General features: G+C 54.2%; 92 protein-coding genes, 2 pseudogenes and 1 riboswitch (2 of these 95 only partly in view). Of the genes and pseudogenes, 65 read left to right on the top strand and 29 right to left on the bottom strand.

The window, feature by feature from the left end:
* Positions 1 to 477, top strand: the 3' portion of a protein-coding gene (locus BCV73_RS22320) for an AAC(3) family N-acetyltransferase (protein WP_089548573.1). 333 nt of this gene lie to the left of the window's left edge; 477 of the gene's 810 nt are visible here — the last part of the coding sequence; the start codon falls outside the window, past its left edge; the stop codon is at positions 475 to 477.
* Between the two features lie 306 nt (positions 478 to 783).
* Here BCV73_RS22320 and BCV73_RS22315 read toward each other — a convergent pair whose 3' ends face one another.
* A complete protein-coding gene (locus BCV73_RS22315) occupies positions 784 to 1413 on the bottom strand; it encodes an FMN-dependent NADH-azoreductase (protein ID WP_089548572.1) in 630 nt (209 codons plus the stop codon).
* A 134-nt stretch (positions 1414 to 1547) separates the two neighbouring features.
* Between BCV73_RS22315 and BCV73_RS22310 the strand changes: the two genes are divergently transcribed.
* A complete protein-coding gene (locus BCV73_RS22310) occupies positions 1548 to 1907 on the top strand; it encodes a winged helix-turn-helix transcriptional regulator (protein ID WP_076173545.1) in 360 nt (119 codons plus the stop codon).
* 169 nt (positions 1908 to 2076) lie between these two features.
* Here BCV73_RS22310 and BCV73_RS22305 read toward each other — a convergent pair.
* Together BCV73_RS22305 and BCV73_RS22300 are read right to left on the bottom strand one after the other, a co-directional pair.
* Positions 2077 to 2889, bottom strand: a pseudogene (locus tag BCV73_RS22305) (formylglycine-generating enzyme family protein); the annotation flags it as partial.
* 670 nt (positions 2890 to 3559) lie between these two features.
* Entirely contained in the window at positions 3560 to 4786 is a 1227-nt protein-coding gene (locus BCV73_RS22300; protein ID WP_089550361.1) for an ROK family protein, read from the bottom strand.
* A 406-nt stretch (positions 4787 to 5192) separates the two neighbouring features.
* On the opposite strand from BCV73_RS22300, the gene BCV73_RS22295 reads away from it, so the two are divergent.
* The gene (locus BCV73_RS22295) at positions 5193 to 6686 is read left to right on the top strand and encodes an arylsulfatase (protein ID WP_089548570.1); all 1494 of its coding nucleotides are present in this window, start codon (positions 5193 to 5195) and stop codon (positions 6684 to 6686) included.
* A gap of 142 nt (positions 6687 to 6828) precedes the next feature.
* Positions 6829 to 9858: a glycoside hydrolase family 2 gene (locus BCV73_RS22290; RefSeq protein WP_076173547.1), complete on the top strand. Its 3030-nt coding sequence runs from the start codon at positions 6829 to 6831 to the stop codon at positions 9856 to 9858.
* Positions 9859 to 9920: 62 nt separating this feature from the next.
* Here BCV73_RS22290 and BCV73_RS22285 read toward each other — a convergent pair whose 3' ends face one another.
* Positions 9921 to 10259 (bottom strand): TFIIB-type zinc ribbon-containing protein, encoded by a 339-nt coding sequence (locus BCV73_RS22285; RefSeq protein ID WP_076173548.1) that lies wholly within the window; start codon positions 10257 to 10259, stop codon positions 9921 to 9923.
* A 180-nt stretch (positions 10260 to 10439) separates the two neighbouring features.
* Here BCV73_RS22285 and BCV73_RS22280 point away from each other — a divergent pair, with 180 nt between their 5' ends.
* Entirely contained in the window at positions 10440 to 11303 is an 864-nt protein-coding gene (locus BCV73_RS22280) for a VOC family protein (RefSeq protein ID WP_089548569.1), read from the top strand.
* A gap of 33 nt (positions 11304 to 11336) precedes the next feature.
* On the opposite strand, the gene BCV73_RS22275 is transcribed toward BCV73_RS22280, so the two are convergent.
* The gene (locus BCV73_RS22275; RefSeq protein WP_076173550.1) at positions 11337 to 11921 is read right to left on the bottom strand and encodes a TetR/AcrR family transcriptional regulator; all 585 of its coding nucleotides are present in this window, start codon (positions 11919 to 11921) and stop codon (positions 11337 to 11339) included.
* Positions 11922 to 12042: 121 nt separating this feature from the next.
* Complete coding sequence (locus BCV73_RS22270; protein WP_089548568.1) at positions 12043 to 12942, bottom strand: 3-hydroxyacyl-CoA dehydrogenase; 900 nt, start codon at positions 12940 to 12942, stop codon at positions 12043 to 12045.
* 390 nt (positions 12943 to 13332) lie between these two features.
* On the opposite strand from BCV73_RS22270, the gene araA reads away from it, so the two are divergent.
* From araA to BCV73_RS22250, 4 genes are all read left to right on the top strand, one after another.
* A complete protein-coding gene (gene araA / locus BCV73_RS22265; RefSeq protein ID WP_089548567.1) occupies positions 13333 to 14823 on the top strand; it encodes an L-arabinose isomerase in 1491 nt (496 codons plus the stop codon).
* A 125-nt stretch (positions 14824 to 14948) separates the two neighbouring features.
* Complete coding sequence (locus BCV73_RS22260; protein WP_179232156.1) at positions 14949 to 16049, top strand: GntR family transcriptional regulator; 1101 nt, start codon at positions 14949 to 14951, stop codon at positions 16047 to 16049.
* Between the two features lie 82 nt (positions 16050 to 16131).
* Entirely contained in the window at positions 16132 to 16827 is a 696-nt protein-coding gene (gene araD, locus BCV73_RS22255) for an L-ribulose-5-phosphate 4-epimerase (RefSeq protein WP_076173553.1), read from the top strand.
* Positions 16828 to 16868: 41 nt separating this feature from the next.
* The gene (locus BCV73_RS22250) at positions 16869 to 18560 is read left to right on the top strand and encodes a ribulokinase (protein WP_076173554.1); all 1692 of its coding nucleotides are present in this window, start codon (positions 16869 to 16871) and stop codon (positions 18558 to 18560) included.
* A 341-nt stretch (positions 18561 to 18901) separates the two neighbouring features.
* Here BCV73_RS22250 and greA read toward each other — a convergent pair whose 3' ends face one another.
* Entirely contained in the window at positions 18902 to 19375 is a 474-nt protein-coding gene (gene greA / locus BCV73_RS22245) for a transcription elongation factor GreA (protein ID WP_076173555.1), read from the bottom strand.
* A gap of 105 nt (positions 19376 to 19480) precedes the next feature.
* Entirely contained in the window at positions 19481 to 20398 is a 918-nt protein-coding gene (locus tag BCV73_RS22240) for an ArsR/SmtB family transcription factor (protein ID WP_076173556.1), read from the bottom strand.
* A gap of 302 nt (positions 20399 to 20700) precedes the next feature.
* Here BCV73_RS22240 and arfA point away from each other — a divergent pair, with 302 nt between their 5' ends.
* The 15 genes from arfA (at position 20701) to BCV73_RS22170 (ending at position 36941) form a co-directional block, all read left to right on the top strand.
* On the top strand, positions 20701 to 22296 hold the full coding sequence (gene arfA, locus BCV73_RS22235; protein WP_089548565.1) for an arabinosylfuranosidase ArfA: 1596 nt from the start codon (positions 20701 to 20703) through the stop codon (positions 22294 to 22296).
* Between the two features lie 98 nt (positions 22297 to 22394).
* Complete coding sequence (locus BCV73_RS35475) at positions 22395 to 22796, top strand: hypothetical protein (RefSeq protein ID WP_218828172.1); 402 nt, start codon at positions 22395 to 22397, stop codon at positions 22794 to 22796.
* Positions 22690 to 23904: an extracellular solute-binding protein gene (locus tag BCV73_RS22230; protein WP_089550360.1), complete on the top strand. Its 1215-nt coding sequence runs from the start codon at positions 22690 to 22692 to the stop codon at positions 23902 to 23904. The genes BCV73_RS35475 and BCV73_RS22230 overlap by 107 nt, the downstream gene beginning before the upstream one ends.
* Before the next feature lie 180 nt (positions 23905 to 24084).
* Positions 24085 to 24960, top strand: coding sequence for a carbohydrate ABC transporter permease (locus BCV73_RS22225; RefSeq protein WP_089548564.1), 876 nt, complete (start codon positions 24085 to 24087; stop codon positions 24958 to 24960).
* A 51-nt stretch (positions 24961 to 25011) separates the two neighbouring features.
* Positions 25012 to 25857 (top strand): carbohydrate ABC transporter permease, encoded by an 846-nt coding sequence (locus BCV73_RS22220; protein WP_089548563.1) that lies wholly within the window; start codon positions 25012 to 25014, stop codon positions 25855 to 25857.
* A 249-nt stretch (positions 25858 to 26106) separates the two neighbouring features.
* Positions 26107 to 27591 (top strand): alpha-N-arabinofuranosidase, encoded by a 1485-nt coding sequence (locus BCV73_RS22215; RefSeq protein WP_089548562.1) that lies wholly within the window; start codon positions 26107 to 26109, stop codon positions 27589 to 27591.
* 60 nt (positions 27592 to 27651) lie between these two features.
* Positions 27652 to 27912 carry a DUF6171 family protein gene (locus BCV73_RS22210; protein ID WP_076173561.1) on the top strand — a complete coding sequence of 87 codons (261 nt, stop codon included), beginning with the start codon at positions 27652 to 27654 and terminating at the stop codon, positions 27910 to 27912.
* Positions 27913 to 27951: 39 nt separating this feature from the next.
* Positions 27952 to 28914 carry a glycoside hydrolase family 43 protein gene (locus tag BCV73_RS22205; protein ID WP_089548561.1) on the top strand — a complete coding sequence of 321 codons (963 nt, stop codon included), beginning with the start codon at positions 27952 to 27954 and terminating at the stop codon, positions 28912 to 28914.
* 382 nt (positions 28915 to 29296) lie between these two features.
* Positions 29297 to 29725 carry a MarR family winged helix-turn-helix transcriptional regulator gene (locus BCV73_RS22200; RefSeq protein ID WP_240913402.1) on the top strand — a complete coding sequence of 143 codons (429 nt, stop codon included), beginning with the start codon at positions 29297 to 29299 and terminating at the stop codon, positions 29723 to 29725.
* A 158-nt stretch (positions 29726 to 29883) separates the two neighbouring features.
* Positions 29884 to 31521, top strand: a complete 1638-nt coding sequence (locus BCV73_RS22195; RefSeq protein WP_089548560.1) for an MFS transporter — start codon at positions 29884 to 29886, stop codon at positions 31519 to 31521.
* Between the two features lie 41 nt (positions 31522 to 31562).
* Positions 31563 to 32195, top strand: a complete 633-nt coding sequence (locus BCV73_RS22190) for an HlyD family secretion protein (protein WP_089548559.1) — start codon at positions 31563 to 31565, stop codon at positions 32193 to 32195.
* A gap of 373 nt (positions 32196 to 32568) precedes the next feature.
* Positions 32569 to 33150 (top strand): SLOG family protein, encoded by a 582-nt coding sequence (locus tag BCV73_RS22185; protein WP_076173566.1) that lies wholly within the window; start codon positions 32569 to 32571, stop codon positions 33148 to 33150.
* 65 nt (positions 33151 to 33215) lie between these two features.
* On the top strand, positions 33216 to 34202 hold the full coding sequence (locus tag BCV73_RS22180; protein ID WP_089548558.1) for a Gfo/Idh/MocA family protein: 987 nt from the start codon (positions 33216 to 33218) through the stop codon (positions 34200 to 34202).
* Positions 34202 to 34726 carry a hypothetical protein gene (locus tag BCV73_RS22175; protein ID WP_089548557.1) on the top strand — a complete coding sequence of 175 codons (525 nt, stop codon included), beginning with the start codon at positions 34202 to 34204 and terminating at the stop codon, positions 34724 to 34726. Before BCV73_RS22180 ends, BCV73_RS22175 begins: the two co-directional genes overlap by 1 nt.
* A 289-nt stretch (positions 34727 to 35015) precedes the next feature.
* Positions 35016 to 36941 carry a PAS domain S-box protein gene (locus tag BCV73_RS22170; protein WP_089548556.1) on the top strand — a complete coding sequence of 642 codons (1926 nt, stop codon included), beginning with the start codon at positions 35016 to 35018 and terminating at the stop codon, positions 36939 to 36941.
* Positions 36942 to 37047: 106 nt separating this feature from the next.
* Here the strand turns inward: BCV73_RS22170 and BCV73_RS22165 are convergent, their stop codons facing one another.
* Positions 37048 to 38493: an esterase-like activity of phytase family protein gene (locus BCV73_RS22165; RefSeq protein WP_089548555.1), complete on the bottom strand. Its 1446-nt coding sequence runs from the start codon at positions 38491 to 38493 to the stop codon at positions 37048 to 37050.
* A 236-nt stretch (positions 38494 to 38729) separates the two neighbouring features.
* On the opposite strand from BCV73_RS22165, the gene BCV73_RS22160 reads away from it, so the two are divergent.
* From BCV73_RS22160 to BCV73_RS35135, 4 genes are all read left to right on the top strand, one after another.
* Positions 38730 to 39323, top strand: a complete 594-nt coding sequence (locus tag BCV73_RS22160) for a nitroreductase family protein (protein WP_089548554.1) — start codon at positions 38730 to 38732, stop codon at positions 39321 to 39323.
* 505 nt (positions 39324 to 39828) lie between these two features.
* The gene (locus BCV73_RS22150; RefSeq protein ID WP_089548552.1) at positions 39829 to 42690 is read left to right on the top strand and encodes a family 78 glycoside hydrolase catalytic domain; all 2862 of its coding nucleotides are present in this window, start codon (positions 39829 to 39831) and stop codon (positions 42688 to 42690) included.
* A gap of 298 nt (positions 42691 to 42988) precedes the next feature.
* Positions 42989 to 44005, top strand: coding sequence for a TIR domain-containing protein (locus tag BCV73_RS22145; RefSeq protein ID WP_076173574.1), 1017 nt, complete (start codon positions 42989 to 42991; stop codon positions 44003 to 44005).
* Positions 44002 to 44172 (top strand): hypothetical protein, encoded by a 171-nt coding sequence (locus tag BCV73_RS35135; RefSeq protein WP_167372905.1) that lies wholly within the window; start codon positions 44002 to 44004, stop codon positions 44170 to 44172. Before BCV73_RS22145 ends, BCV73_RS35135 begins: the two co-directional genes overlap by 4 nt.
* A gap of 132 nt (positions 44173 to 44304) precedes the next feature.
* On the opposite strand, the gene BCV73_RS22140 is transcribed toward BCV73_RS35135, so the two are convergent.
* Both BCV73_RS22140 and BCV73_RS22135 read right to left on the bottom strand, forming a co-directional pair.
* The gene (locus BCV73_RS22140) at positions 44305 to 45213 is read right to left on the bottom strand and encodes an RCC1 domain-containing protein (RefSeq protein WP_089548551.1); all 909 of its coding nucleotides are present in this window, start codon (positions 45211 to 45213) and stop codon (positions 44305 to 44307) included.
* A gap of 24 nt (positions 45214 to 45237) precedes the next feature.
* On the bottom strand, positions 45238 to 45921 hold the full coding sequence (locus BCV73_RS22135) for a DUF6273 domain-containing protein (RefSeq protein WP_089548550.1): 684 nt from the start codon (positions 45919 to 45921) through the stop codon (positions 45238 to 45240).
* A gap of 182 nt (positions 45922 to 46103) precedes the next feature.
* Here BCV73_RS22135 and BCV73_RS22130 point away from each other — a divergent pair, with 182 nt between their 5' ends.
* The 3 genes from BCV73_RS22130 (at position 46104) to hflX (ending at position 51123) form a co-directional block, all read left to right on the top strand.
* Positions 46104 to 46895: a TatD family hydrolase gene (locus tag BCV73_RS22130; RefSeq protein WP_089548549.1), complete on the top strand. Its 792-nt coding sequence runs from the start codon at positions 46104 to 46106 to the stop codon at positions 46893 to 46895.
* Positions 46896 to 47744: 849 nt separating this feature from the next.
* A complete protein-coding gene (locus BCV73_RS22125) occupies positions 47745 to 49343 on the top strand; it encodes a sensor domain-containing diguanylate cyclase (RefSeq protein WP_179232045.1) in 1599 nt (532 codons plus the stop codon).
* A 508-nt stretch (positions 49344 to 49851) separates the two neighbouring features.
* Positions 49852 to 51123, top strand: a complete 1272-nt coding sequence (gene hflX, locus BCV73_RS22120) for a GTPase HflX (protein WP_076173579.1) — start codon at positions 49852 to 49854, stop codon at positions 51121 to 51123.
* An 86-nt stretch (positions 51124 to 51209) separates the two neighbouring features.
* Here hflX and BCV73_RS34820 read toward each other — a convergent pair whose 3' ends face one another.
* Positions 51210 to 51434 (bottom strand): hypothetical protein, encoded by a 225-nt coding sequence (locus tag BCV73_RS34820; protein WP_143811887.1) that lies wholly within the window; start codon positions 51432 to 51434, stop codon positions 51210 to 51212.
* Positions 51435 to 51448: 14 nt separating this feature from the next.
* On the opposite strand from BCV73_RS34820, the gene BCV73_RS22115 reads away from it, so the two are divergent.
* Positions 51449 to 51838 (top strand): YmaF family protein, encoded by a 390-nt coding sequence (locus BCV73_RS22115; protein ID WP_076173580.1) that lies wholly within the window; start codon positions 51449 to 51451, stop codon positions 51836 to 51838.
* Between the two features lie 9 nt (positions 51839 to 51847).
* On the opposite strand, the gene BCV73_RS22110 is transcribed toward BCV73_RS22115, so the two are convergent.
* The gene (locus BCV73_RS22110; RefSeq protein WP_089548547.1) at positions 51848 to 53581 is read right to left on the bottom strand and encodes a PQQ-dependent sugar dehydrogenase; all 1734 of its coding nucleotides are present in this window, start codon (positions 53579 to 53581) and stop codon (positions 51848 to 51850) included.
* A 438-nt stretch (positions 53582 to 54019) separates the two neighbouring features.
* Here BCV73_RS22110 and BCV73_RS22105 point away from each other — a divergent pair, with 438 nt between their 5' ends.
* The 8 genes from BCV73_RS22105 to BCV73_RS22075 all read left to right on the top strand — a co-directional run bounded on the left by BCV73_RS22105 (position 54020) and on the right by BCV73_RS22075 (position 58853).
* The gene (locus tag BCV73_RS22105; RefSeq protein ID WP_076173581.1) at positions 54020 to 54349 is read left to right on the top strand and encodes a PadR family transcriptional regulator; all 330 of its coding nucleotides are present in this window, start codon (positions 54020 to 54022) and stop codon (positions 54347 to 54349) included.
* Positions 54350 to 54363: 14 nt separating this feature from the next.
* Entirely contained in the window at positions 54364 to 55227 is an 864-nt protein-coding gene (locus tag BCV73_RS22100) for a pentapeptide repeat-containing protein (RefSeq protein WP_089548546.1), read from the top strand.
* Between the two features lie 15 nt (positions 55228 to 55242).
* Entirely contained in the window at positions 55243 to 56004 is a 762-nt protein-coding gene (locus BCV73_RS22095) for an ABC transporter ATP-binding protein (RefSeq protein ID WP_089548545.1), read from the top strand.
* Entirely contained in the window at positions 56004 to 56771 is a 768-nt protein-coding gene (locus tag BCV73_RS22090) for an ABC transporter permease (protein ID WP_076173584.1), read from the top strand. Before BCV73_RS22095 ends, BCV73_RS22090 begins: the two co-directional genes overlap by 1 nt.
* 173 nt (positions 56772 to 56944) lie before the next feature.
* The gene (gene speD, locus BCV73_RS22085; RefSeq protein WP_076173585.1) at positions 56945 to 57751 is read left to right on the top strand and encodes an adenosylmethionine decarboxylase; all 807 of its coding nucleotides are present in this window, start codon (positions 56945 to 56947) and stop codon (positions 57749 to 57751) included.
* Positions 57752 to 57999: 248 nt separating this feature from the next.
* Positions 58000 to 58317, top strand: coding sequence for a PadR family transcriptional regulator (locus tag BCV73_RS22080; protein WP_089548544.1), 318 nt, complete (start codon positions 58000 to 58002; stop codon positions 58315 to 58317).
* Positions 58314 to 58478 carry a DUF2812 domain-containing protein gene (locus BCV73_RS35470; RefSeq protein WP_218828171.1) on the top strand — a complete coding sequence of 55 codons (165 nt, stop codon included), beginning with the start codon at positions 58314 to 58316 and terminating at the stop codon, positions 58476 to 58478. Before BCV73_RS22080 ends, BCV73_RS35470 begins: the two co-directional genes overlap by 4 nt.
* A gap of 6 nt (positions 58479 to 58484) precedes the next feature.
* Entirely contained in the window at positions 58485 to 58853 is a 369-nt protein-coding gene (locus tag BCV73_RS22075) for a DUF2812 domain-containing protein (protein ID WP_218828170.1), read from the top strand.
* Between the two features lie 33 nt (positions 58854 to 58886).
* Here BCV73_RS22075 and BCV73_RS22070 read toward each other — a convergent pair whose 3' ends face one another.
* From BCV73_RS22070 to BCV73_RS22045, 6 genes are all read right to left on the bottom strand, one after another.
* On the bottom strand, positions 58887 to 59156 hold the full coding sequence (locus tag BCV73_RS22070) for a hypothetical protein (RefSeq protein ID WP_089548543.1): 270 nt from the start codon (positions 59154 to 59156) through the stop codon (positions 58887 to 58889).
* A gap of 217 nt (positions 59157 to 59373) precedes the next feature.
* Positions 59374 to 61107: a hypothetical protein gene (locus BCV73_RS22065; protein ID WP_089548542.1), complete on the bottom strand. Its 1734-nt coding sequence runs from the start codon at positions 61105 to 61107 to the stop codon at positions 59374 to 59376.
* Positions 61108 to 61333: 226 nt separating this feature from the next.
* Complete coding sequence (gene phnE / locus BCV73_RS22060; protein ID WP_089548541.1) at positions 61334 to 62161, bottom strand: phosphonate ABC transporter, permease protein PhnE; 828 nt, start codon at positions 62159 to 62161, stop codon at positions 61334 to 61336.
* Positions 62158 to 62970 (bottom strand): phosphonate ABC transporter, permease protein PhnE, encoded by an 813-nt coding sequence (gene phnE, locus BCV73_RS22055; RefSeq protein WP_089548540.1) that lies wholly within the window; start codon positions 62968 to 62970, stop codon positions 62158 to 62160. The genes phnE (BCV73_RS22060) and phnE (BCV73_RS22055) overlap by 4 nt, the downstream gene beginning before the upstream one ends.
* A complete protein-coding gene (phnC, locus tag BCV73_RS22050) occupies positions 62967 to 63737 on the bottom strand; it encodes a phosphonate ABC transporter ATP-binding protein (protein WP_089548539.1) in 771 nt (256 codons plus the stop codon). Before phnC ends, phnE (BCV73_RS22055) begins: the two co-directional genes overlap by 4 nt.
* A 115-nt stretch (positions 63738 to 63852) precedes the next feature.
* Positions 63853 to 64830: a phosphate/phosphite/phosphonate ABC transporter substrate-binding protein gene (locus BCV73_RS22045; RefSeq protein WP_089548538.1), complete on the bottom strand. Its 978-nt coding sequence runs from the start codon at positions 64828 to 64830 to the stop codon at positions 63853 to 63855.
* Between the two features lie 308 nt (positions 64831 to 65138).
* On the opposite strand from BCV73_RS22045, the gene BCV73_RS22040 reads away from it, so the two are divergent.
* The 10 genes from BCV73_RS22040 (at position 65139) to BCV73_RS21995 (ending at position 80591) form a co-directional block, all read left to right on the top strand.
* On the top strand, positions 65139 to 67169 hold the full coding sequence (locus BCV73_RS22040) for a bifunctional 2',3'-cyclic-nucleotide 2'-phosphodiesterase/3'-nucleotidase (protein ID WP_256992946.1): 2031 nt from the start codon (positions 65139 to 65141) through the stop codon (positions 67167 to 67169).
* A gap of 69 nt (positions 67170 to 67238) precedes the next feature.
* The gene (locus tag BCV73_RS22035; RefSeq protein ID WP_089548537.1) at positions 67239 to 67787 is read left to right on the top strand and encodes an AAA family ATPase; all 549 of its coding nucleotides are present in this window, start codon (positions 67239 to 67241) and stop codon (positions 67785 to 67787) included.
* 277 nt (positions 67788 to 68064) lie between these two features.
* On the top strand, positions 68065 to 71712 hold the full coding sequence (locus BCV73_RS22030) for a DUF6359 domain-containing protein (RefSeq protein WP_089548536.1): 3648 nt from the start codon (positions 68065 to 68067) through the stop codon (positions 71710 to 71712).
* Between the two features lie 216 nt (positions 71713 to 71928).
* The gene (locus tag BCV73_RS22025) at positions 71929 to 73038 is read left to right on the top strand and encodes an S-layer homology domain-containing protein (protein WP_089548535.1); all 1110 of its coding nucleotides are present in this window, start codon (positions 71929 to 71931) and stop codon (positions 73036 to 73038) included.
* Between the two features lie 228 nt (positions 73039 to 73266).
* Positions 73267 to 73429: riboswitch (FMN riboswitch) on the top strand.
* Positions 73430 to 73556: 127 nt separating this feature from the next.
* The gene (locus BCV73_RS22020) at positions 73557 to 74513 is read left to right on the top strand and encodes a DMT family transporter (RefSeq protein ID WP_076173594.1); all 957 of its coding nucleotides are present in this window, start codon (positions 73557 to 73559) and stop codon (positions 74511 to 74513) included.
* Between the two features lie 450 nt (positions 74514 to 74963).
* Positions 74964 to 76829 (top strand): ABC transporter substrate-binding protein, encoded by a 1866-nt coding sequence (locus BCV73_RS22015; RefSeq protein ID WP_089548534.1) that lies wholly within the window; start codon positions 74964 to 74966, stop codon positions 76827 to 76829.
* A 111-nt stretch (positions 76830 to 76940) separates the two neighbouring features.
* A complete protein-coding gene (locus BCV73_RS22010) occupies positions 76941 to 77951 on the top strand; it encodes an ABC transporter permease (protein WP_076173597.1) in 1011 nt (336 codons plus the stop codon).
* Between the two features lies 1 nt (position 77952).
* Positions 77953 to 78789: an ABC transporter permease gene (locus BCV73_RS22005; protein WP_089548533.1), complete on the top strand. Its 837-nt coding sequence runs from the start codon at positions 77953 to 77955 to the stop codon at positions 78787 to 78789.
* A 4-nt stretch (positions 78790 to 78793) separates the two neighbouring features.
* On the top strand, positions 78794 to 79804 hold the full coding sequence (locus BCV73_RS22000) for an ABC transporter ATP-binding protein (protein ID WP_089548532.1): 1011 nt from the start codon (positions 78794 to 78796) through the stop codon (positions 79802 to 79804).
* Positions 79791 to 80591 (top strand): ABC transporter ATP-binding protein, encoded by an 801-nt coding sequence (locus BCV73_RS21995; protein ID WP_089548531.1) that lies wholly within the window; start codon positions 79791 to 79793, stop codon positions 80589 to 80591. Before BCV73_RS22000 ends, BCV73_RS21995 begins: the two co-directional genes overlap by 14 nt.
* Here the strand turns inward: BCV73_RS21995 and BCV73_RS21990 are convergent, their stop codons facing one another.
* Positions 80592 to 81581, bottom strand: a complete 990-nt coding sequence (locus BCV73_RS21990; protein WP_089548530.1) for a hypothetical protein — start codon at positions 81579 to 81581, stop codon at positions 80592 to 80594.
* Between the two features lie 418 nt (positions 81582 to 81999).
* Here BCV73_RS21990 and BCV73_RS21985 point away from each other — a divergent pair, with 418 nt between their 5' ends.
* The 3 genes from BCV73_RS21985 to gntK all read left to right on the top strand — a co-directional run bounded on the left by BCV73_RS21985 (position 82000) and on the right by gntK (position 85779).
* Positions 82000 to 82677 (top strand): GntR family transcriptional regulator, encoded by a 678-nt coding sequence (locus BCV73_RS21985; protein ID WP_076173742.1) that lies wholly within the window; start codon positions 82000 to 82002, stop codon positions 82675 to 82677.
* Between the two features lie 166 nt (positions 82678 to 82843).
* Entirely contained in the window at positions 82844 to 84205 is a 1362-nt protein-coding gene (locus BCV73_RS21980; RefSeq protein ID WP_076173603.1) for a GntP family permease, read from the top strand.
* A 35-nt stretch (positions 84206 to 84240) separates the two neighbouring features.
* Complete coding sequence (gntK, locus tag BCV73_RS21975; protein WP_089548529.1) at positions 84241 to 85779, top strand: gluconokinase; 1539 nt, start codon at positions 84241 to 84243, stop codon at positions 85777 to 85779.
* 527 nt (positions 85780 to 86306) lie between these two features.
* Here gntK and BCV73_RS21970 read toward each other — a convergent pair.
* The gene (locus BCV73_RS21970) at positions 86307 to 87248 is read right to left on the bottom strand and encodes a helix-turn-helix transcriptional regulator (protein ID WP_089548528.1); all 942 of its coding nucleotides are present in this window, start codon (positions 87246 to 87248) and stop codon (positions 86307 to 86309) included.
* A 93-nt stretch (positions 87249 to 87341) separates the two neighbouring features.
* Here BCV73_RS21970 and BCV73_RS21965 point away from each other — a divergent pair.
* From BCV73_RS21965 to BCV73_RS21955, 3 genes and pseudogenes are all read left to right on the top strand, one after another.
* Positions 87342 to 89588 (top strand): annotated as a pseudogene (locus BCV73_RS21965) (ATP-binding cassette domain-containing protein).
* 557 nt (positions 89589 to 90145) lie between these two features.
* A complete protein-coding gene (locus BCV73_RS21960; protein WP_089548527.1) occupies positions 90146 to 91489 on the top strand; it encodes a hemolysin family protein in 1344 nt (447 codons plus the stop codon).
* 234 nt (positions 91490 to 91723) lie between these two features.
* The gene (locus BCV73_RS21955) at positions 91724 to 94024 is read left to right on the top strand and encodes an S-layer homology domain-containing protein (protein ID WP_256992945.1); all 2301 of its coding nucleotides are present in this window, start codon (positions 91724 to 91726) and stop codon (positions 94022 to 94024) included.
* Positions 94025 to 94087: 63 nt separating this feature from the next.
* Here BCV73_RS21955 and BCV73_RS21950 read toward each other — a convergent pair whose 3' ends face one another.
* Complete coding sequence (locus tag BCV73_RS21950; protein ID WP_089548525.1) at positions 94088 to 94921, bottom strand: helix-turn-helix transcriptional regulator; 834 nt, start codon at positions 94919 to 94921, stop codon at positions 94088 to 94090.
* 170 nt (positions 94922 to 95091) lie between these two features.
* Here BCV73_RS21950 and BCV73_RS21945 point away from each other — a divergent pair, with 170 nt between their 5' ends.
* The 8 genes from BCV73_RS21945 to BCV73_RS21910 all read left to right on the top strand — a co-directional run bounded on the left by BCV73_RS21945 (position 95092) and on the right by BCV73_RS21910 (position 105863).
* Entirely contained in the window at positions 95092 to 96033 is a 942-nt protein-coding gene (locus tag BCV73_RS21945) for an NAD-dependent epimerase/dehydratase family protein (protein ID WP_089548524.1), read from the top strand.
* Positions 96034 to 96078: 45 nt separating this feature from the next.
* A complete protein-coding gene (locus BCV73_RS34810) occupies positions 96079 to 96198 on the top strand; it encodes an NAD-dependent epimerase/dehydratase family protein (RefSeq protein ID WP_143811885.1) in 120 nt (39 codons plus the stop codon).
* A 195-nt stretch (positions 96199 to 96393) separates the two neighbouring features.
* Positions 96394 to 97236, top strand: a complete 843-nt coding sequence (locus tag BCV73_RS21940; RefSeq protein ID WP_240913399.1) for a MurR/RpiR family transcriptional regulator — start codon at positions 96394 to 96396, stop codon at positions 97234 to 97236.
* Between the two features lie 24 nt (positions 97237 to 97260).
* A complete protein-coding gene (locus BCV73_RS21935) occupies positions 97261 to 97776 on the top strand; it encodes a mismatch-specific DNA-glycosylase (protein WP_089548523.1) in 516 nt (171 codons plus the stop codon).
* Between the two features lie 638 nt (positions 97777 to 98414).
* Positions 98415 to 99587, top strand: a complete 1173-nt coding sequence (locus tag BCV73_RS21925) for a response regulator (RefSeq protein ID WP_089548521.1) — start codon at positions 98415 to 98417, stop codon at positions 99585 to 99587.
* 541 nt (positions 99588 to 100128) lie between these two features.
* Positions 100129 to 100383, top strand: a complete 255-nt coding sequence (locus BCV73_RS21920; protein ID WP_076173614.1) for a hypothetical protein — start codon at positions 100129 to 100131, stop codon at positions 100381 to 100383.
* 33 nt (positions 100384 to 100416) lie between these two features.
* Entirely contained in the window at positions 100417 to 101040 is a 624-nt protein-coding gene (locus BCV73_RS21915; protein ID WP_089548520.1) for a class D sortase, read from the top strand.
* Between the two features lie 278 nt (positions 101041 to 101318).
* Positions 101319 to 105863 carry a collagen binding domain-containing protein gene (locus BCV73_RS21910; protein WP_218828169.1) on the top strand — a complete coding sequence of 1515 codons (4545 nt, stop codon included), beginning with the start codon at positions 101319 to 101321 and terminating at the stop codon, positions 105861 to 105863.
* Between the two features lie 311 nt (positions 105864 to 106174).
* Here BCV73_RS21910 and BCV73_RS21905 read toward each other — a convergent pair whose 3' ends face one another.
* The 5 genes from BCV73_RS21905 to qoxA all read right to left on the bottom strand — a co-directional run bounded on the left by BCV73_RS21905 (position 106175) and on the right by qoxA (position 111230).
* Positions 106175 to 107293, bottom strand: a complete 1119-nt coding sequence (locus BCV73_RS21905; protein ID WP_179232044.1) for an acyltransferase — start codon at positions 107291 to 107293, stop codon at positions 106175 to 106177.
* A gap of 181 nt (positions 107294 to 107474) precedes the next feature.
* Positions 107475 to 107756: a cytochrome aa3 quinol oxidase subunit IV gene (gene qoxD / locus BCV73_RS21900; protein WP_076173618.1), complete on the bottom strand. Its 282-nt coding sequence runs from the start codon at positions 107754 to 107756 to the stop codon at positions 107475 to 107477.
* 1 nt (position 107757) lies between these two features.
* On the bottom strand, positions 107758 to 108354 hold the full coding sequence (qoxC, locus tag BCV73_RS21895; protein WP_076173619.1) for a cytochrome aa3 quinol oxidase subunit III: 597 nt from the start codon (positions 108352 to 108354) through the stop codon (positions 107758 to 107760).
* On the bottom strand, positions 108351 to 110297 hold the full coding sequence (gene qoxB / locus BCV73_RS21890; protein WP_089548517.1) for a cytochrome aa3 quinol oxidase subunit I: 1947 nt from the start codon (positions 110295 to 110297) through the stop codon (positions 108351 to 108353). The genes qoxC and qoxB overlap by 4 nt, the downstream gene beginning before the upstream one ends.
* A gap of 27 nt (positions 110298 to 110324) precedes the next feature.
* Positions 110325 to 111230, bottom strand: a complete 906-nt coding sequence (gene qoxA, locus BCV73_RS21885) for a cytochrome aa3 quinol oxidase subunit II (protein WP_076173745.1) — start codon at positions 111228 to 111230, stop codon at positions 110325 to 110327.
* A 451-nt stretch (positions 111231 to 111681) separates the two neighbouring features.
* Between qoxA and BCV73_RS21880 the strand changes: the two genes are divergently transcribed.
* Positions 111682 to 112422 (top strand): HAD family hydrolase, encoded by a 741-nt coding sequence (locus BCV73_RS21880; RefSeq protein ID WP_481855843.1) that lies wholly within the window; start codon positions 111682 to 111684, stop codon positions 112420 to 112422.
* 150 nt (positions 112423 to 112572) lie between these two features.
* Here BCV73_RS21880 and BCV73_RS21875 read toward each other — a convergent pair whose 3' ends face one another.
* Positions 112573 to 114558, bottom strand: coding sequence for a DUF2339 domain-containing protein (locus tag BCV73_RS21875; RefSeq protein WP_089548516.1), 1986 nt, complete (start codon positions 114556 to 114558; stop codon positions 112573 to 112575).
* Between the two features lie 128 nt (positions 114559 to 114686).
* A protein-coding gene (locus BCV73_RS21870) for an arsenite methyltransferase (RefSeq protein WP_076173624.1) crosses the window boundary here: on the bottom strand, positions 114687 to 115343 show its 3' portion. The gene runs 156 nt beyond the window's last position; the window shows 657 of its 813 coding nt (coding positions 157-813); its start codon lies off the right edge, out of view — the gene reads right to left on this strand; its stop codon occupies positions 114687 to 114689.

Raw genomic sequence — 115343 nt, 5'->3', positions numbered from 1 at the left:
ATGGGGAGAATCGCGGAGCAGTTCCGCTCGCTGCCGGGAACCCTACGCTCGTATCATCCGCAGGTGTCGTTTGCAGCCAGGGGCCCGCTTGCGGCAGAAATTACAGGTGTACACGCGCTGACGCCGCAGTTCGGCCAGGATTCGCCGCTGGGGGCCCTGTACCGGCTGGATGCCAAGGTGCTGCTGCTTGGGGTCGGATACGACTCATGCACGACCTTTCATATGGCAGAGACGCAGATCGAGGATATGCCGCGGAAAAGAATGGGGGCCGCCATTCGGGAGGAAGGCGTGAGAACGTGGAAATGGTTCGAAGACTATGCCTACGATTCCGACGACTTTGACCGGCTCGGGCAGGATTTTGAAGAGCAGGGACATGCTGCTGTCGGTAAGGTGGGCATGGCGGAATGCCGGCTGCTGCCCGTCAGGGCGGCCGTGGATTATGCGGCTTCATGGTTAAAAAAGCACCGCTTCGCATAAGAAGCGGTGCCTTCTGCCTGTTGAGAAACTTCAACGGGCTTTTTTTTTAGAGATAAGAAAGTATAAGTTTCGGAGCTTCTGCTTCCTGATCTCGCAAGAAAAACTTCCTCTAGACGCGGTCTGTCTTCTTTGAAAGTACGTCGATAGACGTTTTTCTTATCATTCAGGAAATGATGCGGCTTGATTTCCTAAGGAGATGGGAGGTTCCCCTTATCCAAAAGTGAAGATGGGTTTCACAAGATGAGTTTCACTTCGGTGGATTCATTCTTGCGGCTGTCAGTTCGGCGAGAACGATGGCGTCCTCAATTAGAAACGTTTGGCAGCTTCCTTAGCCTGTGCAATCGCTTTTTCTTTTATAAAAGGAGCCTGCTCTGATACCGCCGTTCCTTCAACAAAAATAGCTTCAGTTTCGATTCCATAGAACTGTAAAATGGTTTTCATATAGCTGAATCCCATTTCTATTGAAGCTAAAGGGCCTTCCGAATAAACGGAACCGCTGGCTTGGATGTGCAAGGCTTTCTTGCCGGGCAGCAGACCTACAGGACCCTTTTCGGTATACTTGAACGTCTTGCCCGGAATGGAGGTCGCATCCGTGTATGCTTTCAAAACCGGCGGAACCGTAAAATTCCACATCGGGGACACAAAAACGTACTTATCGGCTGCCATAAATTGATTAAGAATTTCCTCAAGACGAGCCACTTTTGATTTTTCAGCCTCGGACAGCTGATCCAAAGACGAACCCGCCCGAAGCTTTCCCCACCCCCTTAAAACATCAGCATCGATTTGCGGAATGTTTTCTTTATACAGATCCAAATGAACAACTTCGTCGGTTGGATTTGCTTCGCGGTACGCTCCAATAAATTGTTTGCCCACCGCAAGGCTATAAGATTCCTCCGGATTAAGGGGATGAGCGGTGATGTACAGTACAGTTGCCATGCTTCAAACTTCCCTTCTGTAATATGATTAAGAACACTTACAATGCTGATCATATAATACTAACTTACTTATGGTAAGTAGTCACATTAATGTGGTATAGTAACAAAAAAGGTACCGTAAACGGAGGTGGGCCTATGCAAAAGAACCCTGCCCAATGTCAATTCGTAGTTGCGCTGGATTCGATCGTCGGCAAATGGAAGCCGATTATCCTTTATCATTTGCTTCAAGGCAAGCCTTTGCGGTTCAATGAACTCAGAAGATTGCTGCCTGATATCACGCAAAGAATGCTTACGCTCCATCTGCGCGAATTGGAGGAAGAGGAGATCGTTAAACGAGTCGTTTATCCGCAGGTCCCGCCGAAAGTGGAATACTCCATCACGGAATACGGCAAGAGCCTGTCGCCGATTTTGGAATCTCTGCATCAATGGGGAGTAGCCCATGTTAAGCGAAAACAGCTCAAAATGAATAATCAAGAACAAACAGAAACGGACTAGCATCATAATCGCTAGTCCGTTTCATTCTGTTTCGAAACACATAATACCGAGCGGTGATTGCGAAGCGTGTCCGGGATCGCGGCCTGGCGTCAGATCGAAGGAAGCCAAATAAGCTAACGCCAAAAAGGCACCGCTTCGCATGAGGAGCGGTGCCTTTTTGGGCTTGCCGTTACAGATCCGCTACCACGCGGAAACCGATGTTGCCTGTAGAGCTGTCCGGCGTGTTGCCGCTGCGCGCAGCGACGCGGTACCGGTTGCAGTAGGATTGATGGCATAAGTACGATCCGCCCTTCATGAGGCGGGCGTTTCCCTGGGCAGGCCCTTCCGGCCGGTCCGAAGAGCCGCGCTGTGCCGGGTCGGACGTAAACCAGTCCCGGCACCATTCCCATACGTTGCCCGACATGTTGTACAGCCCGTATCCGTTCGGAAGATAGGCGTCCACGGGAGCGGTGCCGAGGTAGCCGTCGCTGGCATGGTTTTTGGTAGGGAATACGCCCTGCCAAATGTTGCAGCGGTGTTCGCCGCCGGGGCGCAGCACGTCGCCCCAAGGGTAACGCTTGCGCTCCAGGCCGCCGCGGGCCGCGGCTTCCCACTCTACTTCGGTGGGCAGCCGGACGCCGGCCCAGGCGCAGTAAGCGGCAGCGTCATTCCAGGAGACGTGGACCACGGGATGGTCCATCCGGTCACCGATGCCGCTGCCGGGGCCTTCCGGCTCCCGCCAGGTGGCGCCTTCGACGCCGAGCCACCATGGCGTCCGCTCCGGAGAGCCGACGATCTCCACCTGCTGGGGATCCGGGATCAGCAGCTGGAAAACGTACGACCAGCCGAATTTCTCGGCTTCGGTGACGTAACCGGTCGCCTGGACGAAAGCGGCGAATTCGGCGTTCGTGACGGCATAAGGCGACATGCGGAATGCCGGGATGTGCACTGGCCGCGCAGGCCCTTCCGCGTCCGAGGCGAAGCCTTCCCCGTCATCGGTGCCGAGGATATAGGTACCCTCGGGGATGATCGGCCATTGGGAAGGATCGGGCTGAGCGGAATGTTCCGCCAAGCTCGGCTCCTGCTGGGCGGCTGAGCTGTGGAAACGCTCGGCTGCGGAGCCGGTATAAGCCGGCGAAGCTTCCTTGGGATCAGCTGATGCTGCCGCCGGTGTGCCCGATTCCGGGCCAGTCTCTGCCCTGCCGGATCCTTGAAGCTGCGGAAGGCTGCTTGCGGCCCCTGTTTCCCCTTCGTGAAAATCCTTTGCTTCAGGCGCGTTTAAGTGTCCGGCAGCAGCCGTTCCGCAGGCGGGAGCCTGCAAAGCGGCTTCACGCCCGGCCGAACAGCAGCAGGAGGAGGTTTCGGCCTTTCCGGCATTTCCCGACGTTGGAACGGTGGAGGAGGTCTCTTGGGTCATTTTGGTCCTTGCTCCTTTCCTGGTAGGAGGATTTCATGTTTTATGTCCGTTCGGATTTAACCCGTGTCCGTCCGCTTGCTGGCAACAGCTCAAGCCCAGTTGGCTTCATAGCTGGGCAGGCATCCGTGTGCCCTCTGGGAGGGCGGCGGCCGCAGCGGGCTCTGAGGGTATCAACAGGCTTTGAGGGCAAAGCGGCCCCAAAAAAAACGAGCTATGGGGATGCGGCGGGCCCTGAAGGCTCACGGCCGCAGCCGGCTCAGCAGGTCAACTGCTCCAGCATCAGGAGCGCCGCCCCCACGGCGATCGCTTCTTCGCCATAACTGCCTTTGCTGAAAATGACCTGATATTTCGGGTAATGATACGTTTTGCGGATGGCGGTCTGGGTCGCCGTATAGAAGAACAGGTTCGAATCCGTCATCAGCGGCCCGCCGAGAACGACCTTCTCGGGATACAAAATGTTCAGCAGGTTGGCCAGGCCGATGCCGAAGTACGTTGCCGCCTGGGTCACGACTTCCGTGACCATCGGATCCATCTGCTTCAGCGCCTGCATAATGTGGCTGAAGCGGGCCGGCTCGCCCGGCTCCAGCATCTGCTGCAGCCGGCTGCTGCGGCCGATCCGCAGCCGGGAATTCACCTCGCGTTCGATCGCATGGACCGACGCGTAGGAATCGAGGCAGCCGTGGTTGCCTTTGGCGGTTCGGTAAGGGATGCCATCCGCCTGGATGATCATCTGCCCGAACGAGCCTTCCATATCGGCTGCCCCATAGATCAGCTTGCTGTCCGACATCATGGACAGCCGCAGGCCCGTGCCGCCATGCACATACAGCATGTGGCGGAAATCCTTGCCGCGGTTCGCCCATGCTTCGGCGACGATGGCGGCATTGGCGCCGTTGTCGAGCAGCACCGGAACGTGCAGCGCCTCCTCGATCAGGCGCACGATCTCGACATGCTGCCAGCCCGGCGCGGCAAACCACTCCGGCTCCTCGATGATGCCCGCCTCGCGGTCGAGCGGGCCGACGGCGCCGATACCCATGCCGATGATTTGATCCAGCGGGATGCCGTGCGCGGCAATCCATTCCCGGGCCCTGCCGACAACCTCGCCGATGAGCCGCTCCGGCGTCATGTCGACTGTCATGTCCCATTCAGCTGCTTCCAGCGTCTGCCCGGCTAAATCGAGCAAAATGAGGCGGGAGACGACGCGGGAGACATCCAGGCCAAACGCATAGCCGTACTCGCCCCGGACCTGGTACAGAATCGGACGCCGTCCCCCGGTTGAAGCGCCGAGGCCGCTCTCACTAATGACGCCGATGGAGACAAGCTCGTCGAGGACGCGGGTCAGCGTACTGATCGTCAGTCCGCTTGACGCCAGCAGGTCGCTCTTGGAAATCTCCTGCTTGCGCCGGATATCATAGAACAGTTCCTTGGCTTTCGGTGAGGGAATGCGTTCTTTTACATTCCATCTCTCTTCCTTAAAATCTTGCATATCGTCGTTATCCTCACTATTCTGAACCGTTAAGGCCAGCGGTTTTTGCCCCGCAATATGATCCGGCGGCAAACGCCGAAGGGCTCTGCTGGCAATGGTTTTTCTACAATTATACGTACAGGCTGCTTCATGATTATCATACACACGGCCCCAGCAAGTGGCAACCGGACGGCATCCTCATCTGTGAGGTTTTATCCCCCCATTATACCGATCTTAATTTCTTTTTGAAATAAAGTAATCAGAGTAATCCGTTTTCATCGTTTTCCCATCGGGGTAATCTGCACGAAAAAACGAATAATTTCATTTACTTTTCATCACGTGAAGGGTTTAATAAGGGGGAACAGGCATTTTCAAGGATTCTCTCAGGGTTATCGATCATATCCGCTGGATTCAAGGAGGAGAGCCGATGAATAGGAACGAAGAGCGAGGCAAGCCCAACGTGCTGCTGATTACCGTGGACCAGATGCGATTCGACTGCCTCAGCATCGCCGGCCACCCCGTCGTGGAAACGCCGAATCTGGACGAGCTTGCCCGGACCGGCGTGAGGTTCAGCCGCGCCTATTCGGCCACCCCGACCTGCGTGCCGGCGCGGGCGGCCATCTTTACGGGCCAGTCTCAGCGGACGCACGGACGCGTTGGGTATCAGGACCGGGTACCGTGGAATTATCCGGTCACGCTGCCCGGGGAGCTGGCCAAAGCGGGATACCATACGCAGTGCATCGGTAAAATGCATGTGTATCCCGCCCGAAACCTGATGGGCTTTCACAACGTGGTGCTGCATGACGGCTACCTGCATCACAACCGCAATTTTCACGGCATCCCGATGCAGGAGCATTACGATCAGGTGGACGATTACCTGCAGTGGCTCCGGGAAAGGATGCCTGGCGCCGATCTGATCGACACGGGCCTGGACTGCAACGCATCGACCGTCGCACGTCCGTGGCATCTAGACGAAATGAAGCATCCGACGAACTGGGTCGTGACCCAGTCGATCGACTTTCTGCGCCGCAGAGACCCGGGCAAGCCGTTCTTTCTATGGATGTCCTTCGTCCGTCCGCATCCGCCGTTTGATCCGCCGCAGGCGTATCTGGACCTGTACGAAGATGCGGATATTCCGAATCCGCCGGTTGGAGACTGGGCGCAGGGGGATGACCCCGCCCTGGAAGGTTTGGCGCCTACAACGGGCAAGGGGCTCGTCCCCAAACGAAGGCTGCGCCGGGCGATGGCCGCTTATTATGCGCTGATTACCCATCTGGACCACCAAATCGGCCGGTTCCTGCAGGCGCTGAACGAGTACGGAGAGCTCCATAACACGGTGATCATGTTTACCTCGGATCATGGAGAGCTGCTTGGCGATCATCACTTGTTCCGGAAGGCGCTGCCCTATGAAGGAAGTGCCCATGTGCCGTTGATCGTGAACGACCCTGGCGGCAGGCTCCATCTCAAGCAGGGCACCGTGGCCGATGAGGTCGTGGAGCTGCGTGACATCATGCCGTCGCTGCTTGATGCAGCCGGGGTTCAGATCCCGGAAAGCGTGGAAGGGGACAGCATTTGGAGGCTGGCAGCGGCCAGGAACGAAGCGGATACAGCATCGCCGGTATGGCGGAGCCATCTGCATGGGGAGCATGCCTACGGTCATCAATCTACCCAATGGGTCACGGACGGGACCGAGAAGTTCATCTGGTATCCGCAAACCGGCGAAGAGCAGTTTTTTAACCTGGCGGAAGACCCCATGGAGCTGCACAATGCCATTTCCGACGAAGCCTGCCGGGACCGGATCGAACATTGGCGTTCCATTCTCATCCGTGAGCTGGAAGGGCGGGAGGAAGGCTTTACGGACGGGGAGCGGCTTATCGCCGGCCGGAAGCAGGCGGCCGTACTGTCCCATATCCGGGTTTGATGCGCAGCAGCGGATTCATTGAACTAACGTTATTGCATTATCGAAATATAACCTTAGGACGGCTGCCTGGCTGCAGGCAGCGAATATACAGCTTGAACTGTTTTTGGCGATACGTTAACCGTAAATTAAGGAGATGATCCGAATGATAAAGCTTGACCGGGTTTGGGAAGACACAAGCGTCCTTCATATTCACCGCGAAGAGCCGAGATCCTATTACATTCCTTATGGCGACGCCGCTTCAGCGCGTTCCGGCAAGCGCTCGAGATCCCCTTTGTTCCAAACCTTGAATGGGGCCTGGAAATTCAGGTACCACGAAAGTGTCCAGGACGTGACGGATCCGTTTTATGAAGACGCTTTCGATGCCTCATCATGGGATGAGCTTGTCGTCCCGTCATGCTGGCAGACCGAAGGCTACGACCAGCTCCATTATACGAATGTCAATTATCCGATCCCGGTAGATCCGCCATATGTCCCGGATGCGAATCCGGCAGGGCTCTACGTCAGAGAGTTTACGGTGCGCGAAGACTGGACGGGCAAGCAGGTCTATACCATGTTCGAAGGGGTCAATTCCTGCTTCTACCTGTGGATCAACGGGCAGTTCGCCGGATACAGCCAAGGCAGCCGGATTCCGGCCGAGTTTAACGTTTCCGGACTGATCCGGCCAGGTACGAACCGCATCGCCGTCATGGTATTGAAATGGTGCGACGGCACTTATTTGGAAGACCAGGACCTCTGGCGTTTCTCCGGGATTTTCCGGGATGTATACCTTCTGGCCCGGGATGAGGCCCATGTCCGCGACGTATTTATCAAACAGGACATTTCGCCGGATCATTCCTCAGCGAAGCTGCTGTGTGAGCTGGAGACGACGGGCTCCCTGGATGCGCTGGTGCTGCTGCAGGACGCGGAAGGGACGACCGTCGCCAAAGGGGCGGTGCGGGCAGACGGGCGGAGTGTCATCGCGCTGGACATCGAAAATCCGGTGCTGTGGAACGCGGAACATCCATATCTGTATGAGCTGTTTGTGCAGGACGGAAGGGAAGTGCTCCGTTTTCCGGTCGGATTCCGCCGGATTGACATCGTTGACAGCGTATTCCGGATCAACGGCCAAGCTGTCAAGCTGAAGGGCGTGAACCGTCACGACTCCCACCCTGATTTGGGACAGACGGTGCCGTTGAACCACATGATCCGGGACTTGAAGCTGATGAAGCGGCATAACGTCAATACGGTCCGTACCTCTCACTATCCGAACGACCCGCGGTTTTTGGAACTGTGCGACCGGATGGGCTTCTACGTGGTCGACGAGGCCGATCTGGAGTGCCACGGGCTGGCCGTATCCGGCGATTTCCATCAGCTGACCCGCGATCCTGATTGGGAAAAGGCGTTTGTGGACCGGGCCATCCGGTTGGTGGAACGCGACAAAAACCATCCTTGCGTCATCATCTGGTCCATGGGCAACGAATCGGGATACGGCCGCAATCATATCGCCATGGCCGAATGGACCCGTGAGCGCGACGAGAGCAGGCTGGTCCATTATGAAGGCGCCTCCCGGCGTTACCATGGCGACGCGGATACCGAGGCGCTCGACATCGAAAGCGAGATGTATCCGACGCTGGAATACGTCGAGAGCTACGGACAAAATCCGGATCACGCGAAGCCGCTGTTCCTGTGCGAATACAGCCATGCCATGGGCAACGGGCCCGGCGATCTGAAGGAGTACTGGGATTTGTTCTACGCGTACCCGAATTTGATGGGCGGCTGCGTGTGGGAATGGAACGATCACGGTATCCGCACCCAAGCGCCGGACGGGCGCGAGTATTTCGGATACGGGGGTGACTTCGGAGACCATCCGAACGACGGCAACTTCTGTATCGACGGCCTCGTGTCGCCGGACCGTGTTCCGCATGCCGGACTGCTGGAGCTCAAGCAGGTCATTGCGCCCGTGCGAATGGAAGCCGAGGATTTGTCGCGCGGCACGCTGATCATTACGAATCTTTACGATTTTTCGGACCTGTCCCATCTGACCTTCGACTGGTCGCTGGAGCGCTGCGGAGAAATCGTGGAGCAGGGAAGCCTCGGGACGATCCAGGCGGGCCCGCAGGAGAGCGTGACGGTCATCATTCCGTTCCAAAAGGCTTTCCCCGACGGCCGCTGCTTCCTGACGCTGACCGCCTCGCTCTGCGAATCCACGGAATGGGCCGACCGTGGGGAGGAAATCGCGTTTGCCCAGTTTGAGATGGCGGCGGAGGATTCTGCAGTCCAGCCCGAGCAAGGGTGGCTGACGGCTCTGCGAGCACGTCCCGTGCACGTCACGGAGGACGGGGCGCAGCTGATTGTGACGGGGATGGATTTCCGCCACGTGTTCGACCGGAACCTGGGAACCTTCGTCCGCATCTCGAAGCAGGGGGTGGATATGCTCGCAGCGCCGCTATCCTTTAGCATCTGGCGGGCACCGACGGACAATGACCGCAACGTCCAGCGTCAATGGAAAGATGCGGGATATCACCGGGCAGGCACGAAAGTATACCAGGTCCGGGTCAGCGAGCCGCAAGACGATGCGATCGAGATGACCGTGGATTTTTCGCTCGGCGGCTACATGAAGCATCCTGTCCTTCATGGACAGGCCGTATGGCGGGTGGACGGTTCCGGAGAAATCGCGCTGGCCACGAGTGTCAAGCTTCGGGAGGGGCTGCCGTTTCTGCCCCGCTTCGGGCTGAAGGCCGTCATGCCGGCCGGCACCGAGGAGGTTGAGTATTTCGGTCTGGGTCCGCATGCGAGCTATGTCGACAAGCGCCAAAGCGTACGGGTCGGCAAATACCTTCTTCGCGTCGACGACATGTTCGAGCCGTACATTATGCCGCAGGAGAACGGCTCCCGATACGGGACGGAGTGGGCGACGGTGACGAGCGAACGGGGCATGGGGCTTGCTTTCCACGGAAATGCGCCGTTTTCGTTTAACGCCTCCCATTACTCACCGGAAGACCTGGAGGAAGCCGCCCACCTGCACCAGCTGCAGCTGGTCAAGCGGAAGGAGACGATCGTTCATCTTGACTACAAAATGAGCGGCGTCGGTTCCAACTCCTGCGGTCCAGAGCTGCTGGAGAAGTACCGGCTCGATGAGCGGGAATTCGAGTTTTCCATCCGGCTCCGTCCGGTTTTCAAAGAAGACGAATAAGAGGCAGAACATAACGAAACCCCCGGCTCCGCACGGAGCCAGGGGTTTTTGCATGGCGGGCGTTAATCGAACAAGTCACCGAACACGTCAAGCACGCTTTTTTTCTTTTTCTTATGATGCGGGTAAGAGGAATGGCCATGCTTGTCATATTTGTCATAGGACTGCTGCTGCGGCGGATAGGGCTGGCCTGAAGGGTAACTGTCCCTCGGCCTCTGGTTTCGGTCAGCATCTCCGTAATACCATTCATTATAGTCTCCGCGGACTTCACGCACGTCGGACATCAGCTTGTCCAGCTCTCCGCGGTCCAGCCACACACCTTTGCATGTCGGGCAAATGTCGATCAGGATCCCGTCTTTTTCCACTTCCTTCATGCGGGAGTCTTCGCATATCGGACACTTCATCTCGATTCCTCCTTGTCATGCCATATTTCTAATGTATACGGATAGGGAGCCGGATGGTTTCTTCTAAATGTTCAACCGCTCTTCCGATCCTCGCTGCAAAGCTTCTGCTTGACAAGAACTCATTATAAAAATATACTTACTTACAAAAAGTAATTAAATAAAAGTTAGGGGAGTGCCGACATGCATCCTGAAATGAAGCTTGGACCGGTTAAAATCAAGATCAGCCGGATGGACCGTTCCATCACCTTTTATACAGAAATTATCGGACTGGAAGTGTTGAAAAGAGAGGGGAGTACGGCGGAGCTGGGACCCAGGGGATCCGCGAGCCCGATTCTGATCCTCGAGGAGCTGGAGGACGCTGTCATCGTGCCGGAGCGTTCGCATGCGGGACTGTACCATTTTGCGATCCTGCTGCCGAGCCGGGAACATCTCGGAACAGTCGTCCGCCATTTCATCCAGACCGACACGCCGTTTGGCCAAGGGGACCACGGGGTCAGCGAAGCGATCTATTTGAGCGATCCGGATCAGAACGGGATCGAGGTCTATGCAGACCGTCCAAGAGATACGTGGCGCAAGGAGCCGGACGGGAATTACGTTATGGTCACCGAAGCGGTGGACATTCGCGGCCTGCTGGAGCAGTCGGCCGGGCTGGAATGGCAGGGGCTGCCTGCGGGAACGGTGATCGGGCATGTTCACTTCCATGTCGGAAGCCTGCCCGAAGCGAAGCGTTTCTACTGCGATATACTGGGGTTTGACGTGGTCGGCGATTATGCGCGGATGCGCGCACTGTTCATCTCGGCCGGAGGTTACCATCACCATGTCGGCCTGAATATTTGGGCCGGCGCCGGAGCGCCGCCGGTACCGGCCAATGGCACCGGCATCGATTATATGACGATCGTGCTGCCGGGAGCACGTGAGATGGAGGAGCTCGTCCAGCGAGTCCGTGAAGCGGGAATGGCTGCGGAAGAGCAGGAAGAAGGAGTCTTTCTCGTCAGGGATCCCTGGAATATAGGGGTGCGGCTGACTTCGGCCGATCGCGGCTGAGCACATTTTAAATAACCGCTTTTTAATAAAAAGTCATGGCCTGCCGATCAAACCGTATTTCATAAACCGGGTCATTTCGCTCCGGAACTCGGAAAGGTTCTGCAGCAGTGCGCCCTGATTCATTTGGTCATGCTGGAGAATGGAGCAAATGCCGACCGTCAGACCCAGCTCCAGGGTGAAAATTTCTTGAATCCCGTTCATGCTCCCTTCCTCGATCCGCCGCTTGATCTCCTTGATTTCGGCGCTTTGCCGGTACAAGGATTGGTCAAAGTATTGGGAAAGCTCCGGGTAACGCGAAGACTCGGCAAAAAGAATGCTGTACTGCTCATGGTTGCGCTCGATCATCGTGATCCGTTTATTCACGTAACGGTCGATCAGCTCTTCGTTTGTGCTCTGGCTCAAATCTGTGTGCGCCGTAATTTCTTCATCGGGCTCGGCTGTAACAACGCACGCTTTGAGCAGCTCCATTTTACTGCTGAAATATTTATACATGGCCGCTTCGGAAATGCCGCAGGCTTTGGCGATTTCGCTCGTCTTCGTGGCGTCATAGCCCGTCGTAGAGAAAAGTGTCCTTGCCTGCTGGATGATCCGCTGCTTGGTCTGTTCGCCTTTGTTCATATCGATCTCCTTCAGTTTCGTGAAAAGGGTGTCCGTGTATTTAAAATTATAATAGAAGTGACAAAGAAGACCAGCATGTAAGCTGGTCTTTTTGTATGCCTTTTTAGATGATTATATCAGGTTAACTTTTTAAAAATCCAGGCTCTGCAAAGCTCGGATTCGGATATTTGTAGAAGCCCTCGCCGGCGGCGCGGCCAATCTTGCCTTTATCGAGGTATTCGGATTTCAGGAGATTCGCGATCTTTTCGAATTCCGGGTCGCCGGTCGCTTTGGCTTTGGCCAGGCCGATATTGTAGGCGGTGTTGATGCCCACCACGTCCAGAATGGCGAACGGTCCCATCGGAGCGCCGGTTGCCACCATCCATGTTTTGTCGATCGTTTCCGGGTCGGCCACTTCTTTGACCAGCAGCAGCTGGGCGGCTTCCAGCAGCGGGACCAGCAGGGAGTTCAGGATGTAGCCGGGCTGCTCCTTGTGCAGCGGCAGGGCCACCATGCCGATGGCCTTGGCAAATTCGATAACGTCGTTGAACACGGTTGTGTCCGTGCCGGGGTGCTTCATGATTTCGCCGGTGTTGTTTTTCCAGATTTCATTGGCAAAATGGAGCGCCAAAAACTTCTCCGGCCGCCCGGTTGCTTCGGCGAACTGGCTAGGCAGCAGGGTGGAAGAATTCGTGGCAAATACGGTCCGTTCCGGGGCAACCTTGCCCAGTTCCTGGTAAAAATCGGTTTTGATCCGCACCACTTCGGGAATCGCTTCGATCACCAGATCGGCCTGTGCAACCGCTTGGGCCAGGTCGCTGTTGAAGGAGAGCCGGCTAAAAGCCGCGGCAAGTTCTTCCTCCGAGGCGCCAAGATCGTGCCGATAATGGGGCATCAGATCGTGGATCCGGCTTTTGGCCCGGTCCAGTGTCTCATCGTTAATGTCGTATACGGTGACTTCAAAACCCTTGAAGGCGGTCTGAAAAGCAATTTGGCTGCCCAGCACGCCGCTGCCGGCAACCGTAATATGTTTGAAATTCATGATGCATTGCTCCTTTTTCTTAGATGTGGTTATTGTCGTCTTCGGGTTATCCATTCATGCGTAAAGCATAGTGGAGAAGGCCCGCGTGGATTGCCGCCAGGACATCCTGCCGGCCGGCAAGAGATATCCCAGCAGCAAATGGAATTAAAAAGTAAGTACTCACTAACTTATTTTCAAACCGATTATGCTCCTTTTTTCCTACCAAGTCAACAGCACAGATCAGGCAAAATTGTTCTTGCCTTTTTCACATGGCGGGGATACAATGTACCCATACAACTTGTACGTACATGTTCTGATAAATTGTGTATTACTATATATAAGTATGTACAAGTAAAAATATCAGTTTACGCACAGCAAGTGGACGAAACCGAAACATGGGAGGCTATAATCATGAAATTGAAACCGCATTCATTTTGGTTTGTAACCGGCAGCCAGCACTTATACGGACCCGAAACGCTGGAACAGGTAGCCGATCATTCCCGGATCATCGCGGAGCAGCTCGGACAGGATACCGCTGCGATTCCGTATCCGGTCGTTTTTAAACCGATCGTGAAGACGTCCGACGAGATTTACCAGCTGATCGTTGAGGCGAACAGCGACGAATCCTGTGCCGGCATTATTACGTGGATGCATACGTTCTCTCCGGCGAAAATGTGGATCCGCGGCCTGACGCAGCTCCAGAAGCCGCTGCTTCACCTGCATACACAGTTTAACCGCGACATCCCATGGGAAACGATCGACATGGATTTTATGAACCTTAACCAGGCTGCCCATGGCGACCGCGAGTACGGCCATATCGGAGCCAGACTGGGCATCGCCCGCAAAGTGGTCGTCGGCCACTGGGAAGACGGAGACGTGCGCCGCAGTATCGGCGGGTGGATGCGTACGGCGGCAGCCTTCGCGGAGAGCCGCAGCCTGAAGGTAGCGCGCTTTGGCGACAACATGCGCGAAGTAGCCGTTACGGAAGGCGATAAGGTTGAAGCGCAAATTCAATTCGGCTGGTCGGTCAACGGCTACGGCGTCGGTGATTTGGTCCAGGTTCTGAACGAAGTTCAGGACAGCGAAGTTGAGTCGCTCCTGAAAGAGTATGCAGAACAATACAGCATTACGCAGGCAGGCTTGTCCGCCGGTCCGGTGCGCGACGCGATCGCCTACCAGGCGCGGATCGAAATCGCCATGCGCCGCTTCCTGGAGGAAGGCGGATTCGGGGCCTTCACGACGACGTTCGAAGACCTTCACGGACTCCGGCAGCTTCCGGGTCTTGCCGTGCAGCGGCTGATGGAATCCGGATACGGCTTCGGCGGCGAAGGCGACTGGAAGACGGCTGCACTGACCCGCGTTCTAAAGGTTCTTGCCAATAACAAGAGCACGTCGTTCATGGAGGATTACACGTACCATTTCGAGCCGGGCAACCATATGATTCTCGGAGCGCACATGCTTGAGGTATGTCCGACGATCGCGGCAACGAAGCCGACGATTGAAGTGCATCCGCTCGGCATCGGCGGCAAAGAGGATCCGGCCCGCATCGTGTTCGACGGCCAGGACGGTCCGGCGGTCAACGCTTCCCTCGTCGACCTTGGACACCGCTTCCGCCTTCTGGTGAACGTCGTGGACGGCGTGAAGGTCGACAAGCCGATGCCGAAGCTTCCGGTAGCTCGCGTGCTGTGGAAGCCGCAACCGTCGCTCCGCGAATCGGCCGAAGCCTGGATCCTGGCCGGCGGCGCGCATCACACGGTGCTGTCTTACGCCATGACGGCCGAGAACCTGACGGACTTCGCCGAAATGGCCGGCATCGAAGCCGTGGTCATCGATAAAGATACGTCCGTGCAGCGCCTGAAGAACGAGCTCCGCTGGAGCGAGGCAGCTTACCGCTTGAGATAACCGGACCGATGTCTGTGTTCACCCGGCCTTGTGTTACAATACTCAAAGAGAACGAAGCCTTCCGGGATGAATCGGCAGATCCAGCCCGCAAGGCCGAAATACAGAGCATGCCGCTGAGGTGAATGATGAATAACAGACGGATTCCCAAATATATTCTACTGAAGAACGAGCTGCTGTCCTGGTTTGAATCGGGCAAGCTGAAGCCCGGGCAGCAGGTTCCTTCCGAAAATGAAATTGCCGAACAGTTCGGCCTGAGCCGCCAGACGGTGCGCCAGACATACAGCGAGCTGGAGAAGGAAGGCTGGCTTGAACGGATCCAGGGCAAAGGCACCTTTGCCCGGTTTCCGGGACGTCGCGAGAGCGAGCTGGTCAAGACGATCGGCATTATGACGACTTATATATCGGATTACATCTTCCCGCATATCGTACGGGGTGCGGAAGCCGAGCTGCGGAGCAGAGGCTACCGGCTGCTGCTGTCCAGCACCGACAATAACAAGGACAAGGAAATGGAGAGCCTGAAGCTGATGACCAGCCAGCCGCTCAGCGGACTGATCATCGAACCGACGAAGAGCGCGGAGGGCAACCCGAACCTTGGCTATTATTTGGAGCTGCAGGAGAAGGGCATTCCTTACCTGATGATCAACGAGAAGTACCGGGAGCTCGAGTGCCCGCTGCTTCGGGTCGATGATGAGCTGGGCGGCTACAAGGCAGCCGACCATCTGCTGGCGAACGGGCATACCCGGATCGCCGGATTCTTCAAGCGGGACGACCTGCAGGGCGTTAACCGGTTGAAGGGCTTTTTGGCCGCCCACAAAGCGCGCGGCGTCGCCGTAGCTCCCAAGCGGGTCGTCACGTATACGACCGAGCAGAAGAACGACCTGCCGTTCCGGCAGGCGCTGCAGCTTCTGAGCGGAGCGGAGGAGGAACGGCCGACCGCATTCGTCTGCTACAACGACGAACTGGCGGTCAGCCTGATGGGGGCCGCGCTGCAGTTCGGACTTCGAGTGCCGGAGGACGTGTCGTTCGTCGGCTTCGACGACTCGATGCTGGCCTCGGCTTCCGGAACGAAGCTGACGACGCTGACCCATCCCAAGACGGCCATGGGCCGGGATGCGGCCAGCCAGCTGATCGCGATGATCGAAGAGGGATTGGCTCCCGGAGATACCCTGTACGAACCCGAGCTGGTGGAGCGGGACTCGGTTGTAAACCTGAACGTTAACGTGTAAAAAGGCAGATGAAAGTCCGGTTATGCGGACTTTCATCATACAACTTGTACGTACAACTATAGTGGGAGAGGAAGTGTCTGCAATGCTGGAAGCACTGAAACAGCAGGTGCTGGAAGCGAATTTGGACCTGCCCAAACACGGGCTCGTCACGTTTACCTGGGGAAATGTCAGCGGCATCGACCGCGAGAGCGGGCTGTTCGTCATCAAGCCGAGCGGGGTGCCTTACGAAGAATTGAAGGCGGAGGACATGGTCGTCGTTGACCTGGAAGGCCGGGTGGTTGAAGGGGATTTGCGCCCGTCGTCCGATACGCCGACGCATATGGTGCTGTACCGCTCCTTCCCGGAAATCGGCGGCGTGGTGCATACCCACTCCCCGTGGGGCACGAGCTGGGCCCAGGCCGGGCGGGCGCTGCCTGCTTGCGGGACGACGCATGCCGACTATTTCTACGGTGAGATTCCGGTCACCCGACCGATGACGAAGGTGGAGATTGAAGGCGCTTACGAGCTGGAGACCGGCAACGTCATCGTGGAACGTTTTCACGAGCTGGGATTGGACCCGCTGGAGGTGCCGGGGATTCTCGTGCATGCGCATGCCCCGTTCGTCTGGGGCAAGGATGCGCATAATGCGGTGCACAATGCGGTGGTGCTCGAGGAAGTGGCCAAGATTACGGCCCGGATGCTTCAGCTGAACCCGGAGACGCCGCCGATGGACCAAAGCCTGCTGGACCGCCACTTTTTGCGGAAGCATGGAGTTAACGCCTACTACGGGCAGAAGTGATATAGCAGCACTTATAAATTTGAAATGCGGAGGAATCCAAAATGGGGAAAAAGTATACCATCGGAGTGGATTATGGGACCCAGTCCGGACGTGCTGTACTGGTGGATTTATCGAACGGCCATGAAATCGCCGACCATGTAACGCCGTATCCGCACCATGTCATTGACGAGCGTCTCCCTGGATCGGGCATCAAGCTGGAATATGATTGGGCGCTGCAGCATCCGGACGATTACCTGGAGGTGCTGAGAACTTCCGTGCCGGCCGTCGTTCGTGAATCGGGCGTCAATCCCGAGGACATCATCGGCATCGGCATCGATTTTACGGCCTGTACGATGCTGCCGGTCGACGAGGCCGGCGAGCCTCTGTGCTTCCAGGCCGAGCTGGCGGACCAGCCGCACAGCTGGGTGAAGCTGTGGAAGCACCACGCGGCGCAGCCGGAAGCCGACAAGATCAACCGCATCGCCGAGGAGCGCGGCGAAGCGTTTCTGGCCCGGTACGGCGGCAAAATTTCGTCCGAGTGGATGATCGCCAAAATTTGGCAAATCCTGGACGAGGCGCCGGACATCTATGAGAAGACGAACATGTTTCTGGAAGCGACGGACTGGGTCATCTCGCAGATGACGGGCAACATTGTCCGCAACAGCTGTACGGCGGGCTATAAGGCCATTTGGCATAAGCGTGACGGCTATCCATCCAAGGAATACTTCAAAGCGCTCGATCCGCGCCTGGAGCATCTGACCGATACGAAGCTGCGCGGCGAGGTCATTCCGCTTGGAAGCAATGCCGGAGGACTGCAGCCGTCCATGGCGGAGATGATGGGCCTTAAGCCGGGCATTGCGGTGGCGGCAGGCAACGTGGACGCTCATGCGGCCGTGCCGGCGGTCGGCGTCGTGACGCCGGGCAAGCTCGTCATGGCCATGGGCACGTCGATCTGCCATATGGTGCTCGGCACGGAAGAAAAAGAAGTCGAAGGCATGTGCGGCGTCGTGGAGGACGGCATCATTCCGGGGCTCTTCGGATACGAAGCCGGGCAGTCAGCGGTCGGGGATATTTTTGAGTGGTACGTGGAAGAGTCCTTGCCTGCCTATGTGAAGGAAGCTGCGTCGAAGGAAGGGCTGAGTGTTCACCAATGGCTGGAAAGGGAAGCCTCCGCCTACAAACCGGGCCAATCGGGCCTGCTCGCCCTCGACTGGTGGAACGGCAACCGATCCGTTCTGGTCGATACCGACCTGACGGGGATGATCCTTGGCATGACGCTGCTGACGAAGCCGCAGGAAGTATACCGTGCCCTGCTTGAAGCGACCGCCTTCGGCACCCGGAAAATCGTCGACGCGTTCCAGGAGAGCGGTGTCGATGTGGATGCGCTCTACGCCTGCGGGGGCCTGCCGCAGAAAAATCGCCTGCTGATGCAGATTTACGCCGACGTGACCAAACGCGAAATTTTCGTGGCGGATTCCAAGCAGACGCCGGCGCTCGGGGCTGCGATTTTCGCCGCGGTGGCTGCAGGCAAGGAAGCCGGCGGCTACGACGATGTCGTGACTGCGGCGCAGCAAATGGCGCGCGTTAAGGAGGAGACGTTCAAGCCGATTCCGGAGAACGTTGAAGTATACGAGAAGCTGTATCAGGAATACAACCTGCTGCACGATTACTTTGGCCGCGGCGAGAATGATGTGATGAAGCGGCTGAAGAAGATCAAGCTGTCCACGGAAGCGGAGCTGAAGCCCGTCCGGTAATAGGCTCCGAAACATAAACTTATACTTTCTTTCTGATCTCATAACAAAAACGCCTATCGACGTATCTTCACGGAAGGCAGACCGCATTTAGCGGAAGTTTTTCTTGCGAGATCCGGAAGCGGAGGCTCCGAAACCTATACTTTCTGATCTCTTAACAAAAACGCCTATCGACGTATCTTCACAGAAGGCAGACCGCATTTAGCGGAAGTTTTTCTTGCGAGATCCGGAAGCAGAGGCTCCGAAACCTATACTTTCTTTCTGATCTCATAACAAAGGACCGTCCTGTATTCAGGAACGGTCCTTGTTTAGACGTATGGCCTATTAAGTAACTGCAGCCGTCTTTAGGAAGAACGGATTTCCAGCACCTCGTATTTGATCAGTCCCATCGGTGCATCGACGGTCACGACGTCCCCGACCGTTTTACCGATCAGCTCTTTGCCCAGCGGGCTTTCATACGAGATTTTGTTCTGGTAGACGTCGGCTTCCGCCGGACCAACCACGCGGTACTCGAGATCTTCTTTGAACTCGATATCGTGCAGCTTCACGAACGAGCCGACACTGACAGCAGATGAGTCTGCCTTATCGGCAATGCGGGCTTTGGTCAGCATTTTCTCCAGCTGCAAAATGCGGGTCTCCATAAAAGCTTGGTCATCTTTGGCGGAGTGATATTCGCTGTTCTCCTTCAAGTCGCCGTAGCTGATCGCCAGCTTGATGCGTGCGGCCAGCTCTTTGCGCTTGACGGTCTTCAATTCCTCAAGCTCAGCCTCCAGTTGGGCAAGGCCTTCGGGGGTCAAAATAATTTCGTCATTGGACATAGTTCACAACTCCTCTTCATTACATTTTACACGATATCCATATTTCATGCGAAACATTCGGCGTTAGCGCGTAAATTGAAGAGACGGTAAAGTATCAGTCGAGTATTAGTCTTCCTTAACATCATACAGGACGCGGGCGAGCAGATCCTGGCTGTAGTTGCCGAAGTTTTTGCCGTAGATGGTCAAGCCGCGCTTGTTGACCGACTGCTCGGTGACCGAGAGGCGGAAGGTAAGCTCGCTCTTGTAATCCAGCTGAATTTGGTCCAGCGTCACGTCGGAAATCCGGCAGCCGTCGATGAAACTGCCATCGTTGTTGATGCGGATCAGCTTCAGCATGCCGTATTGGTTCAGATGCGGCGGCCACCAATCCGGGTTAAACGTGCCGCGGGCATCCCCGAAGTCCCCCGGGCTGGTCCAGGAACCGATTTCGATCCCGTTTAAGTGAAAATAAATGTCCGACGGGTAGTTATCGTTATATCCCGGTGCTTCCGAGCTGAGCTCCATGGAAAACTGGATTTCGCGGAACGTCTGGTTCGGCTTTAAATAATTCGGAATCCGGTATTCCAGAAACCCTTCCGCCAGCCAAATGATCTCGGCGTCGATCCGCTGCGGATCCGCAAAATAACGCGGGTCGTCAAAGTCGCCGACGATGCTGTCCTTGGTGGCCAAACCGCAGGTAGGAACCGCCTGATAGTTGCTGTAGTGGCCGACTTGAATTTCAACTTCATACAGGTTTTCGACGTCCCTGCTGCGCAGGTCGACCATCAGTTTGTCCTTATTCAAGTAACAGATCTTCTGAATGCCGTGTTTGCCGACGCTGGTATTGATTTCAATCAGACCGCTTTCCTCCAGCTTTTTGATGTGCATAGTAATCGCACCGTTGCTGAGGTTCAGCCGGGTGGCCAAGTCGTTCAGGTTCAGCGCCTGGTTTTTCGCGAGCAGTTCGAGAATTTGAATCCGGATTTCCGAGCTGAGGGCCTTGAAAATGTCGATCCCGCTCATCAGATTTTTAATATAGATCATGGAATTGAATACCTTCTTCCGATTGTAGAGGTGGTGTTCTTTTATTTTAAATAATTATAAACTAACTAAATCGTTAATGAAAGCATGCATTCCTTTTTTGTAGATATATACGAAATAGTCATAGCATATTCTACAAAACACAGAGGGGACTTTAGGTATTTTTAAAGTAAAACAAACTAGCATTCCCCTTGATTTTATAAGGTTTCTTAGAGTTTATACATAGCGCCGGACACAGAAATTTCATTTTGGTTTAAAAAAATATAAATAGATTTACATTTATTTATTTACAGCATACTTCATGTATGTTATTTTATACTTGTAAACGGATTCATTCAATTTATCTCAAATTATTTTATTATTTTCTAAAATGGAAGGTGATATCAGTGGCATCAGCAGCAAATAAGGCCAGGGTGGTCGTGGACAAGGCGTTTCGGATCGCCGATGTGGATAAGCGCATCTACGGCTCGTTTATTGAGCATTTAGGCCGCGCCGTATACGGCGGCATATATGACCCGTCCCATCCCGAGACGGACAGCCTCGGTTTCCGGGAGGACGTAAAGCAGCTGGTTCAGGAACTGGGCGTGCCCATTATCCGTTATCCCGGGGGTAATTTTGTGTCCGGCTACAATTGGGAAGATGGCGTCGGTCCGCGCGAGTCGCGTCCAAGAAGACTGGAGCTGGCTTGGCGGACAATCGAGCCGAACGAAGTCGGGACGAACGAGTTCATGGCATGGGCCAAGGAGATCGGCTCCGAGGTCATGATGGCGGTCAACCTGGGAACGCGGGGCGTGGATGCGGCAAGGAACCTGCTCGAGTACTGTAACCATCCAAGCGGAAGCTACTGGAGCGATCTGCGGCGCAGCCACGGCTATGATCAGCCCCATAAGGTCAAGACCTGGTGCCTCGGCAACGAAATGGACGGACCTTGGCAGATTGGCCAGAAGACGCCGCAGGAGTACGGACGCCTGGCTTATGAGACCGGCAAGGCCATGAAGCTGGTGGACCCCGATATCGAGCTGGTATCATGCGGCAGCTCCAGCACGGGAATGCCGACATTCCCGGAATGGGAAGCCATTACACTGGATCATACATATGACGTAGCCGACTTCGTATCCCTGCACCAGTACTACGGCAACCGGGACGGCGATTCGGCAAACTTCCTGGCGCGCACGATGGACATGGACCATTTTATCCGCACCGTCATTTCCACCTGCGACTACGTGAAGGCGAAGAAGCGGAGCAAGAAGACGATGTACCTGAGCTTCGACGAGTGGAACGTCTGGTACCATTCAAACGATGCGGATACGAAGATCGATCCCTGGACCGTCGGTCCGCCACAGCTGGAGGATGTTTACAACTTTGAAGATGCGCTGCTGGTCGGCGGGATGCTAATCACCTTCCTGAAGCATGCCGACCGGGTGAAGATGGCCTGCCTTGCGCAGCTGGTCAACGTGATCGCGCCGATCATGACCGAGACCGGAGGGCGCTCCTGGAAGCAGACGATTTTCTATCCATACCTGCACGCTTCACGTTACGGACGCGGGGTATCCCTGCAACCGATCGTGGATTCGCCGAAATATGACGCCCAGGATTACACCGATGTGCCTTATTTGGAGACGGCGGTCGTATATAACGAAGAGGAAGAAGAGCTGACCATTTTTGCGCTGAATCGCCATTTGGAGGAGGCGCTTGACGTGGAATGCGACGTCAGAGGCTTTGAAGGCTACCAGATTGCTGAGCATATCGTTCTGGAGAACGACGATTTGAAAGCGGTCAATACCGCGGCCGAAGAGAACGTTAAACCGCATTCGCGAGGCAGTGCGGCATTGAAGGACGGGTTTGTGAGCACCCGCCTGTCCAAGGCATCCTGGAACGTGATCCGGCTGAAAAAGGCTTAATTAGGGCAGGTCCTTGCTGCCTGACTGGCAGGCGAGTTCCGGCATACCAGCTTCATAATCCATTGGCATGGACGTAACCCATAACATCATAGACTCGCATGACTGCATCTGCCGATTCCTCTTTGACGTTTGGCAAAGGAAAGATCGTGCCAAGAGGAACGGCAGATGTTTTTTGTGGGACAAAACGCCCCGCAGGAGCGATGGCGGCATCTATCCAACATGGACTTGATGTACATCAACATGTACGTACAAGTGAAAAGGGCTCGTGTGAAATTGCAAGCTTTCAAGTTTTTCAAATCAAAAGAAGTACGCTGAACAATAAAAAAATACGAGATATAGTATTCCATTTAGGGGGCGGAAGTTTTGAAGAAGAGCTTTGTTATTTCATTATTGATGATATTTGCGGCAAGCATGCTGTTGTCGGCATGCGGAAGCAGCAGCGAGAAGACGATTACGTTCTGGACGCCGCTGACGGGCGACGACGGAGCATATATGGATGAGATCGTTAAAGAATACAACGCGACGAATCCCGACATCAAAGTGAAGCACGTCATCACTTCCGATATGTACACCAAGCTTTCGACCGTGCTGAACTCGGGCAAAGGCGTTCCGGACCTGGCCATTATCCATGCCGACCGCGTTCCCGGCTTCGCGAAGCAGGGCGTGCTGGAACCGATCGAAAGCGCGATCAAGGGGCAGCCGGAAATCAAGGAAGCGAATTACCTGCCGCAAGCCTGGTCCACAGGCAGCATCGACGGCACCCAATATACGGTTCCGCTCGACATTCACAGCAACGTCATGTACTACAACAAAGATTTGCTGAAAAAGTATAACGCGGAATCCATTCTCGACGACAATGTCGTGACCATCGACGAAATGCTGTCCCTGAAAGGCAAGCTGGCTTCGGACGAATATGTCGTCAACGATGCGCTGCTGGGCTGGGTCATTCTGGCACAGGTTCAGGACCTGGGCGGAGACATCCAGGACAACGGCAAGCCGGCCGTCAATACGCCGGTGATGAAGCAGGCTTTTGAAAATGTGAAAAAGATCGCCGACGCCGGCCTCATGACACCGTTCGGCGAAGACGGCTACTTGATGTTCCAGTCCGGCAAAGTGCTGTTCTCGACAGACGGAACCTGGAGCTCGACGGCCCATGCCAAGGTCGACGGTCTGAATTTCGGCGTAACCAACGTGTACTCGCCGACGGCGGACAAGTTCACGAACCGCGCTTCCTCCCACTTGTTCACGATGTTCAAGAACGACAAGCGCTTGGACGAGAAGGAAGCGGGCATCGGCGCCTTCCTGGAATTCGTGCGCGAGCACTCCCTGGAATGGGCGAAAGCCGGACAAATCGTCGCAAGTAAGCAGGTGAACGAAAGTCCGGAGTACAAGCAGTTCATGCAGTCCTTCTTCACCTCGAATGAGCAGGAGACCAAATCGCTGTACATCTACACTTACGAATACTATCCGTACGTAGCCGAAGCCGTGGATACGTACTGTGCCGATATCGTCCGGGGCAATGTGGACTTAGACGAAACGCTGCAGACGATGCAGAAGTTCGTCGAGGATAAGATCGCAGAGAGCAGCAGTAAACAGGCGACCAAGTAGGCCTTTTGCTAAGCAGATAGAATGAGCTAAAGAAATGAATGTTATAGGCCGTATGAGGGCCGTTTTAACAGGAGGTTCCATGCACTAACTTTAGTTCAATCTATATAGAACGAAGGAAATAGTGTGCCGGACCGAAAGCGTCTGGTGCATTATTTCTCCAAAAGGAGAAATTACAAGGCTATGAATAAGAAATTATTTGCACCGTTTTTCTTTGTCGGCCCTCATCTGATTCTGTTTCTGATCTTTATTCTGATCCCGACGATTTACGGAATCTATGCTTCGTTTACGCAGTGGAACCTGATGAACGATCCGGAATGGATCGGCCTGGCCAACTATAAAACGATTTTGTTCGACAGCAGCTCGACCTTCCACACCCAATTTTTCAACGGCCTGAAAAATACACTGCTGTTCGTCGTGATCAGCGTTCCGCTGCTCATCGTCATTCCTTTGCTGGTCGCCGTCGCGCTCGAGCACAAGCAGGTCAAGCTGAAAGGTGTCATTCAGTCGATCATCTATATTCCCGGCTTGATTTCCATTTCCGCGGCTGCTCTGATCTGGCTGCTTATTTTCAATAAACAGCTGGGCATTACCGGCAACGTATTCCATTCGCAGGTGGCCTGGGCGGCGACGCAGCCTTATGCGTGGATCATTATTTTCGTCATCACGGTATGGGGCGGCGTTGGCGGCAACATGATCATTTACCGCGCGTCCATTGCCGGCGTCTCCAAGGAATTGTACGAGGCGGCGGAAATCGACGGAGCCGGATCCGTGCGCAGATTTTTCAGCATTACCCTGCCATCCATCAATTTCCCGCTGATCTATACGTTCGTCATGACGACGGCAGGCGCGTTCAACGTGTTCGGCCAGCCGTTAATGATGACCGATGGGGGACCGAGACAGAGCACGCACGTCCTGATGATGTACATCCGCCAGCTGGCCTTCGGCCAAGGGGAATCGATTGCCGGCATGGCGTCGGCGATGGCCGTACTGCTCGGTTTGGTCATTCTGGTCATTTCGGCGCTGCAGTACTATGTCATGAATCGAAATACGAGGTAGGCCGCTTAGGCAGAGGCTGGATTTAGGATACGAGAGGTAGGGTTAATCAAAATGTCCAAAAAAGTAAGTATCTCCAAATATATCGCTTACCTGTTCTTGATCGTGCTTTGCGTCATTTGGGTGATTCCGGTCGTGTTCGGAATTACGACTTCCTTCCGTTCGCAGACCGAGGTCGTGTCCTCGGGCTTTCGGCTGTTTCCGAAGGAATGGATATTTGAGAATTACGTCGCCATTCTGGAGAATACGTCCACGGCGCCGATTTTACGCTGGCTGTTCAATTCCGTCTTTATCGCGGTATCGCACACCCTGCTCGTCATCGTCATTATTTCGCTTACGGGTTACGGGTATTCCCGCATGAACTTCAAAGGGAGAGACACGCTGTTCTTCACGCTGCTGGGCATTTCGTTTTTTCCGGGCGTCGTCAACATCATCCCTTCCTATAAAATCATCGACGCCTTCGGCTGGGTGAACACCTCTTGGGCCATGATCATCCCCGGTCTCGCAGGGATGGGCAACATTTTTCTGGTCCGGCAGTTTATGAAAGGTATTCCGGGCGAGCTGGATGAATCGGCGCGTGTGGACGGCGCAGGGGATTTCCGCATTTATTTTTCGATCATCCTGCCGCTCATCAAGCCGGTGCTGATCGTGTGCGGCCTGTTTTCCTTCGTCGGATCGTGGAACGACTTCCTGTGGCCGGTTATCGTATATACGGACGTGGATAAAATGCCGATTACAGCGGGCTTGCTGCTGCTTCAGGATATTTACGGCAACTACCGCATGATCGGGCAGCTGATGGGCTCGGCGATGCTGGCGATCATTCCGACGCTGCTTCTGTTCGCGTTCGCCCAGAAATATTTTATTCAGTCGATCAATTTGAACTCTGGCATTAAAGGATAATAGCTAGTTTTTATCAAAATAAAGAAGATCTATATAAGTTGAAAATTAAAATGGATGCTTAGGGCAAGTACGTAAAATGTTCCTGCGATCAACTCTTGTTTTCGGATTTCTTGATTGGATTGAACCCGTGAAAGGGAGAAATCCGAAAGCCAAATATGAACGCTTCGCTTCTTCGGAATCATTTAACTCCCTTGCTTGCATCGTATTCTTTGGTTCAACCTATCTAGCATCTTATGGGAGGATTCAGTAATGCATAACGTGATCGTCAATACGGATATTTCCAAAGGAAAAATCAATAAAAATATATACGGCCATTTTGCGGAGCATCTGGGCCGCTGCATTTACGAAGGGATTTGGGTCGGCGAGGATTCGCCGATTCCGAATACGAAGGGAATCCGCAACGACGTGCTGGCGGCCCTCAAGAACATCAAGGTGCCGGTTCTGCGCTGGCCGGGCGGCTGCTTTGCCGACGAGTACCACTGGAAGGACGGCGTCGGCCCAAGGGAAGGCCGTAAACGGATGGTCAATACGCACTGGGGCGGAGTCGTCGAAAACAACCATTTCGGCACCCATGAATTTTTGCTGCTCTGCGAGCTGCTGGAATGCGAGCCGTACATTTGCGGCAACGTCGGCAGCGGCACAGTTCAGGAGATGTCCGAGTGGGTGGAGTACATGACGTTTGGCGGCGAATCGCCGATGGCCAACTGGCGCAAGGAGAACGGCAGAGAGCAGCCGTGGAAGCTGAAGTATTTTGGCGTCGGCAACGAAAACTGGGGCTGCGGAGGCAACATGCGTCCCGAATACTACGCTGATCTGTACCGCCGTTTCCAGACGTACGTGCGCAATTACGGCGACAATAAGATTTACAAAATCGCCGGCGGCGCCAATGTGGACGATTATAACTGGACGGAAGTGCTGATGAAAAACGCCGGCTGGCTGATGGACGGTCTGAGCCTGCACTACTATACGATTCCGGGGGACTTCTGGTTGGGCAAAGGCTCGGCGCTCGATTTTGAAGAAGCCGAATGGTTTATCACCATGAAGAAGGCGCTGCATATGGACGAACTGATCACAAAGCACAGCACGATCATGGACAAATACGATCCGGAGAAGCGCGTCGGCATGATCATCGACGAGTGGGGCACCTGGTTTGACGTGGAGCCGGGCACAAATCCGGGATTTTTGTACCAGCAGAACTCGATCCGCGACGCGCTGGTGGCCGGCGTGCATTTCAACATTTTCCACAACCATGCGGACCGTGTCCAGATGACGAACATCGCCCAGACGGTGAACGTCCTTCAGGCAATGATTTTGACCGAAGGCGAGAAGATGATCCTGACGCCAACGTATCATGTGTTCGATATGTTCAAGGTCCATCAGGATGCCGAGGTGCTGGCCGTCGAGTCTGCGGTCGGAAGCTATGAAATGGGTGGAGAGGCGCTGCCGCAGGTAACCGTGTCGGCTTCCAAGGATGCCGAAGGCAAGGTGCATGTCAGCCTGGTCAATATCGACCATGCCGGCGAAGCCGAAATCAGCCTGGATCTTCGCGGCTTTGCTGCCGAAAGCGTGCAGGCTTCCGGCACGATTCTGACGGCCGACCGGATGAACGCGCACAATACGTTCGAGCAGCCGGACGCCGTGGCACCAAAATCGTTTGACGGCGCCAATGTTGAGGGCGGTCGTTTGAGCGTGAAGCTGCCGCCGATGTCCGTCGTTACGCTGGCCATTCATTAATCGAAGGTTGGCTGCGTGCAGTGCCATTACATTTACAGCAAATAGGGAGGGTGAATTGTCATGGATCGTCAGGAAGGCTGCAAAGGGTGCAGCGAGAGCGTCCAGGTATCGCCGGAAAAACTGCAGCGGCTCGTAGAGATCGCGACCCGCGGCAGGGAGACGGCATCCGAAGAGGTATACCGCCGGCGGATCGGGCAGTGCGAACAGTGTCCGGGGCTTCAATACGGAACGACCTGCCAATACTGCGGCTGTCTCGTTGAGGTGAAGACCCGGCTGCTGGAATCCGCTTGTCCTTATCCTTTTGCCCCGAAATGGAATTGATTTTGGCATGAAGACATAAGACATAAAGGAGAGCCTGATATGGAGAGAAACGAAACTTACAACAACCCGGTCGTGGAGCAGCGCGCCGATCCATGGGTTTACAAGCATACGGATGGTTATTATTATTTCACGGCTTCTGTGCCGGAGTACGACCGGATCGAAATCCGCCGTTCCAAGACCTTGCAGGGTTTGGGTGAAGCCGAACCCGTTGTGGCATGGCGCAAATACGAGACCGGACCGCTGAGCGCGAACATCTGGGCGCCGGAGATTCATTTTATTCAGGGAAAATGGTACATCTACTTTGCGGCGGCGCGGACGACCGAGACGAATGACGGATTGTTCGACCACCGGATGTACGTCCTGGAGAACGACTCGGCTAATCCGCTGGAAGGAACCTGGACAGAGAAGGGAAAGATCCGCACCCAGTGGGAGTCCTTTGCGCTGGACGCGACCACCTTTGAGCATAACGGAGTGCTGTACTATGTTTGGGCCCAGAAAGACCCGGACATCGAGGGCAATTCAAATCTGTACATTTCGGAAATGAGCAATCCTTGGACGCTGCAGGGCAAACAGGTTATGATCTCGACCCCGGAGTATCCGTGGGAAGTGATCGGCTTTAAAGTCAACGAAGGGGCAGCCGTACTGAAGCGGAACGGACGCATCTTCATCAGCTATTCGGCCAGCGCCACCGACCACAATTACTGCATGGGCCTGCTGTATGCCGACGAATCGGCGGATCTGCTCGATCCGGCCTCCTGGGTGAAGTCGCCGGAACCGGTATTCGCCACCAACGAGGAGAACGGGCAGTATGGGCCGGGACATAACAGCTTCACGGTATCCGAGGACGGGGAAGACGTCATTGTTTATCATGCCCGGAATTATAAAGAAATTATCGGCGATCCGCTGTACGATCCGAACCGGCATACGCGGATGCAGGTGTTCGGCTGGAGTGAGGACGGGACGCCGAATTTCGGGGTGCCGGTGAAGGACGGAGAACGGTAATTTGTAATTGTACGTCAAATAAGATCTTGAGGAGTCTGCAGCTTGGCTGCAGACTCCTTTAAGTTTTTAAGTTGAACTAACGAAAACGATGCAAGCAAGGGAGAAAAATGATTCCGAAGAAGCGAAGCGTTCACATTTGGCTTTCGGATTTCTACCTTATGTGGGTACCTATAAAATCAAGAAATCCGAAAACAAGAGTGATCGTAGGGACATTTTACGTACTTGCACTATCATCCATCTCGACTTTTTAACTTAGTAACATGATGAATGTACTCGATTGACGTTCTTTCTATTTACCCAGCCCCTCCGGATGCAAAGTCCCTTCGCGCAGTGGTATGATATATTTATGAGAGCGGTTTAGCGAGAGAAGAGGGGGAGGAAGTTGAACAAAGATCGACTGGATATGATCGAGTACCAGATCGCCCTGCTGGTCCGGCTGACGACGGCGCTCAGCCCCAGATTCGGGAACCTGGACCGGTCGGAATATCTCCTGCTCAGCGAGCTGGAGCACGCGGGCCCGCTGGCGATCAACGTGCTGGCAGAGCATCTGCTGCTGAACCTGTCCACGGCCAGCAGGCAAATCGCGGTGCTGGAATCCAAAGATTACGTCAAGCGGTATCCGGACACGAACAATGGCCGAATCAGCCTCATTGAGATTACACCCGGCGGGCTGGATATTCTCCACAAAGTCCAGAAAGCCAGACATGATGCGTACGCGGACATCCTCAAGGAATGGAACGGTGATGGGCTGCAGCACTTGGAGGACAGCCTGACCCGGCTTAACCGGGATTTGAAACAACGGCATAAGTAGATCAGGAAAAAGCTGTGGATTTATCCAATAGCTTTTTCTCGCTGCCTGCGAAAATCCCGTTGCCAGCTGATCCGCATATGTTGTATAATACAACTTGCTATTTACAAGTTGTTCTGCATACGGACGTAATCATATACAAGACGAAAGGAGGAATCCGGATGAGTCAACTCATTAGCACTCCGATGTCGGAGAAAGAAAGGGTGGCCGTTCCGCAGTATTTGATCATATCGCTGCTGACGATTTTTGCGATCGGGCCCCAATACTTCAGCAATCTGGCTTATACCATCAACCAAGTGATCATTCAGAACGGGCTGGATATGAGCTCGAATGATCTGCAGCTGCCGTCCACGCTGTCGAACCTGGCTTTCGCGCTCGGAGTACCATTTGGACCGGTGCTGGCCCGCAGATTCGGCCTCAAGGCGCACTATCTGACGATGGTGTTTATTTTTTTGTGCGGCTCGTTGATTAACGCCGTGTCCACCGATGTGGCCGCCTTGACGATCGGGAAGGTGATTCAGGGCCTCAGCGCCGGTACGCTGTTTCTGGCGATTTTGCCGGTGAGCCTCCGTTCATTTCCGAACAAGATCCGCAATACATTTCTGTTTATGGTCATTACGGGCCTGTTTGGGGCAAGTGCCGTCGGAGCCTATTTCGGAGCCGTCTCCCTCAGCCTGGACGCCTGGCGCTGGCTGTACGTGCTGAACGTCGTCTCCGCCGTCCTCTGTCTGGCCGTTGGCTATTACGGCCTCCCGAAGTCGGAGGAGCATCACGGCGAGCACGAGCCATTGGATAAAACGGGAGTGTTTTTGTTTGTATTGACCATGATTTCGCTGGTGATTCCGCTGTGCAATTTAATGCAAAAGGGGTTCACTTCGTATGAGGTGTGGCCGTTTTTGGCCGTCGCCGTCATATTGGCGGTTCTGTTCGTCATCGTCGACCTCAGGGCCAAGACGCCGCTCGTACCTTTCCGTACGCTGAAGGCGCCCAAGCCGATTTCGGGCACGATCATGGCGATCGCGTCCCATGCGGTGCTCATCTTTGCGATTGCGGGAATCACCGGCTTTTTGAAAAATAACGTCAGCTTGTCGCCAAGTTATTTGTCCCATTTTTTCCTGTGGTTCTTCGTCGGCATTCTGATCACGGCTATTTTGAAAACCCTGCTGTACGACCGGCTCGGCGCCGGCGTCCTGGGTTTTATCGGATCGCTGGCCATTATTTATGTCTGCCTCAGCTGGCGGAACCTGGTGCCTACGGTAACGCTGCCTAAGCTTTACTTCCAGGCCGCCTGCCTTGGCGGAGGCGTCAGTATGGCTCTGGTCAGCGGAGCGCTCGGCACGGCCCTCGCGGGGGATATTCACAAAGCCTCCATGCGCTCCACGACGCTGCATACGATGCGAAATATCGTCGGCGCGGTGCTGTCTCCGCTGCTGGGCTGGTATTTGAGCCGACAGAACACCGTGAATTACGAGCAGATCCGTTCCCATCTGGGCGAGTTCGATGCCGAAACGAAGCTGGAGCTGGCACAGATGACCCGGAAGCTGATGGGATCCGGAATGACAGCGGCCCAGGCGCAGAGCACGGCTTCCTATGAGCTGATTGCTAATACGAAGCGGGCGGCCATCCTAGGAGCGTACCACCACTTGTTTACGATGATGCTGGTTCTCGCAGTCATTATATTGCTGGCGTCGATCGGAAAAATCGTGACAGGCAAAGGCCTTTCGCTGGTGCAAAAGCCGAAAAAGCCGCTTGCTCTGCCGGGTCCAAAGGAAAGAGTAACAGCGGAATCCCATTCTTAAGATAAATTCAGAATAGAACGATATGGAGGAGAACAGGCAAGATGAACATTCGTTTAATCATCGGAAATGTTGTGGGCGTGCTGGTCGTGTTTGTACTGATCGCAGCCGGCGCCTATGTTTATTACCAAAATGAAAACTACATCAAAACAAGCGACGCGGTCGTGTCCGCGGACATGATGCCCGTCGTATCCACTTACAGCGGTGTGCTGACCGACTGGCATGTCAAGACCGGATCGAACGTGACGGACAAGGACGTCGTAGGCACCGTATCCGACGGAACGAAGGCCGTACCGGTCAGCACCCGGATGAACGGTAAAATCATCAAGAGCGATGCGCGGAAGAACGAGCTGGTTCAGGCGGGACAGGTGCTCGCACAGGAAGCCGACTTGGATCATATGTACATCATCGCCAATATTAAGGAGAAGGACCTGAAAGACCTGAAGGTCGGCCAAAGCGTCGATATTAACGTGGACGGAGATTCGGGCAAAACGTTCAGCGGAACGGTCGACGAAATCGGCTATGCAACGACCTCGGTATTCTCGGTGCTTCCGCAGCAAAGCTCAACCGGCAGCTACACCAAGGTCACCCAGAAGGTGCCTGTCAAAATTTCGATCAACCAGCCTTCGGATAAAGTGCTTCCCGGCATGAACGCCGAAGTGAAAATTTCTTTGTAATCTATATAAGTTGAAACATTGAAATGGATGATGGGGCAAGTACGTAAAATGTCCCTGCGATCGCTCTTGTTTTCGGATTTCTTGATTTTTTTGAACCTACGGTTTAACTTATATATATTTCTGTAAAGGGGTACCTCCCCGCCACGATGGATTGGCGGCTGGTGCCCTTTTGGCAATCTTTCGGCGTTTTGGACCACTCCCTGTAGCCTTGATTTCGCCGCTATCATCTCCATGCTGGAAAGAGCGGCACCGAGCACAATCTGAATTTGCGGTGGAAGCCGTAAGGCAAAACAAGGTATGATAGAAGGAATGAATTACTCGCGGATTATCTGTTGAGGAAGAGGCATTCCAACTAAGTTAAGGTGTTGATGGTATGAAAAATTGTCTGGTCACCGGATACCGGGCGCATGAGCTGAACATCTTTGGGCAGAAGCATCCGGGCATTCCGTATATTAAGCAGGCGATTACGGCCAAGCTGATTCCGCTCCTTGAAGAGGGACTGGAGTGGGTTATCACCCCGGGGCAGTACGGCGTGGACCTGTGGGGCATCGAGGCGGCTATTGCGCTGAAAGAGCAGTATCCAGAGCTCAAATGCTCGATCATTTCGGCCTTTGCCAGCCCGGAAGAGAAGTGGAAGGAAGACAAGCAGGAGTATTACCGGCAAATTCTCAGAGAGATCGACTATTACGGCGTCGTCAGCAACCAGCCCTACAGCGGCCCGTGGCAGTTTGCAGCCAGGGATGATCTGCTGTTCCGGAAGACGGACGGCATCGTGCTCGTATATGACGAGGATGCAGGCGAGGGCACCGGCAAATTTTATAAGGAGAGAGCCTTGAAGAAGCAGCAGGAAGAGGGCTATGAGTATATTAACATCAGCTCTGAAGATATTCAGTCCATGGTGGGCGAGGCCGCTCATGACATGGATTCCGAAGTGGACAGCTTCTTTGGGGAATGAGACAATATAGTCATCGTGAGTATTCACAAAGACAGAACTGACAAGTTAGGAGAGGAAGCGAGAAGATGATACGATTCGGGGTAATCGGAACCAACTGGATTACGGAGCGGTTTCTGCAGGCTGCCGCGGAGAATGACCAGTTTCAGCTTGCCGCAGTATATTCCCGGACCCTGGAAAAGGGAGAGGCTTTTGCCGCAGAGCACGGATCTCCGCGGGTGTTCACGGATCTCGAGGCAATGCTGTCGGACGGGGTTGTAGACGCGGTCTACATCGCCAGCCCGAACTCTTTTCACGCGGACCAGGCGATCCTGTGCATGAACCACGGCAAGCATGTGCTGTGCGAGAAGCCGATGGCTTCGAACAGCTTGGAACTGAAGCGGATGATCGAGGCGGCCCGCAGCAATGACGTGCTGCTCATGGAAGCGATGAAGTCCACGCTGATGCCGAATTTTAGAATCATGAAGGACAACCTGTACAAAATCGGCCAGATCCGGCGGTATTTTGCCAGCTACTGTCAATATTCCTCGCGCTATGACGCCTTTAAGGAGGGGACGGTGCTCAACGCCTTCAATCCCGAGTTTTCCAACGGTTCACTCATGGACTTGGGCATATACTGCATCTATCCGATGGTTTCGCTCTTTGGCCGGCCTGAATACGTGAAGGCGACAGGTATCATGTTGTCATCAGGCGTGGATGGGGAAGGCAGCATGGTGCTGCGCTATCCGGAGATGGACGCGGTCATCATGTATTCGAAAATATCCGACTCCTTCCTGCCTGCCGAGATTCAGGGTGAGAACGGAACGATGGTCATCGACCGGATCAACCAGCCTTATGAAGTGAAAATCCAGTACAGGGACGGCACGGTCGAGGACCTCACGCAGCTGCAGACCCATGAATCGATGTACTATGAGCTGGACGAGTTTATCCGGCTGATCGAACGCGGCAAACGCGACAGCAAGATCAATTCTTTGGAGAGCTCCCTCATCGTCGCGGAAATTATGGAGGATGCGAGACGCCAGATCGGTCTCAAATATGCGGCAGACGTATGGTGATGTTCGATCCGAGCATTTTCGACAACCTGAAGGTGGCGGTGGAGAACCTGGTCTACGACCTGGACAACCTGGACGGTGCGGTTCGCGTCACCGGCCGCGACGACCGGATGGAAATGTCGGTCATGTCGAGGGAATTTGCCATTCGGTTCGTGCGCAGCGGGAACGAAGCGGTGACCGCAGAGATCGGCCTTGCCGCCTCGCTGGCCGATTTGGCCGCGGAGCTGCTGGAGCAGAAGGAGGCACAGCCAGGGTGCACGATCCGAATCCGCTTTTATATGGAAGTCGGTCCGCAGGGCGAGGCATGTGCTGTCATCCAGAGCCTGCTGGAACAGCGGTGGCCGAAGCAGTCGGTATCCCAGACGCTCAGCTGGCGCTATGGCGATGAGACAAAACGCTTGTCGAATACGGCGGAAATCCGGTTTGCCCGGAAAATCGGCGAGGAACAGATGGAGGATCTGCCGGGGCTGCTGGAGCATGTCGTCCGGACCCTTGACGAACTGACCGCGCTGCTGAAATCCGAATAAACGCAAGGAAGCCTGCAGATCTGCAGGTTTTTTCTTTCTGCCGATTTATCATTACGTTCGCTATAGCATTGCCTTCCGGCAAAGGTTGGAACTATAAATTTCGCCACATTTCTGTCATAATGATCGTCAAAGAGGTTTCAAAATCGTCAATTTTGTTTATATCTCTTTATAAGCATGCTTATGCTTATTTTGGTTTGTCAGGGGTCGGACTACAGTTCCTTTAAGATATAAACGCGATGGAGAGAAAAATACAAAAACCAGGCTGTACTACCATGGCAGGAGGCGCAAAATGAACAGAGTACAGAATGAAGAGGAGTATTCTTATTTACAGCATGTGTACCAAAATGCTCCTTTTGGTGTTGCCGTGATTACCGTCCGGGGAGAATGGGTTCAAGCAAACCCGGCGCTCACCCGCATTCTGGGATATTCCTGGGAGGAACTTCAGCAACAGCGTTTTGAAAGATTGATTTACCGCGAAGATCTGGAAACCAATTTGAGCCAGGTGAAGAAGCTTATTCAAAATTATCCAGAGCAGACTTCCGTCGAAATCGAAGGCCGCTACATCCGGAAAGATGAGAGAACCGTGTGGGCGGCCGTGCATATTTCTATTATGCCGGACGCGGAGGGAAATCCCGAACATTACATAGTCGTTTTGAACGATATTTCCCATACGAAGGCTGCCGAGCAGAAGCTGCAGGAAACCGTCGAGCGGTATACCTCCCTAAAAAGATATAACCACGACGCGATCATTTCACTCGATTTAAATGGAAATATTTTGAATGCCAATACCCGAGCCGAGCAGATGACCGGCTGCAAGGTCAGCGAGATGGCGGGCAGGAGCATTGCGCGCTTTATCGGGGAGCGGAACCTGCAGCGGGTGTTGAAGGAAGCGCTGAACAACCCGACCGTAGAGCAGGATATCAAGACGCTCCGGCATAAGGACGGCCACATGGTGGAGGTCATCACGACGCTGGCACCCATCATCATCAACAACAAAAATGTGGGCTTCTATATCATTGCCAAGGATTTCACCGAGCAGCGGCAGCTCATTATGGCCAAGGAGCTGGCGGAAAGTACGAATAAAGCGAAAAGCGAATTTCTGGCGATGATGAGCCATGAGATCCGGACGCCGATGAATGGTGTCATCGGAATGACGGATTTGCTGGAGACGACGACGGACCTCGACGATGAGCAGAAGGAATATATCGAAATTATCCGCAAGAGCGGTGAAACGCTGCTGGCCATCATCAACGATATTCTGGATTTTTCCAAGGTGGAAGCCGGTATGACGGAACTGCAGGAGGATATGTTCGATCTGAAGCAGTGCATCCAGGAAACGTTCGATATGGTGTCCGCCAAGGCGAGCGCCAAACAGCTGGAGATGTCCTTTACCGTTGAGGACGACATTCCGGAGATGCTCTTCGGGGATCCCAAGCGGATCAAGCAGGTTCTGATGAACCTCGTGGGCAACGCGGTGAAGTTTACGCTTCATGGAGGGATTACGGTCAACGTCCGGAAGGTGTTCGAGGAGGACGAGCTGATTGATCTGGAATTCAAGGTATCGGATACGGGCATTGGCATTCCGGATAACAAGCTGGAAGCGATCTTCGAACCGTTCTCCCAGGTGGACAATTTCATGACCCGCAATTATGAAGGAACCGGGCTGGGGCTGGCCATCAGCAAGAAGCTCGTGAACGTCATGGGCGGCCATATATGGGTAGAGAAAAAGGAAGGACCCGGAACGACCTTTGTGTTTACGGTCCTTCTCAAGAATCGACAGGAGCCTGAGCATGCCAATAGCTGCGAACAAAAGGAAACATCCGATACCGATCCGCTCAACATTCTGATTGCGGAGGACAATGAGATCAACCAGATCGTGCTCCGCAAAATGCTGGAGAAGCAGGGCCATGCGGTGACCGTCGTCACCAACGGCCACGATGTGCTGCGGGCGGCCGAAAACACGACGTATGACATCATCTTCATGGACGTCCAGATGCCTGGCATGAACGGACTGGAGACGACCCGCAAGCTTCGGGCGACCCTGCCGAAGGACAGCTGCCCGATGATCGTGGCGGTCACGGCCAACGCGCTGAAGGAGGACCGGGATATTTGCCTCGGGGCAGGGATGGACGAATACATCAGCAAGCCCGTCAAAAGCCAGCCTGTTCTTGCTGTATTGGAGCAGGTCAAGCGAAAGGTTGGCAGCCGGCGGTAACGGCAGGGCGAAGATTGACCGCCAATTCCTAAACGGGTTTTCGCGGAACCCAAAAAGACCGGCCACGGAGGAAGTCTCCATGGCCGGTCTTTTATGGATTTGCGCCTTATTTTAAATCGTAGGGAAGCTCGAAGGTCCACAGGTCCGTACCGTTTTCCTTGGCATCGGGATTGGTGACGCCAAAGTCATTGTCGTTCACGATGACCAGCGTATGTCCGTTCACGAGCGAGATGCCTTCGATTTTCTCGTTCGGATAGTTAAATTCCACCGCATCGAGCACGGTCCGCTTGAGCGGCGTCATAATGCCGGCTTGGCGAAGCTCGGCCGGGCTCATCTGCTCCAGCGTTTTGCCGCTGGGTCCCGCCTCGTCATACTTGCCGAGAATGTTGGTTGCATCGGTCAGGTTGATGGCATAAATCCGTTTGAGCTGGGCGGCATCGCCGGCATTTTTGTCGCGTTCGTCGATCAGCAGGGTGTTCTCATCGATGACGTTAAGATCAGAAATGACGATATCGGATTGCTTCAGGTCCTTGAACTGGCCAGCGTCTTCAGTAAGATAGGCGTATTCGGCCACCGGCTTGAGAGTGGCCAGGTCGATCTTCAAAATGCGGAGTGCCCGGGAATTATCGACGCTCTTGTCGGGATTCCGCAGCGGGCTCTGCATAGCCATAAACATCCACTTCCCGTCCGGCGTAATTCCGACCGCTTCTGCACCGCGGTTCTGGCGGCGGTCCAAATAAACCGCAGGCAGCGTATCCTTCAGCGGCAGCGCTGCCGTGTTCAGCTCGGAGCTGATCCCTTGGGGCGCCAGGCGCTGCACCAGCGTACCGTCGCGTTTTACCTGTACAAGGTAAGGGCCGTACTCGTCGGAGATCCAGAATGTATCGTCCTGCGGGTTATAAGCAAGCCCTTCGACATCAAGTCCATAAGGATCGTAAGAGATGACTTTCTGGGCGGTTGTCTCATAAGGGACCTCGTCCCGGGATTTTAGGTTCGGCAGTCCTGTAATCTTGCTGCTGCCCGTCACGGGATCTGTTCCGTTGATTTTGAGCGGAATGGTCTCAAGGACGGCGATTTTCCCTTGATCCAGCTGTATTTTATAGATGGACGGCGTATAGTTCGGCAGCGGGAACGTCCGGCGGGTCTCGCCGTTTACGTCGATTTCCCCGTTCGGGCCGCGGTCAGCCGTCGTATAGAAGACGTTATCCGGGTCGCCCGGGATATGTGCCAGCGAGGAGCCGATGCCAAATTTGATGCCCTCCGCCAGATCCGCATGATCCAACGTGTATTTACCGGTCAGCTTGGGCTTGTCCGTAAAAGAAGCCGTTTGGCGAACTTCGTCCCAGTCGACATACTTGCCGAGCAGGTTGCCGAGGTCGCGGATCGGAAAATACAGGTGATCCTGCTGCTCAACGGCAGGGACGGACGGTGTAAACGACTGTCCATTAACGGAATACTTCACATCGGCCGGTGCTGCCGATGCGCTCTGAAGCAGGGCTGTGCCCCCCACGGACAAGGCCGCGAGGGCGGAAACGAACCATTTTTTTGTCATAGTGATGAACCCCTTCCCGAAGGATATGTATAAACAGCTTGTCTGCTTCAGTGTACGCTTGCAGTGTTAACGCATCATTATCGGAACGTCACCGCAGGGTAAAAGGGGGTAAACCTCCGTCTTCACGCAGCTTGGAGAAGCCCGGGAATCGCCGGGTTAGAAATCGCGGTCCGTTTTTTGCTACAATAGTACACAGGACTTGAATAAGCATTCTTAAAGAGAGTGGGGAATGAGATATGAACGTATCGGAAGCGATCCGCTCCAGACGGAGCATCGGGAAAGTGACGCAGGAGGAAGTGCCTGCCGCCTCCATTGAACAAATCCTGGAGGCGGGCACCTGGGCGCCGAACCACCGGATGACCGAGCCATGGCGCTTCTTCGTCCTTCGCGGGGAAGGACGGGAATTGCTCGGCAACGCATTGGCGGAAGTCGCTTTAGAGCAGGCGGGCGGACCGGGATCCCCGGAAGCCGAAGCGGCGGCGGAATCGGCCCGGCAGAAGCCGATGCGCGCTCCGGTTGTCATCGCGGTGGCGGTCACGCCGAAGGATCACCCCAAGGTGATTGAACTGGAGGAGTACGGAGCGGTGTTCGCGGCGATCCAGAATATGCTGCTGGAAGCCCATGCTCTGGGCCTCGGAGCGATCTGGAGAACTGGCGAGCCGACATACCACGCCAAGATGAACGAGCATTTCGGTCTTGGCCCGAACGACAAGGTACTCGGCTTTATTTATCTGGGCGTTCCGGCTGAAGGACAGGCGCCTCAAGGCAAACGCACGCCTTACCAGGATTTGACCGTCTGGGTGGACCGGGCGGATGCATTAAAGAAATAGAGGGTGGCTGAATAATCCGTCTGCTCTTATGCGGAAGAAGAGCCTGCGCGGCAAGCGCGGGCTTTTTTTCGTGAAACGGGAAGATGACCCGTCAGGGGGAGCATATTTCATAAAATGCGGTTGGATAGACGCCAAACATCATTCGTTCGTCCACCTTTCTAAATCAACATAGCATTGCTCGATGGAGCAGCTTTTCAGTATATGTTCAGGGGTTAATTGATGGGGATCCCACATCGCCTTGCCTTCGATTTGTAACCATAACGAAGCTTCTCTAAGAATGGAAAAGAATTCGTCCAATTTGCCCTCCGTTATATTCCTGATTTCTAGCCTCAAATCTTCCTCCTCCTTACCATCAATAACATAACCGCAAATTCAAGGCGTGCAGCTACAATACTGTGTTTTCCATTCTACACTGAGTGACTGAATTCCTTGAGCTGAATTTCACCGCTTTACTTGACAACAGGGCGGTGATTGTACAAAGCTAAGGGCAGAGAGGAGGCTTATGATGGATAAGCATTGGAAGGCGTTGTGGATTTGGGGGGAGGGAGAGCCAAGCCCCCGGAATGAATGGAGATGCTTCCGCAAGACCTTTGCCTATGAGGGGGACACGGGACGGCCCGTATCGCTCAGCATCACCGCAGACTCGCGCTACGTTCTTTTTGTAAACGGTTACCTGGCCGGCAGGGGAACGACGCGCTCCTGGCCGAAGGAGCAGATGTATGATACATACAGCATCGGGCACCTGCTGCGTCCGGGGGCTGACAATACGATTGCGGTGCTTGTCCTTCATTTTGGACTTGCCAATTTATATTATCTCGCCGGGCGCGGCGGACTGATTGCCCAGGTGGAGTACGGGGACGAGGTGATCGCCGCCACGGACCGGACCTGGAGAACGGCCAAGCTGGCGGCCCAGGACAGCACTTCTCCGCGGATGTCTTGTCAGCAGGGATTTGCCGAAGTGTATGACGCCAGGCTGTGGGATGAGGCATGGAACCAGCCGGGATACGATGACGCCTCCTGGAGTGCCGCGTTGGAAATTGGCCCGGCAGGCACGCAGCCGTGGACGCGGCTCATTCCAAGGGACATCCCGTTCCTGACGGAAGAGAAGAAGTACCCGTCCAAGGTGATGTCTTTGGCCCGCGTCAAGGCACCAAGGTTCACGGCCGCCATCGACCTGCGGAACCAGATGGTGAAAGACAGCATCACGCACGCCAATCCGGTGGGCTTTACCGGCCTCTTGGCTGCGGTACTGGTCATGGAAGAGGATGGCGAAGTAGCCATCGGCTTTCCGACCGGCACGCGGGCCGACGATCTGTACGTCGACGGCATCCGCTGCAACCCGGCACATGTGGATCAGCCGGAAACATACTACACGCTGACCTTGGGCAGCGGGAGTCATCTGCTGCTGATGGACATTACGTCCGGCGACCATGGCTCGGTGTTCCACATCGGAGTGGACAGCGAGGCGGCGTTTACGCTGAGGGCTCCACTTCACGCGGCACGAAATGAGGAGGGCAATCCGTTTACGGCCGTCGGCCCTTTCGATGCGGTTGAGTATATCGATTACAAGGACGGCCGGGAGCTCCGCAGGGACGATCCGGACTATTTACGGCTGAAGACGATCCGGACCGAGCAGGAGCTTCAGGGCTATGAACGCTGGATGCAGCCCGTGTCGAGACAGCTGTATTCGGCCGTGGATGTATTCGGGGCCAGCGTGTGGCGGACGCTGAGCGAAAAACACCGGGTGCCGCAGGAGCTGCAATTTGCAGTGCTGCCGACGCAGAACTTCGCACAGCTCGAGGCGTTCCCCGATGGTGACTGCGAGATCGTGATTGATCTGGGCAAGGAGCGTTCCGGTTTTATCGGCTTCGAACTGGACGCGCCGGAAGGCACGGTCATTGATGCGTACGGGGTCGAATACATCAAGGACGATTACCGGCAGCATACGTACGGCCTCGAAAATACGTTCCGTTATATATGCCGGTCCGGCCGCCAGTCCTACCTGTCGCCCGTCCGCCGCGGCTTCCGGTACTTGATTCTGACCATCCGCGAACAGCGTGGTCCGGTGAAGCTTCACGAAGTATACATCCGTCAGAGCACGTATCCCGCCGCCGAGATCGGCGCGTTCCGCTGCTCGGACGCCCGGTTGAACGATATTTGGGACATCAGCCGTCACACGACCCGGCTGTGCATGGAAGACACGTTCATCGACTGTCCTTCCTATGAGCAGGTGTTCTGGGTCGGGGACAGCCGCAATGAGGCGCTCGTCAATTATTATGTGTTCGGCGTGACCGACATCGTCAAACGCTGCCTGCGGTTGGTTCCGGGATCGGCAGACATGACGCCGCTGTATGTGAACCAGGTGCCGAGCGCCTGGAACAGCGTGATCCCGAACTGGACCTTCTTCTGGGCCATCGCCTGCCGCGAATTTATTTCCCATACGAACGACACGGCGTTTGCGGCGGAAATCTGGCCGGCGGTTCAGCTGACCATGGAGGCCTACCTGGAACATCTGAACGGGGACGGACTGCTGGAGATGAAGGGCTGGAACTTCCTGGACTGGGCTCCGATCGATCAGCCGCGCGAAGGCATCGTGACCCATCAGAACCTGTTCTTGGCCAAGGCGCTGCGCGATGCGGCAGCCATTGCGGCGGCGGCCGGGCAGAAAGGGACGGCCGCCGCATATGAGGAAGCATCCGGTCGGCTGACGGAAGCCATTAACCGGCATCTGTGGTCCGATGAACGCCACGCCTATCTGGACTGCATCCATGCGGACGGCCGCCGTTCCGATACTTTCAGCATGCAGACCCAGGTGGTCGCCTACCTGTGCGGGGCCGCTTCCGGCGGCAGAAAAGCGCTGATGGAAGCCTATTTGAAGTTTCCTCCCGCGGATTTCGTGCAGATTGGCAGCCCGTTCATGTCCTTCTTCTATTACGAGGCGCTGGAGGAAGCCGGCCAGTTCGAGCTGCTGCTCGCCGACATTCGGGCCCATTACGGGCAGATGATCGATAACGACGCCACCACCTGCTGGGAGATGTACCCGAACTTCAGCGAAAACCGGGCCAATCCGAACCAGCTTACCCGGAGCCATTGCCATGCTTGGTCCGCCGCCCCGGGATATTTTCTGGGCGAATGCATTCTCGGCGTAAAACGGCTGGAGGACGGATGGAGCAAGGTGGCGGTCGCTCCCCAGCCGTGCGGACTAAGCTGGGCCAGCGGCATCGTTCCGCTGCCGGACGGCGGCGAAATCCGCGTCCGCTGGAACGTTTCGGACAACCGGATGACGCTGCGCGTAGAGTCTCCGGCCGATGTGGAGGTCGAGGTGCGTTTTCCGGAAGGAATGCAGGGTGAGGTTGAGCTTGTATAGCGGAAAAGGATATCATTCAAGCGTTTATGGTGGAGACGTACCTTATACGGCAGATGCTGTCTGAGGCAGGTCGTCCGTTCCCTGTACTTGGCTTGTACACGAAGGCTGCGGTTCAGCAGGGCTGTCCGCAGTCCTTTACTTTTTGTAACCTTTTTATATAGACAAGTTCTGTCAGGCATACATAGCAAACTTTGAAATCATGGGCGGACTTTCGTAAGCGCGAAAAGTAACAGTCATTGAATCTACCATGCTATGATATACTGATAATAGGTAGATTATGGATGTTCTGGAGGGAGTTATGGACAAACCTTTCGTTTTCATCGGCTCATCCAGGGAAGCCATTCCGATCGTGAATGCGGTGCAGGAGGAACTGGAGCACTACGCGGTCGTGACTCCTTGGCATAGAGGAGTGTTTCACGCCAACCGTTATACGATGGAGGACTTGGAAGCCCAGATCCAGGGTAGCGATTTTGCGGTTTTTGTGTTCCACCCTGATGACGTGACGCTCGTGCGGGGTAAGTTATATTATACAGCCAGAGATAATACGGTGTTTGAGATGGGCTTGTTTTGGAGTAAACTGGGAAGAGAACGGGTATTTTTTCTCGTTCCGTCGCATATTCCTGAGCAGGAGGATGAGGAGGAGGAACGGATTGAAGGCTTTAAGACGCCTTCGGATCTGTTCGGCATGACCACGCTCACTTATCAGATGAACCCGCGCAACTGGAATGCGGCCGTGGGCGTCTCGTGCAGTAAAATCGGCAGCATGATCGAGCATTGGGGCAGCAAACAGAGCGATCCTTACGATCTGCTCCGTGAATCCGAAGAGGAGAGGGACAGGCTGCTGAAGATTATCGGCTTTTTTGAGGAATTGAATCATAAGCCTGCACTCGATACGGATATTTACAACCGGATCTGCCGGGCGCTGCGGCTGTCGTTTATTTCCACGCCGTATACGGTCAGCGGCACAGCACTTTTCAAAGCCGGTGACCGTACAATAAAGCAGGTCGGCAGCGACGGGGTTGGCGAAATCGGCTATGAATATTCCTTGGATGCCAATGTCAACCTGAGACCGGGAGAAGAACCGATCCATGTGGTGGACGTTCACGCCAGCGGAAATGTGACATTTAGTCAACGAAATCGCAAATCGGTTGTGAAGGAATATATCTTGTGTTATCCTTTAGCGAGAAGATACGTGTTCACGGTCCACCTGAGGGGTTCCGTCCAGGTCACGGAGCAGATTTTTGAGGAGATATGTTATCTCAATAAAGCGTTACTGGATTCAATTCATGATTTATTAGGAGGGGAATCGTCATGAGTCAACGACACAGACCCACATTTCGCAAATATGGTCTTAGGAGTCCGGCGATCCTGCCTCTGAGCGGGCTGAAGAAAGTGGTAGCCCCGTCCGTTGACGGCCCAGACGAAACGTATACCGTTCTCTTTGAGAAGAAGGCGGAATACGGCAAACCCGTATACAAATAATGACGCTAGACCGCACTCCGTCAGGATGCGGTCTTTTTATATGATCGGATTGTGTCCCGCCTGATTCAATGTCGCATACCCCTTGCCTAATTCGAAGTCCGGCTCATGTTTTCGTGTGGAATGTCAAGTTATTCATATTGATAACGAAGTGCCGGGCAGTAGGATGCCGCGCCAGCCGCTGACATTGCACTGGCCATATTCGTTGTGACCCACAGCCACCACCATGCCATCCGATTTCAGGCCAACGGTATGCGTACATCCCGCCGCGACGGCCACCATATCGCGCCAGCCGCTGACATCGCACTGGCCATATTCGTTGTGACCCACAGCCGTCACCGTGCCGTCCGATTTGAGGCCGACGGTATGATAACTGCCCGCCGCAATCGCCACCATTCCGCTCCAGCCGCTTACATCGCATTGACCATGCTTATTCAGACCCACAGCCGCCACCGCACCATCCGAGTGAAGCCCGACGGTATGAAGGTAACCTGCGGCTGTTGCGACCATGCCGCTCCAGCTGCTAACATTGCATTGGCCATACCGATGATTACCTACAGCCGTTACCGTGCCGTCCAATTGAAGGCCCACGGTATGCCAGTCACCCGCTGCGACCGCAGCTATATCACGCCAGCCGCCGACGTCGCATTGGCCTTCATGGTTTCGGCCCACGGCTACTACGGTGCCATCCGATCGCAGGCCGACGGTACGGCGCCAGCCTGCCGCAACCGCTGCAATATCGCGCCAACCGTCTACGCTGCATTGGCCATGCTTATTCCAACCCGCCGCGACCACCGTACCGTCCGACTTCAGACCGACGGTATGGGCATTGCCTGTGTTCGCCGCCATATGAACATTACCGGCCGCAACCGCCACCAGATCACGCCAGCCGCTTACATCACATTGGCCGTATTTATTATCGCCCGCAGCTGTTACCGTGCCGTCAGATTTCAGACCAACGGTATGACGAGGACCCGCCGCTATAGTTTGCCTAGGCCACTGTTTCACCTTTAACGCCGCTTCTTTCGATGTCATGCCATCCATGTCTGCCTCCCTTAAAAACAAGACTTAGGAAAGATTTATTTTTATAGCAGGACGTACGCCATATCCGCTTATGCTGTTATTCCCATAGCTGCGAATACTGCAGCCTGTCCCTGCAAAATACGCGCGTGAAGGCTTGTTACCTTGGGTTCGCAGCCACCACCAGGAGCAGCCGGCTTCTTCGCCTTCCTTGAGGATATAGTTGTCTTTGTTCGATTTGTCATATACATATAAGCGGCATCCATCGGGCTTTTTTGTCTTGGCAAAATCGGTTCCAACCGCACGCCTCACATCCTTGCCGTGAACCCCGGATAAGTTCTCTAGCTCGGCAGCGCTAAGCAGAAAAACCTTGTCCTCTGTGTCCGGGCAGCCCTCTCCGTTGTCTGTGCAAGGTGTCGTCTTAATGAACTGCTTTTCGGCGTCACTAAATGCGGCGTTATAGAATTCATCGTTCAGCCACTCGCGCAAATCGCAGTCCTGCCAAGTCATTTCCGTGCATTCGCGCCATTTCAGATCCGCGTTCTTGCCGTGATACCTCCTGCAGTCCAAAATATACTCGCTCAAAACAAACAGCTCGCTTCCTGAATGATGAAGAACACGCCATTGAATTGCCAGTTTTTGACCGTCTGCCGACTGCGGATACGTGCCGAACGTAATGATTTCGCCGGGCTTTAAGTTCCGGTGCGTAAAAGCTAAATGATCCTTTTCCATGAAGTTTTCCTCCTCCGTTTTTCAATTCAACTTCGATCATATAACATTCATGCAAGATTTCATTTGAAATGCCAGGAATCCTTGTGCAGAGGATTGTTGTCCCCTATAATATTGGTGCCGTACTTTATGGTTTGACTTTAAGGTAGATGCCTTAAGATAGATAACGAAAGGATTTGGCAGCCATGACTTTACCGATCATTGATATCGGCGTTAACCTGATGAATTCATCGTTCGACCGGGACCGGGAGGAGGTGTTGGCCCGGGCCGCTGAGGCGGGCGTAGAACAGCTGATCATAACCGGAACGTCTGTGGAGAGCAGCGAGGAGGCGGCGCACTACGCAAAGTCGTATCCTGGCAGGCTGTTCTCGACGGCAGGCGTTCATCCGCATGACGCGAAGGACTGCGGACCGGATACGGCGGAGCGGCTGCGGCGGCTGGCCGGGCTGCCTGAGGTGGTGGCGATCGGCGAATGCGGGCTGGACTACAACCGGGATTTTTCCCCGCGCGACGTGCAGCGCCGCTGGTTTGAGGAGCAGCTGCGTCTGGCGGAAGAGCTGGACATGCCGCTGTTTCTGCATGAACGGGACGCGAATGCCGATTTTGCCGCGATGCTGAAAGATCACCCTGCATTGATTCGGCGCGCGGTTGTGCATTGTTTTACGGGCAGCGCAGAAGAGCTGTACACCTACCTAGAGATGGGGCTGCACATCGGCATCACTGGCTGGATTTGCGACGAGCGGCGGGGCGGGCATTTGCGTGAGCTCGTCCGGGACATTCCGCTGGACCGCCTGATGATCGAGACCGATGCGCCTTATCTGACACCGCGTGATCTGCGGCCGAAGCCGAAGGGCGGACGGAACGAGCCCGCTTTCCTGGCGCACATTCTCGGGGTCATCGCCGACTGCAGGGGGGAAGCGCCTGCGGCGCTGGCTGCGGCTACGGTAAGGACGACCCGGCGCTTTTTCGGAATTTAAGACGCGGCATGACGCCGCTTTAACTCTGGACATCCCAGGACAGCCGCAGCGGGCAGCCGACCAGGCTGCCCTTTTTTAAGAGATAAGAAAGTAAATTTTCGGAGCTTCTGCTTCCTGATCTCGCAAGAAAAACTTCCTCTAGACGCGGTCTGTCTTCTTTGAAAGTACGTCGATAGACGTTTTTTTTAAGAGATAAGAAAGTAAATTTTCGGAGCTTCTGCTTCCTGATCTCGCAAGAAAAACTTCCTCTAGACGCGGTCTGTCTTCTTTGAAAGTACGTCGATAGACGTTTTTTTTAAGAGATAAGAAAGTAAATTTTCGGAGCTTCTGCTTCCTGATCTCGCAAGAAAAACTTCCTCTAGACGCGGTCTGTCTTCTTTGAAAGTACGTCGATAGACGTTTTTTTTAAGAGATAAGAAAGTAAATTTTCGGAGCTTCTGCTTCCTGATCTCGCAAGAAAAACTTCCTCTAGACGCGGTCTGTCTTCTTTGAAAGTACGTCGATAGACGTTTTTTTTAAGAGATAAGAAAGTAAATTTTCGGAGCTTCTGCTTCCTGATCTCGCAAGAAAAACTTCCTCTAGACGCGGTCTGTCTTCTTTGAAAGTACGTCGATAGACGTTTTTTTTAAGAGATAAGAAAGTAAATTTTCGGAGCTTCTGCTTCCTGATCTCGCAAGAAAAACTTCCTCTAGACGCGGTCTGTCTTCTTTGAAAGTACGTCGATAGACGTTTTTCTTATTACGGCAGATGGCACAACACGCTATAGATGCACTTCCGGCGTTCATGTATAATGTAAAGCGTCACGATGCGACATCTTTTTCTATTTTTAGACTCAAGGTGGATATAACGTTGAAATATTTGATCCAAAAAGGTTTTACGCTCCGGTTTACGATCAGCCTGCTTGTCATTATTGCGATCCTGCTTACGATGCTGACCAGCATCACTTCAGCCGTTCAAGTCAACCGCGCCTCCTTAATTGGCAATTATCTTCAGAATAACGAGCAGTATGCCAAAAAGCTGGCTTCCAATACGAACGAGCTTCTCGTTACGATGCAGCAAAATATCAATGCGATTGCCAAAATATCCGGACGGAGCCAGGAGATGGACGCCCAGCTCTTTGACGATCTGTTTCAGGAGAATACGCAGTATTTCAACTCTATAGTCGTTGCGGACGCCGACCGCATCGTCCGGGCGCTCAGTCCGCATACGATCGGCATTGAAGTCGGGGATCAGCTGACCTCGGCCCAGAGCAAAATGGCGGTCTCCTTGAAAGCGCCTTTTATTTCGAACCCCTACCGGGCGACGACAGGGAGATACATTATCCTCATTTCAGCACCAATCGTCGATGCATCCGGCGCTTATCAAGGGTTTGTCGGCGGAACGATTTATCTCGAAGATAAAAACGTGCTCAGCACGATGCTGAAGGAGCACTTTTTCGGCAACGGGTCTTACGTTTACGTAGTGGAGAAGAACGGGGCCATCATTTTTCATCCGGACAAGCAGCGAATCGGCAAATCGGTCATCAGCAATCCGGTCGTGAAGAACGTCCTGATGAAAAAAAGCGGGTCGCAGCGGGTGACGAATTCCGAAGGGGGCCAATTCTTTGCGGGTTACGCTTATGAACCGAGCAGCTCGTGGGGGATTATTTCCCAGACACCGACGTCGGTCATTGACAAGCCGCTTCATGATTTGATCAAAAGGGTGCTTCTCGCCTCCCTTCCGTTCCTGCTGCTGATCCTCATTTTGGGATGGTGGGTGGCCAGCCGCATTGCCAAACCGCTCAATACGCTGGCTCAATTTTCCGACCAGGCCACGCTCGGCTCGGCACGCCCGCAGAACGTTCCCGACATTAAATCGGCTTATTATGAGGTCAGGCTGCTGTCGCAAAGCGTCAAAATCGCGTTCCAGCACTTGAATCAGGATTTGACCCAGCTTCGGAACGAGGCGGGCGTCGACGAGCTGACCGGGCTGGCCAACCGGAGGACGCTGGATACGGTGCTGCAGCAGTGGACTGAGTACCATGTGCCCTTTGCAGTCATCTTAATAGACATTGACCACTTCAAGGGAGTCAACGATACCTATGGGCATGTGCTCGGCGATCAGGTGCTGAAGCACTTGGCCCAGCTGATGCGAAACGTGTCCTTGGAAGGGGATTTGTGCTTCCGCTATGGGGGCGAGGAATTCGGGATTCTGGTGCAGCGCAGCGGGCCGAGGGAAGCCGGCGTGGTGGCCGAACGCTTAAGAAAAGAGATGGAGAGAACCGTGAACCCGATCGGAGTGCCGGTGACGATCTCGGCCGGCGTAGCGGCGTATCCCGAGCATGGACGCTCACCGCGCGATTTGATCCTGAAAGCGGACGAGGCGCTGTACCGCTCCAAGACGGGCGGGCGCAACCGCGTCACGCTGTCTGGGGAAGCGGAGGTTAAGCAGGTACGATCAGGAAGGTAGCGGCAAATTTTTTCATCTTTTTGGTAATTGGGAATTGTATCCGCCGCGCTGTTGTGTTAACATGGGGATACTTATAATGATCGGAGGGTTCGAATAAGATATGTACTACATCAAATTCCGTTTTTTCACTTTGTGCCGCTAACTGAATAGTGCTCAAAGGCTCTGCCCCTGTGCGGAGCGAACGGGATTGGTCTGCATATCTTTTGGAACCCGATATATACGTGCCGAGTGTGCTCATTATTTGAGTTATGCCGGGTGTATGAGAGGGAGGGCGATCCGCCCTCTTTTTGCTGTCTTCAGGCAGCCGTAGGGCGTTCCTCATGCAATAACATAAAACCAGCCTGATTGGAGAATGCTTAGGACACCTTAAGCTTGACGGGCAGCTGTCATCGAGCAAGGGGGTTCTTCTTTTCCAGCGCTGATATATCCGTTCGCTTTAAACCACAGGGTACAGCCTGCGGTTTTTTCGTTTCATCGAACAATTCAAGCTAATCCGGAGGTAAAATATATGGAACCCATTCAACAAAAAGCGATACTGGTCGGCGTGAACCTGAACAATCAGCCCGATTTCGAATACTCCATGGAGGAGCTCGGCAATTTGGCCGAAGCCTGCGAGGTGGAGGTCGTTGGGCAGCTGACGCAAAATATGGAGCGCGTCAACAAATCCCATTACATCGGTACCGGGAAAGTTGAGGAACTGGGCGGCTTATTCCGGGGACTCGAGGCGAATCTGATCATTTTCAACGACGAGCTCTCGCCGTCGCAGCTCCGCAACCTGGAAGCGGATCTGGAGTGCAAGGTCATCGACCGGACGATTCTGATTTTGGACATTTTCGAAAAAAGGGCCAAAACGCGGGAAGCCCAGCTTCAAGTGGAGGTTGCTCAGCTGCAGTATATGCTGCCGCGCCTCGTGGGCCTGCGCGAGTCTCTCGGACGGCAGGGCGGCGGCGTCGGCATGCACAACCGCGGCTCAGGCGAAACGCGGCTGGAGCTGGACCGCCGCCGGATCGAGGAGAAGATCAGCGCCTTGAATAAGGAGCTGGAATCGCTGGTGTTTCAGCGGCAGACGCAGCGGAAGCAGCGGAAGAAAAACGAGCTTCCGGTCGTGTCGCTGGTCGGCTATACCAATGCGGGCAAATCGACAATCATGAATGCTATGCTGGAGGCCTATTCTGCGGCCGGACCGACCGGCGAGAAGGCGGTATTCGAAAAGGATATGCTGTTCGCCACGCTGGAAACGTCCGTGCGGAGCATACAGCTGGAGGATCATAAATCCTTCCTGCTCACCGACACGGTCGGGTTTGTCAGCAAGCTGCCCCATCATCTCGTCAAGGCGTTCCGGTCAACGCTGGAGGAAGTGTCCGAGGCGGACCTGCTCATCCATGTCGTGGATTACTCGAACCCGAAGTATGAGCAGCTGATCCGAATTACGGAGGACACGCTGAAGGACATCGGCGTTACGGACATTCCGACCATCTTTGCTTATAACAAATGCGATCTGGCGGGCGTGGACATTCCAGAGGTCAAGGAGAAAAGCGTCTATCTGGCAGCCAAGCCGAGAATCGGGATGACCGAGCTGGTGGATCTGATCCGCAGCTCTGTGTTCAAGGATTACGTCACCTGCGAAATGCTGATCCCGTATGACCGGGGCCAGGTGGTTTCGTATTTGAACGAGCATGCCAGCATCCATGCGACCGAGTATGAAAATGAAGGTACACGGCTCTCGCTGGAATGCCGGCTTCAGGACTTTGAGAAATATCGCGAATACGTTATAGAATAATGCGGAATTAAACGTCTATCGACGTACGTTCGCCGGAGACCGAAAGCATTGGTTCAGCTCCGCTGAAAATTTATGAATTCTATCATCTACAAAAAACCTGCCGATTCACGACAATCTGGTGTCGTGACCGGCAGGTTTTTTGCTGCCCGTCCATCGGATGGATGACCGCCATGGCTGAACGTTTCAACCGTTTGTAAGATTTTTAACCATAAACCATATTTCTGCATAATGGAACAGGCTAACGCCATATGATTTCTGCGTATGATGAAGCCGATGTTTTTTTGCTTGATCAAACCGATAACTTGAATCATAGGAGGTTAGTCAATTGGAAATCCCAATCACAGGTTTGCTGTTTCATTCTGAAGGTTCCGGTTCCGAGCATCATCACAGCCTGCTTATTACATCGTGGGACGGAAGGCCGGTCCGGGTCCATGTTCATCCGATTTCAGGTGATACTTCGTTTGACGTGGGGCACTATCATCACTACGCCGGAACAACAGAACCTGCCCCCAGCGGCGTTCCCCATGTCCACCGTTATCATGTGGAAACATCTTTTAACGATCAGCATGTTCATTATATTCAAGGGACGACGGGACCGGCCATTCCTTTGCCGGGAGGCGGGCATTATCACGATTTTGCGGGTTATACCACGGTAAACGGCAGAATCCCGCACTCGCATCGGTACGGAGGCAGAACAGGGAACGAGGAGGATTAAGCCGATCCGCTATATTTTCACGATCTTCCACAGGCTCCCGGTTCCAGGCGTTGGGTTATGCTTACCCATCAGGCCAAAATCGAGAAGGTACAGCTCATTTCCTTCGGCATTAAATTTGACATCAATAGGCCGGATCGGCCCTTGTTTCGTAGATTCGCCATGTGGATTGGTCAGAAAATTTGAAATTTGCCCGGTATCCAGGTTGACTGAAACCACTTTGAATCCGGGAAGTTCCTCGGTTTTTTCAAAACCGGATTCTCCAAACTGGGCGACAAACAGTTCCCCTGGACTGCCGAATTCAGCGTTCGTACAAACATCAAATTTCATGGAAGCGCTATGCGGCTGCAGACGGGCGAGCGGTTGGGCGGCAAGCGGAGGATGGTTACGGATAAGAAAGGTAGGCTTCGCTTGTTCCGCGGCATGAAAATGGGGGAGGGTTACGGGCAAACCGCTAAAAAACTCCGGAAATCCGTACCACCCCCCAGGGGTGACCTCCCAAATTTTATCCCAATCCAGCTTGATTTGCCGGCTTCCCCGCGGATCCGCGCCATGGTCTGTTACGATCAGTTTCCCGTTCATTGGGGAAAATCTTAAACCGAACGTATTCCGGAAGCCGTCTGCGACGATCTGTAGGTGGCTTCCGTCAGGATTACAGCGGTAGATGACCCCGTTAGCCAACAATCGGCCTTTGACGATATCACCCGATTTGCTCGGAACTCCAAAGGCATGGTATGCCCCCGTTACGGCTGCCCCTGGTTGATCGGATAGCGGATCCCGGGTAATAAAATTGGTGCCGATCAATTCCAGGTCTCTGGCCGGCACATCGTGAAATTGCGGGTGATGCTTCAGGATCAGCATATTATCCAGCCCTACAACAGCCGAATTCGTGGCGGTACCAACGGAAAAGTACAGTTTGCCGTCAGGGCCGAACAGAATGTCTCCGGTAAAATGGTCCCCGCATGTGCGCAGCCCGCTAACAATCGTTTGCCTAGTACCGTCCGGCGATACTCGAATAATTTCCCCGCATCCGTCTGACGGCTTTTCCCCTAAATTTCCTGCAGCCACATACAAATCCCCATGATGCCAGGCAATGCCTGTTACAGGACCTCCGAATCCTGAGGCGATTTCTGTAAAGGACCCATCCGATTCCAGGCGGAGCACGCGGCCCATTCCTGGCTCAGTCCCGTAAGCAAACCCGGCTTCGGCAACATAGACGGTTCCTTGCGGGTCAAATGTCATGACCGTGGGGAACGTTAGCCCCGTGGCGATCCGCGTCAGCCGGTACCCCTTTTCCAATATGTAATCAGGCTTTTGCGTTTCATGTTGGGGTTTGAAAAGCTGACCAAAGGTCTCCTTTAATGCTGTAAGTGTATTGACCTGCGCCAGCTGAGATTTCATCAAGTCTTCGATCCCTAGTCGATTCGAAGAAACCGGCAAAAAGTAATCGGGATAGCTGATGTACTCCTGCAATAATTCATACTCCCGGTGGTGGAGTTCTTTGATGCATTCCAGAATCGGATTATACCGTATATTCACTGTTGCAGAAGGACTGGATATCCCCAGTGAAGCCGCGAGCTTCCTCAATGCATCCAATTGCTGTTCCTGCTTGTTCAGCAAATCGTTCAGCGGTGCCTGCAGCTTCGGAAACGGATTATTCTCCTGAAGATGCCGGTACAGAAAATAATTGACCCATTCCCAGTGATACTGCTTTTGAACCATTCCCTGCGGTACATATTCGTTCATTGAAACACTCCTCCTCGATCCTCCAAAAGGAAAGTGGTGTCCAGGATGTCGCTAGATGTCCAGACTAAGGCTTGTAATGTATATTCCATTCCGGATTTCAATAGAAGGGTCATGACTGAATGAAAAAATGGGTCATTTCCCGGAAAATAATTTGTCGGATGCAGCCCATTTGCAGCGGGCTCTCATCAAGGGCTAGTGCTAAAAAACAGCGGGACTAGGACTGAGGATACAGTCTTAGATTGCCGCTGTTTTCTATTTTCGGCAGGGGTAAACCATTGAACCGCAAAAAAACTCCCGTTAAACCGAGTTTGATTTTTGCTGAATGTACGCCGTTTCTTATTCTTTAAGCACCTGTATTTTGGGCAAAGTATTTTTATTAACAAATTACCTTGACAGTCATAGTAGTATATCGTATCATGCAGATATGGAGGTGATGACATGAAAGACAACAAAATCACATCCGACCTGCTGCGAGGCCATACCGACACGATGATTTTACGGCTCTTATCCGAAGCCGACCGCTACGGTTATGAAATTGTCAAGCTGATTGTCGAGCGTTCGGGCGGTGAGTATGAATTAAAGGAAGCCACGATGTACTCCAGCGTTCGGCGGCTTGAAGGTGACGGTGATATCGAGTGGTATTGGGGCGATGAATCGCAGGGCGGACGGCGAAAGTATTTTCGGATGACTAAGAAGGGCAAGGCAACTTATGAACGCAACCAAAGCAACTGGAAGTACGCCAAGCGCGTGCTTGAAAACTTATTATAAGGAGAGATGATGGGATGAACGAGAAATTGACGAACTATCTGAACGAGGTTTTTGCTGCATACGAAGGGGTGAGAAGCGTCAGCGAATTAAAGGCCGACCTGCACTCCGATCTGCAGGAGCGGTACCGTGAGCTGAAAGCCGAGGGCAAGGACGATGAAACGGCTTTGGAGATGACTATCGACAGTATCGGGGACATCGAGCAAACCGTACTGGAGGTGGCAAACCTTTCCCGTTCGCTGGAGCGGCAGGTGCTGACCAACCTCAGCGCGAGCAACTTGGCCGAAAGCGACTTTGCGGGCGTTACCGCACATAAGGGGAAATTCATATCAAGCACGCTCCGAGGCTCCGACTTCACAAATGCGGACTTGACCGGCAGTTCATTTAAGAGCAGCGATGTGAAGGATGCCCGATTTGACGGCGCAAACCTGACCGACTGCAGCCTGACCACCCTGGACCTGGCCAATGCAAGCTTTAACCAATCCACTCTTGTACGAACGAACTTCAGCAAGTCGTGGCTGGCCGGAGCCACATTCACAGGCGTTCACCTGACCGACGTCAACCTGACGATGACCGCTCTCACCAAAACCTTCTTTGAGAATTGTGTATTCGACGGAGTGGACTTCACATCTTCCGATCTGACAGGGCAGCGCTTCGATGGACAAATCTTTATTGGCGTCAAGTTCGACAGAGCCGGGTTGAAAGAAGTTTCGTTCAAGGGCGCTACGCTCAAAAATGTGTCTTTTCAAGGGTCGTTGTTGTCCAAGAAATATTACCGCGCCATTAAAACGATCTGCTTTGACGGGGCAACGATGGATAAGTTGACCTTTGCCGCACTCAAGGGCATGGATGCCGATTTATCAAAAGTTACGGTGATCTGAAAAGGAGGAGAAGATATGCCAAACAAATCGATTCAAGTCAAAGGACTGCAAAAATCCTACAAACAGCAGCAAGTTCTAAAAGGTGTGGATTTTGAGGTGGATCAGGGAAGCATTTTCGCCCTGCTCGGCTCCAACGGGGCGGGTAAGACGACAACCGTAAAAATCCTTACCACGCTGCTTAAGCCTGACGGCGGAACCGCTGCCGTCAACGGATTCGATGTCACCTCAAAGCCGGACCATGTACGGCAGTCGATCAGTTTGACCGGTCAGTTTGCCGCCGTAGACGAAAATTTGACCGGACAGGAAAATCTCATCATGATCGCCAAGCTGCGGCATCTCGCAGCTCCGCGTGTGGTCGCACGCGATCTGCTTATGCGCTTCGGCTTAACGGATGCCGCGAACCGGAGAGTATCTGCTTATTCGGGAGGGATGCGCCGCAGGCTCGACCTCGCTATGAGCCTGATCGGAAAACCGCAGATCATTTTCCTTGACGAGCCGACGACCGGGCTTGATCCCGAGGCGCGCATCGAGGTGTGGAAGATCGTCAAGGAGCTGGCGGACGGCGGCACGACCGTATTCCTGACCACGCAGTACCTGGAGGAAGCTGAACAGCTTGCCGACCGAATCGCCATTCTGCATGAGGGCAAGATTATCGCGAGCGGCACGCTCGCGGAACTGAAAAAGCTGTTCCCGCCTGCAAAGGTGGAGTACGTTGAAAAACAGCCTTCATTGGAAGACATATTTCTTGCCATCGTTGGCAAAAAGGAGGAAAAGTAATGGAAGCGGTAAAGAAGCATTACTTCAGCGATATGGGTGTGATGCTGGGACGTTCCATGCGCCATATTTTCCGCAGCTGGGACACCATCATCACGGTCACGATCATGCCGATCGCATTTATGCTGCTGTTCGTTTATGTATTCGGAGGCGCCATTCAAACCGGCACAGATAACTATGTAAATTATTTGCTGCCAGGCATTTTGCTGATTGCCATTGCAAGCGGAATTTCTTATACGGCGTACCGCCTGTTTATCGATGTGCAGCGGGGTATATTCGAGCGGTTCCACTCCATGCCGATTGCCCGTTCCACCATGCTGTGGGGACATGTGATCAGCTCGCTGGTATCCAATGCCATATCGGTGGTCGTCATCATTCTTGTTGCGCTATTAATGGGCTTTCGTTCGTCGGCAGGGTTGCTGCCATGGCTTGCCGTAGCCGGCATACTGATGCTGTTTACACTGGCGTTAACGTGGGTCGCGGCGATTGCCGGGTTGTCCGCCAAATCCGTGGATGGCGCAAGCGCCTTTTCCTATCCGATTATCTTCCTGCCGTTCATCAGCTCCGCGTTTGTGCCGACCGATTCGATGCCCCGGGTCGTTCGCGCCTTTGCCGACAACCAGCCGGTGACCTCGATCGTGGAAGCGATCCGTTCGCTGCTGTCAGGTCAGCCTGTGGGCAATGATATCTGGGTCGCTCTTGCATGGTGCGTCGGGATCATGCTCGTGGCATATGTTTTTGCGATGAGGGCGTATAAAAAACGGGTGTGATATCCGTAAATCCCCGCTTATCTCAAGCTGCTGCCTACCATCCGGCATTGTTTGTCACTGCCCCATTTGGGGTAAAAAGTGTAAATAAACAAAAGCTGCCGTTCCAGACGGATAATGCACCATGATCAGGGAATATTAGGCAGTGGACATGAAGACAGCGGGGTGAATGTGCAATGAAGGAAATACCGGAGCAGCACGTTAAGCTGCATGGGTTTAACAACCTGACGAAGTCGCTCAGCTTTAATATGTATGATATCTGCTTTACGCGGACCAAAGAAGAGCGCGAGGCTTACCTGGAATACATCGATGAGCAGTATAATGCGGAGCGTCTGACGACGATTCTGAAGACGGTGTCGGATATTATCGGGGCTCACGTGCTGAATATAGCCAAACAGGATTACGTGCCGCAGGGGGCGAGCGTGACGATTCTCGTCTCCGAAGGGCCGGTGGTGGAGGTTCCGCAGGAATCCTATTCCGAATCCCCCGGACCGCTGCCGGACTCAGTCGTCATGGCCTTGGATAAAAGCCATATTACGGTTCATACGTATCCGGAGTTCCATCCGGATGAGGGCATCAGCACCTTCCGGGCCGATATCGACGTATCGACCTGCGGGGAGATTTCGCCGCTGAAGGCGCTGAACTATCTCATTCATTCTTTTGACACGGATATTATGACCATCGACTACCGGGTTCGCGGATTTACGCGTGATATTAGTGGCCATAAGCTGTTCATCGACCACGATATCAATTCGATCCAGAACTATATCCCGGATGAGGTGAAGGATATGTACGACATGATCGACGTGAACGTGTATCAGGAGCATATCTTTCATACGAAATGCAAGCTGCGGGAATTTGACCTGGACAATTACTTGTTTGGCTATACCAAGGATACGCTGAGCGAGAGCGAGCAGGAAGAAATCACGGAGCGGATTACACTGGAAATGGACGAGATTTATTACGGCAAAAATTTGGTTTGAGGCAGATGAACCTGGTGCGGAAGTGATGAAGTTAAATGCGATAAGGCGATGAAGTCATGAAAGAGAATAAAAGCCTAACTACGCTGGCAATAAGGCGTTGTGCTCACATATAGGGGTACGGCGCTTTTATTTTGCTGGCGGCAGATGCCTGATGATTGACATATTATATCATGACGTGATATATATTAGATAACGACGTGATGCATCACATCGTGATATAGTGGAGCGAAGCAGGCGGGGGATGGAAGATGGACTTGGAAAAAGCAATAAAGCGGTATATTCCGATGAGCGAAACGATGTTTTATATCCTTCTGTCGCTGCAAACACCGAACCACGGTTACGGCATTATGCAGCTTGTCAAGGAGAAGACGAACGGCCGGATTACGCTGGGTGCAGGAACGATTTATCAGAGTCTGGGCAAGCTGGACGGGGATCGCCTGATCGAAGCCGTCAAAGAAGAAGACCGGAAGAAAATTTACCAAATCGGCGAGCTGGGCATGCGGATTCTTAAAATTGAGGCGGAGAGGATTGCCGAGCTGTACCATAATTCGGAGGGATTGCGATGAAGGACACAAAGAGCGTCTGGTTCCCCGCCTATCGGTATGTAGTACCTGCGAAGCTGGAACGCTGGCTTGAGCAGATGTCCATGAGCGGATGGCATCCAGACCGAATCCGTCAGTGGAGTTCGCTGTACATGACCTTCCGGCGGGGAGAACCGAAACAGTAACGGTACGTGTATGATCTGGAAGCCGTACCGAGAAAGGATTACAAGGCGACGTACGAACAGTTTGGCTGGGAGTTGGTCGGCAAGATGGCGAGCGTGTACATTTGGCGCAAGGATTACGATGGGGAGCGGCCCGAATCTTTCACCGACACCGAGAGTTTGAAGCAGCGCGGCAGCCGGGTGATCCGGGCGATTTCGTTTTCATTCTATCTGTTTTTGCTGGCTGCTGTTGGGTTGACGGTAGGTCTGGTACTGTTTTTTGACGGTTTGACCACGGAACAAAAAATTCAGTATGCGGTGGGGATGCTGCTCGCTTATGGTTTCACGGTTTATTTAGGAATGGTGATGCGGAGCGTTTCCCGGACCAAAGAGTATTAGCGGTAAAGATTCGTGCAGTAAAGCTGGCGTCAGTTATTTGAAAATACTGATCAAGATGGAGATCACCGCAAACAGGGCGATGCCGGACATAAAAAAGTAGCCGAAGTAGCGGATCGGGGCGGGGAGCTGGTCCATATTGACCTTTTTGGGCGGGCCGCCGCCTTCGATGGTTTGTATGTTTCTGAGCTGCTCATCAACATAACTTTCATGATCAAGGGTCGCAGCGGTTTCGCTCGCGGGCTGCGTTTCGTGAACTGCGGGCTTTCCTTGCGGACTGGCGGAACGGGTTCGGTTGGGGTCCATGGGGGTCAGCTCCTTTTTTGTTTAAAATTACATTTAATTTCCATTATTGTAACATACGGGAGATGGAAAAGCATCTTCAGCCGGATCGTAAAAAAAGACTGGATCTGTGGGGAAGCCACGTGGATCCAGTCTTTTTTAGTAGAAGCAGAGCCCAGTGTGAAAGCCATGATTGTACACAATGGGCCGATCTCGTTCCCGGGATGCGGGATTAAACCTTTTATGGCTGAGATGTGCCAGGCTCAGCGCCTGCCGGATCGGGCGTGCTTGGCTCGGACGAGTCAGGGTCAGCGCTTCCTGGATTGGACGTGTCTGGATCGGACGAACCTGAGGCGGTATCACCTGAATCGGCCGGGACCGGATTGGACGGCTCAGGATCCGTGCTGCCCGGAACAATGGAACCCGGATCGGTCGAATCCGACTCGGCTGGACCGGTCTTTTCACTAATGCGGTTAACCGGTATTGGGACGTAAGGTTTGACGACCAGAAGGGAGGCGGCAGCTGTCTGTCCGTTATATTCGGCCTTAATACTCGTCAGGCCCGGTGCCAGCCCGATAATATTACCCTCTTCGTCAATTGAGGCGATCTCAGGGTTTTCGATTGAAAACCGGGTCACTTTGGTCACCGGAAGGACGGTGCCGTCCGTTTTTTTAAACAAAGCGACGATATCAATCATGTCGTTTACCGTTACGGAATACTCGCTGTCATCCAGGAAAAATTCACCTTCGCCGGGCTGCTCGCCTTGAGATACGAGCTTAAACTTCGTGAGCTGAAGATAAGCGGAGGACTCGATACTGTTTAAATATACAAACCCGCCGTCTTGAAGAAGGGCTGCATGATTGAAATTTCCCGTATACCCGGGGATCTCCTGGCGAAGGACATCCACGGTTTTCCCTTCGGCGTTAAGCTTCAGGATCACATGGTCATCGCTCGTTTGATCCTTGCCGAAGACCAGATAACCATCGTCTACCCGGTTCATTTGCAAGAACGAAATATCGTCCAATTCCCGCGAGGAATCGGTTAATCTCAGGTTCCACAGCGTATTTCCGGAACGGTCGATTTCCCAGAGACCTTCGGCATTCAGCATGATATAGCCCTTCCCATCGGCCGAGGCCATGATCTGCTTGTAATCCAGCCTCCCCCAGTCCGAAGTCTCTTTCATGCGTTTGGATATCAGTTTTCCGGAAGCGTTATATTTGACCAACAAAGGATAGTATGTAGAGGAATCATAGTATCTGCCTACCACCCAAAAACCGCCGTCCGAAGTCTCGGCAGCAGCGTTGAAAACTTGACCATCCCTAAAATCGGTCGGTCCGCCCCCGCTGTAACGAAATGTATGGTCCCATTGCAGATGGCCGTCTTTGTCCGTTTTAAAGACGTAGGCAGGAGCCGTATCGGAGCGGTTATAGGTGGAGGACGTCACGATAAAACCGCCGTCGCTCGTTTCTTGGACGCTGTTGACCGGATTTGCGAAGACGGTGCTGTAGGCCCGGTTCCATTCCACTTGTCCCGTGGACGACAACTTAAGGAGGTATGCGCGATAAAGGGGCCCGCCATTGGAACGGTCATCGAGGGCAGCACCAATGATATATCCTCCGTCCCGGGTCTGTTGAATGTCGTACCCGTGATACGCTTCTGTGACGTAATGATCGTCGAAAAAGTCTGTTTCCCACTCGGTGCCGCCGCTTGCATCCGTTTTGATCACATGCAGTCTGGTGGGGCCGAAGGTACGGCTCGTGAGGTCGCTGAGCACGACAAAGCCGCCGTCGGCCGTCGGCGCCACATGGTCCGGCGTATTGTAGTTCGCGGGATCCCCGAACAATTGGGTCCATTCCGCTTCTAGCTGGGAAGAGCTCATGTCCGCATAACTTGTAGCCGTCTGGCTCACCCATAGACAAATTCCTGTCACCAAAGCCATCAACATCATCGCCGGTTTGCGCAAGGCTGTCGTCAATCTGCAACACTCCTTTAGCATTGGTAATATGATCAAATTCTATTGTGCGGCAGGAGCTGGCGGCCCGACAGGTGCGCTGTAACCATTCTGCATATGAGGTTTGTCTTATTTTCAAGTTAGCTGGCAACAGCGGCATCGGAAGTTCAAAGTCTACCTTGGAAACAGAAAATAGCTGCAAAAATGCAGCTATTGTGGCCATTCTTACCTGTTATTCAGCGCTCCCCGATTAGATGATTTTTCTCCGCACCCATCCCGAAATGAGATCCGTCAGGATGACCAGGACGATGATCCCTAGCAAAATGATGCCGACCCGGTTCCAGTTGCGCACCTGCAGCGCAAAAATCAGCGGGGTGCCGATGCCTCCGGCACCGACCAGTCCGAGGGTCGTGGCGGAGCGGATGTTGATTTCGAACCGGTACAGCGAGTAGGAAAGGAACTGCGGGATGACCTGCGGCAGCACCGCATACCGAAGCACCTGCAGCCGGTTCGCCCCGGAAGCGATCAGGGCTTCCTGCGGCCCGCGGTCGATGCTCTCGATCGTCTCCGAATAGAGCTTGCCCAGCATGCCCACGGAATGGATGCCCAGGGCCAGGACGCCGGCAAAGGAGCCGGGACCAACAGCCTTGATAAATAGAATCGCCACGATGATCTCCGGGAATACCCGGATGACGCTAAGGACCAGCTTGCCGCTGCCGGACAGCGCGAGACCGCGGCTCATATTGTTGGAAGCCCAGAAAGCGAACGGAATGCAGACGACGGCAGCGACGACGGTGCCGAGGACGGAGATGACGAGCGTATCGAGCAGACCCCGAAGCAGATCCTCTCCGTCCGGAATATACACAAAAGACCAATCCGGATGCAGGAAGCCGGTCAGGATGGACTTGGAGACGGTGCCCGCCGTCCCTTGAATTCCTTCAAAGTGCATCCCCTGAATGGACCACCAGTAGACGGCAATCACCACCAGCATGACCAGTCCGAAACGGATGCGTGAGCGAAGCACCGAGCCGAATGACACCGGCGTGCCGGACGGCGGCAAAGATGTGTTACGGTTCATAATAATCTCCTCCGAATCAGCGTGCTGCCGTAATCGATGATCAGAACGATGACGAGGGTCAGCAGGATGATGATGCAGGCGCGGTCGTACCGGAACAAGCCGAGGGAGCGGTCGAGCAGGAGGCCGATACCGCCCGCCCCGACAAGCCCGAGCACGGCGGCTGCGCGCACGTTCACCTCAAACGTATACAGCAGGTACGACATAAAATAGGGCAGGGCCTGCGGGATGACGGCATACCGGATGATCTGCAGCCGGTTTCCGCCAACGGCCGACATCGCCTCCAGCGGCCCCGGGTCGATCGCTTCGATCGCCTCGAACGTCAGCTTGGCGATAATGCCGAAGGAGAAAAAGACGAGCGCCAGCATCCCGGCAAACGGGCCGATGCCGAATACGGCGACGAATATGGCTGCGAACAGCAGGTCCGGAATGGTGCGGACGAGGTTCAGCACCATCCGTACCGGCAGCGAGACGAGGCGGCTCACGCGCAGGTTGGATGCGGACAGCAGCGCCACCGGAATCGCCAGCAGCCCGCCGAGGGAGGTGCCGAGCACGGCGATCTGCACGGTTTCCATCATCGGGGCCCATATCGTGGGCAGGTAGCTCCAATCCGGCGGGAACATTTCCGCCAGAAGGCCGCCCATCTGCGGCAGGCCGGTGATGAGCTGGTAAGGGGTGACCTCGGTGCGGATGGAGCAGGCGATGAGGATTGCGATCAGGACGACCCACCCCGCGTACCGCTTGTATTTCGGCGGCGGAGCCATCCCGGGAAGGGTGGCCGGCTGCAGCTCTGCCTGAGTCGCCGCCTTCATGACACGCCTCCCAGCAGCTCGTCTTTGAGGACCGGCCGCCCGTAGATTTCGGCCAGCGCCTCGTCCGTCGCCTCCTCCGGGGTACCGTCGAAAACGACCTCGCCGGCGCGAAGACCGATAATCCGGGTCGCATACTCCCGGGCCAGGTCGATAAAATGGAGGTTGATCACGGTCGTAATGTTCATCTCGCGGTTGATCCGCTTCAGGTCGTCCATGACCTGGCGGGTGGTGAGCGGGTCCAGCGAGGCGACGGGCTCGTCCGCGAGAATGACCCGGGCCTCCTGCGCGAGCGCGCGGGCGATCGAGACGCGCTGCTGCTGGCCGCCGGACAGCTGGTCGGCGCGGATGTACGCTTTTTCACGGATGTTGACGCGGTTCAGGGCCTCGAGCGCGATGGCGACGTCCGGCTTCGGGAACCAGCCGAGCATCGTCCGCAGCGTCGAATGGTAGCCGATCCGGCCGGACAGCACGTTGCTGAGCACGTTCTGGCGCTTGATCAGATTGAAGTTTTGGAACACCATGCCGATGTCGCGGCGGATCAGCCGAAGTTGGCGGCCGGCCGCACGGGTGACGGATTGTCCGCCGACGCGAATTTCCCCGGAGGAAATTTCGTTCAGCCGGTTAATGCTGCGCAAAAAGGTGGACTTGCCCGCGCCGGAAAGGCCGACGATGACGACAAGCTCCCCTTCCTTGATGGTCAGATTAATGTCGCGAAGCCCGACCGTTCCGTTGGGGTACACTTTGGAGACGTGATCGAATTCAATCATGAGATTCCAACTTTCTGTCGTATTTTCAGATAAAACGGGAAAACAACACCGCCATGAAGCCATTGGACGGTGCTGCCCGGTTCATTGTATCTACATTGAAATGAAATGCTTGAAATTACTTGATTTCCTGCCCGACGGCTTCGGCGTATTCGCGAACCGGATCGAAGTTTTTGTCATCGCCTTTGGCATAGCCGACATGCGTGTAAATGTCTTTGATGATTTGTGCGCCTTCCGCATCGTTCGTAATGTCGATGAACGCCTGGCTGCTTTTGTCTCTCCAGCTTTGGTCCATATCGTTGCGGACGCTGACCGTATCGTTCGGGATTTTGGCCGTATAGTGAAGGACGCGGGTTTTTTCAAAGACGTCCGGAACGTCCTTTTTCACCGTGTTGCGCGCATCCTGGAATACGGCGACGGCATCAACCTGACCGTTCAGGAGCGCCATAATGGCGGCATCATGCCCTTTGATCGTCACGCCTTGAACGTCTTTGTCCGGATCGATGCCTTCCTTCTTCAGCTCAGCCGCAGGGAATACATAGCCGGCGGAAGAAGTGACGTCCTGCCATCCGATTTTTTTGCCCTTCAAGTCCTGAAGGCTTTGGATCGGCGAATCCTTTTTCACAACGATCATCGCTTTGTAGAAATCGACCTTTTCCGTGGTGTCTTCACCGGTATCGTCTTTAATGCCGTAGCGCTGCGCCTGAAGCAGCAGGTCGGCGGCTTTCTTTTTGTCGTGGGCCAGTACGTATGCGTTCGGCGGCAGGAAGCCGACGTCTACCTGCTTGGAAGCCATCGCTTCCACGATCGTGTTATAGTCCGGGGAAACCGTGACATGAACCGGAATGCCGAGACGGTCGCCGAGGAGCTTTTCCAGCGGCTTCGTTTTGGCTTCCAGGGTGTCGGCGTTTTGGGATGGAACGAACTGCACGTTCAGTTCTTTGGGCACATAAGCCGTAGCAGCCGCTTCCGCCGTACCCGAGGCCGATGAGGCGGCCGTGCTGCCCGAGTCGCTGCCGCTGGTTTTAGACCCGCATGCCGCTAAACCGGCAGCCAGGGCCAAGGTCATGCTGATGGATAGTACTTTTTTAAACATGGATGATCCCCTCTCCACTTGATTCATCTATTTGGCCAGAAGCGGGTTTAACCCCGTCTGACAGGAAAGAGCTTATCACACGTTCCGGGGGACAAGGGTTAACGGAGAAGAGGTCTTTTGTAAACGAATGTAAAAATTTAGTACTTCGGAACGGAGGATCCGGCGTTTTTCTAAGGCGAAAGGGCTACTTCCCAATAAGTAGAAACAGGTCCGGAAGGGCGTTTACGTGGAATTAATGTTTTTCCGTTATACTGGAAAACAGGAAGTGCCGGCTTGTTTCAAGCCGGCCGGGAGGAGAGGAGACATCGATGCATATAGTGAACGGGATGATCCCCGATAACAATACAACGGTCAACCTGCGGATTCTGTCGACGACGGACGTGCATGCCTGCCTGATGGATTACGATTATTACCGGGATCAACAGGATCCCTCCATCGGGCTGGTGCGGACAGCCGCCTTGATTGCGAGCGCGAGGGATGAGGTGCCGAACACGCTGCTCGTGGATAACGGAGACCTGATCCAGGGAACGCCGCTCGGAACGTATGCCGCTAAAAAATATGCTGCGATGAAGCATGGGAAAGGGCCATATGTCCACCCCGCGATCCGGATCATGAATGCGATGGGGTATGACGCGGCAACTTTGGGCAACCATGAATTCAACTATGGACTCGACATGCTGGATGACGTTATCGCCGGAGCCGAATTTCCCTATGTCAACGCCAACGTATATTTCGACGAAGGCCTTGGCCTTGAGCCTGAGGAATGCGGCCGGAACAGGTATAAGCCGTATGTCATCTTGGATAAAAGATGTCTGGATGATGCCGGGCAGGAACATCCTATCCGTATCGGGCTCATCGGCTTCGTGCCGCCGCAAATCATGGACTGGGACCAAGCTAACCTTGAAGGCCGGGTGAAGGTGAAGGACATCCTGCTGTCCGCGCTGGAATGGGTTCCGAAGATGAAGGAGGAAGGCGCGGATCTGGTCGTGGCGCTGGCTCATACGGGCTTCGACGGCAAGGTGGCGCTGACGGACGGCAATGCCGAGAACGCGGTGTATCCGCTCAGCCTGGTGCCTGGCATTGATGCGCTGACCTTTTCCCATACGCATCATGTGTTTCCTGCGGATAGGCATCTGCTGGATGCTTCCTTTAAGGATGAGAGCGGTGAACTCCTGCCGGACATCCATTTGGAAAAGGGTACGATTCACGGCATTCCGGCCGTACAGGCCGGGTTCGGCGGGGGGCATTTGGGCGTGATCGACCTGTTGCTTCAATTTCGGCAGGGGAGATGGCAGGTCGTGCAGGGGACGTCCTCGGTCCGCCGTTTGGAAAAAGAGGAGGATGCGGCACGCGACACGCCGCTTCGGGACCCAGGGATCGCCGAGCTGCTCCGGCAGGACCATGAGGCGACCGTCGCCTATGCCAATGAGCCGATCGGCACCATTCACGCCCCGCTGCACAGCTATTTTTCCCTGGTGCAGGATGACGCCTCCGTTCAGCTCGTCAACCATGCCCAGACGTGGTACGCCCGGCGGATGATTGCAGCTTCCATGCCGGAGCTGCAGCAGCTGCCGGTATTGTCCGTGGGTTCGCCGTTTAAAGCGGGGCGCAACGGTCCCAAGGAATATACGGATATTCCGGCCGGACCGATTGCGATCAAGAGCGCGACGGAGCTGTATTTGTATGACAACACGATCAAAGGGGTGCGGATTTCCGGCCGGGCCGTCAAGGAGTGGCTGGAAATGACCGCGGGAGCGTACAATCGCATCGATCCGCTGTCCTTGGAGGAACAGCCGCTGCTTAATCCGCAGTTTTCCGTGTTTAATTTCGACGTGATCAGCGGCATCACGTACGAGGTCGACGTAACGCAGCCGGCCAAATATAAGCTGGATGGGAGCCTGAACGACCTGGATGCCAGCAGGATCGTTCAGCTCTGTTACGAAGGGGCTCCACTGGACCTGGATCAGGAGTTCATCGTGATTTCGAGCAACTACCGGGTCTTTGGCGGCGGCAATTTCCCCGGGATCCGGGAGATGGAGCTGGTCATCGATTCCGAGGATGAATGCCGGCAGGTATTGATTGACTACATTACGGCATGCGGCGAAATTCCGGCTGAGGCGGAGCCGAACTGGCGCTTCACACCGGTGGAAGGCCCGGTGAACGTCACATTTACGACATCGCCTGACGCGGTGAAATATGCCGGAAATTATCCGCACATCCGATATACCGGGCGGCATAACGATCAAGGCTTCGGCATTTTCAGCCTGGATCTGGGGCGGAAGTCGCCGGAGCGGGAAGCGGAGACCCGGAATTCGGGAAAGATTGGTTTAAAGGGATAAATCCCCTGACGATCCGGAATGCCAAATATATAATGATAGGATAACCGGCATTCAAGGAGGGAATCGTACATGGCAGCTCATTCCATTCAGCAGCCTGCCGTTATCGTAATTACCGGCATTATGGCCAGCGGCAAATCGACGGTTGCGCAGCTGCTCGCCGAGCGGACGGGCAAGTCCGTTCATCTTCGCGGCGACCTGTTCCGGAGAATGATCGTGAACGACCGGAAGGAGGTCGAGCCGGACGCTTCCGAGGAGGAGCTGGGCCAGCTGCTGCTTCGCTACCGGCTTGCCGCGCAGGCGGCCGATACGTACGCCGGGGCAGGGTTTACGGTCGTGGTGCAGGACGTCATCGTCGGCCGGGTGCTGGAAGATTTTTTGTCCTTCCTGCATAGCCGCCCGGTATATTTGGTGGTGCTGTGTCCCACTCCCGAGGCGGTCGAACAGAGGGAAGCGCAGCGGTCCAAAAAGGGCTACGGGGCCTGGACGGTGGACGCCTTAAACCGCGTGCTGCATGATGAAACGCCCCGGCTCGGTTTGTGGCTGGATTCCTCCAGCTTGACGCCGGGGGAGACGGTGGACCAGATCATGTCCGGCATAGCAGAAGCCAAGATTCGTTAAATAACGGCAGGGTATGACATCACTGTTGAGGGGAGAGTCCTAGGCATAAGCCTAAAGGTCTCTCTTTTTTTTGCGCCATAAATGAGGACTGCGGCACTGCCCGCTCTTCCGCTCCCTCATATAAAATCCAAGGTAAGGAAGGGTTTCCGTAAGCACCTCGGTGCATTTGTACAGCAGTCCCATATTTTACATAATCCGCAACAAGCCATAATAAAGGGATGTTAACCTGAGGAAGCCGCAATCATAATTGCCGGAATGTAAAGGAGGAGTTCGCAAGATGGACAACCCGTATTTCGTCCGCAGGAAAAAGCTCACAGGTCTATTTCTGGCATGGATGCTGCTGCTGTCCGCCGCCTTGGGATACATGCCCGCACAGGCTGCGGCTGCGGTTCCGCTCACGGTGGCCGAAGCTCTTGCCAAAAACAACAGCGGAGAAACTGCGACCGTTGAAGGCTACATCGTCGGTGAGATGTACAATTCCAAACCGATTTATTCGGGCTTTCAGGACGATTTTAACGTATTGATTGCCGATACACCCGGGGAGAAGACACAGAGCAAAATGATTGATGTCCAGATCTCGGCTTCCTACCGTTCCCAGTACGGTCTGAAGACGAACCCCGCCAACGTGGGGAAAAAACTGACTGTTACCGGGCAATTGGCCGCGTACAGCGGCATGGCTGGAATCAAAAGCCCGACAGCGATGTCCCTGGACGGGGAGTCCGGAGAAAATCCCGGCGGAGGCACGCCGAACCCGGCGGATCCGGGCAGCGAAAATATCGGCGTTCCGACGACGCTGCCGGACGGCACGGGGAAAAAGGTGCTGTTCGACGAAACGCACGGTCAGACGGCCGGAGCTTCGGACTGGGTCATTGACGGCGCATTTTCGGACTTTGCCGACGGGCTGAGGGATGCGGGCTTCCAAGTGGACGCGCTGCAAAGATCGCTGCCGATGGACTCGCACGCTTTTGACACGCCGGCGATTACGCTGAGCAAGCTGAAGCAATACGACGTCTTTATTATCGGCGAAGCCAACATCCCGTTTAAGGCGTCCGAGCAGGCCGCCATGCTGACGTATGTCAAGGAAGGCGGCAGTATATTTTTCATCTCCGACCACTACAATTCCGACCGGAACCTGAACCGCTGGGACTCCTCGGAAGTGATGAACGGCTATCGGCGCGGAGCATTTGGTAATCCGACCAAGGGCATGTCCACCGCCGAAGCGGCATCGGGCGCGATGCAGGACGTGACCAGCACGGACTGGCTCGGCCAGAACTTCGGCGTACGCTTCCGCTTCAATTCGGTTGGGGACGTTACCAAAACCGGCGCGGTGAAATATGATCAGTCTTTCGGTATTACCGCAGGCGTTAATGATGTGGAGATGCACAGCGGCTCCACGCTGACAATTCTGGATCCGACCCGGGTCAAGGGCGTTGTCTACCTCCCGGAAAATGTGCCGGGCTGGGGCAATGCCGTAGAAAACAGCGACAAGGCAAACTTCCCGAACGGAGGCGTCTATAAAAACGGCGGCATCGCCGAAGGGCCGTTCGCTGCCATTTCCAAGCTGGAAAAAGGAAAGGCTGCATTCATCGGCGACTCCTCGCCGGTCGAGGACCCAACGCCGGGATACGTCCGCGAGGACAACGGCGGCAAGAAAACGACTTACGACGGATTCAAGGGGGAAGCCCAGGACGCCGTCTTCCTCGTCCAGACGGTAAAATGGCTGGCAGTTCATGAAGATTACGCAACATTCGAAAATCAGGGCATTACGCTTGATGAGCCGACGCCGCTGCTCGGTAAGCTGGAAGAACCGGCCACATCGGCCGAAATTCCGGGAACCGAGCCGTGGACGACGCCGGCCGCAGGGTACAAATGGTATGATCCGACGACGTACAAAGCTGGTTCCTATGGAGCCGGCGGTACGCCGCCCGTCGTTACCATTCCCGATTTGACAACCATTGCGGAAGCGCGTAAAGCGGCAGACAACGATTACGTTACGGTGCAGGGCGTGGTCACGTCGGAACCGGGAGTTTTTGGCGGCTCGGGATTTTACATGCAGGACGGCACCGGCGGTGTCTATGTGTACCCGAGCAAAGCGACAGGCTACCATGCCTTGGACAAGGTCAAGCTGACCGCCCAAAAGCTGACCTATAACACCGAGGTCGAGCTGGCCAACGAGGTCCAGGTGGCCAAGCTGGACGCCCAGGCCGATATTCCGGCTCCGGTTCCGCAGGCTGCGGCCGCGGTCAATGACAGCAACCAGGGGCAGCTGATCACGATCAAAAACGCGGCGGTGCAAAACTACGCCACCGTCACGGGCTCCCTGGAATTCGATCTCGTCAGCGGCGGCACGACGAACCGTGTCCGCGTCGACAGCCGGACGGGCATCAGCGCGGATGCGCTGAAGCAGGCCTATCCGGCAGGAACGGCCGTCGATATTACCGGGATCTCTTCGATCTTTAAAGGAGCCTACCAGTTGAAGCTTCTGAAAGAAAGCGACATCCGTCCGGCTGCGGCTGCCGGAGACAATCACGCTCCGGCGTTTGCCGACGTGCCTGCCCAGACCGTGAAAGCCGGGCAGCAAGTGACGTTCTCGGTGTATGCCAACGATGAGGACGGAGACGTTTTAAGTTATGAAGCGGTGTCCCTGCCGGAGGGAGCGGCCTTTGATGCGGCTTCCGGAAAATTCACGTGGACGCCGGCTGTGGAAGGCAGCTACACGGCTTCCTTCCGGGTTCAGGACGGAAAGGGCGGCAGCGATACGCTCCAGGTCAGCATCACGGTGGAAGCGGCAGGGACGCAGGCGCCGAACTCCGCCGTGCTGACCGGTCCGGCAGCGGCTTCTGCGGGAGCGCAGGTTGACTTGGGCGTAGGCATTACCAAGCCGGCGTTTGCCTTTACGGCGCTGGACCTGATCGTCAAGTACGATCCGGCCAAGCTGGAATTTGCGACCGTGGCAAATTCGGACGGCACGCTGGCACTGGCCGACGGCGCGGTAAGCTCCTCGCGCACCGGCTTTGGCGTGCTGGCCACCGGGGTGAAGCCGGAATCAGGCGAGATCCGCATCATCATGGCCAGCACCGGCCAGGAAAACGCCGTCTCGGAGGACGGGGAGCTGCTGAAGCTCCACGGCACGCTGAAATCCGGCGTCTCCGGAAGCGCAGCCGTGTCGGTGTCCGCCTTTGCCATTTCGGCGGACGGCAATTCGAGCCCGGTGAACACGGACTCCGCTGCGCTGCAGATCCAGATCGCCACGGCTGACCGGGCGGCGCTGCTTGCCGCCATCGACGAAGCGCAGAAGCTGGCGGATCAGGCCGTCACGGGCACGGAGCCGGGGCAGTACCCGGCATCGGCGAAGACCGCGCTGCTGTCGGCGATCAGCGACGCCAAGCGTGTGGCGGACGATGCCGCTGCCACGCAGAAGGCGATCGACGATGCGCTGACCGCTCTGAAAGCGGCGGTCAGCACGTTCAAGAACGCCGTCATCCCGGTTCCTTCGGTTCCGGTCGACAAGTCGGCTCTCACTTCGGCGATTGCCTCCGCGCAGAGCATCTACGACCGGGCCGTCACAGGGGATAAGGTCGGCCAATATCCGGCATTGGCCAAGGTCCAGCTGAAGGCGGCCATTACAACCGCGAATGTGGTCTACTTAGACAATGCCGCGACACAAAACCAGGTGGATTCGGCTGCGGCTGAACTCGGCAGCGCCGTAACCACCTTCCAGAAGAAGCTGATCACGCTGGTACCTGGAGCGGTGCAGATTACGGTGCAGGATTTGTCCATCCTCGCCAAGTACTACGGCATCCAGTCGACGGATCCCAACTGGAGCCGCGTTGCTCCGGCGGACCTGTTCAGCGAAGGCGAAATTTCGATCCGTTCGCTGGCTGCGGTAGCGCAGATGATCATCGGCAGCTGGTACGCGAAGTAAGGGGATAGAGAACCGGATGGTCCTCAAGCCCGGCTCATACGCAGTACCATGTCTCGCATGATTCATGCGGGGATTGGGACCGTATCGGGATGGATATCATCCAATGGATATGGTCGTAAGCAGCATTAGAAATCAACTGCTTGGAAAAGGATACAATCGCAGGAGCGGTGCAGGCTGCTCCTGCGATTTTCAATTCATGGAAAGAGGGCTGGACGTATGCCACGAAAACAATCTACCCGCTATGCCGCATGGGCCGTAGCCATTTGTGTCGGACTCATCGGATCAGGAACCCCCGCAAACGCTGCGGTTTCAGAAGTACGCACGGCTGGCAGCTCCCCGGTTGCCGCGGCCTCCCCGGCTATTGCGGTAACCACCGCCGCTGCGGAAGCACCTTCCTTGTCACTGGGGGTAACTTCCAATGGCTCCAAGGTGACGGTCACGGTGACCGGCGAGCGACTGAAGGACTTGTATGCGTATGAGCTGACGCTCAGCTTTGACCCGGCGAAGCTGGCTTACCGCACCGCATCCACGGGGACATCCGGCTTTTCGGTCGAACCAATTGTCCAAAACAACGAAATCCGCCTAGCCCACACCAAAGTAGGAAAAACAGCCGGAGACAGCGGCAAGCTCCAGCTCGCCGTCATTGAGTTTACGGCGCTGAGGACGGCTTCGTCCCGGGTGGCCGTGGAGAGCGCCAAATTGGTGGATTCCGCTCTCCGCTCATCCGAGATAACCGTCAAGCCGGAAATCACGGTCCAGCCGGGCAAAGCGGAAGGAACGCCGGGCACTTTCCGGGATATCCGCGGCCACTGGGCGGAGCAGCCAATTCAGAATGCGGTCCAGCAGGGATGGGTCAGCGGATATCCCGACGGCACGTTTCAGCCGGGCAAGGAAGTGACCCGGGCGGAGTTCGCCAGCATGATGATGCGTGCGGTCTCGATGGGTCAGACGGCCAACTCGCAGGCGCTGGCTTTTTCCGATGCGAAGAAGATTCCGGCTTGGGCGCTGTCTTCTGTCCAAGATGCGGTGTCGCACGGCATCATGAACGGTTATGCCGACGGCACGTTTGGCCCAAGCCGGCTCATTACCCGGGCCGAAATGGCGGCGATGACCGTCAGGGCGCTCGGTACCGGAACACCGGGAGGTGCGGGAAGTTTGAATTTTGCCGACCGCGGTCAAATTCCGGCCTGGGCCAAGCCGTATATCGCATCAGTGGTGGAGAAAGGAATCATGCACGGAAGAGCGGGCAGCCTGTTCGCCCCGAACGCGCACGCAACGCGGGCTGAAGCGGTGGCCGTGATCCTGTCGGTGCTTGAACAGCGATAAGTGCTGCCGCGAGTCCGTTCAGTGCTTGCTACAGGCTCATCAATGCCTGCCGTCTGTCATTTTAAATGGCTGCTGATATACCGAAAAATGTCCATCTCCAGCCCCATATCCAAATTTTTAATCCATGGAAATAAAAAGCTATTAAAAAACTGAAACACTTTTGGATACATTTATGCTATAATGATGAAAACAATGTAAGTTGCATGAAAAAAATAAAAATAAATGAATATGGATCTTCGGGGTAAGGTGAAATTCCTGACCGGCGGTGAGCGTTCTCTTCTCATGATGAAGACGGCGTCAAGCCCGCGACTCGCAGCTTTAGCAATAAGGCGGCGACTGACCTGGTGGAAATCCAGGGCCGACGGTAAAGTCCGGATGGGAGAAGATCAAAGAATAGGCATGTGCGAAATTTTGACATTTCCGCAAGCTTATTTGATCAACCCCCGATGTGTCGATTGATGTCGATCTCGGGGGTTTTCCAATGTTGACTCCGTATTCAGGGATAGGGGAACTGGAGTATGGAAAATGTAAGCAGCAATATCAAGGTCCGGCCCGCGGCAAGCGGGAAGGCCGAACGCAGCAAATCCGGCTTTTGGCTGGTCGTGCTGGGTGCAGCATTGTGGGGAGCGGATCCGCTGTTCCGGATCATTTTGCTCAAAGAACATATGACGGCAACGCAGATCGTGCTCATCGAGCATATTTTGCTGGTGCTGTTCGTCGCACCGATGCTGTGGAAACATCGGAGCGAGTTGAAAGGCCTGAAACTGCGCCATGTCGGCGCGCTGCTTTTCCTGTCGTGGGGCGGCTCGGCTATTGCAACCATCCTGTTTACGCAGGGGCTGTCCTCCGGGAACTTGAACGCGGTCGTTCTGCTGCAGAAGCTGCAGCCGATCTTCGCCATTCTTATGGCCAAACTGCTGCTGCGTGAGAAGCTTCCGAAGCATTTCACCTGGCTGTTCATCGTGGCGCTGGCCGGAACGTATTTGTTGACCTTTGGCTTCACGTTTCCGTTCGGGCATGTGAATGATTTCGTCAAAGTCGGCAGCTTGTTCTCGCTGGGTGCCGCGGCACTGTGGGGCGGTTCCACGGTCATGGGTCGTCTGATGGTCGGAAAAATGGAGTATGAGACGGTGACTTCGCTGCGTTTCATTCTGGCGCTGCCGCTGCTGATCGGGATTACCATCAATCAGGGAGATCCTTGGCAGGTGCATACCGACGGGGGAACGCTGGCTGCAGTGTCGATCAACATGCTGGGGCAGGCGCTTCTGCCGGGACTGTTCAGCTTGATGGTGTACTATAAAGGGCTGACAACGACGAAAGCATCGGTGGCGACGCTGGCGGAACTGAGCTTCCCGATGGTGAGCGTGCTGATCAACTGGATCGTATTTCATCAGGTCGTGACGCCAACACAAGCGGTCGGATTTATCCTGATCTGGGCGGCGCTGTTCATGATTTCCCGCAAGAGCGCGGCTTAAAGCTTGCAAGCAGCCAGTCCAGGATTTGAAGACGCAATTTTATATAGGTTTGAAAAGCGGTTCCTGCTGATGGCAGGGGCCGTTTTTTTATTTGGAAGGAAGGGCAAACCGTACGAAGGATTTCAGTAACTTTTTTTCAGCACATTTAAAAAATAAATCAGTCATCATTTCCAAGCGATCCCTCATACATTTTACGGAAAGCGCTTGCAGAACACGTTTTAGCCGCATGAGTCCGTCAGCCCGCTCCGTACTTTTTCGTGAAGGGGTATGCGGTTTCCTCGGAATGAAGAGGTTTGATTTCTTCGGATCCATGGGGCACGAACCTTCCGATCTGAAGACGTGAAATCTGCATCACGCTTGCATGTATATAAAATGAGCTAAAGGCGAAGTGCTGTCCCTGTCTTAGTTCAATTTATGTAGATGTGAATTGGAGGAAATGGGGGAGTTTACATGAAGCTGAAATTAGCTTCCAAGCCGCTCATGGCCCTTTTCGTGGCGGCGACCGTGATGATCGCGGGCTGCCAGACCGTGCAGCCGCCTTCCGCAACGGGAACGACGACGCCGCCGGCGCAAGGGGAAACCAAGCCGGCCGATCAGGGAGAAAAAGCCACGGAGCCGGCGACGACCGAGCCCGCGGCGAACCAGCCAGCAACGAGCGGAGACGCCAAAGAAACGCCGAGAAATGAAACCCTTTACATTAACGGAATTCAATGGGGGCCGCCATCCAACTTCAACCTGCTGAGCGGCAATCCGGCCTTCCCGATCAACTATGGTAACTCGAGAGAGCTGGTCTACGAGACGCTGTTTATGATCAATCAGCTGGACGGCAAGCTGGAGCCGCTGCTCGGCACCAAATACGAGTGGACCGACGACATGACATTGCATATCGAGCTGAATAAGGACGCTAAGTGGAGCGACGGCAAGCCGTTTACGTCCGATGACGTTGTGTACACCTACCAGCTCGGCAAAAAATACGACATCAACTGGAGCAACTATTGGGCGTACATTGCGGATGTCACAGCGGACGGCCCGAATGCGGTCAAGATCATGCTGAACAAAGACAACCCGAACCGTCTGACGGTGCTTGACAGCATCGAGCTGATCCCGATGATGCCCAAGCATATTTGGGAAGAAATCGAGAAGAAGTCAAACAACGATCTGGCGACGATCCGCAAGGAAGTCAACGCCAATCCGGTAGCCACCGGCCCTTACAAAATCTACTTCTACAACGACCAGAAAATCACGATTGTGCGCGACGACAATTACTGGGGCAAATCGCTCTTCGGCAAGCTGCCTGCTCCGAAATATATTACGCACGTCATCTACAAGGATAACGCCGCCGGCGATTTGGCCTTCAAGAGCGGGCAGGTGGACGTCTCCCAGCAGTTCATCCCACAGGTATGGAACATGTGGAAGAACGGCGCCCCGATCAAGACCTATCTGAAAGACGCCCCTTATTACGTCCCGGGCTCCATGCCGTCGATCTTCTTTAATTTCTCGAAAAAAGGGCTGGATAACCCGGACGTCCGCCGCGCGATCGCGATGAGCATCGATTACAAGAAAATTTCCGACCTCGCGATGAGCGGCTACTCGGCAGCGATGCAGCCGTCCCTGACGCTGAACACGGACGCGGAATCTAAATACGTCGATCAGGCTGCGATCAAATCGCTGCAGTGGACGACCGACGTCAAGGCGGCCAACGAGCTGCTCGACAGCATCGGCGCCAAAAAAGGCAAGGACGGCATCCGCGTGCTGAACGGCACCCGCCTCGGGCCATTTGAAGTGGAATGCCCGTACGGCTGGTCCGACTGGAATGCGGCGCTGGAGATCGTGGCCCAGAGCGCGAAAGCGATCGGCATCGAAATCCGCACGAAGTTCCCGGAAGCGCCGGTATGGACGAACGACCTGCAAACCGGCAAGTTCGACATCATCATGAACACGCCTGCGGGCGGCGTCAATCCGAGCCAGCCGTGGAGCAGAGCGCATGACATCATGTATTCCAAGGAAGTGGCTCCGCTCGGCGAAATGGCGTTCTGGAACTGGGGCCGTTACAAAAACGACAAGGCCGACCAAATTATCGACAAAATTCCGAGCGTCACCGATCAGGCCGAGCTCAAAACCCTGTACACGGATTTGACGAAAATCTGGCTGACCGACATTCCGTCCATTCCGCTCATGTACCGTCCGTGGGTGTTCCATACGGTCAATGAATCGGTATGGAAAGGCTTCCCCGTCGACGGAGACGGAAGCAACATTCCTCCGCAAATCGCCATGGACGGGGCGGGCATCCGGGCGCTGTACCAGATCCACAACTAAGCCCAAGGAAGCGGCCTGCATGGGAGGCTCCCGGCACTGCCGGAGCGCCATGCGGGCCCTCTTTTCCAAGACGCATCCACCGCCGATCCAAAGATCAAGGGAGGGACCTTCTTGAATGCCTATGCCAAATATTTCGTAAAAAAGCTGTTCTGGTACCTGGTGACGCTCGTCATTGCCGTTTCCCTGAATTTTTTCCTTCCGCGCATGATCGAGGGGAATCCCGTCGCCATGATCGTCTCACAGATGACCAAAGGGATGACGGACAGCGATACGATCAAACGGGTCTATGAGACGTTCATTCAGGAGTTTGGTGTTGACAAGCCGCTCTGGCAGCAGTTTCTGATCTATGTCCAAAACCTGTTTACCGGCAACCTCGGCACCTCGTTCGGCCTGTATCCGAAAAAGGTGACGGACATCCTGGCTTCAGCGGTGCCGTGGACGATCGGCCTGCAGCTGCCGGCGATTCTGGTAGGCTGGATTCTGGGCAACGTGCTCGGAGCCGTGGCCGCCTATAAAAAAGGCGTGTTCGACAAGGTGATTTTTCCGGTAGCCCTGTTCGTGAACTCGATTCCCTTTTTTACGCTGGCCATCATCATGCTGTACGTATTCGCCCTGACGCTGGGGTGGTTCCCGCTGTCCGGAGGGTATGATTTTCAAATGATTCCGCAGCTCAGCTTTGAATTTATCGGCTCGGTCATCCGCCATCATACGCTGCCATTCCTCTCGATCGTGCTTGTCACCATCGGCGGCCAGGCGATCGGGATGCGGGAAATGTCCATTTACGAGCTGAATGCCGACTATGTGCTGTACAGCAAGCTGCTTGGGATCCGCGATTCGCGCATCTCGAGATATGTGTTCCGGAACGCCATGCTTCCCCAAATTACCGGACTGGCTTTGTCCATCGGCACGATGGTGGGCGGTTCGCTCATCTGTGAAATCGTGTTCAGCTATCCGGGCATCGGCACCTGGCTGTTTACGGCCATCCGTCAGCTCGATTACCCGCTTATTTCCGGCTGTACGCTGCTGATCGCGCTCTCTGTTCTGCTGGCTAACTTTACGATTGATATCATTTACGGTTTTATCGATCCGCGGATCAAAGCCTCGCAAATGGAGGACCAGTAATATGAAAAACTCCTTCAACATTCTCATCAAATCCCCCAAATTCATGCTGGGGGCGGGAATATTCATCGTTATGCTGGCGCTGGTGCTCATCTTCCCGATGATCAACAAAAAGGATCCGCTGGAGATGATCGCCCTGGCGTTTCAGCCGCCGAGTTCGCAGCTGTGGCTCGGTTCGGACAATTTCGGGCGGGATCTGTTCCTGGAGCTGATGTACGGCATCCAGACCTCGATCCGGGTCGGTCTCATCGCAGGCGTGTTCGCCACGGCCATCGGACTCATTATCGGCCTCGCTTCCGGCTACATCGGCGGTATCGTGGATAACTTGCTGACGTCGATCACGAACATTTTTATCGTCATTCCGTCGTTTATTATCCTGATCCTTATCTCGGTCAGCATCAACTCGCGCAGCTCGCTCGTGACGGCGATCATTATCGGCATCACCAGCTGGCCGTGGACGGCCCGGGCCGTACGCGCGCAGACCAGCTCGCTCCGCAACCGGGATCATGTCCATATCGCCAAAATTTCCGGACACAGCACGCCCCGGATCATCGTTTTTGAAATTTTGCCCTACATCGCGTCTTATGTCGTCATGGCGTTTGTGCTGCAGACCGCGTCCGGCATACTGTCGGAGGCCTCCATCTCGATGCTGGGGCTCGGGCCGTACAACACGATCTCCCTCGGCATCATCATGAACTGGGCGCTCGTCTTCGAGGCGCCGGTGGCGGGGGCATGGTGGGCGTTTATCCCTGCGGCGCTGTCAATCGCGCTGATCACGTTCTCGTTGTATATGATGAACACGGGCATGGACGAAATTTTTAATCCGAAAATAAGGAGCTAGGCCGATGACTACAAACATTCTGGAAGTTAGCGGACTGAAAACCTATTATAAAACCCGGCTTAAGGAAAAAGTGTTTGCCGTCGACGGCGTCGATTTCGTGCTGGAAGAAGGGAAGACGCTCGGCATCGCCGGCGAATCCGGCTGCGGCAAGTCGACGCTGGCGCTGAGCCTGATGGGATTTTATTTTCCGCCGCTCCATTACGGCAGCGGTTCGATCCAAATCCACGGCCGCGACATTATGAAGCTGAACAAGGAGCAGCTGCGCACGCAAATTTCCGGGCGGGAAATCGCGTATATTCCCCAGGCGGCCATGAATGCCCTCAATCCGACGCTGCGGATCATCCGCTTCATTGAGGATATCATGAAGGAGCACCGGCCAGAGCTGACCAAGAAGCAGGTGTGGGACATGGCCGTCGAGCGCTTTGAAACGCTGAACCTGTCGCCGAAGGTGCTGCGCTCGTATCCGAATGAGCTCTCCGGGGGCATGAAACAGCGGACGGTCATTGCGATTTCCACCATTCTGAATCCGAAGGTGCTGATCGCCGACGAACCGACGTCTGCGCTGGACGTAACGTCGCAGAAGGCGGTCATCAAGCTGATGAAGGACCTGCTCAACAAGCAGTTCATCCGCTCGCTGGTATTCATCACGCATGAGCTGCCGCTCTTGTACCACGTCACCGACGACATTATGGTCATGTACGCGGGAGAAATCGTGGAGCGCGGCACGGCCGAGCAGATGATCTTTGATCCGCTGCATCCGTACACGAAGAAGCTGATGGGTTCCATCATCGTTCCGGAGGAGGGGATGAAGGGGCACAAGCTGGCGGCCATTCCGGGCACACCGCCGAATTTGAAGCATGTGCCGGCCGGCTGCCGGTTTGCCGAGCGGTGCTCTTACGCCCAGGATATTTGCAGGCAAAACAATGTGGCGGTGCAGGAAGTGGAGGGCCGCCAGTACCGGTGCCATTTTGACACAGGAACGCTGAAGGAGTGGTATGCAAATGAGCAGTCGTGACCTGTTGATCCGCGGCAGAGGCATTACGAAAATATTCGGGTACGGGGCGGCTAAAACGACCGCCGTTGATACGGTGGACTTCGATTTTCATAAAGGCGAAATCATTTCCATCGTCGGCGAGAGCGGCAGCGGCAAAACCACCCTTGCCAAAATCATCATGGGTCTCTTAAAGGAGTCGGGGGGCAGCATCGATTACAAAGGACAACCGAGAGTGCTGCGCCGCCATGCCGACCGAAAAAAGTACTGGAAAGACATTCAGGCGATTTTTCAGGACCCGTTCTCGTCCTTTAACCTGTTCCAGCGGGTAGAGAAGCTGCTGCTCAGCTGCATCCGGCTGCAGGGGCTGAAGCTCACCAAGGATGAGCAGTTCAATAAAATGAAAGAGGCCTGCTCTTTCGTCAACCTGAAGTTCGAGGAGCTGTACAACAAGTATCCGTTCGAGCTGTCCGGCGGGCAGATGCAGCGGCTTATGATCGCACGGATTTTTATGCTTCACCCCAAGGTGCTGATCGCGGATGAGCCCACCTCAATGGTCGACGCCTGTTCCCGGTCCACCATTCTCGACATGCTGCTGAAGCTGAGGGATGAGAACGAGATGACGATTATTTTCATCACGCACGACGTGGGGCTCGCTTATTACGTGAGCGACACGATCTACATCATGGAGAAGGGCCAAATCGTCGAAAGGGGACCGGCCGAGGACATTATCCTGAACCCGCAGCACGCCTATACGAGGCAGCTCATCAGCGATGTGCCGAAAATCCATACGGCCTGGGACTTGGGCTAGTCACATTGGCGCCGTATAGCGGCCGCCCTCCTGCACGACGCGAAATGCGCCGCCGTCCTGCTGCAGCACGGCCAGGTTCGATCCTTCCGAGCCCCACCATTCATACCCAAGCGTATAGCCATGCCCGGAACGGGTGACAAATAAAACGTGGAACAGCTGCGGGTCCATCTGCCCGCCGTCGTCGACGCGCCAGGTGGAGCTCGGGTCATCCGTTCCTTCAAAATCGCGAAACAGCAGCGTATCCGGGGTGATCAGCACGAGGCTGGCCAGCGGCTTGCCGCCGTCCTTGTCGTACTGGACGATACCCAGCTGCACGTCAGGGGAGATTTGTCCGATAAGCCCCTGGCTGTGGATGTTCAGGCCTTTGGCTTGCTTGATCCGGGCTGCCGCCTCTTCGGGCAGGCTTCCCTCCGCATGCTCCACCTGCAGAAATTCATGCCCGGCAAAAGCGTCTCTCTGTGCGAGAACGACGCCTGCGTCCGGATCCGCTGGAGTTACCGGGGAAGAGAGGCGGAACAAATCGCCTTCATCATGGTCGAAATTGTACCGGTTCTGCCTGCCGTTATCCTGATCCGACCGGGCCTGATGCTTCGTGAAGCGGATGTCGGCCAGCTCGCCCGACGCGATGACCGCTTGTGTAAACTGCTCCCGCGGTGTTTGCTGCTTGCCTTCCGGGTCGGCTGCAAGAATCCGGCTGCTGGCGGCGTCCAAATAGCCGAACATCAGCTGGGAAGGCTGCAGCCGCCCTGGAGTTTCTGTTTCGGCTTCGCCGTCGTGGCTGCTGGTAGGCTGCGGGCTCCCGGCATCAGAGGTGGAAGCAGGGGGATCAGCTGCCGTGGCGGGAGGTTTTTCGTTGATTCCGTCCGAGGAATTGACCGTTCCGGAAGGCATTGGGTCAGCCGTTGATGTGTTATCCACCGAAGGCTTGTGGCTTTCGCAGCCCGTGGCGATACAGATGGACAGCAGCAGGATGCCGGCGATTTTTTTCAAATTCAATCCCTCCCTTTCCGAAGGTTGATGTGCTGGATGTTTCATCCACGCGGTTTACAGATCGCACGGATTGTTTTAAAATAAAGACGATTACAAGTTGTATACAAGTATACTTGGAGGCAGAGGCAGGTTAGAGCACAGCACAATCAAACTGGAAGCGTTTCTTTTTCGAAGAACCACAGGTCTTCGTGGTAAAAGACGCATTCCGGTTCTTCGTTGTTGCATGGTTCTTTTGAAAAAAGGAAAAAATCGGATTGCGGCACACGGCTGCCGGTCAAACGGTTGAGCGTTAAGGTCTGCGGCTGAAGCAGGCTTCCGTGAGAGCAGGTCCCTCACCATGGATGCGGCGGTCGGTTGTATGATAGAATCGGTAGCGTACGTCATTGTACATACATTGATTTAGGAGAGTTGTCTCATGCTGCGTTATCCTTCATCCTGGCTGCAGGGTGTTTCCTTGGGAGAGTCGATTGCGTCCGAGCTGAGGCTGCAGATTATCAGCGGCCGGATCAAGCCGGGTGAAATTATTTCAGAGAACCGGGTGGCCGCCGATTTCGGGACAAGCCGTTCCCCCGTCAGAGAAGCCTTGAAATCGCTCTCGAGCGAAGGGCTGATCCGGCTCGAACGGATGGGTGCCGTCGTCGTCGGACTGAGCCTGACCGATATTGTTGAATTGTACGATGTCCGCTTCCTGATCGAGAGCTTCGTTCAGCAGCGGCTGGCCAAGATGGACCGGGATCAGCTGCTGGTTACGCTGCGCCGGATCGTTGACCGGATGGAGCTTGCGGTCAAGCATCAGGATGCCGTCGAATTTTCGTATCAGGACTTATCCTTTCACGAGGCGATTATTGCGGCTGCGGACCATAAGCGCATTTTGCATTTATGGAACAGCATCCGGCCGATCGTGATGACCGTCATGCTGATTACGACGGAAGAGATTTTTTCCAAAGGGGAAGCAAAGCTCGGGTCCGTGATCGGCAAGCATCAGAAAATTATGGACGGTCTGGCCTCCGGCGACGAGGACGAAATCCAGAAGCTTGTACAGGAGTATTTCGCCGATTCGCGCCAGACGCTGCACCGCAGCCTGACGGATTTTTAAAGCGCTTCGTCGGCCTTTCCATTCCGTAATATGAACCAAAAGGGGCTGCTTGCGGGCAGCTTCCGCCTCATGTTGTCGACAAGTATGCAAGTATTTGAAATCAAAGCTTGGAATAATGGGTATCATATGTGAAAAACATCATGTACGAACAAAAGGAGGACAACCCATGTCCAGTATATTCGGTATGAGCCATAATTGGACGCTCATTGTGTGGACACTGATCGCCATTGCATTTCTTATTGTGTTTATTGCCAAATTCAAGTGGAATCCGTTTGTGACCTTGCTGTTGTCCGCCCTGCTGCTCGGGTTCCTGACCGGCATGAAATCGATGGATATTATCGATTCCGTGACCAAGGGGCTTGGCGGCACGCTCGGAACGATCGCGATCGTCATCGGTCTCGGCACGATGCTCGGCAAAATGATGGCCGAATCCGGCGGCGCCGAGCAGATCGCCACAACCCTCGTGAACCGGTTCGGGGAGAAACGCGTTCACTGGGCGATGATGATCGTCGGCTTTATCGTAGGGATTCCGGTATTTTTTGAGGTCGGTGTCATTCTGCTGATCCCGATTATTTTTACCGTCGCCCGTAAAACCAAAATGTCACTGCTGCAAATCGGTATTCCGATTCTGGCCGGTCTGTCCACCGTACACGGACTTGTGCCGCCTCACCCGGCCCCGATGATCGCGATTGATGCCTATCAGGCGAATTTGGGGAAAACGATTCTGTACTCCCTGATTGTTGGCATTCCGACAGCGATCGTGGCCGGACCGCTCTTTGGTAAATGGATCGGCAGACGCATCCAGGTCGAGCCGCCTGCTGAGCTGGCGGAGCAGTTCTCCAGCAGCAGCACGCGCAAGCTTCCGGGCTTCGGCATTACGCTGCTGACGATTCTGATGCCGGTGATCCTGATGCTGATCGGTTCGATCGCCTCGATCGTTGACCCGGATGCTTCGAGCGGTTTTACGCTGTTCTGCGAATTTATCGGTAACGAAATTATTGCGCTACTGATTTCGGTCGTGTTTTCTTTCTTCTCCCTTGGCTTCGCCAGAGGATTTACGAAAGAACAAATATCCAAGTTTACGAGCGAATGTCTGGCGCCGACAGCCACAATCATTCTGATCATCGGCGGCGGCGGGGCGTTCAAGCAGGTGCTCATTAACAGCGGCGTAGGTGACGCCATTGCCCAAATCGCAACTTCGGCTCACATCAACATTATTTTGTTTGCATGGTTCGTGGCCGCACTCATCCGTGTTGCAACCGGTTCCGCCACCGTGGCCATGACCACGACCGCGGGGATCGTCGCACCGGTGCTTGCCTTGAGCCCGGCAGCCAATGTCGAGCTCGTCGTGCTGGCGACCGGAGCAGGCTCGCTCGTCCTGTCGCATGTCAACGACGCCGGCTTCTGGATGGTCAAGGAATTCTTTAACATGTCCGTCCCGCAGACGCTGAAATCCTGGACCGTCATGGAAACGCTGTTGTCGATCGTTGCATTGATTATCATCCTGGTGCTCAGTCTGGTAGTATAAGGATATGTCTAGTGAAGAAGAAAGAAGGTTGAAACATGAGCAGTAATATGATGATCGGAATCGATATTGGAACGACGAGCACCAAGGCCGTTCTGTTCGAAGAAAACGGAAAGGTTGTGGCCAAGGGAAGTGAAGGCTATCCGCTGCTGACACCGACATCGTCCATCGCCGAGCAGGATCCGGATCTGATATTTACGGCCGTGATCCATTCGGTCAAGCAGGTGATGGATACTAGCGGAATCCGCCCGGAGCAGGTGATGTTCGTCTCGTTCAGCTCGGCCATGCACAGCGTCATTCCGGTCGGCCAGGACGGGAAGCCGCTGATGAACTGCATTACGTGGGCGGATAACCGCAGCGCGAAATGGTCCGAAGTATTGAAGAACGATATGAACGGACATGAAATTTATCTGCGCACAGGTACGCCGATCCATCCGATGTCCCCGCTGACCAAATTGATGTGGCTGCGTCATGACAATCCGGACATTTTCGAAAAGACGTCCAAGTTTATCTCGATTAAGGAGTACGTATTCGCCAAGCTGTTCAACCGGTACGTCGTCGACCATTCGATAGCCTCCTGCACGGGCCTTATGAACCTGAACAAGCTGGATTGGGATGAGGAGGCGCTGCAGGTTGCCGGTATTACACCAAGCCAGCTGTCCGAGCTTGTCCCGACCACCTACCGCATGGACGGGCTGGATAAGACGTTTGCCGCCGAGATGGGGCTCGATCCATCCACGCCGTTTATCGTAGGCGCGAGCGACGGCGTGCTGTCCAATCTGGGCGTCAATGCGATCGAGCCTGGTGTCGTTGCTGCCACCATCGGTACCAGCGGAGCAATCCGCACCGTGGTCGATCATCCGGCGACGGATCCGAAGGGGCGCATTTTCTGCTACGCCCTGACGGAGAAGCTGTGGGTGATCGGCGGTCCCGTCAACAACGGCGGCATGCTGTTCCAATGGGTACATGATGAACTGGCCGCATCCGAGATCGAGACTGCCAAGCGTCTCGGTATCGATTCGTACGACCTGCTGACACGGATTGCGGAACAGGTGAAACCGGGATCCGACGGGCTGTTGTTCCACCCTTATTTGACCGGGGAGCGCGCCCCGCTCTGGAACCCCGACGCCCGCGGATCGTTCTTCGGCCTGACGATGCACCACCGCAAGGAGCATATGATCCGCGCCGTCCTTGAAGGCGTCATTTTCAACTTATATACTGTACTGCTTGCGATGGAGGAACGCATCGGGCGCCCGGCCAAAATCCACGCGACCGGCGGATTTTCCCGTTCCCCGCTGTGGCGCCAAATGATGGCCGACATCTTCGATCAGGAAGTTGTCGTGCCGGAGAGCTTCGAAAGCTCCTGCCTGGGCGCCGTCGTGCTCGGCTTGTACGCCACGGGCAAAGTCGATTCGCTAAGTGTCGTCTCCGGCATGGTCGGATCAACGCATCAGCATACGCCGGTGAAGGAGAACGCACAGATTTACCATCAGCTGCTGCCGATCTTTATTAAAATTTCACGCAACCTGGAAGAGGAATATAAGGCGATCGCTGATTTTCAGCGCAGCCTGTTCTAATCCAAAAGAATGCCTGTACAGCGTTTGAAACTGCTGTGCAGGCTTTTTTTGCGTTAAACATGTTTCTGCGAAGCTAATCGGCTTTGCGCGTGGAATGCGTGATGTCAACTTTTAATGTGTGTTATATCTTACTAAGAACCAGTTGCCTAAATAGAACATAGATTATACTGAGACTCATAAAACCTCCTTAATAAGATCAGCCCGCTCTTTCGGAGCGGGCCTTTTTCTTTAAAAAGATGAATGAATTATGCAAGAGCCTAAACGTATATAGAATTTACCCATATGATATCAGTATCTTCAATATGAAGGAGGTACTTTCATGAGCGACGTTAGAGGAATAGGTTATGGCTGTTGCCATAATAATGTTGGTGCTATCCTTGTACTCTTTATTCTTTTGGTAATTATCCTGAAGGCATTTTGTTGGTAATAAAGAATGACGAAAACCCTGCCGGCTGTGAGCTGGCAGGTCCTTTTTATTTAGAGACACAGAACAACCGATATGAAAGATACCGGTCAAAGGTCGTGCCTCATGCATACTGGCGGAGAATCTCCCGCGCCTGCTCACGAATCCCGTCTACAAGCTCGGGCGGCTCGATGACTTTAACGGCCGTACCCAGGTGAAAAAAGTAGCCGGTCACGAATTCCATCTCGCGCTGATCAATGACACTTTCAATGTAACCTTCATCCGGGCTAACCTCCACGATATAAGGCTCCAGCCATGGCTGGCTGCGGCACTGTCTCAAGCCTTCACGGGTCAGCTCTACATATAAACGGACGGGCGACTCCGGCGTCACCGCCGTGCTGAGGTTGAGCCAGTCCGGCAGTTCCATCTGTGGCTCAAACGCCTGCTTCGTTTGCTCCATGGACACGATCCGGTCTGTACGAAACAGCCGGATTTCGCCATGAGCCTGATCGAACGCGGGCATGTACCAGAAGCCGTCGCTGGCGTAAATACCGATCGGAGCCACTTCCCTCACTGTATTTTCCAGCTTCGACACATATTCGATTTTAAGCAGCCGGTGCGCGGAGGCCGCCTCGATGATTTTCTTTAGAAATGGAGACGGGACGGTCCTTTTCTGATTCCAAAAGGTGATTACCGAATCCAGGCCGTCTATTTTTCTTTTCGTATCGTCAGGCAGGCTTGCGTACAGCTTGCGGGAGACGGAATCTATATGAATGTCAAAAGGAAGCGATTGATAGTACTTCAATGCCTGAAAAGCAAAAAAGATAGCAAATGCTTCTTCTTCATTAAACATGATCGGCGGCAGTGTCCGGTTGGGGAGTACCCGGTAACCACCGCTTCTTCCTGGTTCCGTATATAGCGGGACGCCCATATCGGCAATATCCGTAAGATAGCGGTGCGCTGTTCGGACAGAAATGCCAAATTCATTCGCGACATCCTGTGCAGTAAAACTGCGTTTCGCATTGACATAGAGGATCAAATCAAACAATAATTTGGCTTTGCTCACAAAAGCCCCTCCTCTTCACTTAACCATGACAGTTTCTGGCATGGTTTTAGCATATCCTATTTTATACAAATCGCAAGAGGAGGAATCCACATGATTAAAGAAGATGACATTCGCGTCGTCGGCGGAAGAGAAAAAAATCTGAAGGGAGTTCATGTGACGATCCCCAAAAAGCAGATTACGGTATTTGTAGGCGTATCCGGCTCCGGCAAATCGGTGCTTGTTTTCGATACGATCGCAGCGGAGTCACAGCGGCAATTCAACGAATCGTACTCCAGCTTCATCCGCAACCGGCTCCCTCATTATGGGCAACCGGAGGTGGATGCCATTGAGCATTTGCCGGCGGTGATCGTCATGAATCAAAAAAGGATCGGCGGAAATGCGAGATCTACCGTCGGCACGGTCACGGATATTTATGCGCTGCTGCGGCTGTTATTTTCCCGGATCGGTACTCCTTTCGTTGGATATTCCGACGTGTTTTCCTTCAACAACCCTTAGGGCATGTGCCCGGACTGCGAAGGCTTGGGGAAAGTGAAAGACATCAACGTCGACCGGTTGATCGATAGGGAAAAATCGCTTAACGAGGGGGCTATTCTGTTTCCGACCTTCATGCCCGGCGACGTCAGGTGGAAAAGATATGTCTGCACCGGCCTGTTCGATAACGACAAAAAGCTGAAGGATTATACGGATGAGGAGATGGATACGCTGCTCCATAAAAGCGGGTTCAAGCCGCCAAATCCAACGGAGGGATGGCCGCCGACGTCTCTCTATGAAGGGGTTATTCCGCGCATTAAACGTACTTATCTCTATAAAGATTCGAGAGATGCTAAAAGATATCAGGAGGCGATCGACCGCATCGTGAGCGAGAAGCTGTGCGCTGCATGCTGCGGCGGCCGCCTGAACCCACGCGTGTTGTCCTGTAAAATTAACGGAAAAAGCATTGCCGATTGTGCGGATATGCAGGTTAGCGAGCTTATCAGGTTTATACGTTCCATCCGCGAGCCTGACGTACAGACGGTGACGGACGAAATCGTCAAGCGCCTTGGCAATTTACTGGCGGTAGGCCTTGGCTATTTAAGCATGAATCGCGAAACGCCCAGCCTGTCGGGCGGTGAATCGCAGCGGATCAAGATGGTGCGTCAGCTCGGCAGCAGCTTATCCGATTTGCTGTATATTTTTGACGAGCCCAGCATTGGTCTCCATCCGCATGATGTCAACACAATCAACCGATTGCTTAAGCAGCTGCGGGATAAAGGCAACACCGTTCTGATTGTTGAGCATGATCCGGATGTGATCCAGATTGCCGACTATATTGTTGAAATGGGGCCGCGCGCCGGAACCCACGGTGGAGAGGTCGTATTTCAGGGGAGCTTTCATGAGCTGTTGTCATCCCCGACATTAACTGCCGGGTACTTAAACCGTCACCTCGACTTCAAAAGGGAGGTCAGAAAGCCTGACGGTTGGCTCGCCATTGAGCATGCGACTATGAATAATCTCAAAGATATTAGCGTTCGAATTCCGGCCGGCGTGATGACCGCTGTTACCGGAGTAGCGGGATCCGGAAAAAGTACGCTGATCCGTCAAGTTCTTCCGAGGTACTACCCCGAGGCGATTTTCATTGACCAAGGCGCGATCCACGCCTCCAACCGGTCCAATCTGGCCACCTATACGGACATCTTCGACACGATTAGAACTTTGTTCGCCAAGGAAAACCGCGTGAACGCTTCGCTGTTCAGCTTCAACTCCGAAGGGGCTTGTCCCCACTGTAAGGGCTTGGGGATCATATCTACCGATCTCGCCTTTATGGATACGGTCTCCAGCATCTGCGAAGCATGCGAAGGAAAGCGTTATACAGAACAGGTCCTGTCCTATCGGTTCCGCGGGAACAGCATCAGCGACGTTCTGGCCATGACCGTGGAGGATGCGCTCAACGTGTTTCATGAAAAAGAAATTGAAACGCCGCTCAAACGATTAAAGGAAGTAGGCCTCGGTTATTTGACCTTAGGACAACCTCTGAGTACGTTATCAGGAGGCGAACTGCAGCGGGCCAAGCTGGCCGCGGAGCTGGAGGGAGGAGGGACCCTGTATGTCCTGGACGAGCCGACCACCGGACTGCATATGTCTGACGTCGAGCTCCTGATCGGCCTTATGAACCGCCTCGTGGAGCGTGGCAGTACCTTGATCGTGATCGAGCACAATTTGCAGGTGATCCGTCAGGCTGACTGGATGATCGACCTCGGCCCTGGGGCTGGAGAAGAAGGCGGCCAGGTGATGTTTGAAGGCATACCGAAAGATAGCATCGATTGCAGCGCCTCGATCACCGGGAGGTATTTAGGGCTTTAGCGAGGATTCGTGGTTCAAAGGACGTTTGTGTCAAATGTGCCGGAGAAAATTTACGGTGTAGGGGATCCCGACGATTCTACGAATTGTCGGGATTTTTTTGGGCTGGGCTTTTTAGTCGAGAGACTATTTATCTTTTAGGTCTGTTTCTTCTGTAACAGTTGCACCCGGAGGAAAAGGGGATTGAGGCGTAAAGTTTACGTGCCGCCTTTGAATTCGTGTTGTGACCACCTATTAAAATCCCAAACAACACGAATTCAACAGCGGCTGAAGCCCAATGCCCGTTCCTCCCACGCGCCAAAAGTCGAAGTCCAAGTATCTTCACATCTCAGGGCTACCCGAGCCGAATTCAACGAATTCAATCAGCGGCTGGCCTGTTCCACGCGCCAAAAGTCGAAGTCCGGGTATATTCATCCCCGCATCGTCCATCCTAAGCCCATGCGTTCCTCCTCAAAATTGGGTATATACATTCCAAGAGATTATTCATCCGTAGAACATAAAGGAGGTGCTCCTTATCCTGGCCGCTCACCGCCGCCCAAGGCGCAGGGTAAGGAAATGCTGTGGAAATTGTGAAAATCATATTCGTTATTCTGCTCATCGCATTAACCGCGTTCTTCGTTGCCTCCGAATATTCGGTGATCCGGGTCAGAGTGTCCCGCATTAACCAATTGGTGACCGAAGGCAATAAAAATGCCCGCGCGGTCAAACATATCATTTCCCGCCTGGACGAGTTTCTGTCCGCCTGTCAGCTCGGAACGACGCTGACCTCGATGGCTCTCGGCTGGCTGGGGGAATCCACCGTGGAGCGAATGATCCATCCGCTGTTTGAACTCATGCATACACCCGAGTCGGTGGAGAGCATCGTGTCGTTTATTATCGCCTTTTTGATCCTGACCTACTTTGAGGTTGTGATCGGGGAACTCGTGCCGAAAAGCTTTGCGATTCAGATCGCTGAACCGATGGCATTGTTTTTCGCCCGTCCGCTGATTATTTTTTACAAAATCACGTATCCCTTCAACTGGATTCTGAGCCGTTCCTCGCGCTTCATTACCGGCATCTTCGGGGTTAAGCCCATATCGGAGGAAGACGCTGCGTTAAGCGAAGCAGAGCTTCGTTTTGCGCTCACCGAAGGGTATCGCAGCGGCGAAATTACGCCGACCGAGTACCGCTACCTCAACAACGTCTTTGATTTCGACGAACGGGCCGCACGGGAAATCATGGTGCCGCGGACTTCCATCCGTTACGTCTCTCACGATGCGACGGTACGGGATGTCCTGGGTGTCATCGAGAGCAAAACGTTCAATTATCTGCCGGTTGCAGTGGATGGCGATAAGGACCGCGTAACCGGGATTATCCACGTCAAGGAAATGCTGCATCAAGTCGTCCGGCGCGTAACCGGCGAAGACGAGAAGATTACGCCTTTTATCCGTCCGGTTCTGCAGGTGATAGAAACCGTTCAGGCGAGAGATTTGCTGGCTCAGATGCAGAAGGCGGGCATCAATATGGCGGTGCTGATGGACGAGTACGGGGGAACGTCGGGTCTGGTCACACTGGAGGATATCCTGGAGGAGATTGTGGGAGATATTCCTTCGGGTTCCGGTGGCCCGCAGCCAGCGGGATCTCTGCTGATCACGAAGCTGGAGGGCAACCGCTACCGCTTTCAGCCGCAAGCGCTCATCCATGATGTGAACAAAAAGCTGGGGACCAATATCCAGGCGGGGGATGAAGTGTATACGATCGGCGGCTGGCTGCTGTCGCAAAAGTTCGATCTTGCTGAAGGGGACGTCATCCGGCAGGACGACTGCGAATTTGCCATTCGGCGCATGGAGGGGCCGATGATCCGGGAAATCGAGGTCGTTAAGCACGAACCGGAGCCGGAGCTACCGGAAGCAGGGGAGGACTAACGGTTTGAGTTTTGGAGCTCGATACAGTGGTGAGCGGGGAGCTTGGGAGTGACGGAGACAAACGTAAGAGGGCCTTTCGGGACAGCCGGAGGCCCTTTTCTTGTGGTTGTATCACATGCTCTGCGGAATATTTATGGTAAGGAGGGTGGGATGGAAGGAATTTGGCGCGGGTATCGCGAACGAATAAAATTGATTTTTTAAATGACCGTTTTAATTAAAATTGGGGGAACGAACATGGTACGCAAAGCTTTAACCGTAGTGACGGCACTTGGCGTGTTTATGGCTGCCGCTCTGCCGACAGGCGCACTGGCCAAAACCGTCGATGATTTCACCGATCTGCAGGGAGTGGACATCGCGACCAAAGCAAAACTGGAAACCTTGATCCAGGCAGGCGTTTTTCAGGGGGTCTCCGAGGATCGTTTTGGACTTAACGACACGCTTACAAGGGCCCAGTTCGCCAAGGTACTGGCGCTGATTTTGAATCTCAAGGTCGATGACAGCTTGACGAAATCATCATTTAATGACGTTGTGGCCGATGATCCCGGCAACGGATATGCGCTGCCTTACATCGAAGCCCTCAAGCAGGCGGGGATTACCACGGGGAACGCCGACGGCACGTATAATCCGGCAGGGATGGTAACGAAGGAGCAGCTGGCCGCTTTTCTTATTCGGGGACTGGGGAAAGAAGCGGAGGCAAAATCAACGCCTGGTGTTTCGAGTGATACGGTATCGGATTGGGCAAAAGGATATGTAGCCTTGGCGCTTCAGCTTAAATTGCTGGATGGATCTGCAAACGACTTTAACGGTTCTGCAACCCGCGATGACTTGATTGACGGTTTGTCCAATAGCGGAACATATCACTATGGCAATAATCAACCGTTTCGAGTCTACAGCGTTGAGCAGACGGGGGCGAGCCGCCTTCAGGTAAATCTCAGCCGTTACAGAACGAATGAAGAGCTGTCCTTTAAAGTCGTCAGTAAAAAGTATGGCGAAGTAACCGTTAAGGCGGTGGAATGGAGCGGGACAAAAGCGACCCTCATCTTGGACCGCGAGCTGGAAGAGGACTCATATGACATCACATTGACCGGAACTGGGCCGATCGACGAGAAGTATACGCAGGGTTCTACATCTACTCATCCGGAGAAGCTTGCCAGTATCAAATTTACCGATCCCAGCGATACGGTCGCCTGGGCCAAAGAGATTCCTGTTCATTTTGCTCCGTTAAACCAATTTGGGGAAACTATGGATCTGACCGCCGACGACTTTGACATTTCTTCTTCCGAAGATTTAACGACGGTCAAAGGGGAACCCACCGTACTGGTCCACATGAACAACCCGACCTTGAGAAGAGGTGACCGGTTTACCGTTTCCGTCATTGAACCGAATGGAGGTGTCGCACAGACCCGCATCTTTACCATCGGAGATACGGCAATCGTAGGAAAGCTGGAATCGAAAGGGATCACGGACGCCTCGGGCAAAGCAACCGACTCGATCATGAGCGGTGAGCAGGCGTTTTGGAACTTTACGGCATACAATCAGTATGGGGATCCAATCCGTGACCTAGAAACTCTAACAAAATATATTAGCGTCATTTCAGATAAAAGTCAGTTGAAGTTTGGCGGCATATCGGTTTCTTCAGGTAATTCGGCTCAAACCTATGCCCGACTCGTCGCAGACACTTCGTCAGAAATTCAGGTGAAGGTAACGTTAAGTGCCGCCAATACGGGAAATACATTCCAATCCTCGCTTACCCTGAAGCCGAAGCCTGTCGTAGAGCCTGCCCCGGTATATTCGCCTCCGGCCAGCACGCCTTTGCCCGACCCTGAACCGCCAGTAGAGGAGAATCCCGCAGCAGTAGTGGAGGAGATTGGGCTTGCGGGTTTGACTTCCGAATCAGTACTTGTTCAGCCGATGACGAAGAATGCCAAGAAGCTGTATTACGCGGTCATTCCAGCGGCGGATGCGCCTGCAGTTATGACTGCGGATGAGGTTAAGAACTATAAGTCAGCCCATCCTGCATCGATTAGTGGAACCGTGGATGTAACATCAACAGTCGAGCATACGAAAACAACCATTTCGCTGAGCAACCTTTCCACTAAGACCAAGTACAAAGTATTTGTTGTGGCGGTGAATGGAGAGGGGCTTTTATCCGAAGTGAAGACGCAGGAGATGGAGACGAGGTTTAAATTTAGTTTGGTGAACCCTCCGCCAATTATCATACCGGAAGGCGCAGATAATAAAGGGGCTTTATCAGGGTATGTTATGTACGATGATCCCAACCCACTTGAAGCAGCCGAGCTTTTCTTTACGCTAGATTCTTCTGACAAGCTCAGTATGGATGATGTCATCCAAAATGCTGTTCAAAAGAAACCCTTCTCGGATATAAGGAAAGCGAGTGCTGGAATGGGTTCTTTTAAAATATCCTCCATACCACCTGCTGAATCGCCTTACTACCTCTACTTAGTTATGAAGCAAGGCAGCAACAGTTACTCCGATCTACTTAAGTACCAGGTCTACTGGCCAGCACAGCCATGACCATCTAATCCATAACATGAAGAGCACCCAAACTCATTTGGGTGCTCTTTTTATAACCCATATTCATTTGCTTATTCCCCGCACCATCTCCCCCAGCCGCTCATACGCGGCCGGACTTGCCGTATACACCATCAGCTGCAAATCCGGACTCCCCGAAGGCTGGAGGTTGATATACTCGAATTCCAGGAGGCCGATCCCGGCAACCTCCCACCGTTTATAGCAATCTGATGCCTGGCTGATGTCCTGGCGGCCCCAGTAGAACCGGAACGGTTCACTCGTTTCCAGCAGCTCCTGAATAAGCGCCTGCACATCGGGATCTCCCGGGTAGCGGGCACAATCCGCCCGGAACCTTGCAATCATGACCTGCACCTTCTCGTCCCGCTCCGCTTCGTTCATGCGCCGGGTGGATTCAGTCAGGAACCGTATCAGCCAGTTTGGCCTGGCGGTATGGTCCGTGAACACGGGCAGATCGAATACGAGCTCGGCGGCGCGGTTCCATACGAGCAGATCCCATTTTCGGTCTATGACCAGCGCCGGATTCGGGTCTAGAGACCGGACCGTTCTCTCCAGCCCGGCAGGCAGGAGCGGTGCTTCCTTCGTTCCCGCGGAATCCTGCGCTTTGACAAGTCGATGCATATACTGCCGCTCATATTCATTCAGATTTAATGCCCGGGCCAGGCTGTCCAGCACCTGGACGGAGGGATTTGTCTGCCTGCCCTGCTCAAGAGCGGTATACCATGATATACCGATATGCGCGAGCTGAGCCACTTCTTCGCGGCGGAGTCCCGGGGTCCGGCGTCTGCCCAGCGAGGGCAGGCCCACTTCCGATGGATGCAGCTGCTCCCGGCGTGCGCGCAAAAACGCGCCCAATGTGAATCCGGCCGATGCTTCATTCATGCAGCAAAACCTCCTTATCCTGACACTGCCAATGGTACGTTACGCACAGGAGGGCAGTGCTTTTTTGAATGATTCATAATGTTGGAGAACGGCCTTCCGGATGCCTAGCTGGATGTATCGATCCGGGATAGGGCCCGGCGGCATTACGACTGTAAGGAGGAATCAAGCATATGATCATGATTACCGGAGGGATGGGGTTTATCGGCCTCCATGCGGCCCGCTCCCTCCTTGATCTCGGCGAAGACGTTATCATTACCCGTTATCGGGAGGATCGTCTGCCGTCTTTTCTTGTCCCTTATTTGAACAAAAGGCTGTTTATCGAAACGGTGGACGTGCTTCAAGCAGAATCCCTGCTGGGAGCAGGAAAAAAGCACGCGGTCACCGGGCTTATGCATCTGGCGTCTCCCCGTATGAACGTGCCGCCCGCAGAGGGGACGCAGCAAACCGTGCAAAGCCTGCTCCATGTTCTGGAGTGCGGCAGCCGGTTAGAGGTGAGGCGTGTCGTCCTTGCCAGTTCCATCGCGGTCTACGCGGGAGTGGAGATGCCGCTGTGGCGGGAGGACGACGCTTTGCCGGTACAGGCTCCCTATCCGATGACAGCTTACAAGAAAGTGACGGAGACGATAGGCGATTTTTATTCCAGGCAAGCCGGACTAGAGGTGGTCAGCGCTCGCTTTTCCGCCTTCGGCCCGCTGGCCCGCGGACTGTACTTCCTCCCGGCCCAGGCCGTCCACGCGGCCGTTAATGGCTTACCACTGTCGTCTTATTTGCGGGGAGGACTGCTCCCCTACGAAGAAGAAGGCATGGACGTGGCCTATGTCACGGACACGGCTGAGGCATTGGCCCGGCTGCAGACGGCCCCGTCTCTGGCCCATTCCGTCTACAACATCGGAACCGGGCAGGTAACGACCCATAAACAGATGGTCGAAGCCATTCTGCGGGTCGTACCGGACACGAGACTGGAGCTGCGCCCCGGGAAGGGAGACGGACCGCAGTATCCTGCCATGGACATTTCCCGGATATATAAGGAGCTTGGATGGCAGCCCAGGTATTCCCTGGACCTGGCGATTGCCGAATATGCTGCTTGGTTAAGGGATGGTAACCCTTTTTAATCCGATAGATGTATCTATATTATATCGACGCAAAGGAGTCATGACATGAAAATTTTGATAACGGGAGCAACCGGCCGCGTTGGGAGCCGCCTGGTGCCGTGGCTGTGGGATCAAGGATATTCCGTCAGTGTACTGGTCCATGCGCTGAATGAAGGTGCCCTTTAGTGCATGCCCCTTCCGTCATCCCCTCGGCTTGCAATCCTCTTTTTTTGCCTATACAATAAAATTGTATTGTTGTTGGAGAAATTAACCTCCATTATTTATGATTTGGGAATTTATCTCCTAAAATGCATGCAGGTTAATAACCGCGAACCGGCTTAAAAGAGGAAGGGGAAGATACAAGTGTCCATGGTGCAGGAAATGGGAAAGACCCTGCTGAGCATCCGCAGCCATCTGAACGGACTGACGAAAACCGAGCAGAAGGTGGCCCAGTACATTTTGGAGCATGCCCAGGATATTATCTACGAATCGGTGACAGAGCTCGCCGAGAAGGCGGATGTCGGGGAAACGACAGTGCTCCGCTTCTGCCGCAAGCTGAAGTTTCAAGGCTTTCAGGACTTCAAGCTGTCTTTGGCGCAGGATCTGGTGAAGCCAACGGACCATATTCATAAAGAGATTTCCGAGGATGACGACGCGGTCACGCTCAGCCAGAAAATTATCGGTACGCACATCCAGACCCTCGACCAGACGCGCGAGCTGATCAATGGGGAGCAGCTGAGCAAGGCGATTGAGTGCCTGTTAAGCGCATCGTCCATCCACTTTTTTGGCGTGGGGTCTTCGGGCCTGACGGCGATGCAGGGGGCCCACAGCTTTGCCCGGATCGGCAAGCGGAGTACGGCGGTTGCGGATACCCATTTTCAGGCGATGGGCGCTTCGCTTATGACGAGCAGCGACGTAGCCGTAGGCTTGTCCATCTCGGGCAGCACCAAGGATACGATCGACAATTTGAATTTGGCAAAAAAGGCGGGTGCCCGCATTATTGCGATTACGAGCAACGCCCGTTCCCCGATTACGAAGGTAGCGGACATCGTGCTGATTATGGTAGGCCGGGAGAATCCGCTTCAGGGAAGCTCTTTGTCGGCGAAAATGTCCCAGCTGGCCGTCATCGACATGCTGAACGTCGCCGTATCTTTGCGAATGAAGGATGAAGCGCTGAAGTACCGGGAGATCACGGCCAAAGCGACATCGGATAAATTGTATTAACCGGAAATAAAGGAGGGGATGAGGATGCCCGAGGTACCAGATCATCTCGATGATGGCTTGTCCATCCTGTTTATCGGCTTTAATCCCAGCCTGCAGTCCGGAGAAACCGGGCACCATTACGCTAACCCGCGGAACAATTTTTACCGTATTTTGCACCGTTCAGGGCTGACGCCGAGACTGTACGATGCTTCGGAGGACCAGGACCTTCTGAAGCTCGGCTACGGTTTCACGAATATTGTGGCAAGACCAACCCGGGGCGTGGACGATATCGAGCGGCAGGAGTACGCGGAGGGAAGGGAGATTCTCCGGGGAAAACTGCGGCAGTACCTGCCGCGGATCGCCTGTTTTGTCGGCAAAGGCGTGTACACGGAATACAGCCGGCGCTCCAAAGTGGATTGGGGATTTCAGCCGGACCCCGTCATCCCGGAAATCCATGAGTTTGTGGCCCCCAGCTCAAGCGGGCTCGTGCGGATGCCGATGGAGGAGATCGTCGGAATCTACCGCCGGCTGGCGGAGTTTATAGAGAAGCAGGGATCCTGACTTGCACCGGCCCATCGAAGCAGGCGAAGCTCATTGGAAGCCCTGCTTTTTTGCGTTCAAACCTGCGGGTAACGAGAAAAATGATCATGAGAGGACACGGATAGTTCCCATTGTCCTTTCATCTACATATAAGTAGAATAAGGTGCTGAGCGTGAAGACCGCCGGCACAGCCTTTACAGCGTGACACCTCAGATAATGGAGGATTTCCAATATGTCCAAAAGGAACCTCACCACAAGGAGACTCACCAAAAGGAATGACACCAAAAGAAATGACGCCAAAAGAAAGCTTCGTCCGAAAAAGAGGCGCCGGCAGTCCGCAGAAGATCAAAAACTGAACCAACTCGCGTATACCTCGTCATTTCTTGTCGTCATTGCTTTAATTATAAAATTGATCAATATCGCGTTCTACAGTTAAAGGTTGTTTGTCCTCCGTACTTAAATTCACTAATTTACTAAACGAATTGAATCGATGCCGAATTAATGATACTCTCGAATGGGGTAATCGTGGAGCAGCTCTGTGATGAAGCTTTTTTGCGGGGCTGCTTGCGGTATTGTCGTACATGATCTGACTCCAGCACAAAATCGCATCATTGGAAGACGGCATGTTCGAAATGGCCTGAAAGGAGAACGCATAGACCTTGAAGATTATTCTTGTTGATGACGAATATCTTGCTTTGAAGAAAATGGAACGGCTCCTGCAGTCGCTGGAAGGCGTAAATCTGGAGCCGCTGACTGTCCGAGCCTTCCAAAGCCCTCTTCAAGCGCTGGATGCAGCGGCAGAGGACGCCCCGGACCTTGCCTTTCTGGATATCGATATGCCGGAAATGACGGGTTTTGAGCTGGCTGACCGCTTGCTCGCCATGTATCCTGGTCTGGAGGTTGTGTTTGTAACGGCCTATCAGGAGTTTGCTATAAAAGCTTTTGAGATTAACGCGCTGGACTATTTACTAAAACCGATTCATCCCGATAGACTGGCTGTCACGATGAAACGGGTGGCTTCCTCACCGTCGGAAGGTGCCCCTACGGAAGAGGGACGATCCGTAAACCATATGATGCTTTGCTGCCTGAAAAACCTGCACTTTCGATCCGCCGACGGCAAGCCCCATTCTTTTTCCTGGAGAACCCTGAAAGCACCGGAGTTGTTTGCATACCTGATCTATTACCGGAATAAAACCGTAAGCAAGCAAACCCTGATCGACCTGTTATGGCCGGATTTTAACCTGAAGAGAGCGACAACACAGCTTCACACGGCCATCTATCAAATTAGGAAAACGATTAAGACGAGCGGCATGGATCTACATATCAAGTTTCAGGATGAAGGGTACCGGCTTGAATTCGGCAATGTGACACTGGATATCGAGGAATGGGAAAAAGATCTGCGCGGCGCCCCGCCAGTGGCGCCTGAAAGCCTTCCGGAGCATATCGCCATCATGGATAAGTACCCTGGGGATTTTCTGGATGAACATGGGTACGGGTGGGCAGAGCCCGAACAAGAGCGGACCCGGCTGCTCTGGTTTGACCATGCGAAGAGAATCGCCGAATGCTGTGCTGGCCTCGAACAGCATGCGGAAGCGATCGGATTGTATCAGGAAATGATCCGAAAAATGCCTTACAGGGAAGAGGGGTACGAAGGATTAATGAAGCTGTATGCCTCCCTCAATCAACGGGTCGGAGTCCGCCGGCTGTACCAGCAGATGACATCGGTTTTCTTGGAAGACTACGATATGGCTCCCAGTAAAGAGATCTCAGCCTGGTTCGAGGCGTGGGAGAAGGAACGCGTGCATGAGAAGGAAGAAGCAGACGTCCAATAATGAGAGAGATTAAACGTGAATCTCCGCTGTTAAGGGAAATGATTTACGGGCTCTTGTTTTTTGGAAGCGATGTCTACGGTCTTGTATAATACTTGTTCTTTTATGAGAATCTCCTTGATTTCTGCGTTCGACATTGTACTATATTTGAGCAACGTTTCCTTGAGAATGCGCGTAACTTCCATGGATCCTCCTCAAATATCTTTATCTCTGACATATCGGTCCCAAATCTCGGGTTCCACGATATGAAGTATATGTTTGTATTATACAAAGTAGAAATGAACTTTATCTGAATATAGCATGGGAATGAAGAAGAAAACGGGTGCTGGAATAAGCATCCGTTTATTTTTTAGAAAAGCCTAAGTGTGTTGAAGGTCTGTTTTTTATCCATATTCAGAATTTATCCAGTCCGTTATGGTTTAATCGGGGTATGTTGGGTATCAGTATATTAATGCCTGATCCGCCGTCTCTGCGGCGAGAAGACAAATAAAGGTTATGTGGTGATCATATGAAACTATCCGACAAACAAAGGGAAGCGCTAAGCATGGCGCAACAACATGGCGGGCGGCTGCAACGCTGGAAGCATGGCGGGTATTGGACTTATGAGAGGGAGCCGGACGACTCCCGGAACCTATCGAAGCCGGGGTGGTATTGTACGACCAATACCGTTTTTGCGCTCGTTCGGCGGGGGCTTGTGAAAATGGACCACTGGGAGAGCTGCACGCTTACACCAGAACCGAAACGCGTCTTATTTGCAGGGATGGTCTGGGAAGAGAAATCCGGGAAGAAAAGCGGGTGACCACCAATTAAGATCAAACTATGGGCAGGCATCATGATTGCGGCTGGCGTAATCCTGCTGTGTTATCCAAAACTGGCCGAATGGAGGGAAAACGCAGCGCAGCAGAAGCTGGCACGCGGATGGGAGCACAGTTTTCAGAACATCGGCGTGTCCGAGGAGGAACTTTCGGCCGGTGCTGCTGGCGGTGCCACAGATTACGACAAAGCAGACAATGAACCGAAGGGAATCTCGGCTGCAGCTTCTACCAATCCTCAGGACGGGAAGGTGGAGGGCATGCTTGTCATCGAGAAAATCGACTTAAAGCTGCCCATCCTGCACGGCGCCACCAAAAAGAATATGAAAACCAGCCTTGCCAGCATCGAGCATACCGGCATAGCCGGCCAGATCGGCAATTATGCTGTTGCAGGCCACCGCAGCCGGACATACGGCCGCAACTTCAACCGGCTGGACGAGCTCCAACCGGGGGATACCATCCGTGTAGACACCGGTTTAGAGATATTTGAATATACGGTGACAGACAAGCTTGTCGTCAAGCCGGAAGAGGTATGGGTACTTGAGGCAAACGGCCGGGACAGGGAAATCACCCTGGTGACCTGCGATCCGCTCGTGAATCCAACGCACCGGTTGATCATCAAAGGCAAGATGAAGTCTTCATAAACGCTCCTGCCTCCATGTGGAGGCGGGGCGTTTTTTATGATTCAGAGTGCCGACGCCATCGTGTACATGAAGTTTCCGTACCTTCACTAGGCCCTCCAAATCCCGAAAGTGAGATTCAGAACTTATTCAGAGGGACCCTTTATAGTGATTTTGTTTGCTGGTTCGACAAACACGGGCAAAACGCATCATTTTTTGCCAGCAGATACATTTCGATATAGAGAGTGAGAGGTGAAATCTGAAGGATGAGGAAAACATTTGGGAAGGTGCCCTATGTGTTAATGGCAGTATTTCTGCTGATTAACCTGCTGGTTCCTTCCGGTCTGGTGCGTGCTGAAACGGACGCCACCGGAGGTACAACCGGAGCGGTGGTGGTGACGGAGTCGGATACAGCCGCTTCGGATGCTTCAAGTGAGCCCGGCGGGGACGCACCGGCTTCCGGTGACGGAACCGTGACCCCGGGCAATCAGGGAACGGATATGCCGGTTGGGGATGCTCCAGCGGCCCCTGGGGAGGAGCCACCCGCAGTACCGGCTGAACCCGACCCATCCACCGAAACGCCAGCTGCCCCGGACGAGACTGCTGCCCCTGAAGGAGCTGTACAGGCGGATGCAGACCCGGCGCAGGGTGAGGTGATTACGAAGAACATCATTACCGATGTGCAGATGAAGGACGAAGAGGGCAACAAGCTTCAGGACATCCGAGTCGATATGGGAGCCAGGGTTCAAGTGGACGTGTATTGGACGCTTCCCGCAGACCACGGTTACCACGAAGGGGCTACGTTTACCTTCGATCTCCCAGACAAATTCAAGCCGGACCGGGAATTGGACGGCCCCCTCACTGGCGACGTAGGTACCTATCATATTTCGACCGACGGTCAGGTCACCTTTACGTTCAGCAAGGAAATCGAGGATAACCTCGAATGGTCCGGGGATTTTTACGTATGGAGAAACTTCGACGGAAGCAAGTTTTCCGGCGGGACCAAGCAGGACATCGTTTTTGATTATCCTGATGATCCCATCGTCATCCCCATCCATTTTAACAACCCTACAGGCAGCGAAATCGACAAGTCCGGAACGCCGAACAAAGCGATGAACCCGAGTGAAATTACCTGGACGGTTGATTTCAACAAGGGTGAGCGTATGCTGACGGATGCGCAATTCAAGGATACGCTGCCGGAAGGTTTGGAGCTGATCCCGGATTCCATTGAAGTGCATAAGCTGCAGGTTCAGCTGGACGGATCGGTGGTGGAAGCTCAGGATCCGTTTACAGGTTATGAGAAGATGAACGACTCCCTGAGCGGGTTTGAGCTAAAGTTTAATGGAAGCTCGGACAGCGCGTATCGGGTCCATTACAAGACAAAAATCACGAAAACGACGGACACAGCGTACACCAACAATGTGGAAGTCAACGGTGGCGGGCTGCCGCAGCCTCTGACGAAGTCGGCTAAGGTGGACACAAAGTACAGCAAGCCGCTCGGTAAAAAGTCCACAGGCTATGACGCAAATAGTCAAACTATCTCTTGGGCGATCCAGTATAACTACAATGAGCAGAGTTTGACGCAGGACAAGGCCTGGATCAACGATAAGTTCGATACGGCTACCCAGGAACTAGTGGGCGATTCGTTCGAAGTGTACGAGATGACGATTGATGATAATGGTACCGCTTCGCAAAAAAACGGAACGGCTCTTACTAAGGGCACCGATTACACCGTGACAAAATCGGAAACGGGCTTCAATCTCCAGTTCACGCATGATGTCAACGCTGCCTATGAAATTCGATACCAGACGAAGGCATCCGGACGCGTGTATGAAAATGGAGATGTCCAAAATACGGTAAGCATGCCGGGTGTACCGGAAGTTACGGTTGGACAACCAATTAAGCAGGTCATTTTCTGGAAAACGTACACAGGCACGAACTACAGCGACAAGACCATCGACTGGAAGCTTAGCCTGAACGATGACAAGAAGAATATGACGGATGTTGTCATTACGGATAACTTCGCAGGTCAGCACATGGAGCTGATTCCGGAGACTGTTGGAATTGACGGAATGAGCAAGGATGATTATACGGTTGAGCCTAATCCGGATTATGATACCGGGTTCAAGATCACGTTCCTAAAGGATATCGATTCGAGCTATGTGATCACGTACCAAACGAGCTTCGATCCGACCGCAGGCCAAATGAATGAATATTCGAACACTGCCCAAGTCGACTGGAAGGAAGGCGGCGTACAGCAGCCAGCCATCAGCAAAACCGTAAGCGCTCCGGCCGACGACTTCACCAAAAACAACGGCAGCAAAACCGGAAGCTATGACGCGACGACCAAGGAAATCACCTGGGCCTTAAACGTGAACTACAACCTGTATCACGTGAACGAGGCCGTCGTCAGGGATTTCTATTCGGGAGAGCAGACGTTCTTGGCAGACTCCCTGGTCGTTCAACCACTGGAGCTCACAGGTGGTGCGAATGGCGTTAAACCAGTGGGAACCCCGCTTGTACTGAACGCGGATTACACGTTAGAGACGCTGTCGGACAATGACAAACATGGTTTTGAGCTCGTGTTCAAAAAACCGATCGACGGCGCCTACCGGATCACGTACAAAACGAGCCTGAAAGACCATCCGGTGGCAGCAAACTACAGCAATGCCGCCGAAATGTACGACCGCGCACTGCCGGATACCAAGCTCTTTGTACAGTCTACCAATGTGAATCCGAAGTACGGCGGCGAATACATCAACAAAACGGGCGTACAGGGAGCCGCTGCGGATCAGGATTTTGCCTACTGGACCCTCAATGTGAACCGCAGCCAGTCCATCGTGGAGAATGCAGTGCTGACGGATACACTATCCACGAACCAGATTCTGATTCCGTCTTCGTTTGAGTTGTACAGTACGGCAGTGGACAAGAATGGAAACTTGACACAAAAGGCGCTCGTGGACCCTGATACATATACGCTTGACGTCCAGGATAATGCCTTTACCCTGACCTTCAAGAACACGATTCAGGAAGCGTACATTCTGAAGTACAAGTCGTTCATCAATGCCGATAGTGGCGAAACGATCACCAACAGCGCCAAATTTGCTGGCCAATCCTCGGGAAGCGTCAGCAAGGACGAAAATAAAATCGTCAATGTCAGCTTCTCGGGAGCTGGCGGCGGTGCCCAGACGGGCAAAGGAGACCTGACGATCATTAAAAAGGATGCAGGTTCAGGTGCTCCACTGGCTGACGCCCGTTTCGGACTCTATGATAAGACCGGCAAGACCCTCATTCGGGAGCTCGTTACCGATGATCAAGGGGAAGCGGTTTTCAGCAATACCCGGTACAATGACTACGTGTTGAAGGAATTGGCTGCCCCAGCTGGATATCTCATCGATGATGAATACCGGGCCGGCAAGAAGATTACTTTCAAAGCGGATGCAGCCGAAATAACCGTCACGAATACGAAAGGCGTATGGGATTACGAGCTTACGAAGGTAGACAAGGATGATCCTGCTAAGGTTCTGAAAGGAGCCGTGTTTAAACTCCAAAAAGACGTGAACGGTACTTTCGAAGATGTCCCAGGGAAGACCGAGCTGTCTACGGAAGACGACGGGAAAATCCTGCTGGCCCATCTCGACGCTGGGAGCTACCAGTTGATCGAAGTGACAGCTCCTAAGGGATATAAGCTCGATGCGACGCCGATTTCGTTTACCATCGATGTGAACCAGTCAATCACTAAACAAGGTACCGCATTTAACGAAATCTATGTCGGTTCTGTGCAGCTGACCAAAACCGACGCTTATGACGGCACGCCACTGGAAGGCGCCGTGTTTAACCTGCTGGACGAGCAGGGGCACGAAGTGGCGGCAGGGCTGACTACGGATGCGGATGGTAAGGTGTCCGTTCCGAATCTCAAAGCGGGCAGCTATATGTTTGTCGAAGTTACTCCACCGGCAGGTTATCAGTCCAAGCCGGAACCGCTGAAATTCGAGATCGTGGATGACCAGCCGCTTCAGCTGACATTCACCAACGACAAGATCACCGGCTCGCTGAAGATCACCAAAATTCAAACCGGCCGACTGGATATTCCGTTGAAAGGTGCAAAGTTCCGCATTCTTGATGAGAACAAGCAGCATGTACTGGATGCCAAAGGCGAGGAACTCGCCAGTCTGGTAACGGACGAGCATGGCGAATTAGGTGTAGACGGCCTGAGACCAGGTAAGTATTACGCCGAAGAGACCGCCGCTCCGGCCGGTTACTACATTGGGGAGGCACTGACCGAATTCGAAATCGTATCCGGTCAGGAGACCAAAATCACCGTTGAGAACGGCCGCATCACCGGCGGAGGCGGCGGTGGAAGCAACGGCGGTGGCGGCGATTCCGGTGGTGGAGGTAACCAAACGAAACCGCCGGTAACGCCTACTCCGGATCCGGACGAACCGGAGCAGCCTGGGGGCAGCGAAACGCCAAGCGGCCCGAAAACTCCGAACATTCCAGGCGGAATAATTATCGGGCCGGCGCCTAGTGAACCGGGCCAGCCGTCGCAGCCGGGACAACCGTCCCAGCCAGGGCAGCCGAATGGCGGCGGCACAGCGGGCGCTGGCGGGACTGGAACGCACCCGAGCCCGGGGCATGACACTGACCCAGGCAAGAACAGCAGTGCTGGCGGCCAAACAGGCAGCAGCCAGGAGCCTGGCGAGTCATCCGCCGGGGGTGCGGCAACCCTGCCGAAGACAGGGGAAGCCAGCCCTCTGCCGATGCAGCTCGCAGGTGTGGGCTTGATTGCACTGGGCGCAGCCTTGCTCGCATTCAAGAAGAAACAAGCAGCCCAAAAGCATTTGTAGTATAAGGCAAGTAGGGTAAAGTAAGCAGGATCAAAGCAGTATAAACGAAGTAGTATAAAGCAAGCAGCCTGCCGCATAAAACGGCAGGCTGCTTTTTCATCCGTGAATCCAGCGGAGCGGACGGGTCAATTCCGGAGAAACGAAGTGGTCGCCTTTGTCAGCCCATGTTAACCTCAGAGTGGTCTATATCATCGAAAACATGGGCTGGCAACAGCGATCGGAGGAATGAGCCGTTTGCGCAGCGGGCTTACAGATGTTTCTAATCTTGCTCATCTTCATGGACTTACAGCTGCGCAGCTTCATTCCCAAGCTCACATCGTTCCGCTCTGAGACGCACCGCGTTTGTTCCGGGCCTTCCATTTGGATTCCCCGACTAGATAGACGCCGAGCGGCGTATGCATGAGGAGCCAAGTGATCAGCCAGGAGGCGGCAAGCGCAGCCGCTCCGCCTGCCCAGGTGAGCAGGTGATAGGCGATCGGGCCGCTCGTCATGACAAAATGCCGCCACAAGATCAAAAAGTAGGGATGAATAAAGTAAATGCCGAAGGCGCAGGATCCGAGGGAAAACAGTACTTTTTGAAGTCGTGGTTTCCCTTCCAGGATTCGAACGAACAGCACCAAAAATACACACGCAATGCTGCAGTAGGCGTAATCCGTTATAAAGTTGATGTTGGATAGAAAAGGCTGGCGAATCCAATGGGGGTTAGCCAGCTGCAGCCATTTTTGCACGATAAAGAGTATTGCGGATCCCAGAAACAGCGCCGTCCACCGGTAGTTCCATTTCGGCGTTTCATCAGAAGACACGCCCTTTAACCGTTCGGCCATGTAAGCACCCAAGAAGAAATAAACGACATAGGTCATCACGAATGTCCCGGTTTTATACATATGAAGCACATAATAGTTCAGCAGATAGAAGGCGATTTGCAGCAGGGCCCCCACGAGTATGGGATGCCGCCGGACCTTCCCTATCTTTTGAAACAACAGCGATAGGAGAGGAAACAGCACATAAAACTGGGCGATGATGATCATGAAATACAAATGGTCATAGCTGCCGCCAAGCGGCAAGCCTTTAAGAAATTTGCGGAGACCGTCTGAGAATGAAATATGCTGGATATACGACAGATAAGTGGAGTAATACACGGACCAGAACAGGTAAGGCAGCAAAATCCGCTTTAAGCGTTTCCAATAAAAAGGAAGCCAGTTGCCTTGAACGCCGCCGTCATAGCGGTAAAACAGGACGAGCGAGCTCAAAAACAGAAACGCCGGTACCGCAAATTGAGAAGCCGCATTCAGGATAAAATAGAGCGGGTACACGGTGGAATCCATGGACAGAAAGGCTACCGGATAGGATGTCACATGGATGGTGACTACAGCCAAAATGGCAATGCCGCGCAAGAGATCCAAATAGGTGATCCTCTGTTTTTGGGCCAATACTTTGTTCGCCTCCATGGAACGTTATCGTATGGCAATATTTGACGAGCCAATGGTTAGATTCGATTTTGCATAAAAACATTCCTTTTTTAACAGAAAAAAATATTACAATGAAAAAAGGCTTTCCTGACCCCTTAGGATCAGAAAAGCCTTTGATATATCTGAGCTCAAGCTGAGCTTCTTACCATCCCCACAGCATCGTGAAGAGCGTACCGAAGATCGTAACCAGTCCGACGAACAACGCATAAGCAATGTTGAAGTACAGCGACTTTTTGTTGTCGGTCTCGCCGATGTGCATGAACAGTACGAGCTGCAGTGACGCCTGGATGAGCGCACACACGATCAGGATCCAGAGTCCGGCGGTCGGGTTCAAATCCCAGAACACCACGCCCAGTCCAACCACTGAAAGGATCAGCGAGAAGATGTATCCGATCACGTGCCGTATTGGAAATAAACGTGCCATATTACATCAGTCCTTTCATGTAGACAAAGCTGAAGATGAAGATCCAGACAACGTCAAGGAAGTGCCAGTACAGCGAGAAGATGAACGATTTGTTCGCCGTCTCATCTGTAAAGCCTTGACGGCCGACCTGAATCAGAATGCCGGCGCCCCAGAGAATACCCATCGTCACGTGAAGACCGTGGGTACCGAGCAGGACGAACAAGCTGGACAGGAACGCGCTCGTTTGCAGCGTAGCCCCTTCGTGAACGTAGTTGACGAACTCGGTGATCTCAATGCCCAGGAAGCCGAGGCCCATGAGCAGCGTGATGACGAAGAAGACGATCATCGGCTTCTTCAGATTGAGGCGCATGGCATGAATGCCAAGGCCGCAGGTGAAACTACTGGTCAGGAGCAGGAACGTCTCCCAAATGACGCCGTTCAGTTCGAACAGCTCTTTCCCCGTCGGGCCGCTCCCCGTCCGGTTCCACAGTGTGAAATAGACGGCGAACAGCGTGGAGAAGAGGGCGATCTCTGCCCCGAGGAAGAGCCAGAACCCGAAGATCTTGTTGCTGTTCTCTTCCGTTCTATACTCGAGTGGCAGTGAATCATTTATTTTCATACGGAATCACCCCGCAATTTCTGTTCAGTGGCGGCAATTTCCTCAGGTGAAATGTGATAGCCATGATCGCGTTCGAAGGAACGCAGAGCCAGCATGACTACGACAGCGATACCCGCAATGATTGCAGGAATGAACCAGCTGAATACCAGGAAAAAGCCTAGGAAAAACATAATGACGCCGAGAATGAACGGTTGACCGCTGTTGTTAGGCATATGAATCGGTTCGTAAGGGCCTTCCTCGTAGAGAGGTACCCCGTTGACTTTGGCCTCCCACAGTGCATCCATGGATTTGACGTTAGGTACCTTGGCGAAGTTGTACACCGGCACAGGGCTTGGCGTACTCCATTCCAGCGTACGTGCATCCCATGGATCTCCGTTTTCGTCGCGAGGGCTGTAACGGAAGCTCCAGTAGAAGTTGTAGCACAGAACAACAAATCCGATGGCCAGGATAAAGGCGCCGATCGTAGCCACCATATTCAGCGGGCCAAAGCCGGTATCGGCCGAATACGTGTACATCCGGCGCGTCATGCCGCTCAGTCCAAGGAAGAACAGTGGCAGGAAGGCCGTATTGAAGCCGACGACGATGAGCCAGAAGGCGGTCTTGCCGAGCTTCTCGTTCAGACGGAAACCGAAAATTTTCGGGAACCAGAAGTACATGCCTGCCAGAACCCCGAAGACGGTACCCGGAATCAACACATAGTGGAAGTGGGCAACCAGGAACATCGTGTTATGGTACTGGTAGTCCGCACTGGCCATCGCCAGCATGACGCCGGTTACGCCGCCGATCGTAAAGATCGGAATAAAGGCCATCGCGTACAGCATCGGTGTCGTGAACGAGATTTTACCTTTCTGCAAGGTAAAGAGCCAGTTGAATATTTTGACGCCGGTCGGTACGGCAATCGCCATCGTCGTGATGGAGAAGAAGCCGTTGACCATAACGCCTGCGCCCATCGTATAGAAGTGGTGAGCCCATACGATAAAGGACAGGAGCGAGATGACCACCATACTGGCAACCATCGATTTATATCCGTACAAGTTCTTTTTCGAGAACGTGGAAATAATATCACTGAATATACCGAAGGCCGGCAAAATAACGATATATACTTCAGGGTGTCCCCATACCCAGAACAGGTTGGCCCAGAGCATATCCATACCGCCATTCGCCATCGTAAAGAACTGGCTGCCGAAGATACGGTCGAACATCATCAGGGCAAGGGCAACGGTCAGAACCGGGAATGCGAACAAGATGATAACGTTCGTAATCAGGACGGACCAGGTAAACATCGGCATGCGCATCAGTTTCATGCCTGGCGCACGCATTTTCAGAATCGTTACGATAAAGTTGACACCGGTCATCAGCGTACCGATACCGGAAATCTGAAGGGCCAGAGAGTAGAAGTTGTTACCTACGGTCGGGCTGAACTCCAGGCTCGCCAGCGGGAAGTATGCGGTCCAGCCGGCATCCGGCGATCCCCCGATGACGAAGGAAATGTTGAACAGCATCGCTCCGAAGAAGAACATCCAGAAGCTGACGGCATTCAGTCTAGGGAAAGCTACGTCGCGCGCCCCGATTTGAAGCGGAACGACAACGTTCATAAGTCCGATAACGAACGGCATCGCCATGAACAGGATCATGATAACGCCGTGCGTTGTAAAGATTTCGTTATAGTGCTGCGCATCCAGAAACTTCATTTCCGGAGCTGCGAGCTGCGTACGCATCAGCAGGGCGTCGACCCCGCCGCGGAACAGCATGATGAGTGCGGACAGGATATACATGACCCCGATCCGCTTATGGTCAACCGTTGTGAGCCATTCGCGCCACAGATAGCCCCACTTTTTAAAATAGGTCAGGCCGATCAGGATGGCGAGGGAAACGACGACGATACTGACCATGGCAGCATAGATCATAGGCTCACCGGTAACAAAAAATTCGTCCCATTTCATGCAGGTAGGTCTCCTTTCCAGTAGATGTTAGTTTCCATGTTCCATGGACCCCATATCTTCCATATTGCTCATATCCGAATGATCCATCGTTTCCGAGCCGGAATCTTTGTCACTGCTGCCGCTGCCGTGATGCCCTTCGGACATATCCATTTCAGGCGGCGGGTTGAACCCGAGATGCGTGGAAGAGAAGGATTCCCGTCCAACGTAGGAGGTTTTCAGCAGCGCGTTAAATTTGTCCTCAGTCAATTGAGGTGCGGTTTTCTTCACGTCGTCGACCCATTTGCTGAAGTCTCCGGCGCTCATAGACTGTACCTCAAACTCCATCTGCGCATAGCCTTTACCGGAGAAGTTGGAGTTACGTCCCATGAAAGAACCTGGTGTGTCGGCCAGCAGGTGAAGCGTGTTGACCATGTCGCTCATGGCGTACTTCTGTCCGCCAAGCTGCGGCACCCAGAAGCTCGTAATCGGTCCGTAAGAATACAGGCGGAACTCGATCGGGCGGTTTGTAGGAATATTCACATAGTTCACCGTTTCAACGCCTTCTTCAGGGTAACTGAAGTGCCATTTCCAGTTGGACGATGCGGCATAGATAACAAGCGGCTTCTGATCCTCGTAACCGGCAGGAACACTTTCCACCGCACTGGTCGTTTTGACCGTGACAACCGATAGAATGGCCACAATGATAACCGGAATCGCAATCCAGGTGAACTCGAGCCATTTGTTACCTTCTATATGAGGCGGGATATAATCGTCACTGGTTTTGCTTGCCCGGTATTTGGTCAGCATGATGATGTACAAGATGTAAACAACAATCAAGACGAAAGCCATCATCAGGATGGAGAAAATAATCGTGCTGGATTGCGTTTTTGCCTGCGGACCTTTCGGATCTAGCACGATGAGTGACGACGAGTCGCATCCGCTAAGCAGCAACATGATGGATACAAATAAGCCAAAAAATAACCATCTTTTTTTCTTCACAGTGAGCTCCTTTCTAGCGTTACATGTAGCTGAATTGGTCTAAAAATAATGAACCTTATAGCCATAGCTTAGTAATCCGGGGGGATGAAAACAAATGCAACAAAAGTAATAAATGTAAATCATTTACAATAATTCTGTGAAGATCTTCACATGATTTATAAAAAAACCTCAAATTGTGCGAAAAATCACTGTAATCGCTGAAAATCGGGGATTTTCATTTTTGTTCAAAATTGCACAAGGCTTTGTCAATGTTGCCAGTTTCGTCACAATTGAAAGGGCTTATCATAAGCCGTTATCCGGATTTTTTCCTGCTGAAACAGCGGCTGAGGCGTCCCAAAAGCCCGCTGTATGGTACAATATGAGGGCTAATGCGGGCAGCAGCCGGCATGTGATCGCGGACAGGCAGATGGGGGAGAACAAGAAAATGGGTGAACAAAGAGCGGTATTTTTTGACGTGGACGATACGCTGTATGACCATCTGGAACCGCTTCGGCAGGCGCTCGATCGCTTGATATCGCCGCCGGAGGGCTTTCCTTATGAACAAGTATACCACCGGTTCCGGCATTACAGCGACTTGCTATCGGCCCGGCATGGACATGTGAATGATCCGGCGAATGCGGGGGATCTGGAGGACATGCGCGAGCAGCGGATTCAGCTGGCCCTTGCGGAGTTCGGCATCGACGTGGACCGGGAGCAGGCGGCTGCGATTCAGGCGGCCTATTTGCAGGGGCAGTTCGACATTCGCCTGTTTCCGGGGGCGCAGGAGCTGATCCGGGAGCTCCAGGAGCGGGGCGATGTGGTCGGCGTGATCACCAATGGCCCGAAGGAACACCAAATGAACAAAGTCCGTGCGCTTGGGCTGGACAAGCTGGTGGGCTTGGACCGGGTATTCGTGTCCGGAGCGGTGGGCATGGACAAGCCGGATCCCCGGCTGTTCCGGCATGTGAACGAGGCGACGGAAACGGAGCCTGGGGCAAGCTGGTACATCGGCGACTCCTGGAACAACGACGTTATCGGCGCGCTGGAGGCGGGGTGGACATCAGTTTGGTTTAACCATCGGAAGGTCGAGCCGTTTGCGACCGGACATCAGCCCCATCATATTCTGGGGGGCTACGGGGAGCTGAGATCCGTTCTGCTGGGTGGCTAGCGGGTCGTGGGCTGTATTAAAAAAAGGGTACCTGCATCCATCGGGGATGGACAGGTACCCTTTATTTGTTGGAGAACGACAAGCACAGCTCCGTGCCATCGCGTTTGAGGCAAGTAGAATAACTCTCGTGCGGCGCAGTCATGGCCGTATTTATTCCGGCGGGAGCGACGGTGGTCCCGGCGGAGGTCCCGGTGGTGCTTCGGGATCGGCCCCTTTGCGTTTGTACAAAATTCGGGAAACGGCGATCCCGGCGACGCCCAGACCGATGAACAAGATCGCCCGCACGGCCAGCGACACGCCTGGCAGGTCGAAGAAGATGACCTTGAGCAGCGTGATCAGCAGGACGAGCAATCCGGCCAGGCGGACCATCGATTTACCCACCATGACGCCGTAAATAATAACGATGATCGCATAGAGCGCATATTCGGCCGACAGGATCAAATGCTGCAGGTCGAACGACAGATTCCGCGTCAGAACCGAGGTCACTTCCGTCAGGAAGACGATGGACAGCAGCGCGGCGGACCACATCAGAATATCCGGTACTTTACGCTGCCATTCTTCGGCCATATGTCTGCGGAGGACCGCCGACAAGCCTGCCAGGCTGGCCAGGAGCGCGATCCAGGACAGCGTATCGATTGACAGGATCTCGTGAATGATCAGCTGCAGAATGCTCAGTCCCCCGAACAAATACAGGATGGCGGACGTAATCTGCTGCATCCGGCTTCTCAGCAGGATGCCGAGGCCGAGCCCAAGGGACGCCTCGATCAGGACAGACAGCGGCAGCGCCTCCCGGCTGACGATTTCAACCAGCCAAATGAGCCAGGCGCAGGTCGCGATCGCCATGTATTCGTGGGGAACGCGGCCGCTCATCACCCGCCAGAGGGCGATCAGGCTGTAAATGACAGCCCAGATGATCATCATCATCGATTCGGGACCGGGGCCGCCCGCCTGATTGTACAAAGCGTAAATCCACAGCGCGACCAGGCCGAAGCCGGTCATGAGCGACACCGTTTCGTCTACGCGGTGGCGGTACGGACGGACCAGCGAGAGGACGAGCAGCAGGGCGTGCTGCAGGAATACCGCGCCGAGGAAGACATGCCGGCTGCCTTCGAAATCGCCTGCCATGTATAGAATCATCAGCGGCAGATGCAGCACGCCAATGGACACGAAGTAGGCGGCACGGTAAGCATAGCGGATCGACAGCGACGTCATCGCCAGGGAAAAGACGAGCTCAAAACCTGCGGCGATCCAGGCATTCGGTTCCGTGGATTTCACCAGGAACGGAATGAGATAACCGCCGACGGTCATAATGATCACGAGCGTCTGGGAGCTGCGTCTTACGGCGGTCCACACCCCCAGGGCGATGGACAAGATATATAATAGGAAAGCTAACCAGGACGGAATCAATTCATATAGATGATGCGCCGCAAAAAAGGTCAGCATGAGCACGGCGACAGAGCCGCCGAGCAGTACCTGCGCCAATCCTTCCCGCTGCGCCCGGACCTGCCGCTCCCCGAAGAAGTACATGGCGCCGGCGGCAACGAGGCCGAGGAGGCAGCGTACCGGCTGCGTCAGATACCCCGCCGACACGGCGGCGATAAAGCCCCACAGGACGCCGAGCAGCAGCACGACGATAAACACGCGCGGCAGCCACACCCGTGCGATGGCATGCTCCCAGTCCACGGGCGGCTTCGGCGGCTTGGGCGGCCGCTGGGCCTGCGGCCCGGCGGGACGGGGCTGGCCATAGTACGGCCCTTGGCCCGGCTGGCCTTGGTGCGGGCCCGCCTGCGCCGGGTAACCTGCGGTTCCCGGCTGGCCCGGATACGGCCCCATGGCGGGACCTCCAGGGTACCCCGGCACTCCCGGCTGCCCAGGCATCGGCTGCTGGCCTGGATGCCCCTGGTAAGGCTGTGACCCAGGCGGGTTCGGGTATGCAGCGCCCGGTGCCTGCGGCGACGCATAGGGAGTCTGAGGCGGAACCTGCGGCTGCACCGGCCGCTGGGCCTGGGCTCCCGGATTCACCGGCTGCTGCCGAGGATCACCTATACCCGGCCTCTCCCGTCTAAGTTCGTTCAGCTCCAGCTCCATCGCTTTCATTTTCGCTTCGAGCTGCTCAATCCTTCTTTCCAAATCCAATAGCTGTTCACCCCTAAAAATTCCATAATTATGTATTTAACCGAGATGGTACTAATATAACACATCTCGGCTGGAACAAGAGCCATAATATGGGTGGACATGGGTAAACAGGACGGCATTCCACGATCTTAAGGCTTGGTGGCTTGGATGACAGCCGAAACAATGTAATCCTCAATATTCGATCCTTGGACCCAATCCTTAATAAAAGCTTTGGACTCATCCTTAGGTTCAACGCTAATGTTTGTAAACCCGCTTTGACTAAGCATCGCTTCTATTTCGCTGACGGAAGAAGCCCCTGAAATGCAGCCTGAATACAATTCATCCAGGTCGTTTTTGATCTCAGGAGGTAAATCTGCTGTTGTAACAATATCCGAAATGGCCAGCCGGCCTCCGCTTTTCAGTACCCGAAAAGAATCGTGAAACACCTGCTGCTTATCTGGAGATAAATTAACCACGCAGTTCGAAATAATAGCATCTACCGTGTGATCAGCTACGGGAAGATGCTCAATTTCCCCCAGACGGAAATCGGTGTTCTTGAAATGGCCTTTCACTGCATTGCTGCGTGCACGGCTGACCATTTCGGGAGTCATGTCGACACCGATGACTTTACCGGTATCTCCTACCTGGCGCGATGCCAGAAAACAGTCAAATCCGCCGCCGCTTCCCAAATCCAGCACGACTTCACCAGCCTTTAAAGAAGCAATCGCCTGCGGGTTACCACATCCCAAACCAAGGTTTGCGCCTTCTGGTGCCGCGTTTAATTCGTCGTCGGAGTAACCTAATCG

This window comes from Paenibacillus sp. SSG-1 (assembly GCF_002224835.1).
GTDB lineage: Bacteria > Bacillota > Bacilli > Paenibacillales > Paenibacillaceae > Paenibacillus_AQ > Paenibacillus_AQ favisporus.
This window is presented reverse-complemented; position numbering and strand designations above follow the sequence as displayed.

Coding starts and splice junctions, on each gene's coding strand:
- BCV73_RS22315 (WP_089548572.1), bottom strand. CDS start 1,413: ATGGCAACTGTACTGTACATCACCGCTCATCCCCTTAATCCGGAGGAA.
- BCV73_RS22310 (WP_076173545.1), top strand. CDS start 1,548: ATGCAAAAGAACCCTGCCCAATGTCAATTCGTAGTTGCGCTGGATTCG.
- BCV73_RS22300 (WP_089550361.1), bottom strand. CDS start 4,786: ATGCAAGATTTTAAGGAAGAGAGATGGAATGTAAAAGAACGCATTCCC.
- BCV73_RS22295 (WP_089548570.1), top strand. CDS start 5,193: ATGAATAGGAACGAAGAGCGAGGCAAGCCCAACGTGCTGCTGATTACC.
- BCV73_RS22290 (WP_076173547.1), top strand. CDS start 6,829: ATGATAAAGCTTGACCGGGTTTGGGAAGACACAAGCGTCCTTCATATT.
- BCV73_RS22285 (WP_076173548.1), bottom strand. CDS start 10,259: ATGAAGTGTCCGATATGCGAAGACTCCCGCATGAAGGAAGTGGAAAAA.
- BCV73_RS22280 (WP_089548569.1), top strand. CDS start 10,440: ATGCATCCTGAAATGAAGCTTGGACCGGTTAAAATCAAGATCAGCCGG.
- BCV73_RS22275 (WP_076173550.1), bottom strand. CDS start 11,921: ATGAACAAAGGCGAACAGACCAAGCAGCGGATCATCCAGCAGGCAAGG.
- BCV73_RS22270 (WP_089548568.1), bottom strand. CDS start 12,942: ATGAATTTCAAACATATTACGGTTGCCGGCAGCGGCGTGCTGGGCAGC.
- araA (WP_089548567.1), top strand. CDS start 13,333: ATGAAATTGAAACCGCATTCATTTTGGTTTGTAACCGGCAGCCAGCAC.
- BCV73_RS22260 (WP_179232156.1), top strand. CDS start 14,949: ATGAATAACAGACGGATTCCCAAATATATTCTACTGAAGAACGAGCTG.
- araD (WP_076173553.1), top strand. CDS start 16,132: ATGCTGGAAGCACTGAAACAGCAGGTGCTGGAAGCGAATTTGGACCTG.
- BCV73_RS22250 (WP_076173554.1), top strand. CDS start 16,869: ATGGGGAAAAAGTATACCATCGGAGTGGATTATGGGACCCAGTCCGGA.
- greA (WP_076173555.1), bottom strand. CDS start 19,375: ATGTCCAATGACGAAATTATTTTGACCCCCGAAGGCCTTGCCCAACTG.
- BCV73_RS22240 (WP_076173556.1), bottom strand. CDS start 20,398: ATGATCTATATTAAAAATCTGATGAGCGGGATCGACATTTTCAAGGCC.
- arfA (WP_089548565.1), top strand. CDS start 20,701: ATGTTATTTTATACTTGTAAACGGATTCATTCAATTTATCTCAAATTA.
- BCV73_RS35475 (WP_218828172.1), top strand. CDS start 22,395: ATGACTGCATCTGCCGATTCCTCTTTGACGTTTGGCAAAGGAAAGATC.
- BCV73_RS22230 (WP_089550360.1), top strand. CDS start 22,690: ATGATATTTGCGGCAAGCATGCTGTTGTCGGCATGCGGAAGCAGCAGC.
- BCV73_RS22225 (WP_089548564.1), top strand. CDS start 24,085: ATGAATAAGAAATTATTTGCACCGTTTTTCTTTGTCGGCCCTCATCTG.
- BCV73_RS22220 (WP_089548563.1), top strand. CDS start 25,012: ATGTCCAAAAAAGTAAGTATCTCCAAATATATCGCTTACCTGTTCTTG.
- BCV73_RS22215 (WP_089548562.1), top strand. CDS start 26,107: ATGCATAACGTGATCGTCAATACGGATATTTCCAAAGGAAAAATCAAT.
- BCV73_RS22210 (WP_076173561.1), top strand. CDS start 27,652: ATGGATCGTCAGGAAGGCTGCAAAGGGTGCAGCGAGAGCGTCCAGGTA.
- BCV73_RS22205 (WP_089548561.1), top strand. CDS start 27,952: ATGGAGAGAAACGAAACTTACAACAACCCGGTCGTGGAGCAGCGCGCC.
- BCV73_RS22195 (WP_089548560.1), top strand. CDS start 29,884: ATGAGTCAACTCATTAGCACTCCGATGTCGGAGAAAGAAAGGGTGGCC.
- BCV73_RS22190 (WP_089548559.1), top strand. CDS start 31,563: ATGAACATTCGTTTAATCATCGGAAATGTTGTGGGCGTGCTGGTCGTG.
- BCV73_RS22185 (WP_076173566.1), top strand. CDS start 32,569: ATGAAAAATTGTCTGGTCACCGGATACCGGGCGCATGAGCTGAACATC.
- BCV73_RS22180 (WP_089548558.1), top strand. CDS start 33,216: ATGATACGATTCGGGGTAATCGGAACCAACTGGATTACGGAGCGGTTT.
- BCV73_RS22175 (WP_089548557.1), top strand. CDS start 34,202: ATGTTCGATCCGAGCATTTTCGACAACCTGAAGGTGGCGGTGGAGAAC.
- BCV73_RS22170 (WP_089548556.1), top strand. CDS start 35,016: ATGAACAGAGTACAGAATGAAGAGGAGTATTCTTATTTACAGCATGTG.
- BCV73_RS22165 (WP_089548555.1), bottom strand. CDS start 38,493: ATGACAAAAAAATGGTTCGTTTCCGCCCTCGCGGCCTTGTCCGTGGGG.
- BCV73_RS22160 (WP_089548554.1), top strand. CDS start 38,730: ATGAACGTATCGGAAGCGATCCGCTCCAGACGGAGCATCGGGAAAGTG.
- BCV73_RS22150 (WP_089548552.1), top strand. CDS start 39,829: ATGGATAAGCATTGGAAGGCGTTGTGGATTTGGGGGGAGGGAGAGCCA.
- BCV73_RS22145 (WP_076173574.1), top strand. CDS start 42,989: ATGGACAAACCTTTCGTTTTCATCGGCTCATCCAGGGAAGCCATTCCG.
- BCV73_RS35135 (WP_167372905.1), top strand. CDS start 44,002: ATGAGTCAACGACACAGACCCACATTTCGCAAATATGGTCTTAGGAGT.
- BCV73_RS22140 (WP_089548551.1), bottom strand. CDS start 45,213: ATGGATGGCATGACATCGAAAGAAGCGGCGTTAAAGGTGAAACAGTGG.
- BCV73_RS22135 (WP_089548550.1), bottom strand. CDS start 45,921: ATGGAAAAGGATCATTTAGCTTTTACGCACCGGAACTTAAAGCCCGGC.
- BCV73_RS22130 (WP_089548549.1), top strand. CDS start 46,104: ATGACTTTACCGATCATTGATATCGGCGTTAACCTGATGAATTCATCG.
- hflX (WP_076173579.1), top strand. CDS start 49,852: ATGGAACCCATTCAACAAAAAGCGATACTGGTCGGCGTGAACCTGAAC.
- BCV73_RS34820 (WP_143811887.1), bottom strand. CDS start 51,434: ATGATTCAAGTTATCGGTTTGATCAAGCAAAAAAACATCGGCTTCATC.
- BCV73_RS22110 (WP_089548547.1), bottom strand. CDS start 53,581: ATGAACGAATATGTACCGCAGGGAATGGTTCAAAAGCAGTATCACTGG.
- BCV73_RS22105 (WP_076173581.1), top strand. CDS start 54,020: ATGAAAGACAACAAAATCACATCCGACCTGCTGCGAGGCCATACCGAC.
- BCV73_RS22100 (WP_089548546.1), top strand. CDS start 54,364: ATGAACGAGAAATTGACGAACTATCTGAACGAGGTTTTTGCTGCATAC.
- BCV73_RS22095 (WP_089548545.1), top strand. CDS start 55,243: ATGCCAAACAAATCGATTCAAGTCAAAGGACTGCAAAAATCCTACAAA.
- BCV73_RS22090 (WP_076173584.1), top strand. CDS start 56,004: ATGGAAGCGGTAAAGAAGCATTACTTCAGCGATATGGGTGTGATGCTG.
- speD (WP_076173585.1), top strand. CDS start 56,945: ATGAAGGAAATACCGGAGCAGCACGTTAAGCTGCATGGGTTTAACAAC.
- BCV73_RS22080 (WP_089548544.1), top strand. CDS start 58,000: ATGGACTTGGAAAAAGCAATAAAGCGGTATATTCCGATGAGCGAAACG.
- BCV73_RS35470 (WP_218828171.1), top strand. CDS start 58,314: ATGAAGGACACAAAGAGCGTCTGGTTCCCCGCCTATCGGTATGTAGTA.
- BCV73_RS22070 (WP_089548543.1), bottom strand. CDS start 59,156: ATGGACCCCAACCGAACCCGTTCCGCCAGTCCGCAAGGAAAGCCCGCA.
- phnE (WP_089548541.1), bottom strand. CDS start 62,161: ATGAACCGTAACACATCTTTGCCGCCGTCCGGCACGCCGGTGTCATTC.
- phnE (WP_089548540.1), bottom strand. CDS start 62,970: ATGAAGGCGGCGACTCAGGCAGAGCTGCAGCCGGCCACCCTTCCCGGG.
- phnC (WP_089548539.1), bottom strand. CDS start 63,737: ATGATTGAATTCGATCACGTCTCCAAAGTGTACCCCAACGGAACGGTC.
- BCV73_RS22045 (WP_089548538.1), bottom strand. CDS start 64,830: ATGTTTAAAAAAGTACTATCCATCAGCATGACCTTGGCCCTGGCTGCC.
- BCV73_RS22040 (WP_256992946.1), top strand. CDS start 65,139: ATGCATATAGTGAACGGGATGATCCCCGATAACAATACAACGGTCAAC.
- BCV73_RS22035 (WP_089548537.1), top strand. CDS start 67,239: ATGGCAGCTCATTCCATTCAGCAGCCTGCCGTTATCGTAATTACCGGC.
- BCV73_RS22030 (WP_089548536.1), top strand. CDS start 68,065: ATGGACAACCCGTATTTCGTCCGCAGGAAAAAGCTCACAGGTCTATTT.
- BCV73_RS22025 (WP_089548535.1), top strand. CDS start 71,929: ATGCCACGAAAACAATCTACCCGCTATGCCGCATGGGCCGTAGCCATT.
- BCV73_RS22020 (WP_076173594.1), top strand. CDS start 73,557: ATGGAAAATGTAAGCAGCAATATCAAGGTCCGGCCCGCGGCAAGCGGG.
- BCV73_RS22015 (WP_089548534.1), top strand. CDS start 74,964: ATGAAGCTGAAATTAGCTTCCAAGCCGCTCATGGCCCTTTTCGTGGCG.
- BCV73_RS22005 (WP_089548533.1), top strand. CDS start 77,953: ATGAAAAACTCCTTCAACATTCTCATCAAATCCCCCAAATTCATGCTG.
- BCV73_RS22000 (WP_089548532.1), top strand. CDS start 78,794: ATGACTACAAACATTCTGGAAGTTAGCGGACTGAAAACCTATTATAAA.
- BCV73_RS21995 (WP_089548531.1), top strand. CDS start 79,791: ATGAGCAGTCGTGACCTGTTGATCCGCGGCAGAGGCATTACGAAAATA.
- BCV73_RS21980 (WP_076173603.1), top strand. CDS start 82,844: ATGTCCAGTATATTCGGTATGAGCCATAATTGGACGCTCATTGTGTGG.
- gntK (WP_089548529.1), top strand. CDS start 84,241: ATGAGCAGTAATATGATGATCGGAATCGATATTGGAACGACGAGCACC.
- BCV73_RS21955 (WP_256992945.1), top strand. CDS start 91,724: ATGGTACGCAAAGCTTTAACCGTAGTGACGGCACTTGGCGTGTTTATG.
- BCV73_RS21950 (WP_089548525.1), bottom strand. CDS start 94,921: ATGAATGAAGCATCGGCCGGATTCACATTGGGCGCGTTTTTGCGCGCA.
- BCV73_RS21945 (WP_089548524.1), top strand. CDS start 95,092: ATGATCATGATTACCGGAGGGATGGGGTTTATCGGCCTCCATGCGGCC.
- BCV73_RS34810 (WP_143811885.1), top strand. CDS start 96,079: ATGAAAATTTTGATAACGGGAGCAACCGGCCGCGTTGGGAGCCGCCTG.
- BCV73_RS21940 (WP_240913399.1), top strand. CDS start 96,394: ATGGGAAAGACCCTGCTGAGCATCCGCAGCCATCTGAACGGACTGACG.
- BCV73_RS21935 (WP_089548523.1), top strand. CDS start 97,261: ATGCCCGAGGTACCAGATCATCTCGATGATGGCTTGTCCATCCTGTTT.
- BCV73_RS21920 (WP_076173614.1), top strand. CDS start 100,129: ATGGCGCAACAACATGGCGGGCGGCTGCAACGCTGGAAGCATGGCGGG.
- BCV73_RS21915 (WP_089548520.1), top strand. CDS start 100,417: ATGATTGCGGCTGGCGTAATCCTGCTGTGTTATCCAAAACTGGCCGAA.
- BCV73_RS21910 (WP_218828169.1), top strand. CDS start 101,319: ATGGCAGTATTTCTGCTGATTAACCTGCTGGTTCCTTCCGGTCTGGTG.
- qoxD (WP_076173618.1), bottom strand. CDS start 107,756: ATGGCACGTTTATTTCCAATACGGCACGTGATCGGATACATCTTCTCG.
- qoxC (WP_076173619.1), bottom strand. CDS start 108,354: ATGAAAATAAATGATTCACTGCCACTCGAGTATAGAACGGAAGAGAAC.
- qoxB (WP_089548517.1), bottom strand. CDS start 110,297: ATGAAATGGGACGAATTTTTTGTTACCGGTGAGCCTATGATCTATGCT.
- qoxA (WP_076173745.1), bottom strand. CDS start 111,230: ATGTTGCTGCTTAGCGGATGCGACTCGTCGTCACTCATCGTGCTAGAT.
- BCV73_RS21880 (WP_481855843.1), top strand. CDS start 111,682: ATGGGGGAGAACAAGAAAATGGGTGAACAAAGAGCGGTATTTTTTGAC.